This is a genomic window from Bacteroides sp. AF39-11AC (genome assembly GCF_003474285.1).
Taxonomy (GTDB): Bacteria; Bacteroidota; Bacteroidia; order Bacteroidales; family Bacteroidaceae; genus Bacteroides.
On record NZ_QROH01000004.1, the window covers coordinates 373390 to 488732 of the forward strand.

Annotated in this window: 75 protein-coding genes, 1 tRNA gene and 4 pseudogenes (2 of these 80 only partly in view); 40 read left to right on the forward strand and 40 right to left on the reverse strand. The window is 41.6% G+C overall.

Going from position 1 to position 115343, the window contains the following annotated elements:
* The 6 genes and pseudogenes from DW036_RS09910 to DW036_RS09935 form a co-directional block, all read left to right on the forward strand.
* A protein-coding gene (locus DW036_RS09910) for a TonB-dependent receptor (RefSeq protein ID WP_118463761.1) crosses the window boundary here: on the forward strand, positions 1–1810 show its 3' portion. Its footprint begins 1523 nt before the window's first position; the window shows 1810 of its 3333 coding nt (coding positions 1524–3333); the start codon falls outside the window, past its left edge; the stop codon is at positions 1808–1810.
* An 11-nt stretch (positions 1811–1821) separates the two neighbouring features.
* Complete coding sequence (locus tag DW036_RS09915; protein WP_118463764.1) at positions 1822–3858, forward strand: RagB/SusD family nutrient uptake outer membrane protein; 2037 nt, start codon at positions 1822–1824, stop codon at positions 3856–3858.
* A gap of 109 nt (positions 3859–3967) precedes the next feature.
* Positions 3968–4468, forward strand: a pseudogene (locus DW036_RS09920) (glycoside hydrolase family 28 protein); the annotation flags it as partial.
* A 7-nt stretch (positions 4469–4475) separates the two neighbouring features.
* Positions 4476–4745, forward strand: a pseudogene (locus DW036_RS09925) (glycosyl hydrolase family 43); the annotation flags it as partial.
* Positions 4746–4874: 129 nt separating this feature from the next.
* Complete coding sequence (locus tag DW036_RS09930) at positions 4875–6572, forward strand: polysaccharide deacetylase family protein (protein ID WP_118463767.1); 1698 nt, start codon at positions 4875–4877, stop codon at positions 6570–6572.
* Between the two features lie 42 nt (positions 6573–6614).
* On the forward strand, positions 6615–8942 hold the full coding sequence (locus tag DW036_RS09935) for a glycosyl hydrolase 115 family protein (RefSeq protein ID WP_118463770.1): 2328 nt from the start codon (positions 6615–6617) through the stop codon (positions 8940–8942).
* 61 nt (positions 8943–9003) lie between these two features.
* On the opposite strand, the gene DW036_RS09940 is transcribed toward DW036_RS09935, so the two are convergent.
* Positions 9004–13035, reverse strand: coding sequence for a hybrid sensor histidine kinase/response regulator transcription factor (locus DW036_RS09940; RefSeq protein WP_158585957.1), 4032 nt, complete (start codon positions 13033–13035; stop codon positions 9004–9006).
* A 340-nt stretch (positions 13036–13375) separates the two neighbouring features.
* Between DW036_RS09940 and DW036_RS09945 the strand changes: the two genes are divergently transcribed.
* The 3 genes from DW036_RS09945 to DW036_RS09955 all read left to right on the forward strand — a co-directional run bounded on the left by DW036_RS09945 (position 13376) and on the right by DW036_RS09955 (position 21021).
* A complete protein-coding gene (locus DW036_RS09945) occupies positions 13376–16339 on the forward strand; it encodes a TonB-dependent receptor (RefSeq protein WP_118463776.1) in 2964 nt (987 codons plus the stop codon).
* An 11-nt stretch (positions 16340–16350) separates the two neighbouring features.
* Complete coding sequence (locus tag DW036_RS09950) at positions 16351–18021, forward strand: RagB/SusD family nutrient uptake outer membrane protein (RefSeq protein WP_118463779.1); 1671 nt, start codon at positions 16351–16353, stop codon at positions 18019–18021.
* Positions 18022–18120: 99 nt separating this feature from the next.
* On the forward strand, positions 18121–21021 hold the full coding sequence (locus DW036_RS09955; RefSeq protein ID WP_118463782.1) for a glycosyl hydrolase 115 family protein: 2901 nt from the start codon (positions 18121–18123) through the stop codon (positions 21019–21021).
* A 155-nt stretch (positions 21022–21176) separates the two neighbouring features.
* Here the strand turns inward: DW036_RS09955 and DW036_RS09960 are convergent, their stop codons facing one another.
* Complete coding sequence (locus DW036_RS09960; protein WP_118463785.1) at positions 21177–24497, reverse strand: beta-galactosidase; 3321 nt, start codon at positions 24495–24497, stop codon at positions 21177–21179.
* Between the two features lie 173 nt (positions 24498–24670).
* Here DW036_RS09960 and DW036_RS09965 point away from each other — a divergent pair, with 173 nt between their 5' ends.
* Complete coding sequence (locus DW036_RS09965; RefSeq protein WP_118463788.1) at positions 24671–25288, forward strand: YhcH/YjgK/YiaL family protein; 618 nt, start codon at positions 24671–24673, stop codon at positions 25286–25288.
* Positions 25289–25457: 169 nt separating this feature from the next.
* Here DW036_RS09965 and DW036_RS09970 read toward each other — a convergent pair whose 3' ends face one another.
* Entirely contained in the window at positions 25458–26258 is an 801-nt protein-coding gene (locus DW036_RS09970; RefSeq protein ID WP_118463791.1) for a gamma-glutamyl-gamma-aminobutyrate hydrolase family protein, read from the reverse strand.
* A 194-nt stretch (positions 26259–26452) separates the two neighbouring features.
* Here DW036_RS09970 and DW036_RS09975 point away from each other — a divergent pair, with 194 nt between their 5' ends.
* From DW036_RS09975 to DW036_RS09985, 3 genes are all read left to right on the forward strand, one after another.
* Entirely contained in the window at positions 26453–28609 is a 2157-nt protein-coding gene (locus DW036_RS09975) for a translation factor GTPase family protein (protein ID WP_118463794.1), read from the forward strand.
* A 275-nt stretch (positions 28610–28884) separates the two neighbouring features.
* Positions 28885–30426, forward strand: coding sequence for a sensor histidine kinase KdpD (locus DW036_RS09980; RefSeq protein ID WP_007660040.1), 1542 nt, complete (start codon positions 28885–28887; stop codon positions 30424–30426).
* Between the two features lie 4 nt (positions 30427–30430).
* Positions 30431–31132 carry a response regulator transcription factor gene (locus DW036_RS09985; RefSeq protein WP_007660039.1) on the forward strand — a complete coding sequence of 234 codons (702 nt, stop codon included), beginning with the start codon at positions 30431–30433 and terminating at the stop codon, positions 31130–31132.
* 77 nt (positions 31133–31209) lie between these two features.
* Here the strand turns inward: DW036_RS09985 and DW036_RS25750 are convergent, their stop codons facing one another.
* Complete coding sequence (locus tag DW036_RS25750; protein WP_171032130.1) at positions 31210–31386, reverse strand: hypothetical protein; 177 nt, start codon at positions 31384–31386, stop codon at positions 31210–31212.
* 162 nt (positions 31387–31548) lie between these two features.
* Positions 31549–31995, reverse strand: coding sequence for a MarR family winged helix-turn-helix transcriptional regulator (locus tag DW036_RS09990; RefSeq protein ID WP_022391350.1), 447 nt, complete (start codon positions 31993–31995; stop codon positions 31549–31551).
* A 160-nt stretch (positions 31996–32155) separates the two neighbouring features.
* On the opposite strand from DW036_RS09990, the gene rpsF reads away from it, so the two are divergent.
* From rpsF to rplI, 3 genes are read left to right on the forward strand one after another with little or no spacing between them, the layout of a single operon-like run.
* Positions 32156–32500, forward strand: coding sequence for a 30S ribosomal protein S6 (gene rpsF / locus DW036_RS09995; RefSeq protein ID WP_007210277.1), 345 nt, complete (start codon positions 32156–32158; stop codon positions 32498–32500).
* 2 nt (positions 32501–32502) lie between these two features.
* Positions 32503–32772: a 30S ribosomal protein S18 gene (gene rpsR, locus DW036_RS10000; RefSeq protein WP_007210278.1), complete on the forward strand. Its 270-nt coding sequence runs from the start codon at positions 32503–32505 to the stop codon at positions 32770–32772.
* A 15-nt stretch (positions 32773–32787) separates the two neighbouring features.
* On the forward strand, positions 32788–33237 hold the full coding sequence (rplI, locus tag DW036_RS10005) for a 50S ribosomal protein L9 (RefSeq protein WP_007210279.1): 450 nt from the start codon (positions 32788–32790) through the stop codon (positions 33235–33237).
* 71 nt (positions 33238–33308) lie between these two features.
* Here the strand turns inward: rplI and DW036_RS10010 are convergent, their stop codons facing one another.
* The 3 genes from DW036_RS10010 to DW036_RS10020 all read right to left on the reverse strand — a co-directional run bounded on the left by DW036_RS10010 (position 33309) and on the right by DW036_RS10020 (position 36239).
* Entirely contained in the window at positions 33309–34019 is a 711-nt protein-coding gene (locus DW036_RS10010) for a hypothetical protein (protein ID WP_118463797.1), read from the reverse strand.
* A 170-nt stretch (positions 34020–34189) separates the two neighbouring features.
* On the reverse strand, positions 34190–34405 hold the full coding sequence (locus tag DW036_RS10015; protein ID WP_022392222.1) for a hypothetical protein: 216 nt from the start codon (positions 34403–34405) through the stop codon (positions 34190–34192).
* A 160-nt stretch (positions 34406–34565) separates the two neighbouring features.
* Positions 34566–36239, reverse strand: coding sequence for a long-chain fatty acid--CoA ligase (locus DW036_RS10020; protein ID WP_118221247.1), 1674 nt, complete (start codon positions 36237–36239; stop codon positions 34566–34568).
* Positions 36240–36325: 86 nt separating this feature from the next.
* Here DW036_RS10020 and mtaB point away from each other — a divergent pair, with 86 nt between their 5' ends.
* From mtaB to DW036_RS10040, 4 genes are read left to right on the forward strand one after another with little or no spacing between them, the layout of a single operon-like run.
* The gene (gene mtaB, locus DW036_RS10025) at positions 36326–37645 is read left to right on the forward strand and encodes a tRNA (N(6)-L-threonylcarbamoyladenosine(37)-C(2))-methylthiotransferase MtaB (RefSeq protein WP_118463800.1); all 1320 of its coding nucleotides are present in this window, start codon (positions 36326–36328) and stop codon (positions 37643–37645) included.
* A 17-nt stretch (positions 37646–37662) separates the two neighbouring features.
* On the forward strand, positions 37663–38565 hold the full coding sequence (locus tag DW036_RS10030) for a lysophospholipid acyltransferase family protein (RefSeq protein ID WP_118463803.1): 903 nt from the start codon (positions 37663–37665) through the stop codon (positions 38563–38565).
* Positions 38558–39574: a glycosyltransferase family 2 protein gene (locus tag DW036_RS10035; RefSeq protein WP_118463806.1), complete on the forward strand. Its 1017-nt coding sequence runs from the start codon at positions 38558–38560 to the stop codon at positions 39572–39574. Before DW036_RS10030 ends, DW036_RS10035 begins: the two co-directional genes overlap by 8 nt.
* A 43-nt stretch (positions 39575–39617) precedes the next feature.
* A complete protein-coding gene (locus tag DW036_RS10040) occupies positions 39618–40136 on the forward strand; it encodes a methylglyoxal synthase (RefSeq protein WP_118463809.1) in 519 nt (172 codons plus the stop codon).
* 98 nt (positions 40137–40234) lie between these two features.
* Here DW036_RS10040 and DW036_RS10045 read toward each other — a convergent pair whose 3' ends face one another.
* The 4 genes from DW036_RS10045 to DW036_RS10060 form a co-directional block, all read right to left on the reverse strand.
* Positions 40235–40939 (reverse strand): porin family protein, encoded by a 705-nt coding sequence (locus DW036_RS10045; RefSeq protein WP_118463812.1) that lies wholly within the window; start codon positions 40937–40939, stop codon positions 40235–40237.
* Positions 40940–40941: 2 nt separating this feature from the next.
* Positions 40942–42021, reverse strand: a complete 1080-nt coding sequence (locus DW036_RS10050; RefSeq protein WP_118463815.1) for a DUF4848 domain-containing protein — start codon at positions 42019–42021, stop codon at positions 40942–40944.
* A gap of 36 nt (positions 42022–42057) precedes the next feature.
* Positions 42058–42354 (reverse strand): DUF3244 domain-containing protein, encoded by a 297-nt coding sequence (locus tag DW036_RS10055; protein WP_233560375.1) that lies wholly within the window; start codon positions 42352–42354, stop codon positions 42058–42060.
* A gap of 211 nt (positions 42355–42565) precedes the next feature.
* Entirely contained in the window at positions 42566–44029 is a 1464-nt protein-coding gene (locus DW036_RS10060) for a hypothetical protein (RefSeq protein ID WP_369906283.1), read from the reverse strand.
* A gap of 470 nt (positions 44030–44499) precedes the next feature.
* Between DW036_RS10060 and DW036_RS10065 the strand changes: the two are divergent.
* Positions 44500–44979, forward strand: a pseudogene (locus DW036_RS10065) (AAA family ATPase); the annotation flags it as partial.
* Complete coding sequence (locus DW036_RS10070; RefSeq protein ID WP_118463824.1) at positions 44955–45173, forward strand: PD-(D/E)XK nuclease domain-containing protein; 219 nt, start codon at positions 44955–44957, stop codon at positions 45171–45173. The pseudogene DW036_RS10065 and the gene DW036_RS10070, both read left to right, overlap by 25 nt.
* Here DW036_RS10070 and folB read toward each other — a convergent pair.
* Positions 45170–45532 carry a dihydroneopterin aldolase gene (gene folB, locus DW036_RS10075; protein ID WP_117692202.1) on the reverse strand — a complete coding sequence of 121 codons (363 nt, stop codon included), beginning with the start codon at positions 45530–45532 and terminating at the stop codon, positions 45170–45172. The two genes, DW036_RS10070 and folB, sit on opposite strands and share 4 nt — an antisense overlap.
* A gap of 146 nt (positions 45533–45678) precedes the next feature.
* On the opposite strand from folB, the gene DW036_RS10080 reads away from it, so the two are divergent.
* A complete protein-coding gene (locus DW036_RS10080) occupies positions 45679–46116 on the forward strand; it encodes a DUF6078 family protein (RefSeq protein WP_118421227.1) in 438 nt (145 codons plus the stop codon).
* Positions 46117–46425: 309 nt separating this feature from the next.
* Here the strand turns inward: DW036_RS10080 and DW036_RS10085 are convergent, their stop codons facing one another.
* Together DW036_RS10085 and DW036_RS10090 are read right to left on the reverse strand one after the other, a co-directional pair.
* The gene (locus DW036_RS10085) at positions 46426–49125 is read right to left on the reverse strand and encodes a 4-alpha-glucanotransferase (RefSeq protein ID WP_118463827.1); all 2700 of its coding nucleotides are present in this window, start codon (positions 49123–49125) and stop codon (positions 46426–46428) included.
* Positions 49126–49260: 135 nt separating this feature from the next.
* The gene (locus DW036_RS10090) at positions 49261–51798 is read right to left on the reverse strand and encodes an adenosylcobalamin-dependent ribonucleoside-diphosphate reductase (RefSeq protein WP_118463830.1); all 2538 of its coding nucleotides are present in this window, start codon (positions 51796–51798) and stop codon (positions 49261–49263) included.
* 340 nt (positions 51799–52138) lie between these two features.
* Between DW036_RS10090 and DW036_RS10095 the strand changes: the two genes are divergently transcribed.
* A complete protein-coding gene (locus DW036_RS10095) occupies positions 52139–52873 on the forward strand; it encodes an NADPH-dependent oxidoreductase (protein WP_022391636.1) in 735 nt (244 codons plus the stop codon).
* On the opposite strand, the gene dnaA is transcribed toward DW036_RS10095, so the two are convergent.
* From dnaA to DW036_RS10110, 3 genes are all read right to left on the reverse strand, one after another.
* Complete coding sequence (gene dnaA, locus DW036_RS10100) at positions 52870–54258, reverse strand: chromosomal replication initiator protein DnaA (RefSeq protein WP_118463833.1); 1389 nt, start codon at positions 54256–54258, stop codon at positions 52870–52872. The genes DW036_RS10095 and dnaA overlap by 4 nt on opposite strands.
* A 350-nt stretch (positions 54259–54608) precedes the next feature.
* Entirely contained in the window at positions 54609–55502 is an 894-nt protein-coding gene (locus DW036_RS10105; RefSeq protein ID WP_118464286.1) for an MlaD family protein, read from the reverse strand.
* Positions 55503–55524: 22 nt separating this feature from the next.
* The gene (locus tag DW036_RS10110; protein WP_118463836.1) at positions 55525–56769 is read right to left on the reverse strand and encodes an N-acetylmuramoyl-L-alanine amidase; all 1245 of its coding nucleotides are present in this window, start codon (positions 56767–56769) and stop codon (positions 55525–55527) included.
* Positions 56770–56909: 140 nt separating this feature from the next.
* Here DW036_RS10110 and DW036_RS10115 point away from each other — a divergent pair, with 140 nt between their 5' ends.
* Both DW036_RS10115 and DW036_RS10120 read left to right on the forward strand, forming a co-directional pair.
* On the forward strand, positions 56910–57869 hold the full coding sequence (locus tag DW036_RS10115; RefSeq protein ID WP_118463839.1) for a transporter: 960 nt from the start codon (positions 56910–56912) through the stop codon (positions 57867–57869).
* A 524-nt stretch (positions 57870–58393) separates the two neighbouring features.
* Positions 58394–59242 (forward strand): AraC family transcriptional regulator, encoded by an 849-nt coding sequence (locus DW036_RS10120; RefSeq protein ID WP_158585958.1) that lies wholly within the window; start codon positions 58394–58396, stop codon positions 59240–59242.
* A 12-nt stretch (positions 59243–59254) separates the two neighbouring features.
* Here DW036_RS10120 and DW036_RS10125 read toward each other — a convergent pair whose 3' ends face one another.
* Together DW036_RS10125 and DW036_RS10130 are read right to left on the reverse strand one after the other, a co-directional pair.
* Entirely contained in the window at positions 59255–60208 is a 954-nt protein-coding gene (locus tag DW036_RS10125) for a glycosyltransferase family 2 protein (RefSeq protein WP_118463844.1), read from the reverse strand.
* Positions 60209–60258: 50 nt separating this feature from the next.
* Positions 60259–60639: a GtrA family protein gene (locus DW036_RS10130; RefSeq protein ID WP_118464288.1), complete on the reverse strand. Its 381-nt coding sequence runs from the start codon at positions 60637–60639 to the stop codon at positions 60259–60261.
* A gap of 86 nt (positions 60640–60725) precedes the next feature.
* On the opposite strand from DW036_RS10130, the gene DW036_RS10135 reads away from it, so the two are divergent.
* The 3 genes from DW036_RS10135 (at position 60726) to DW036_RS10145 (ending at position 65837) form a co-directional block, all read left to right on the forward strand.
* Positions 60726–62447 (forward strand): glycosyltransferase family 39 protein, encoded by a 1722-nt coding sequence (locus tag DW036_RS10135; RefSeq protein WP_118463847.1) that lies wholly within the window; start codon positions 60726–60728, stop codon positions 62445–62447.
* On the forward strand, positions 62444–62980 hold the full coding sequence (locus DW036_RS10140) for an HD domain-containing protein (protein WP_118463850.1): 537 nt from the start codon (positions 62444–62446) through the stop codon (positions 62978–62980). The genes DW036_RS10135 and DW036_RS10140 overlap by 4 nt, the downstream gene beginning before the upstream one ends.
* A gap of 79 nt (positions 62981–63059) precedes the next feature.
* Positions 63060–65837 (forward strand): putative LPS assembly protein LptD, encoded by a 2778-nt coding sequence (locus DW036_RS10145; RefSeq protein ID WP_118464290.1) that lies wholly within the window; start codon positions 63060–63062, stop codon positions 65835–65837.
* 19 nt (positions 65838–65856) lie between these two features.
* On the opposite strand, the gene DW036_RS10150 is transcribed toward DW036_RS10145, so the two are convergent.
* On the reverse strand, positions 65857–66519 hold the full coding sequence (locus tag DW036_RS10150; protein ID WP_118463853.1) for a uracil-DNA glycosylase: 663 nt from the start codon (positions 66517–66519) through the stop codon (positions 65857–65859).
* Between the two features lie 147 nt (positions 66520–66666).
* The gene (gene asnA, locus DW036_RS10155) at positions 66667–67704 is read right to left on the reverse strand and encodes an aspartate--ammonia ligase (protein WP_007659981.1); all 1038 of its coding nucleotides are present in this window, start codon (positions 67702–67704) and stop codon (positions 66667–66669) included.
* A gap of 204 nt (positions 67705–67908) precedes the next feature.
* On the opposite strand from asnA, the gene DW036_RS10160 reads away from it, so the two are divergent.
* A tRNA-Arg gene (locus DW036_RS10160) sits at positions 67909–67981 on the forward strand.
* A gap of 56 nt (positions 67982–68037) precedes the next feature.
* Here the strand turns inward: DW036_RS10160 and DW036_RS10165 are convergent.
* Both DW036_RS10165 and DW036_RS10170 read right to left on the reverse strand, forming a co-directional pair.
* Entirely contained in the window at positions 68038–68325 is a 288-nt protein-coding gene (locus DW036_RS10165; RefSeq protein WP_118463855.1) for a UpxY family transcription antiterminator, read from the reverse strand.
* Between the two features lie 2 nt (positions 68326–68327).
* Complete coding sequence (locus DW036_RS10170; RefSeq protein ID WP_118463858.1) at positions 68328–68921, reverse strand: hypothetical protein; 594 nt, start codon at positions 68919–68921, stop codon at positions 68328–68330.
* Positions 68922–69070: 149 nt separating this feature from the next.
* Here DW036_RS10170 and DW036_RS10175 point away from each other — a divergent pair, with 149 nt between their 5' ends.
* Entirely contained in the window at positions 69071–69415 is a 345-nt protein-coding gene (locus DW036_RS10175; protein ID WP_187374592.1) for a helix-turn-helix domain-containing protein, read from the forward strand.
* 21 nt (positions 69416–69436) lie between these two features.
* Here DW036_RS10175 and DW036_RS10180 read toward each other — a convergent pair whose 3' ends face one another.
* The 4 genes from DW036_RS10180 to lysS all read right to left on the reverse strand — a co-directional run bounded on the left by DW036_RS10180 (position 69437) and on the right by lysS (position 74559).
* Positions 69437–70183, reverse strand: coding sequence for an HAD family hydrolase (locus DW036_RS10180; protein WP_118463863.1), 747 nt, complete (start codon positions 70181–70183; stop codon positions 69437–69439).
* A 101-nt stretch (positions 70184–70284) separates the two neighbouring features.
* Positions 70285–71622 carry a glucose-6-phosphate isomerase gene (locus DW036_RS10185; RefSeq protein ID WP_118463866.1) on the reverse strand — a complete coding sequence of 446 codons (1338 nt, stop codon included), beginning with the start codon at positions 71620–71622 and terminating at the stop codon, positions 70285–70287.
* A 109-nt stretch (positions 71623–71731) separates the two neighbouring features.
* Positions 71732–72727 (reverse strand): NAD(P)H-dependent glycerol-3-phosphate dehydrogenase, encoded by a 996-nt coding sequence (locus DW036_RS10190; RefSeq protein ID WP_007210337.1) that lies wholly within the window; start codon positions 72725–72727, stop codon positions 71732–71734.
* A 101-nt stretch (positions 72728–72828) separates the two neighbouring features.
* Complete coding sequence (lysS, locus tag DW036_RS10195) at positions 72829–74559, reverse strand: lysine--tRNA ligase (protein ID WP_118464292.1); 1731 nt, start codon at positions 74557–74559, stop codon at positions 72829–72831.
* A gap of 223 nt (positions 74560–74782) precedes the next feature.
* Between lysS and DW036_RS10200 the strand changes: the two genes are divergently transcribed.
* Entirely contained in the window at positions 74783–76135 is a 1353-nt protein-coding gene (locus DW036_RS10200) for an MATE family efflux transporter (RefSeq protein ID WP_118464294.1), read from the forward strand.
* A 125-nt stretch (positions 76136–76260) separates the two neighbouring features.
* On the forward strand, positions 76261–76887 hold the full coding sequence (locus DW036_RS10205) for an AAA family ATPase (RefSeq protein ID WP_118463869.1): 627 nt from the start codon (positions 76261–76263) through the stop codon (positions 76885–76887).
* Positions 76888–77080: 193 nt separating this feature from the next.
* Here DW036_RS10205 and DW036_RS10210 read toward each other — a convergent pair whose 3' ends face one another.
* Positions 77081–78742 (reverse strand): putative transporter, encoded by a 1662-nt coding sequence (locus DW036_RS10210; RefSeq protein ID WP_022391616.1) that lies wholly within the window; start codon positions 78740–78742, stop codon positions 77081–77083.
* A 353-nt stretch (positions 78743–79095) separates the two neighbouring features.
* Between DW036_RS10210 and mutA the strand changes: the two genes are divergently transcribed.
* From mutA to DW036_RS10225, 3 genes are all read left to right on the forward strand, one after another.
* Positions 79096–80955, forward strand: coding sequence for a methylmalonyl-CoA mutase small subunit (mutA, locus tag DW036_RS10215; protein ID WP_118463872.1), 1860 nt, complete (start codon positions 79096–79098; stop codon positions 80953–80955).
* A gap of 1 nt (position 80956) precedes the next feature.
* Complete coding sequence (gene scpA, locus DW036_RS10220) at positions 80957–83104, forward strand: methylmalonyl-CoA mutase (RefSeq protein ID WP_118463875.1); 2148 nt, start codon at positions 80957–80959, stop codon at positions 83102–83104.
* Between the two features lie 183 nt (positions 83105–83287).
* The gene (locus DW036_RS10225; protein WP_118463878.1) at positions 83288–86656 is read left to right on the forward strand and encodes a glycosyl hydrolase family 28-related protein; all 3369 of its coding nucleotides are present in this window, start codon (positions 83288–83290) and stop codon (positions 86654–86656) included.
* Positions 86657–87009: 353 nt separating this feature from the next.
* Here DW036_RS10225 and DW036_RS10230 read toward each other — a convergent pair.
* From DW036_RS10230 to DW036_RS10265, 8 genes and pseudogenes are all read right to left on the reverse strand, one after another.
* A pseudogene (locus DW036_RS10230) lies at positions 87010–87346 on the reverse strand (DUF6078 family protein); the annotation flags it as partial.
* A 204-nt stretch (positions 87347–87550) separates the two neighbouring features.
* Positions 87551–88813, reverse strand: coding sequence for a DUF4995 domain-containing protein (locus tag DW036_RS10235; RefSeq protein WP_118463881.1), 1263 nt, complete (start codon positions 88811–88813; stop codon positions 87551–87553).
* Between the two features lie 34 nt (positions 88814–88847).
* A complete protein-coding gene (locus tag DW036_RS10240; protein ID WP_118463884.1) occupies positions 88848–91232 on the reverse strand; it encodes a PDZ domain-containing protein in 2385 nt (794 codons plus the stop codon).
* A 30-nt stretch (positions 91233–91262) separates the two neighbouring features.
* Positions 91263–93248 carry a heparin-sulfate lyase HepC gene (hepC, locus tag DW036_RS10245; RefSeq protein ID WP_118463887.1) on the reverse strand — a complete coding sequence of 662 codons (1986 nt, stop codon included), beginning with the start codon at positions 93246–93248 and terminating at the stop codon, positions 91263–91265.
* Positions 93249–93460: 212 nt separating this feature from the next.
* On the reverse strand, positions 93461–95155 hold the full coding sequence (locus tag DW036_RS10250; RefSeq protein ID WP_118463890.1) for a RagB/SusD family nutrient uptake outer membrane protein: 1695 nt from the start codon (positions 95153–95155) through the stop codon (positions 93461–93463).
* A gap of 36 nt (positions 95156–95191) precedes the next feature.
* Positions 95192–98305: a TonB-dependent receptor gene (locus DW036_RS10255; RefSeq protein ID WP_118463893.1), complete on the reverse strand. Its 3114-nt coding sequence runs from the start codon at positions 98303–98305 to the stop codon at positions 95192–95194.
* Positions 98306–98349: 44 nt separating this feature from the next.
* Positions 98350–99756, reverse strand: a complete 1407-nt coding sequence (locus DW036_RS10260) for an alpha-L-fucosidase (RefSeq protein WP_118463896.1) — start codon at positions 99754–99756, stop codon at positions 98350–98352.
* A gap of 237 nt (positions 99757–99993) precedes the next feature.
* The gene (locus DW036_RS10265; RefSeq protein WP_118463899.1) at positions 99994–104016 is read right to left on the reverse strand and encodes a hybrid sensor histidine kinase/response regulator transcription factor; all 4023 of its coding nucleotides are present in this window, start codon (positions 104014–104016) and stop codon (positions 99994–99996) included.
* A gap of 459 nt (positions 104017–104475) precedes the next feature.
* Between DW036_RS10265 and DW036_RS10270 the strand changes: the two genes are divergently transcribed.
* Positions 104476–106632, forward strand: a complete 2157-nt coding sequence (locus DW036_RS10270; protein WP_118463902.1) for a DNA topoisomerase 3 — start codon at positions 104476–104478, stop codon at positions 106630–106632.
* 60 nt (positions 106633–106692) lie between these two features.
* The gene (locus DW036_RS10275; protein ID WP_118463905.1) at positions 106693–108693 is read left to right on the forward strand and encodes an OmpA family protein; all 2001 of its coding nucleotides are present in this window, start codon (positions 106693–106695) and stop codon (positions 108691–108693) included.
* Between the two features lie 68 nt (positions 108694–108761).
* Here the strand turns inward: DW036_RS10275 and DW036_RS10280 are convergent, their stop codons facing one another.
* Both DW036_RS10280 and aroC read right to left on the reverse strand, forming a co-directional pair.
* A complete protein-coding gene (locus DW036_RS10280; RefSeq protein WP_118463908.1) occupies positions 108762–110117 on the reverse strand; it encodes a dipeptidase in 1356 nt (451 codons plus the stop codon).
* A 101-nt stretch (positions 110118–110218) separates the two neighbouring features.
* Positions 110219–111295, reverse strand: coding sequence for a chorismate synthase (aroC, locus tag DW036_RS10285; protein ID WP_022391596.1), 1077 nt, complete (start codon positions 111293–111295; stop codon positions 110219–110221).
* A 386-nt stretch (positions 111296–111681) separates the two neighbouring features.
* On the opposite strand from aroC, the gene DW036_RS10290 reads away from it, so the two are divergent.
* On the forward strand, positions 111682–112644 hold the full coding sequence (locus DW036_RS10290) for a DUF4925 domain-containing protein (protein WP_118464296.1): 963 nt from the start codon (positions 111682–111684) through the stop codon (positions 112642–112644).
* A 310-nt stretch (positions 112645–112954) separates the two neighbouring features.
* Positions 112955–114451 (forward strand): PCMD domain-containing protein, encoded by a 1497-nt coding sequence (locus tag DW036_RS10295; protein WP_118463910.1) that lies wholly within the window; start codon positions 112955–112957, stop codon positions 114449–114451.
* 279 nt (positions 114452–114730) lie between these two features.
* Here DW036_RS10295 and DW036_RS10300 read toward each other — a convergent pair whose 3' ends face one another.
* On the reverse strand, positions 114731–115343 hold the 3' portion of the coding sequence (locus DW036_RS10300; protein WP_118463913.1) for a porin family protein. It continues 176 nt past the right edge of the window; the window shows 613 of its 789 coding nt (coding positions 177–789); its start codon lies off the right edge, out of view; its stop codon occupies positions 114731–114733.

Below are 115343 nucleotides of genomic sequence, written 5' to 3' on the forward strand. Positions count from 1 at the left end.
TCGCATCAAATCGGCCAACCGTCATTGGGATAGCCAGCCGTATATCAACCACGACCTGAGTGGTGCACCGTATTATCGCAAAAGCAGTTCGAATGTGCATGAAGACTATCTGAAAGAAAATTATTTCAACTTCAATGCACGTTCCGAGTATTCATTCTCATTGGCCGACAGCCACAACTTCCACATTCTGGGCGGTTTTCAGGCAGAGAATCTGAAACAAACCTTATTCGGTCTGCAACGGAACGGAATTATGATTAATTCAAAACCGGAAGTGGATCTGACTAACGGACTTGATATTAATGGAAATCCCATTACACCCAGTGTAAACGGAGGACGTAAGGAATGGTCGACCGTTGGATTCTTCGGTCGTTTGAATTACGACTATAAGGGACGGTATCTGTTCGAAGTCAATGTTCGTGCCGATGGTTCATCGCGTTTCCGTAAAGGCAATCAATGGAAAACATTCCCTTCGGCATCCGTTGGCTGGAATATTGCGCAGGAAGAGTTCTTCAAACCATTATCCTCTACTGTTGACATGTTGAAGATTCGAGGTTCTTACGGAAGCCTTGGAAACCAGAATACTGATAACTGGTATTATACTTATCAGACGCTTTCGGCACAATCATCAGCCGGAGGTTGGTTGCAAAACGGTATAAAGCCCAATATTGCCACTGCTCCCGGTTTGGTGTCCGAGAGTTTGACTTGGGAGACGATAGAGACTTATAACATTGGTCTGGATTTAGGTCTGTTCAGAAACAGATTGTCGGGTTCGTTCGACTACTACGTGCGTAATACGAAAGATATGGTGGGGAACGCACCTGCTTTACCTAATATATTGGGTACTGACGTTCCGAAAACAAATAATACCGACCTTCGTACGCATGGTTGGGAATTGTCCGTAATGTGGCGGGATGTCTTGAAAAATGGCTTGTCATATTCGGCCAAGTTACTGTTGTCCGATTCGCGTACCAAGATACTACGTTATCCCAATAACCCTACAGGCAATATCTATATGTATAATGAAGGGCGCTACATCAATGAAATATGGGGTTATGAAACCATCGGTATAGCCAGAACAGATGAGGAGATGAAGGCTCACTTGGAGAGTTTGGACAAAGCGTACGAAGCATATCATGGAGTAGCTCCTTCCACTCCTTTGCAGGGACAAAGTAATTTTGGAAGCAACTGGAAAGCCGGTGACATCATGTATAAGGACATAGATGGTGACGGGCGGGTTTCTAAAGGTAGCGAGACACTGGATGATTTGGGTGATAAGAGGGTAATAGGTAACAGCACGCCGCGCTACCGTTTCGGTGTCGACTTGAATGCCGCATGGAAAGGATTTGATGTACGTATTTTCTTTCAGGGAGTTCTGAAACGCGATTATTGGCAGGGAAGTGCCTATATGTTTGGCTATACCGGTGATTTGTGGAATTCAGCCGGTATTATAGGTGTCGATGATTATTTCCGTGACGAGAATACCTGGTCAGTACAAGCAGGATATACCACACCAAATATCAACTCATACCTGCCACGGCCTGTGGGCAGCAAGAATCTTACAACGCAGACCAAGTATCTGCAAAATGCTTCGTATCTCCGTCTGAAGAACTTGCAAATAGGATACACTCTGCCCACTACTTTGACCACGAAATGGGGTATGCAGAAGGTGCGTGTTTATTTCTCGGGCGAAAACCTGTTCACACTGACAGGTCTGGTCGATCAGTTTGATCCTGAAACTATCGGTACCCGTAATGGTAATGGATATCCGTTGTCCATGACCCTGTCATGCGGTTTAAGTTTAACTTTTTAAATCTTACAGCAATGAAAGTAAATATCAAATCATATATAAAGAGAGTGCTTCCACTGTTTATAGTGGGAGCGGCATTGACGGCATGTGAAGACTTTTTAGATAAGCAACCTCCTTCCTATATTGTTCCCGAAGACTATTATCGTTCGGAAGACCAGATTTTGGCCAGCGCCAATAAGTTTTACACGGATCTCTTGCCTTCGCACGGGGGCAACTACGGAACATTCCAGTCAGATGTTCATACTGACAATCAGGCAGGAAGAAGCGGTGACAGCAAATATGCCATCGGGCAATGGAAAGTGGGAATGGATAACGGTAACTGGTCGTGGAGTGCCGTTCGCAATATCAACTATCAATTGGGTACAATACTCGACAGGTATGGAAAAGGAGAGATATCGGGTGCCGATAAAAACATCCGCCACTACATCGGTGAGCATTACTTCTTCCGGGCATTCCGTTATTTTGCGATGCTCAGAATGTGGGGTGATTTGCCTATCGTGAAAGAAGTCTTTCCTGATGACGAGGCAATTTTGGTGGCTGCCTGTAAGCGGATGCCTCGCAATGAAGTAGCCCGTTTCATCCTCGAAGACCTTGATATGGCTATTGATTATATGAGTGATAACTTTGAAAGTCGCCACACACGTATTTCCAAGGATGTCGCTATCTTGATGAAATCACGCGTAGCATTGTTCGAAGGTTCGTGGCTCACCAACTTTAAAGGTACTCCGTTTGTTCCCAATGGCGAAGGCTGGCCCGGCAAAGCGAAAGAATATAATGCCGGCTATCAATATCCTACAGGAAGCATCGAGAACGAGGCGAAATTCTTCTTTGAAGAAGCTGCAAAAGCAGCTGAAATCATTGCCGAGAAATATAAAGGAGACTTAGTGCAAAATACAGGTGAAATTCCGCAATCGGCTACCGACCCTGTGAATCCTTACTTCAAGCTTTTCGGGAATATCGACATGAGCGGTTTTAAAGAAGTACTGTTGTGGCGTGAATACAGTCGTGCACTAGGGATTCAGAATGCTGTTGAAACGGCAGTCAACCGCGGTAACTACGCTGTCGGCGTTACCCGGAGCATGGTTGAAGGTTTCCTTATGGAAGACGGCAAACCTATTTATGCCCAGCACACTGGTTATGAGTATAGTGACGAAACCTTATCTGCTGTCCGTACCAATCGTGACCCACGACTGAAAATTTTCCTCAAAGAGCCGGGACAGATCAACGTGTTCATTAATATGGATGACCGCATTGGTGATATGTTTGTTGAAGTAGAACCTAAGCCCGATATTACCAACGGTGCTGACGACTGTCTCTATACCACCGGATATACGTTGCGCAAAGGTGGAACATTCGATAAGGCTTTGGCCGGAAATCACAAGGGATATACTGCCTCTATTGTGTTCCGCGCTACTGAAGCATTCCTCAACTATATCGAAGCACAGTATATGCTTACCGGTAGCATCAGTTCGGGTAAAATCCTCGAATATTGGAAACTCATTCGTGAAAAAGCTGGGTTTAAAGGTGCTGCTATTGATCCGCAAACCACTATTGCCGCTACTGAAATTTCGAAAGAAAAACTGGACTGGGGGGCTTATACCGCGGGACAGTTACTTTCTGATGCGGTGCTTTATAATATCCGCCGCGAACGCCGTTGTGAGTTGATGGCCGAAGGACTTCGCTGGATGGATCTTACTCGTTGGAGGTCGCTCGACCAGTTGAAGGCTGAAAACTACCACATCGAAGGTTTCCATTTGTGGAATACTCCCATGCAGAATTGGTATAACTTTACTGCAACTGACTACAATGGCAGTTCATCGTCCAAAGTTTCCAGCCCTGAACTGAGTGAGTATCTGCGCCCGTACCAGAAGAATATGACTTCGGGTAATCTTTATCGCAACGGTTATACTTGGTCTATGGCGCATTACTTGCAACCTATGCCTGTCAAGCAGTTTCTGCTGACGTCTTCGGATTACAGTTCGATTGAGTTGTCACCGTTGTATCAGAATCCGTATTGGCCGACAACGGCGGATATGCCTGCGGAGAAATAACCTTTAACTGGCAGTTTCTAATTGGTGTTTAATAGAAGGGGATAGCTTTTTTCGGTCAAAAGAAAGAATCTATCCCTCACTGTTATAGTATGATAATGATAAAGAAATTATGAAGAAGAATTCAGTGAAAATCTTTTTAGTTGCATTGGGGCTATCTCTCGTTTCTATGCCTGCGGTTTGGGGACAATATAAAGAGGTACAAGTGAAGGCTCCTTTTCAGATGGAGCCCATTAAAGAGTATGTATATCCCAACCGGAATTTCTCAGTTGTAGGTTTTGGTGCGGTGAAAGGGGGAATAGCAGACAATACAAAATCGATAGCTGCTGCCATCGATGCCTGCCATAAAGCAGGTGGCGGCAGAGTTGTAATTCCTTAAGGAGAATGGTTGACTGGCCTTGTGTATTTGAAAAGTAATGTCAACTTATACTTATCGGAAAATGCTGTGTTATGTTTTACGGACAACCCATCTGATTATCTGCCTGCTGTAATGACTTCATGGGAGGGTATGGAATGTTATAATTACTCTCCGCTGGTCTATGCTATTGCTTGTGAGAATGTAGCGATTACCGGGAAAGGCATGCTGAAACCTAAAATGGATACTTGGAAAGTGTGATACTGCGGTGATCGGGGAATCGAATCCTCATAGCGGATATGCAAGAGTGAGTTTGCTGGATGCAAAGAAGGATACGGTGTATGTTTCTTTAGTGGATTTTTATAGTAAATATCCGGAAAAGGCAATTCGCATCATGACTCCGGAGATGCCGGAAGATAATTATACCTTATTGATAGAAGTGACAGGTATTATGCCTGTGTGGACTGATAAAACAAAGGCTGTTTATGGAAGTGACAATAGTTTTGTGACTGTCGATAGTATTTATTATTTTTGAAAAGTCTAAAAAGAATAGAGAACAAAATAAATAAATTGTACTCCTTTATGTACGATAATACATCTAATTGTACGTAGTTCCATATGCCGTATTTACGAACTTACTTATTTTTACTGAAAATTTCTTAGTATGAAAAATCTGAAAATAAAACTACTGTTTGCACTCTGTGCGATATTACTCTTTTCAGCCTTTATAACGGAAAAGAAAGACGTTATCACCATCTTTATGATAGGCGATTCTACCATGGCTAACAAAAGCCTGAAGAATGGTAACCTGGAACGTGGTTGGGGACAGATGCTTCCCTGTTTTCTGACGGATGATGTCGTAGTGGACAATCATGCCATGAATGGGCGAAGTTCATTGAGTTTCATCAATGAAGGGCGTTGGGATGTTGTGCTCGACAAATTGAAAATGGGAGATTATGTGTTTATTCAGTTCGGGCATAATGATGAGAAAGCTTCCGAAAAACTGCATACCGATCCGGGAACTACATTCGATGATAACCTGCGTCGTTTCGTAAGAGAAACCCGAGAAAAGGGGGCTTATCCTGTACTGTTTAACTCCATTGTACGGAGAAACTTTCCTCCCGAAGGAGTGACAGAGCCTAAAGGAAGTTATGAGGTGGAAGGAAATGTGCTTGTGGATACGCATGGAGAGTATCTGAATTCTCCCCGCCGGGTAGCTGAAGAAATGGACGTGCCTTTTGTCGATCTGAATAAACTGACGCATGACCTGGTGGTAGGTATGGGCGTAGAAAAATCAAAAAGCCTCTTTATGTGGGTGCCTGCGGGGATTTATGATTTTTGTCCGAAAGGGAAAATAGACAATACACATCTGAATGTTTATGGCGGAAAAGTAGTGGCTAGCATTGCTATGGAAGCTGTTGCTAAGGTTGTTCCGGCACTGGCACCGTATGTACGGCAGCATGATCCTGAAGTGTATGTGGCCGATTATAAGGATAATAAGAAATGTGCTATCAGCTATACTTACGATGACGGTCTGGAAGAACACTATACGCTTGTTTTCCCGGAAATGGAAAAAGTAGGTTTCAAGGGTACTTTCTGGATATGGGGAAAAGGGATAGGGAATGTGGCGGAACAGCAAGGTAAGCCACGTATGACTTGGGTACAAATGAAGGAAATGGCCTGTAAAGGGCATGAAATATCCAGTCACAGTTGGTCGCATGCCAATCTGAAAAATATGAGTCTGAAAGAAGTGCAAGTGGAAGTTGACCGGAATGATAGTATTCTTCAGGCTGAAATAGGTGAAAGACCGCTGACTTTCTGTTATCCGTTTAATTCTTATAATGAAGATGTGTTGCGGATTGCTTCAAAAGATAGAATAGGTACACGTACGAAGCAATATGCTATAGGTGGTGAAAAATCAAAATCAACAGTTGAGTCACTGGATAAATGGGTGAAGGAACTTATCATTGCAGGCGACTGGGGAGTCACGATGATTCATGGTATTTCGGTGGGTTATGATGCTTTTACTTCTCCGGATATATTGTGGGAACATTTCAAACGGGTGAAGGCGCAGGAAGATGATATATGGGTGGGCACTTTCCGTGAAGTGGCTGCCTACGTTAAGGAACGGAATAATATCCAACTGGATGTGACGAAGAAAAAATCCCATTGGATGGTCAGCCCACGTTTGGCATTGAATCAGGAGTTGTTTGGCGAACCTTTGACAATGGTGGTTGATAAGAAAGGAAAGAGTGGAATAAAAGTTTTGCAGAATGGGAAAGAGCTGTCTGTCCGGGAGCAGGACGATAAAATAATATTTGATTTTAACCCTTATGGAGGGAGCATTAAAATCAGTTTTTGAAGAAATGTATAGAATATAGCTTTGAAAAATAAATTGAAATATATGAAGAAAGGATTTATAGGTTTAGTTTTTCTTTGGGTGACACAGATTTGTTGTGCACAGTTTAGTCTGCGTTCCGACCAACCGATTAAGTTGGCTTGTGATAATGCGGAAGAGAAGGTAGTGCAAACCGCATTGAAACTGTTCATACGTGATTATCAATCGGTATTTTCTGCATCTGCCGCCGTAGATGCCCGGCAAGGGAATATCATAGTAGGTACGGTTGGAAAAAGCCCGTTGCTGAAAACTGTGAGTGCGGACGTAAGTGCTTTGGCAGGCAAGAAACAGGCTTTTCTTTTGCAGGTTCTGCCGGATGGAAAATTGCTGGTGGCAGGTAGTGATTCGCATGGTACGGCTTATGGTATCATGGAATTATCTCGCCTGATAGGTGTATCTCCCTGGGAATGGTGGGCGGATGTAACACCGGAGAAGAAGATTTCTTTTGTGCTGCCGGCAGAGTATCAGACATTGCAATCTCCTTCTGTGGAATATCGGGGTATATTTATCAATGACGAAGACTGGGGATTGATGCCTTGGAGTAGTCAGACGTATGAACCGTCGGATGTAAAAGGACATATCGGTCCGAAGACGAATGCACGTATTTTTGAACTGTTACTGCGTTTACGTGCCAATACCTATTGGCCTGCGATGCACGAATGTACTTTGCCTTTCTTCCTGACGGAAGGAAACAGGAAAGTTGCGGAAGAATATGGTATTTTTATAGGTTCATCGCATTGTGAGCCGATGGTGTGTAGCGCTGCCGGTGAGTGGCGCCGTCGTGGTCAGGGTGATTATGACTATGTGAATAATAGTGCGTCTGTTTATAAATTCTGGGAAGACCGGGTGAAAGAGGTTGCTCAACAAGGTAATATCTATACTTTGGGTATGCGTGGTGTGCACGACGGACAGATGCAGGGAGCCAAAACCGTAGCAGAACAGAAGGCTGTATTGGAACGTGTGCTTAAAGACCAGCGCGGACTCTTGCAGAAGTATGTCAATAAAGATGTTACAACTATTCCGCAAGCATTTATTCCTTATAAAGAGGTGTTGGATATTTATAATGCCGGCTTACAGGTGCCTGATGATGTAACGTTGATCTGGTGTGATGATAATTACGGGTATATCCGTCACTTCCCGACGGCGGAAGAGCGTGCCCGTAAGGGAGGCAACGGTATTTATTACCATGTATCTTACTGGGGCCGTCCTCACGATTATCTTTGGTTGGGAACTTTCAGCCCTTATCTGCTTCATCAACAAATGAAGTTGGCTTACGACCGTGGCATTCAAAAGATGTGGGTATTGAATGTGGGTGATATCAAGCCTGCAGAATATCAGATAGAACTTTTCCTGGATATGGCGTGGAACATAGATGAAGTGAACGAAATAGGAGTCACTGCCCATCTGAAATCTTGGTTGGAGCGGGAATTTGGAAGTAATTGTGCCGAGGAACTGTTGCCTGCCATGGAAGCACATTACCAACTATCCTACATCCGTAAGCCCGAATTTATGGGAAATACACGTGAAGAAGAGCGGGATCCGAAATACAAGGTGATTAAAGACCTGCCTTGGAGCGAGCAAACCATTAGTGAGCGTCTGAGATCTTATACCGTCTTGTCTGATGTTGTCGAGAGGATAGAGAGTAACATTCCGGCGGACAGGCAGGATGCTTACTTCCAGCTTGTGAAATATCCGGTGCAGGCCGCCGCACAAATGAACCGAAAAATTCTGACTGCCCAGTTTGCCCGTCACTCTAAGGCTGACTGGAAACAAAGTGATGCTGCTTTTGACAGCATTGCATCCTTGACGCAGCAGTATAATTCATTGCAGAATGGCAAATGGAACCGTATGATGGATTTTCACCCCCGTAAGTTGCCGGTATTCAAACGTGTAGAGCATACTAGCGCCACCGAGCCTATGATGACAGACCGGAAAATGCTCTGCAAATGGAATGCTATGGAATGTACATATGGGAAACCTGTTCCGTACGAGGGCTTAGGATATGAAAGAAAAGCGGCAGGTATCCGTAAAGGTTCCTCTCTGACCTTCGCTTTTGATGATTATGGAAAAGATTCTGTTGAAGTTGAGATCAGGCTATTGCCAAGTCATCCACTGGATGAAAAACAGCTTCGTTTCGCTATCTCTGTAGATGAGGCCGTTCCGCAAACGGTATCTTATGAGACGAAAGGACGCAGTGAAGAATGGAAAGAGAATGTATTGCGCAATCAGGCTATTCGGAAAGTGACTTTACCGATCAATAAACAGGCTTCTCATAAGCTGGTTATTACGGCTTTGGATGAAGGAGTGGTGCTGGATCAGGTGATACTTTATTAATAATTACAAATGTTTTAAGATGGAATCTCCCCTAAGAAATGAGCTTAGGGGAGATTCTTATTTATTTCAACTGCTTTATATATTCTGATGGAGACATTCCATATTCTTCTTTGAAACATTCTCTGAAATAAGATACGGAGTTTAGGCCAACCTGATGAGCAATTTCTGAAATGTTGTACTTACCTGAGAGCAATAACTGCTCTGCTTTCCTAAGTCTTAGTTTGCGGATAAATTCTCCTGTGGACATTCCTGTCAGGGCTTTTACTTTCCTGTAGAGAGAAGAGTAACTCATGGATAGTTCTTGAGCTATTGTGGGTACATCTATTTTTTCATCCATCAGGTTCTCTTCTATGATTTTTGTTATTTTTTCAATGAATTCATTGTCTATTTTGTTTAATGACTCTTTGATGATAGATTGCTTAAGATGGGTGCTTGAAGATATTAAAGAAGCTATTTTCTTCTTTCCCTCCAATAGATTGGCTACCCTGCTTTTAAGTAAAGATGCGCTAAATGGTTTTGTTACATACGAGTCAGCACCGGCATCATACCCTTCTGTTTTATCTTGCAATGTGTCTTTCGCTGTCAACAGTATTACAGGAATATGGCTGGTTGCAATGTTGTTTTTAATTTCCTTACATAACTCGATTCCATCTTTCACAGGCATCATGATATCACTGATAACTATATCGGGAATACTTGTGAAGGCAATCTGACATCCTTGTTCTCCATTCTCTGCAACAAGAACATCGTAAAATCCCATCAGAGATTCAGCAATATAATCACGGATGTCTCTCTCGTCTTCTACAACTAAAACAATAGGTTTGCTTGATTTCTCTTCATCTAAGGGTACTTTGAGATTAGTATTAATATGTATGGCATCGGGATAGGAGTTATTGGTTATTAACCGGACACGGAAGGAAGAACCTACATTAGGTTCACTATCCACCAAGATAGTGCCCTCATGCAAATCTACCAGATTCTTCACTAAAGCGAGCCCTATACCGAATCCGGGTATGTTTTTTCTTATATTAGTTTGATAATACCGTTCGAATATACGTGAGATATCCTCTTGGGGGATTCCGATTCCTGTGTCAGCTATCTCAATTTCGGTGTATTCTATATCATTCGCTATTACTGACCGCAAAGCAAGCGTGATATTTCCTTTATAGGTATATTTGAATGCATTGGACAAAAGATTATCAACAATCATAGATATAACTTCTTGATCAAAATAGATATGTATCTTGTTTGTATCAATAATAATATCAAACGTGATATCGGCATTCCTGTTCAGCTCTTTATATTTGAAACCGATTTCCTGAATCTTTTCGGCAATGTTTCCTTCAATTACACACAATTTCTTATTTTGAGTTTCTGTTTTACGGAACTCCAATATTTGCGTGACCAGACTTAGCAGGCGGATTGTGCTTTTATGAATAAGTGAAATCTTTTTCATGTGTTCTTCTTGAATTCTTGAATCGCACTGCAAGTCTTCAAGTGGTCCGAGTATTAACGTTAATGGAGTTTTCAGTTCGTGAGTGATATTGGTATAAAATCTCAATCGTTCTTCATTTAATTCCTGCTGTTTCTGGGCTTTTTCTTTTTCGAGTGATAAAGAACTACGTAACTGCAATCGTTTTTTATAAGATTTGATTATGAAGAATGTAATGGTGGCTATACTTACTATATATATCAATTTAGCCCACCAACTAAGCCAGAACGGGGGATTGATGCTAATGAACAGTGTTGAGTAGTTAGTTTGCCACTCCTGATTTTTATAACGAGCCTTAATATGCAATTTATAGTTACGATAAGGAATATTGCGAAATGTGACTTGATTATCTCCTCCTATATTAATCCAGTTTTCCTCCAATCCTTCCAGTTCATAGGCATATTCAACTTTACCTTGCAGGGATTTGTTCATGACGTTGAACGTTATGCTGAATATATTCTGATTATGGTTAAGCATGATTTTTCCGTTTGTCATAGGTATGGATGTGTCAATTGCATCTTCGTGAGGGTTTCTGCCATAGACTTTGAAATCGGTAAATATTACCGGAGGAAGAATTATATTCGAAGGTCTGTCTTTGGGATTAAAGTAGCACACGCCATTGATACTGCCGAAATAAATAGTTCCGTCTTGAGTCTTACCAACAGAGTTGTTCATATATGTACCAAATAGGGTACCGTCCTTATGGTCATAATTAAGAAATCTTTGCTCTGACTCGATGAAACAACTGATACCTGAATGGGTGCTCAGCCAGATATTACCTTCTGAATCTTCTTCAATGGAACAGGCTAAATTACAGGCTAATCCGTTTTGGGTATTAAATAATTGGTAAGTATCTGACTGCTCATTGGGAAATAAGACTAATCCTTCTGTTGTTGCAATCCAAATTCTGTTTTTAGAATCCCTGAATATCTGATTGATTACACAATTCTCGAATATAGTGTGTTCATTTATATGTTTCATGGTCTTACTCTCCGGATTATATATACTAATTCCTTTATTGAGAGTGCCGATCCATATATTCCCGTTTTTATCTTGTGAAACAGCTCTGATTTCATTAGTCAATAGTTGGCTGTTATCTTTATTAAGAAATTTTTTTTTCTTAGTTATCAGGTTGTAAATTTCCAACCCGTTACTGCTGCCAATCCACACATTTCTCTGGTTGTCTTCAAAGAGACAATAGATAACCGAACCGTTTCCCTGCGGAGTGTAATGGATGAACCTGTCTTCTTTGCTTATAAAAACATCGATCCCCATTTCATTATACATATTTCCAAACCATAAATCTCCGTTAGAATCTTTTAGAGAAGAATGATAAGCATTTGATGAAATATCTCCTGTATCATGGGAATAAAACATACAATTCTTACCATCAATGTTGACATTGATACCTCCCCCGTCGGTTCCCATCCATATATTGCCATTGTCAGCAACACATATTGTTAGTACTTCTTTGTCATTGAGACCATTAGTGACTCCCGGTATCTTATTGATTCTCCAACTATGGAAGAAGGATGAAGTGCTGCTGATAAAGCTGGCTCCTCCGCCGTTTGAACCTATCCAAATGTTTTTGAAGGAGTCTTCAAAGACACAATAAACGGTTGGATTTGATATTCCCCAATAAATATCTTGAATAAACATATGATTAACATTCTTTTTCCCGGATAAAATCAGGTCTGTGTCTTTGGAGTCGAAATAACAAAGATCAGAGACTGTACCTACCCATATTCGGCCATTACTGGTACTATAGACATTATATACGGCTCCTTGTATCGTATAGTGAATTCCACTGACATTTTTAAAATTACGGAATGTTTCTCTGAAGGGATCAAAAAGCGATAGTCCGCTGTTGGTTGCAATCCAGATTTTAGAATTGGTATCAACGAATATAGAATGGATAGTATTATCCGGAAGTGAATTCTTGTTTTGAGGTGAATGAGTGAAATTCTTAAAACTGTTGTTATCCGGAGAGAAAATAGTGAATCCGCTATAGGTATGTCCGAGGTATAAATCACCATTGCTGCCTTCAGCCAGTGTCATGATATCATTTGAGGGAAAATCAGGAACGGTCGATGTATTATAATGTATGAACTGCGAATTGTCGGGATTGTATAAATCTAATCCTTGATTCGTAGCGATCCATACATTCCCGTTAGAAGTGACCAGAATATCTTTTATTTCATTGGATATCAGTGTCTCCGGGTCATTCTTATCATGCAAAAAAGAAGAAAATTGCTGTGTTGCACAATCAAATACGTTCACTCCCATCCATCTGTTGGCAATCCATACCTTATTATTAATAGTGTCTGTAGCAATTTTATTAATATCGTTGCTATTAAGCAATTCTTTATTGGGTTCTTTTAGGTAGACAGTGAACTTATCTCCGTCGAATCTATTAAGTCCATATTTGGTTGCAAACCATGTGAAGCCATATTTGTCTTGGGTAATATCTGTTACGTAGTTACTGGATAGTCCATCTTTCATGACTAAATTAATAGTCGGAATCTGCTGGCAGAAACCTCCTATGGAGTAAACTACTAACGAGAGTAATAAGATTAACTTAAATGGGCTGCTCTGTTTCATCTTTCTACTATTTTCATCTTCAAAATTACTACTTAATCTCAAACAAATACAAAAATCGGCATTAATAAGCACAATCATGGTCGCAATCTTTCCAAAAGTCGCCCACAATTCTGTCATTGAAAAAATAACGGCGGTATTCTGAATTATACAGATGCCTGAAGTCTTGAATTGAATTTACTTTTGTCCGGTGAAATCTTTTGGAGAGCTAATTCTCCATCTATGTGAAACCTTAAAATGATTGCCTATGAGAAGCATATAAGAGTTACAATTCTTTTTAATTTCATTAATTGAGAAACATAATGAATGAGTTTAAGTAGTTAATTTTAAATCACTATTATTTATGAAACATTTTTTTATTTGGATTTTCTTATTTTTTTCTATGTCCGGCTTTGCGCAAGATTTGAATATCAAAGGGCAAATCACGGATACATCCGGTGAATCGATTATTGGTGTGAATGTAAAGGTGAAAGGTAAGGATACCGGGACTATAACAGATATAGACGGCAACTATCATCTTCAAGCTGCTCCTAATGATATTTTGGTTGTTTCTTATATAGGTTTTATTACTCAGGAAGTGCCTGTGAAAAATAGAACGGTTGTCGATATACGTTTGATAGAAGATGTGAAAGCATTGGATGAAGTGGTAGTAGTGGGATATGGAACACAACGTAAGGCTGACTTGACGGGTGCCGTTATACGTGCAGATATTAAAACGTTGAAAAGGTCTCCCAATTCAAATGTTTTGCAATCTTTGCAAGGGAATGTTCCGGGGCTTAATATTGGACAGGTTACCAATTCGGGAGGTACTCCGTCGATGTCTATCCGTGGTACAAATACTTTGGGAGGAAACAAGGATGTGCTGGTCATTCTGGACGGCATCATTTATACAAGTTCGTTATCTTCAATAAATCCTGATGACATTGAATCTATTGATATCCTGAAAGATGCAAGCTCTACTGCTGTATATGGTGCACAGGCAGCCAATGGAGTAGTTATGATTACCACTAAAAAAGGTGTGGAAGGGAAACCGAAAATCAGCTTCTCCAGTAGTTATACGTTTTCTAACCCGACCCACAATTATCGTCCGATGAATCGTGAAGAGTATCTGGACAATGTCAGAGACTTCTATTATACAGAAGCTTTCCTTGGATCTGATTATACGACTCCTAATCCGGATTTTGATCTCGCGTCTAAATTGCCGGATGCCCCATTGAGAGATGAAAATGGAAATGTAAGTCCTTATAATTATAGCTGGTGGGATGAAGGTACACAAAGCGGACATTTATTTGAAAACCGTTTTAGTATATCCGGTGGTAGTAAATCCATCAATTATATGCTTTCGTATTCCAATACGGATCAGCGTGGATTTATTGTGAATGATGATTTTAAAAGAAACAGCGTTCGTCTGAATCTGAATGCGGAAGTAGCTCCCTGGTGGAAAATAGGAATTCAGACTTTTGGTGCATTTGTGAATCAGGATGGTGCGGAGCCTGGTTTGTGGAATCTGATAACCCAATCTCCATTGATTGAACCTTATGACGAAAATGGCAATATAAAGCCATATCCTTTTAATACATTGGATACCAACCCTTTTATGGGATCGGATATTGATGATTACGAACGTCATAATTACTTTTTCGGTAATATATCATCCGAAATGAAATTACCTCTTAAAGGATTAGTGTATCGGTTGAATTTTGGAAATAACTATAGGGTAGACAATCATTTTCAAGCCAGCCAGTATGGGTATAATCTGCAAGGAGAGGCCTATAAGGAACATACCGGCTACTATGATTATACTATAGACAATATTCTGGCTTACAATGCTACATTTGGTGAACATCATGTTGATGCCACATTATTATATGGGGCTTCAGAGCGTAAATATGATTATACAAAGGCTTTGGGACAAGGATTTACACGCATGACATTGGGCTATAATAGTCTGGAACAGGCAACAACGCGCTATGTATATTCGGATGCCTGGAGAGAAGCTCTTTGTTATCAGATGGCCAGAGTCAGTTATCGTCTGATGGATCGGTATTTGATAACGGGTACAGTGCGCAGAGATGGCTTTTCGGGATTTGCGGCGAATAATAAATATGCAACTTTTCCTTCTATAGCTTTAGGGTGGATGATTTCAGAAGAGTCTTTCTTTAAAATACCCTGGATTGATTATCTGAAACTGCGCGGGGGATATGGTATCAGTGGAAATCAGACCAGCAGATATAAATCTTTGTCTACAGTAACTTCTGAGATCAGATATATTTTTGGTGATGGCGGAAAGCCTGTAATCGGACAGGAAATTTCAGCTTTGGGAAATAATAATCTGAAATGGGAAAAAACAGCAGGGATAAACTTAGGGCTTGATTTCACAATTTTGGGTCAGAGACTCACTGGTTCCGTTGAATATTATTCGACAACTACGAAAGATTTGTTGTATGATGTGGCTTTGCCCGATATTACGGGATTTTCAAAGATTGCTTCTAATCTTGGAAAAATCAAAAACAAGGGTTTCGAATTTATTCTCACTTCGAAGAATATACAGACTTCAGATTTTAAATGGACTACCTCACTCAATTTTTCGACAAACTCCAATAAGATCGTAACTCTGACAGGAGAAGATAATGATGGAGATGGCATAGAGGATGATAACATATCCAGTAATCTGTTTATAGGCCAGCCCATTTCTGCGGTATATGGGTATGTAGTAGATGGCATTTATCAGTTGGGTGATGATATACCTGCCGGTTTCTATCCGGGCAATTATCGTATTGTAGATATGACTGGAGAGGGAGAAATAACCCCTGAAGACCGTGTCATTTTAGGTAAAGGAGATCCGGCTTACCGATTTGGTATTATGAATACGTTGGAGTATAAGAATTTTACGCTGAGTTTCTTTATCAATTCTGTTCAAGGAGGAAAAGATGGATATCTGGCAGCTAACTCTTCTTCGTTAGTCAGAGATCAGAATAATCTGCGTTGGAATCGTATAAGCGCATGGGATTATTGGTCACCGCGCAATCCGGATGCAGTCTATGCGCGTTCCATAAGTACCCCGAAAATAACTCCTACGGTATATGAAGACCGGAGTTTTGTACGTTTGCAGGATGTTTCATTGTCTTATGCTTTTCCGAAGTCTATTACGAACAAAGTTGGTTTGAGTGAAATTGATCTGTTTTTCAGTGGGAAAAACTTGTTGACTTTTACAAAATGGCATGGTTGGGACCCGGAAGCCGGAAGTACTTATTCGGGCAGGCCGGTAATGAGAAGTTTTTCTTTTGGTGTTAGTCTTACTTATTAATCTGATTTATTATGAAAATAAAAATATATACTATTACCTTGTTGCTTTCAGCAGTGCTGGGTTCGTGCAGCAGTTCTTTTTTGGATGAAGAGCCTTTGGATTTCATGAGTGCAACCAATTCTTTTCTTACCCAAGAGGATATTGATTGTTCAATAAATAATCTTTATTACCTGATAAGAAGAGAATTTTATAGCAGGGATGAAAATCGTCCGATGGATTACCTTTACGGCACGGATATTGTCTATGATGGTGAACCGAACGGTACGGAGCGACATTCCAATATGATTTCAGCTTATCATTCAACTGGTAATATTGCATCGGTACACTGGTCATTGCTTTATCATACCATATCAACTGCTAATACTATTATCGACCGTCTGCCTGTTTCTGAAGTATCAGAAGAGCAAAAGACGATTGCCGAAGCCAAAGCCCGTTTCTTTAGAGGATTTGCATACAGGACCTTGGCCTATCTGTATGGTGGGGTACCTCTTTTATTGACGGAAGTCATTGAACCCAAGTTTGATTATGTCAGGGCATCAAAAGAAGAGGTGTTGAAGCAGGCACTTACGGATGTAGAGTTTGCGGCTGCTCATTTACCCAGTTTGTCCAGTGTGCAGGATGGAGAAGTTTCTAATGCGGCTGCATGTCATTTGCTTTCAGAACTTTATCTGGCAACAGCTCAATATCAGAAAGCGGTGGATGCTGCTACAACAGTCATCGATGATCCGGCTACCGGATTGATGTACAATCGCTTTGGTTCCAGAGCCAATGAAGTTCCGGGAGATGTATATTGGGATTTATTCCGAAAAAATAATCAGAACAGAGGTTCCGGAAACACAGAAGGAATCTGGGTTATTCAGATTGAAACTGACACTCCCGGCGGCAGTGGTTCCTTGACGGCCAAAGACCAGACATACACTTTGGAAAGGCATCATGCTCCGATGGTTCGTGACGTGAAAGCACATGGCATGAATCCTTTTAGTTGGCCGATTGGTGATTATACCGGAGGTCGTGGCATTGGTTGGGCCATTTCAACCCGATATTTCAGTGATGAAATATGGAAAGATGATTTCTATGGAGACATGAGAAACGCAAATCATAATTTTGTGAGAAAGTTTGCAGTTCATAATAAAGAGTATGCCAAACTTTACGGGGACACCATTGACACTCAGAATCCGCCGGTAGGGGTTACGGTTCCATCCCGTCCGCTCTATGCTTATCAATCCAAGTGTACTACTCCGTATAATCATCCAGATGGTTTGTATTCCAATTCCAAAACTTTTGCGCTTAACAGTGGAGCCGGTGCTACATACACGGATCAATATATGTTCAGGCTTGCCGAGACTTACTTGTTGCGTGCTGAGGCTTATCTGGCTTTAAATGATACAGATAAGGCAGCGGCTGATATCAATGTTATTCGCAATAGAGCTCATGCTAAACCTATATCGGCATCTCAGGTAACATTGGATTATATTCTGGATGAGAGAATGAGAGAGTTAGGCGTAGAAGAAAGACGTAGAATAACATTGATGAGAATGGGAAAACTTTACGACCGCGTGATGAAATGTAATCCCTATTATGCCAAAGAGATGGAAAAACATTATGAATTATGGCCAATACCTTATAAGGAAATTGAAGCTAACAGAGGAGCTGTGTTAGAACAGAACCCCGGATATGAATAAAGTAGATAAATTTAGGGGTAGAAGGTATGTTGTTTTTAGTCATTGTGTGTCTGCATTTGCAGACACACAATCAGTAGTAATTAAAATATAGTTTATGTTATGATGAGATTTTGGTTAATATTCATGTATATGTTTCTTCCGGTAATGTGCTGGGGACAGATTATTGTTAAAGAAACTGGAGGCATGACAGCCTTTCCGTTAGTGTCTTCCCATAAGGCAGTGATTTATTATGATGTCCGGGATTATGGTGTAGTAGAAAAAACAGCTTGTCTTTTGGCTGAAGATATAAAGCGGGTGACTAATAAGAAAGTACCTGTTTCTTCGAAAAAGGTTTCTGCGGAGTATGCCGTTGTTGTGGGGACAGTGGGACATAATGCTTTTATTGACCGATTGGTGGCAGAGGGACAATTAGATGTGTCTGCTATTCGTGGTGGTTGGGAACAGTTTGTTGTTAAAACGATAGATGATCCTGCCAAAGGAGTGAAAAAAGTGCTTGTCATTGCCGGATGTGACAGGCGTGGTACAGCCTATGGCGTATTCACACTGTCAGAGGCTATAGGAGTGTCTCCTCTGTACTGGTGGGCTGATGTGCCAACTAAAAGAAAGTCTCAATTATATATTGAGAACATAAACTATGTTTCTCAGGCCCCGTCTGTTCAGTACAGGGGTATCTTTATTAATGATGAAGGTTGGGGAATAACTCCATGGGCCGGAAAGACGTTTGATAAAGAACTGGGTGACATCGGACCGAAAACTTATGCTAAGGTGTGTGAATTGATTCTCCGGATGAAAGGTAATATGCTGGCACCCGCGATGCATCCTTCTTCGGGTGCTTTCAATAAGTATCCTGAAAACAAATTAGTTGCTGATAGTTATGGAATTATAATGAGTTCTTCTCATTGCGAACCGTTACTCTTTAATAATGTAACGGAGTGGGATAAAAAAACAATGGGAGAATGGAATTATATAACTAACAAAGGAGGAATCAATAAGATACTCGATCGGCGGGTATCAGAGAATGCTCCGTATGAGAACATTTATACGATTGCTATGCGTGGTATTCATGACGCCGGACTCGTAGGTGTTCCCAAAGATAAAGAAGTCAGCTTGGTAGAGGAGGTCATTGCTGACCAAAGAGATATTTTGAAGAAACATATAGATTCTTCTCTTGACTCTATTCCTCAGATTTTTGTTCCCTATAAAGAAGTACTTGACATTTATGAAAGAGGGTTGAGGCTTCCGGAAGACATTATGTTGGTTTGGCCGGATGATAATTTCGGTTATATCAAACGATTGAATAATAAGGAAGAAAGAAACCGTAAAGGTGGATCGGGCGTATATTATCATATTTCATATTTGGGCGAACCACATGACTATTTATGGTTGAATACGACTCCTCCGGCATTGATGTTCGAAGAAATGCGCAAGGCTTATGATACCGGAGCAAAACGCTATTGGTTATTGAATGTAGGAGACATCAAACCGGGGGAATTGGGTATGAAAACATTTTTGGATATGGCTTGGGATATTGATAAATTCAATTTTGATAATATCAACAATCATCAGGTGGACTTTCTGGTTTCCGTATTTGGTGAAAAGTATAGGGAAGATATTGACGATATAATGAACAGTTATTATCATTTAGGTTTTCAGCACAAACCGGAAGCAATGGGATGGGGATATGAATGGAATAATGAATATGCTCAGGAAAGAATGACGGATACAGATTTTTCTTTTGCAAATTATAATGAAGCAGAAGGCAGAATGCAAGAGTACGACCGTATTTCTGATAAGAGCGAAAAGACATGGAACACGTTGCCGGAATCTTATAAGGCTGCTTTTTATGAGCTGGTTTTCTATCCTGTGAAAGGAGCGGCACTTATGAATAAGAAAATGTTGACTGCGCACCAGAACAGATGGTACGCACGTCAGGGACGTACAGCAACCAATTATTTGGCTGATAGGGCAAAGGCTTATCATGATAGTATAGATTATTATACCGGTATATATAATTCGCTGCTTAATGGTAAATGGAACCATATGATGGCTTTGGCACCTGGATGGACTGCTACTTATCAGAAAATGCCTCCGGTGATGACCATTGATGTACCTCAAAAAGCAGAAATGCGTGTCTTTCTTCCGGGACAGGATTCTCCTTTGGGAAAGACTACATTGAATGTACTTCCTTGCATAAATCCTTATACCCGGAAAGAATCTTTTATTGAATTGTATAATGTAGGAAAGCAATCGTTTACGTGGAATGCTAAAGTTTCAGATTCCTGGATCAAACTCAGCAGGCAGAGTGGAACCACTCTCCTGCAAGAACGGATTATTGTATCTGTAGATTGGATGAAAGTTCCGGTAGGAGAAAGGGTAACAGGGGAAATAGAGGTTATATCCGGCGACCGTCAGGAGAAGATTTACTTACCTGTTTTCAATCCTGCTTATCCTACAGTGGGCGAGTTGAGAGGATGGTATGTGGAAGATAACGGTTGTGTATCTATTAATCCGGGAAAGTACCATAGAAAAGTGGAGAATGAAGATATAAAGATGAAAGTTATAAAAGGATTGGGCTATGAGAACCAGTGCATACAGTTAGGAGAGGCTACAAAACCTGTTCAAAATCCACGTCGTTCCAAGAAAGCTGCCAAGGTGGAATATGATTTTTATACTTTTAATGCCGGTTCAGTAACGGTTTATACGTATGCGTTACCTGTTTTTCCGGTGAATTCGGAACGCAGCACTTGCTTTGGCTTAATGATAGATGATGGTTTATTGAAATATGCTTCGAATAATGCAAAAGAATATTCTGGCGAGTGGAGGGAAAATGTTTATCGTAACAGTACAATAAATGCTGTAACCCTAAATATTGATAAACCAGGCAAGCATACTTTGAAATTGATATGTTCTGACCCGGGTATGATTATCCAAAAGGTTGTGATAGATATGGGAGGAATGAAGCGTTCTTATCTTGGACCTGAAACGACAATAGTACGATAATTAGTCGAACTTTTGAAGATAAAATAATGACTGAAATCTGTAATGTATGTAAACTACCAGACATTAAATAAGGAGAAGTTGATTAAGTAATATATAAAGAAGAGCGGCTGTCGTTATGAAATGACAGCCGTTCTTTATTACCTGTATAAATCAGATTAGTATTTGAAGTTTTCCCCCTTCACATAAATCTTGAAATCCTTGATGCCTCCCGGCACTTCGCTTTCCATTCGGGGCAAGCATTGGAAACCTGTCAATGCATGACTGGCGCCCAGATCAATTACAATCGTATGCGGATAAGGACTACCTTTCTCTGTGCTCCAATAGGTGGATTCCTGAAGGTCGAAAGTCTTGTCGGCAGAGCGGTTGACGTGAGCTACGTCTTCACTGTCGGCATACTTCACAATCCAGGGCTCGCGGGACAAACGGCTACCATCCTTGTCCAAGAAATACATTTCGGCAATGCAAGCCAGGTCTTTTCCATCCTGTGAGTTTAATGCTTCAATGCAAACATAGCGCCCGGTAACCGGTTTGTTGAATTTAACTTCCTGCCAGCCGTTACCCGGTTTGAAACTTCCCATGAATACAGGCTTTTCACCTGACAAGTTCAAGTTCTCGCCTTCATTGCGATGTGTCAAGGGTTTCTGTACAAGCAGCTGGTCAAGGAGCGGTTCACTTAAACCTTCGGACTTAGCTTCTTTAGGGCCTACAATATCGAAAACTACGATTTCATTCTCACCTTTCTTCAACCAGCATCCCGGTACATAAAGAGTCTGCTGAGGACCGATCTCCCAGATACGGCCTAATGCATAACCGTTCACATAAACCAGTCCTTTGCCCCATGTTTCGAAGTTCAGGAAAGTATCGCTCGGTTTCTTCACCTGGAATTTAGCACGGTAAACACCCGGAATACGTTGTCCGAGACGGTCTGTCAATGACTCTATCGGCTGGAACTTCATGCCCTGATAGAATTCATAGGTATCTTCAATGTTGAAAACTTCCCAGTTCTTCAGGTCGCAAATGAAAGGATATCCGTTGATGTCCATAGAAAGTTCTACGTTTTTCGTGATTCCTTTGAAGTCTTTGATGGCACGTCCGAAGTTGATGCGACCCATGGCCTCTACCAGAATATCAAGTCTGGAACCTTTGACGCAGGCAGGGAGTACCAATTGCTTTTCACCGTTTCTTCTGTCGAGTTTGCCGATGTATTTCCCGTCTACGAATATCTGAGCATAGTCGTGCGCATCGTTCACTGTGAGGGTAGCGGGCGACTTCAATTCAGGCAGGGTAGTGCGGTAGAGGATGCTTCCGAAGCCCTGGTTGTATTCTTCCATGGTGCGGATGTTTTCATCCTTCTTTGCTGCGGGCAGGTTCTCGAACAATGGTGCCATTTCTGTGAATCTGAAAGCAGGGATGCTGATAGGTTTGATCAGTGCAGGTACTTTCGCCTGTTTCTCACCATTCATGTATTTCGCCATGGCTTCTCTCAACGCCCAATACTTAGGAGTTGTCTGACCGGATTCACTGATAGGCGCATCGTAATCGTAAGACGTCACGTCGGGTGCAAAGCCGGGAGAGTTGGCGCCTGCCCAGTGTCCCCAGTTCGTACCTCCATGTGTCATATACAGGCTGAATGAAATGCCTCTCGATAACATATCGTCGATACCTTTGATCATATCAGCGGCAGGACGGGTTTCGTGGTTGGCACCCCATTTGTCGAACCAACCGCTCCAGAATTCAGAACACATCAGCGGGCTGTTGGGACGAAGTCGTTTCAGTTTGGCAAATTGCTGGTCGACGTTGGCGCCTGTACCGAAGTTCATGGTCCAGATCAGATCGTCGAGTCCGTTCAGGGTGAAGTTAGAGGCCCAGTCGCATTGGAATAGGGCGATGTCATTTCCGAAGTTGGCACGTACGATGTCTCTGATTTGAGATACATAACCCTTATCTTCTCCGTAAGATCCATATTCGTTTTCTACCTGTACCATGATGATGGGACCGCCATTGGCAATCGTCAGGTCTTTCACTTGCTTGGCTACGGCTTCTTCGAACAGAGCTACACGTTCAATGAAGTAAGGATCGGATTCGCGCAGACGTACATCCTTTTTCTTAAGCAGCCACCACGGCAGACCACCCATTTCCCACTCGGCACAAACATACGGTCCGGGGCGGAGGATGACATACATATCATTTTGCTGGCACAGACGGCAGAACTCGGCCAGGTCGTTTTGCTCCGTAAAGTCATATACGCCGGGTTGCGGTTCGTGAGAGTTCCAGAATACATAGAGGCAGACGGTATTCATACCCAGTGCTTTGCACAACTTGATGCGTTGGTCCCAATAAGGTTTCGGGATACGGGGGTAGTGCAGTTCGGCAGCTTTAACTACAAATGGCTTGCCGTTCAGCAGGAAAGTTCCTTTGCCGGCTTCAAAACGGCCTTGGTCGGCAAAGCTGTCGAAGTTCCATTTGTCACGCCAGGGAATGGTGATTTTATCACCTTCGAAGGAGAATGGAAGCCATACATAACGTGAGTTTTCCAGGTCTTTCTTATTCCAGCGGTCGAATAGGGCGATGTACATGTCTTTCTTGCCCATAACTTTCTGCACGTAAGTGCTTTGAGCATAGAATGTCTTGTCGGCATCTGTTCCGGTACAAGGGTTGCCGATTGTTTTCCATTCACCCATAATGGAGTCTGCTACTGCCAGTTCAGCCTGATTGGGATCCCAACCGGTACAGCCGGAAGAGAGCATGTAGTATTTTCCGTTACGCTTGAAGACGGCGGGAGCTTCGCGGCTTTCCTTGACGAAGTTACGGGTATAGCGTCCGCTCGGTCTTTGATAATCGTCAGTCAACTCGCTGATGTACAGCGTTGCATTGTTTTCTGACGAATAAAAGTGGTAGGCACGGCCATCATCGTCTACGAATACGGTTTGGTCGCGGCTCATGGCACCGTTGGGACGGAAGCTGCCCAGATAGGTGAATTCTCCGGTAGGGGAGTCACTGATGGCTACTCCGGCGCATGCTTTGCTGTAGTCGGCACTTTCCACGTGTGCCCACATCACGAATTTCTTGGTTTTTGGGTTATAAATCACCTTCGGACGTTCCAGTACCTTGCTGGTGTGCAGGTCGTGGCCTTGGTCGTCCTTCACTGCGGGAAGCACGATGCCTTCGAACTTCCAGTTCAGCAGGTCTTTGGATGAATAGCAGCTCACGCCGGTTACATCCGTGCGGTAACACTCCCATGTGGCCCATTCGGGCAGAATGGTTTTACCTTTTTTGTACTCACCGTACCAATAGTACGTTCCTTCATGGTAGAGGATACCGCCACCATGTGCATTGATGGGGTTACCGTCGGTGTCGTTCCATACTTCACCCGGCACGATGGCATTGTTGGTGGTTACTTGTTTTTGGGCTTGCGCTGTAGCAGTTCCAAACAAACAGGCAACAACTAATGTCATACTCCAGAAAATGTTTCTCATGATTTGAATGGTTTATTGTTAGTTTACGAATTAATTTCTGTTGCAAAGATAAGAATGACTTATCATTTAATGTTCCACAAATAATTCAATATAGGTAGACAGATGTTTCAATTTAATACGGTTTATAATTTATATCTTTGTAGTCAGTAAACGAAATTATAGAAAACATTAACATGAAACACTTACAATGGTTATTGGCAACTGCCTGTATGCTTGCGGTTTGTCTGTCTGTCTCTGCTCAAAGTGGCAAGAAAGTAAAAAGTATCTCGCCTGAAAAATGGGTAAAATCGAAACTCTGGAGTGAAGGTTTGAAGGCGAAGCCCCATTCTTCTACGAATTTAGCGGAATTCAAAGCGCAGTACGAAGCGAATCCGGAACAATGGAAGGCGGTTTTTCGCTGGTTGGCGTCGCACGACCTGACTACTATCGAGAAGGGAAAACATCCGATAGAAGGAACATCACTTGTGGTTTCTGTTGAAGATAGTAAGAATGAACCGTTAGAGAAGCGGACATCCGAATCACACCGGAAACATATAGATTTGCAGTATGTGGTGAAAGGAACGGAACGTTTTGCATTGCTGGATCATGAGTCTTCAAAGGCTAATTGCGAATATAGTGAGAAGAAAGATGTTATTCACTATGATTTTGATCCGGAAAAAACTACCTTTATCGACTCTGTTCCCGGTGAGTTTTTCTTGTTCTTCCCGTCCGACTGGCATATTGCAAAGATAGCTACGGATAAGGAAGATCAGGATATAAGGGTGATCGTGATTAAGTTGGATTATATGTGATACACGCGCGTACCTATATATAGTATATAAGAAATCACTAAAGAATTACCGGAGTATGACCTGTTCCCTACCAACTCCCTGTCAAGTCCGTACCAAGTCCAAGCGTATAGATACGGAGATGGTACGGACTTGACAGGGAGTTGAATATACTCAGTAATGAATAAGACTATTATTTGCTTTGCCGAAATGCGATTGCTTGATCAATCAGAAAATAGAAGAATCTGGCAGATATGCTATCACCAGCTACCGTTAATGCTTCCGGGTGGAATTGCACTCCCCAGATAGGTTTTCCTTCAATGTTTTCAATGGCTTCGGGAATACTGTCCGTAGCCCATGCCGTAATTCGGAAACCGGGTGCCACTTGCTTGACGGCCTGATGATGGTGGGTATTGGTAAATAGTTGTGTCTCTCCTGTTATCCGTGCCATTTCAGAATCGGGAAGCAAGTTGACTGCATGAGTGGGTACACTACTCGGTTCTTTCTGATTATGTCGCACGGTAGTATCCGGATGTTGGGCTGGAATATCCTGATAGAGTGTGCCACCGAATGCTACATTGATTAATTGCTCGCCTCGGCAGATTCCCAACATGGGTACACCACGTTGCGCTGCAAGGCGGATAAGGGAAATATCATAAACATCACGCAGTGAATCTACCTCTCCCAGTTGCTCGATAGGTTCTTCATTATAATAAGAAGGATGTATATCCGCTCCTCCGATTAAAATAATCCCGTCCAGTCGACTGATGATGTCTGCCAGAACTATACTGTCTGTTGTGACTGGTATAAGCATTGGAGTGCCTCCGGTTTGTATGACTGATTCGGTATAAGTTGTTCGTGCAGACGAATAGTCGCTGGGATGTGAACAAGATAGGCCGATAAGTGGTCGTTGCTTGTGAGATGAACTTCCGGATTGACATACGGCAAATGACAGGAGAATGAGTAGTACAATAGATGATAGCAGTTCTTTCATTGTAAGTTTGGGGGGTAATGATTTTGCTGTAAAGTTAAGAAAATCTTTCTGTTAGTAGTGATGTGTTACATAACATAGTTTAGTAACACTGTCGATTTATTGCTTTTCTTTTGATAAATTCATAATTTGCGCCTCACTAAAAGTTAAGGGTATGCGAAGGCATACTGAGTTATTCATTTTAAATCTTATATATCATGAAAGTATATCAGACGAATGAAATTAAGAACATTGCCCTGCTTGGCAATGATGGCTCGGGTAAAACCACTCTCACAGAAGCGCTGCTCTTTGAGAGTGGTATTATAAAACGTCGCGGCAGAATTACTGCCAAAAATACAGTCAGCGATTACTTCCCGGTGGAGCAAGAATATGGCTATTCTGTGTTTTCCACCGTTTTCCATGTGGAGTGGAACGGCAAAAAACTTAATATTATAGACTGTCCGGGAAGTGATGACTTTGTTGGAGCTGCCATGACAGCACTCAATGTTACCGATACTGCAATATTACTTCTGAATGGCCAATATGGTCCTGAGGTGGGTACCCAAAATCATTTCCGATATACAGAAAAGTTAGGTAAACCGGTGATTTTCTTGGTGAATCAGCTTGACCATGAGAAGTGTGATTATGATATGGTACTGGAGCAGTTGAGGTCTGCTTATGGTTCGAAGGTAGTTCCCGTTCAATATCCGTTGGCTACCGGGCCGAACTTCAATTCGTTGATTGATGTACTTTTGATGAAAAAATATTCGTGGGGCCCCGAAGGTGGTGCACCTACCATTGAAGATGTTCCTGCAGAGGAAATGGAAAAAGCAACCGAACTGCACAAAGCATTAGTGGAAGCTGCTGCAGAACACGATGAAAGCCTGATGGAGAAATTCTTTGAACAGGATTCACTGACGGAAGACGAAATGCGTGAGGGCATTCGAAAAGGTTTGGCTTCACGTGGCATGTTCCCTGTATTCTGTGTTTGTGCCGGTAAAGATATGGGTGTGCGCCGTTTGATGGAATTCCTGGGCAATGTGGTTCCGTTTGTAGACGAAATGCCTCCCGTACATAATACACGCGGTGAAGTTGTGAAACCAGATCCGAATGCACCTACTTCCCTTTATTTCTTTAAGACCGCTGTTGAACCCCATATTGGTGATGTTCAGTACTTCAAGGTTATGAGCGGTAAAGTGCACGAAGGTGAAGACTTTACGAATGCTGACCGTGGTTCAAAAGAGCGTATCGCCCAGATTTATGCTTGTGCAGGTGCCAACCGTATTAAGGTGGAAGAAATGGTGGCCGGTGATATCGGTTGTACTGTGAAATTAAAAGATGTGCATACAGGTAATACTCTGAATGGTAAGGGTACTGAAAACCGTTTCAACTTTGTCAAATATCCCAATTCAAAATATTCCCGTGCTATCAAACCCGTGAATGAGGCCGATACGGAAAAGATGATGGCCATATTGAACCGTATGCGCGAGGAAGATCCGACTTGGGTGATAGAGCAATCCAAGGAATTGCGTCAGACTATTGTTCACGGACAGGGTGAATTCCACTTGCGTACGTTGAAATGGCGTTTGGAGAATAATGAAAAGTTGCAAATCAAATATGAGGAACCGAGAATTCCGTATCGTGAAACCATTACGAAGGCGGCTCGTGCAGACTATCGCCATAAGAAACAATCGGGTGGTGCAGGCCAGTTTGGTGAGGTGCATCTGATTGTAGAACCTTATTACGAAGGTATGCCGCTGCCTGATACTTATAAGTTTGGTGCGCAGGAGTTTAAGATGAACGTGAAAGGTACCGAAGAAATCCCATTGGAATGGGGCGGTAAATTGGTATTTATTAATAGTATCGTAGGTGGTTCTATTGATGCACGTTTCATGCCGGCTATCCTGAAAGGTATCATGTCCCGTATGGAACAAGGTCCGTTGACCGGTTCGTACGCTCGTGATGTACGTGTCATTGTGTATGACGGCAAGATGCATCCGGTAGATTCCAATGAAATTTCCTTCATGCTGGCTGGTCGTAATGCATTCAGTGAAGCATTTAAGAATGCAGGTCCTAAGATCCTTGAACCTATTTATGATGTGGAAGTATTTGTTCCGTCGGATAGAATGGGTGATGTGATGGGTGACTTGCAGGGACGCCGTGCCATGATTATGGGTATGAGTAGTGAAGCCGGCTATGAAAAGTTGAGTGCTAAAGTGCCTTTGAAAGAAATGGCATCCTACTCCACAGCCTTGAGTTCTTTGACTGGAGGACGTGCTTCATTTATCATGAAATTTGCCAGCTACGAACTTGTTCCAAGTGATGTACAAGATAAGTTGGTTAAGGAGTTCGAAGCTAAGCAAGCTGAAGAATAAAAGACTTCACTTCGTCTGTTTTTATAATTTGTTAAAGCCGTTACTCCCTCAGAACGAGGGGTAATGGCTTTTTTATTAACACTGATTAAGAACATGTGCAAATGTGAATGTGAATGATTAATTTTTTATTAAATTTGCAAACCAAAGAGACTCCTATTTGTTATAATGCTCGTAATGCAACTTAAAAAACACTTTTCGGTTAATTTACGAGAACTTGCGGTTAAATCAGGTTAATGTGTTAGGAGTGTTAATTAGGGAGTGTTAATTTTGTGACTATGAAGAAGTCAACAATATGGATATTAGGCGTCGTTATGGGGTTATCTTTCCTCAGTCTCTTGTACCTGCAAATCAGTTACATAGAGAAGATGGTAAAGATGCGTAACGAGCAATTTGATGAATCGGTGAAGCGTGGCCTAATGGCAGCTTCCAAAGAAGTGGAGTCCGCGGAGGTTGACCGTTGGTTAAGGGAGGATATCTCCGAGGCAGAAAAGAGAGCATGGGAATTGACTGCGCAGGGTAAAGCAGTGGTGCAGACACAGCGGTTTACGGCTACATCGCCGGATGGTTCTCAGTATTCAGCTATAGAACTACAGACGATAACAAATAATCCGTCAGAGTTGCCGCGAGCCATGATTTCGCGTAAGCATGGTGCCAAAACGATACCCAAAACAGCTCGTTCGCATGTCGATTTCGTGAAGAATCGTTATGTATACCAGCGTAACTTGTTGGATGAAGTGGCTTGGCAGATGGTGTATACAGCAAGTGACAAACCAATAGAGGAGCGCATCAACTTTAAGAATTTGGATCAATACTTAAAGTCAGGTTTGGTAGATAACGGAATTGATCTGGCTTATCACTTTAAAGTGATTGACCGGGATGGACGGGAAGTATATCGCTGTTCGGACTATGTTGATGAAGGTAATGAGTATTCTTACTCCCAGCCTTTGTTCCTGAATGATCCACCTGCCCGTATGAGTATCGTAAAGATACATTTCCCGGGTAAAAGGGATTATATTTTCGACTCGGTCAACTTTATGATACCGTCGATGATATTCACCTTTGTACTGCTGATTACATTTATCTTCACGATTTATATCGTGTTCCGCCAAAAGAAACTGACGGAGATGAAGAATGACTTTATCAACAATATGACGCATGAATTCAAAACACCGATATCAACGATATCGCTGGCAGCGCAGATGTTGAAAGACCCCGCAGTGGGGAAATCGCCTGCTATGTTCCAGCATATATCGACGGTCATCAATGATGAGACGAAACGGTTGAGGTTCCAGGTAGAAAAGGTTCTTCAGATGTCGATGTTCGACAAGCAGAAGGCTACCTTGAAAATGAAGGAACTGGATGCCAATGAGTTGATTACAGGTGTTATCAACACATTCACCTTAAAGGTGGAGCGTTATAACGGTAATATAGAGTCGGAACTGAACGCAACAGATCCGGATATCTTTGCAGATGAAATGCATCTTACGAATGTGATTTTCAATCTGATGGATAATGCGGTGAAGTATAAGAGACCGGATGCGGATCTGGAATTGAAAGTGAAGACCTGGAATGAACCGGGTAAGCTGATGATTTCTATCCAGGATAACGGTATAGGTATTAAAAAAGAGAATTTGAAAAAGATATTTGAAAAGTTCTACCGCGTGCATACAGGTAATCTGCACGATGTGAAGGGCTTCGGATTAGGGCTTTCTTATGTGAAGAAGATCATAACAGATCACAAGGGAACCATCCGGGCAGAGAGTGAACTAAACGTTGGAACTAAATTTATTATTGCATTACCTTTACTTAAAAATTAATGATATGGACGAGAAACTGCGTATTTTATTGTGCGAAGATGATGAAAATCTTGGCATGCTTTTAAGAGAATATTTACAGGCGAAAGGTTATTCTGCCGAGTTATATCCCGACGGCGAAGCTGGATACAAAGCTTTTCTGAAGAATAAATATGACTTGTGTGTGTTTGACGTGATGATGCCAAAGAAAGATGGTTTCACACTGGCTCAGGAAGTACGTGCTGCAAATGCCGAAATTCCTATCATCTTCCTGACTGCAAAGACACTGAAAGAAGATATTCTGGAAGGCTTTAAGATCGGTGCGGATGATTATATCACCAAGCCATTCAGTATGGAAGAGTTGACATTCAGAATTGAAGCTATCCTGAGACGTGTACGTGGAAAGAAGAACAAAGAGAGCAATATCTACAAGATTGGTATGTTCACTTTCGATACACAGAAACAGATTTTGTCGACACCTGAAAAGCAAACGAAGCTGACTACTAAAGAGTCTGAATTATTAGGATTGCTCTGCGCTCATGCTAATGAAATCTTGCAGCGTGACTTTGCTTTGAAGACCATCTGGATTGATGACAACTATTTCAATGCCCGTAGTATGGACGTGTACATCACGAAGTTGCGTAAGCATCTGAAAGAAGATCCTTCTATTGAAATCATCAATATCCACGGAAAAGGATACAAACTGATTACACCGGAGCCGGAAGCCTAATAAGCTTCTGCTCTTCATGAAACAAAAAGGGCGGTTACTTTGTAAAAGTAACCGCCCTTTTTATTCTTTTCCGATGATTAGTCTGCCAATTTCTTATTGATAATAATGTATGAAATCAATCCCAGTACCATCAAAACTGCTGACGTACCTAAAATGGCATTGTTGTTTACATTACCGGTAAGAGAACATGCAACCAAAATTACAGCCCCTACCAAGACTAATATCAAGCCCAGATTTTTTAATAAACCTTTCATGTGTGTGTATTTTAATAGATTATTATATTCTTGTCACAAAGAAAAGCATAATTCTTTAACAAGCGAAATTATTTTTGCAAAAAAACTATTATTGAGGGTAAATAGTTGGTTTTGCAGGCTTTCCATAAACCGTTTATGCTAATTCTTTCGCTGTATTTTGCACTAATCTTTCGTATTAAAAAATATTTTTCTTAATACTTCCTGACTTATGCGCAGTTCTTCCACGGTGATGCCATGTAATGCCTCTTTTAGGGTTTGGTTGGCAATCACCCGTGCTTGTTCTTCCAGTTCCTTTCCGTCTTTGGTGAGGTGAATCAGGTTGGTGCGGCGATCTTTCTTATCAGAGATACGAACCACTAAATGTTGGCGCTCCATATTATCTATCAGGCGCGTCATACTGGGTTTGTCCTTAAAAGTTGCATTACACAACTCTTGTTGCGTCACTCCATCTTTTTCCCACAAAAAGATAAGGACGGTCCACTGCTCCGGAGTAATCTCCAAACCGTTCTGGCGGAAGTTACGGGACAGTTTTCGGTTGATTGCGGCGGAAACTTTACCATTCAATATGGCAAAGATAAGCCGGATGTCAAAGTTAAATTGCTCGATCATGAAATTATTGTTTAAACAACTTTGCAAAGGTAAGTCACTTCCATGATAAATCCTATCCTCGTGGCACAAAAAAACATTAAATGTTTGTAGATCAAAATAAAATCCCTACCTTTGCACCGCAAATTTTTAAACGAATTATTAATTCATTAATTAAACAAGTATGAATCAATACGAAACCGTTTTCATTTTAACTCCCGTTTTATCTGATGTTCAGATGAAGGAAGCGGTAGAAAAATTCAAAGGCATCCTTACTGCTGAAGGTGCTGAGATCGTAAATGAGGAAAACTGGGGACTGAAAAAACTGGCATATCCTATCCAGAAGAAGTCAACTGGTTTCTATCAGCTGATTGAGTTCAATGCAGACCCTACTGTAATTGACAAGTTAGAGCTTAACTTCCGTCGTGATGAGCGCGTTATCCGTTTCTTGACTTTCAAGCAAGACAAGTACGCTGCTGAATACGCTGCGAAGAGAAGAAGTGTTAAATCAACTAAAAAGGAGGATTAATCATGGCACAAGTTCAATCAGAAATCAGATATTTAACTCCGCCCTCAGTGGACGTTAAGAAGAAAAAATACTGCCGTTTCAAAAAGAGTGGTATTAAGTATATCGACTATAAGGATCCTGAATTCTTGAAGAAATTCTTGAATGAGCAAGGTAAGATCCTTCCGCGTCGCATCACCGGTACTTCTTTGAAGTTCCAACGTCGTGTAGCTCAAGCTGTAAAGAGAGCTCGTCACTTGGCATTGTTGCCTTATGTAACTGACATGATGAAATAATAGGAGGAGGAAAGTATGGAAATTATATTGAAAGAAGACATTGTAAACTTGGGTTATAAGAACGATATCGTAACAGTTAAGTCTGGTTATGGTCGTAACTACCTCATCCCGACAGGTAAAGCTGTGATTGCTTCTCCTGCTGCAAAGAAAATGTTGGCTGAAGATTTGAAGCAACGTGCTCACAAATTGGAAAAAATCAAGAAGGATGCTGAAGCATTGGCAGCTAAATTGGAAGGCGTATCTTTGAAGATCGCTACTAAAGTTAGCTCAACCGGTACTATCTTCGGTTCTGTTGGTAACATCCAGATTGCAGAAGAATTGGCTAAGTTAGGTCATGAAATTGACCGTAAGATCATCGTTGTAAAAGACGCTGTGAAAGAAGTTGGTCAGTACAAAGCTATCGTTAAGCTGCACAAGGAAGTTTCTGTAGAGATTCCTTTTGAAGTTGTTGCTGAAGAAGCATAATTTAAAAACTTCCTATATAAAAGAAGCCTGGTTTCCGAAAGGAGGCCGGGCTTTTTTATTACTGGTTAGTTCTAATTGTATTCTTTATCAATAAAAGTAATTGTTTCATCAATTAGTTTCATGTAGTGGCTGTATGTGAGATGCGGGTCATCATGTATAAAAGAGATTTGCCGCATGGCAGCAAACCCTTCTGGGATGCGGAAGGCAAACTCCCAGGTTTCTCTTAGTGACTTATTTTCATTAGAAATTTTTCTAAATTCTTGCTGACTGGTATACTTTTCTATCGCCATGTCTTTTGCTTTGGAGAACCCTTCATAAAAAAGATGTGCGTTTTTTATTACGGCATAGGCTTGGATGATTTCGACAGCAAGTTCTTTGTTTTTAATATTTTGCATGACAGAAGAAGCTCTGAGCATTTCCATAGCATCGGTGACCGGAATAAAATCTCGTGATTGGAATGGGAAATAGCCATAGTAATTCAGAGAGTCGGAGGATGCTTCATTCATTTTGTCTTTATATTGAAGCAGGTAGCATGCACCTTCTTTGTTGAAAATTTCTATTTTCATCATCTCTTCTATTGTTTCCCGGTTGATAAGTAATTCGCTTTTGACCAGCTGCAGGGCCTGTGTCACCTCTTTTTTCTTATTGTGCTTCTGAATCATATCACTTCCCACGAAAGTGATTGCAATACCCAGTACGACTGCAATGAAATTGCAGATGAAATCACCTAATCTTCCTTTGATAGCTGATCGCTTAATTTTTTCTATCAGTTTCTTTTTCATAATATTAGTATAATATGAAGATTAGCAAAGATAAGGATTTTCTGAAATAATCAAATAAGAAATGTGGTGAATCACTGAGTATCTTTAGAGTGGTGCAAATGGGCATAAAAAAAGTCTGTTCGTGCTTTCGCACGTCAGACTTTCAATTCTCTCAGTGTGTTGTTCTGAAATTATTCAGCTACAACTGCTGCACTATCTACTGCTACAGTATCTGCTGCTGCGGCTGCTGCCTCAGCTGCTGCTGCAGCTGCTTCTTCTACTGCTGCGATTGAGTCAGCAATACGGATAGAATCTGCTGTTGCTTTTTCAGCGTCAGCTTGTTTGTTACCACAAGATGCGAAAGATACTGCTACGATAGCTACGGCCATCAAAACTAATTTTTTCATTTTCTTTGCTTTTTAAAAAACGTAATACAATCAATTGCTTTATTAAAACGTTGCAAAGGTATGTACTTTTTTGATAGGTTGTTCTCCAAATCCCAACTTTTTTTATGTTTTTTTTGGAGGTTAGCCCCTTTTGACTACTTTTTGTATGTTTAATAACATACTAATCTTCTGCAATACTGTTATATAAGTAGCGCTTGATACTCCTTTTAGGAGTTTTTTCAAATTCGTTGGGGTATAGCTGTATCTGGCTTACTTTTTCGTAACTGGCCACACTGTTATTCAGGTTTTTCAGATTCTCATCCATAATGGTTTTGATATTTTCCGTTTGGTTCAGACCAAGGGAATCCAGTGCTTCATAATCTGCATAAACCAAAGCGACCAGTTTCTTATTACGCTCGATGATCAGACTTTCCAGAACGAATGGCAGATTGTTGAGACGTGCTTCGATTTCCTCGGGGAAAATATTCTGTCCACTGGAACTGAGAATCATGGTCTTGCTGCGGCCACGGATATAGAGATTATTATTTTCGTCCAGTTTTCCCAGATCACCGGTACGCAACCAGCCGTCTTCGGTGAAAACTTCCTTCGTTGCTTCCGGATTTTTATAGTACCCCGCCATTACATTTTCGCCTCGCACTTGTATCTCACCAATTTCAGCTTCTGGATTTTCTTTATAAATCCGGGCTTCCATGATGTCGAGTACACGACCGGAAGAAGTCGGGACGAATTCGTTCCAGGGAGCGTAGCTGATCAATGGTGCACATTCTGTCATACCGTAACCGATAGTGAACGGAAACTTGATGCGGTGGAAAAACTCTTCTACTTCCGGGTTCATGGCAGCTCCGCCGATAATGATTTCTTTGAAACGTCCGCCCAGGGCATCTACCAGTTTTTTACGGATTTGCCCGTAGATTTGTCCATCGAGCAAAGGAATGCTGAGTGCCCATCTCATAGTTCTTTTATTGATGGCGGGTTGGATAACATTTTTGTAGATTTTCTCGATAACAAGCGGTACGGTAATGATAAGATTGGGTTTTACCTCCTCGAAAGCTTTCATCAGGATCTTGGGGGAGGGGACTTTTCCCAGAAGTGTGACATGGGTTCCCACAGCGGTGGCCGTGAGGAAGTCGAAGGCACAACCGTAGGCATGGGCTAAAGGTAAGAAAGATAACACTTTATCTCCTTTCTTTAATAGCTCGGTACGTATACCGAAGGTGACATTTCCTGCCAGATTGTTTCCTGTCAGCATAACACCTTTGCTGAAACCGGTGGTGCCCGAAGTATAGTTCAGCAGCATCACCTTATCATTAGAGAGAGTTGTATATTGTACGTCTTCCCGGCGAAAACCTTTCGGATAAGTTTCATGCATTTCGTCATCCAGATGTTTGAGGAAACGGTTGATTGTCTCACCGTCACGCTGGTGGAGGCAGCGGAAATCAGAAAGGGAGAATACGGCACGCAGTCCGGTCAGGCGTTCTTCTTCCAGATGATCCCAAATGGAATCGCTGGTAAAGAGAAAAACAGATTCGGAGTGGGTGACGATATGATGTACATCGTTCGGATTAAAATCTTGAAGGATGGGAACAACGATGGCTCCATAAGTGATGGTTGCCATATAAGCAATGCACCAACGGGAATTGTTTTTGCCGATAACAGCTATTTTATCGCCCCGGCGCAGGCTGCAATGTTTGAATAGCAAGTGCAATTTAGCTATCTCTTGTGCTACTTGTCCATAGGAATAACTCTCGTCTTCACCATAATCGGTGTAGCAAGGAAGGTCCCAGTTCTCACGGAAACTCTGCTCGTAGAGTTTGATAAAGTTTTCTTGTATCATTGCACGAAAATTGATGATTTGTGCAAAAGTAGGAAAATTCTAAGAATTATATGTAACTTTGTGGCAGAAATGTGTTTAGAATAGATATGATTGATACCAATATATTTCAAAATAAGACAGCGGTTTACTATACGTTAGGGTGTAAGTTGAACTTTTCGGAAACCTCTACTATCGGTAAGATTTTGCGGGAAGCAGGGGTGCGTACGGCACGTAAGGGAGAGAAAGCAGACATCTGTGTAGTGAACACTTGCTCGGTGACGGAGGTGGCAGATAAGAAATGCCGCCAGGCTATTCATCGTTTGGTGAAGCAACATCCGGGTGCTTTCGTGGTTGTGACCGGATGTTATGCCCAGTTGAAGCCCGAAACCGTTGCAAAGATTGAGGGGGTGGACGTGGTACTTGGTGCCGAACAGAAAAAGGACTTACTTCAATATCTCGGTAATTTACAGAAAAATGAGTCGGGAGAGGCGTATGCTTCAGCGTTGAAAGACATCCATTCATTTGCGCCGTCCTGCTCACGGGGGGATCGTACCCGCTATTTTCTGAAAGTACAGGATGGTTGCGATTATTATTGTTCCTATTGTACCATTCCTTTTGCTCGCGGACGGAGCCGCAACGGAACGGTTGCCTCTATGGTAGAACAGGCGCGTCAGGCTGCAGCCGAAGGGGGAAAGGAGATTGTGTTGACCGGCGTTAACATTGGCGATTTCGGTAAGAGTACCGGAGAGACTTTCTTTGACTTGGTGAAGGCGCTGGACGAGGTAGAAGGTATTGAACGTTATCGTATCTCTTCCATAGAACCTAATTTGCTGACTGATGAGATCATAGAGTTCGTTTCGCATTCCCGCAATTTTATGCCTCACTTCCATATTCCATTGCAGTCCGGCAGTGACGACGTTTTAAAACTGATGCGCCGTCGGTATGATACGGAACTCTTCGCTTCTAAAGTGCAGAGAGTGAAAGAAGTGATGCCCGACGCTTTTATTGGTGTGGATGTCATAGTGGGTACGCGGGGTGAAACGGATGAATACTTTGAGCAGGCTTATGAATTTATTAAGAGTCTGGATGTGACCCAACTTCACGTGTTCAGCTATTCCGAACGGCCGGGTACACAGGCTTTGAAGATAGACCATGTGGTAACTCCGGAGGAAAAGCACCGTCGCAGTCAGCGCCTGTTGGAACTTTCGGACGAAAAGACGCATGCATTCTATGCCCGCCATATCGGACAAACCATGCCGGTATTGCTGGAACGCTCCAAGCCGGGTGCACCGATGCATGGCTTTACGGCTAACTATATCCGGGTAGAGGTTCCCCATAATGATACACTGGACAATCAAGTGGTATCTGTACGCCTGGGCGATTTCAATGAAGACGGGACGGCGTTGCAGGGAACTTTACTATTATAATAAGGTATAAGAAAAGTATGAAATCGAAACTTATCTACTGGCTGACTTACGCAGGTATGTGGCTGCTGGCTTTGCTTCCTTTCCGGGCACTCTATATATTGTCCGACGGACTCTATTTCCTGATGCGCCATGTGGTGCATTACCGTCGCGGGGTGGTCCGTAAAAACCTAAAGAATTCTTTTCCGGAAAAGTCTCAGGCCGAACTTCGTGAGATTGAGCGTGAGTTTTATCACTACATCTGCGATTATATGCTGGAAGAAATCAAGATGATGCGTATGTCATTCGAAGACCTTTCCCGGCGTATGGAGTATGGCAACACAGAAGAATATCTTGCCATGCTCGAAAAACATGGGGGCATTGTTGTGCTCATTCCCCATTATGCCAACTTTGAGTGGTTGACAGCAATGGGAGCTTTCATGAAGCCGGAAGATGTGCCGCTACAGGTGTATAAACCCTTGCGAAATAAGTATGTGGACGAAATGTTTAAGCTTATCCGTGCCCGGCATGGTGGTTATAATGTGCCGAAGCACTCTACTGCCCGCGAAGTGATCCGGTTGCGCCGTGAAGGGAAGCATGTGGTGGTTGGTTTGATTACCGATCAATCGCCCAATCGTAACGAAGCTCACCACTGGACTACTTTTCTGAACCAGGAAACCGTATTTATGGATGGAGGTGAACGTATTGCCAGGATGATGAATTACCCTGTATTTTATTGTGAATTGGAGAGGCAGGGCAGAGGACATTGCAAAGCCTACTTCGATTTGCTAACCGAAACCCCTAAACAGACTGCTGAAGGGGAGATAACCGAACTTTTCGTACGCCGTCTGGAACAAACGATTCGTCGTGCTCCTGCCTATTGGTTCTGGTCTCATAAGCGTTGGAAACTGAAACGTGAAGAACTGGAGAAGCAAAATGGATAAGATAGCAGTTGTAATATTAAACTGGAACGGGTGTGAAATGCTCCGCTCATTTCTTCCCTCCGTGGTACGCTTTTCCGAAGCAGACGGTGCTGTGGTGTATGTTGCTGATAATGGTTCAACGGATGCATCTGTTGAGATGCTTTGCCGGGAGTTTCCTACCGTCCGATTGATACTGCTGGAAGAAAACCAGGGTTTTGCCGATGGTTATAACATGGCTTTGCAGGAAGTGGATGCTGAGTATGTGGTACTTCTCAATTCGGATGTGGAAGTGACGGAGCATTGGCTTCAGCCATTGGCTGATTATATGGAGGCACATCTTGAGGCAGCAGCTTGCCAGCCGAAGATACGGAGTTGGCGGCAGAAGGAGATGTTTGAGTATGCAGGTGCGGCAGGCGGCTTTCTCGATCGTTACGGCTATCCGTTCTGTCGTGGGCGGATTATGGGCGTGGTAGAGGAGGACAGAGGGCAATACGATACCATTATTCCTGTATTTTGGGCGACGGGTGCAGCCTTGTTTATCCGCCTGAAAGATTATCGTGAGGCCGGAGGGCTGGACGGACGATTCTTTGCCCACATGGAAGAGATTGACTTGTGCTGGAGGCTTCGTGCACGTGGTCGGCAGATTGTATGTGTGCCGCAAAGTGTGGTTTATCATGTAGGCGGTGCTACTTTAAAGAAAGAAAATCCCCGAAAGACTTATCTCAACTTTCGTAATAATCTTGTCATGCTTTACAAGAACCTGCCATCCCGGGATTTTGCTTCAGTGATGCGTACTCGTGCAGTTCTTGACTATATAGCAGCATTGAGTTTTATACTTAAATTACAGTTTCCCAATGCATTGGCAGTGCTTCGTGCACGGCGCGAATATCGTTTGTTACGTTCTTCTTTTACTCCTGCACGTGAAGAGAACCTGAAAAAAACTTCCCTTTCCGTGATACCGGAATGGACAAAAAGCAGTATCTTGGCGCAGTATTATTTACGTGGAAAGAAATTTTTCTCGCAATTATAGCTTTTTCTTTTTACCGACTGTTTATAATTAAAGGTATTGGCTTATGACAAAATTAGTTAGAAAGATTGGACTGGTGGCGCACGACGCCATGAAGAAAGACCTCATCGAGTGGGTTCTCTGGAACTCTGAATTGCTCATGGGGCATAAGTTTTACTGTACAGGTACTACGGGAACTCTTATCCTTGAGGCTCTTAAGGAAAAGCATCCCGATGTTGAGTGGGACGTTACCATTTTGAAATCCGGTCCTTTGGGTGGTGACCAGCAAATGGGGTCTCGCATTGTGGATGGCGAGATTGATTATCTTTTCTTCTTCACTGACCCTATGACGTTGCAGCCGCACGATACAGATGTGAAAGCACTGACTCGTCTTGCTGGTGTTGAGAATATCGTTTTCTGCTGTAACCGTAGTACGGCAGACCATATTATTTCAAGTCCGCTATTCATTGATCCGACGTATGAACGTACTATTCCAGATTACACCGGATACACCAAGCGCTTTGAAAACAAACCGGTGGTTGCCGAGGCAGTGGAATCTGCGAAAAAGCGGAAGAAAAAGAAATAAAAGAGGCAATAACTCTGATATGAATAGAAAAGGTGTGGAAGACTTCCGGACGGAAGATTTCCACACCTTTTCTTTATATAAGGATTATGTGTTTTGATTTAGAACATATATCCTACAGAAAGCTGATAGCCATAATCTCTTATACTACACTGACCCTGTATTTGTTTAATGGCTTCATTGTATTGGAAAGAGACTGTATAATGTTTGCTGATAATGGCTTTTAGCCCTGCGATTCCTCCATAAGTCCAATGACGGAGAGCATCAAGGTCCACCTTTTGGGTGGAACCAGGTGAGTTAATGATGGGAATCTCGTAAGAATATCCTTTCATAGGGTTCCAACTCACATGTTTAATATTCTCTTTGCCATCAGATGTAGAATTTATATCTAATGGGCATTTACCTGCACTAAAATTATACGAACCATATACCCCGATTGAAGGAATCAAACTTAGCTTTTTACTAATTTGAATATTGTATCCTACTTTTAACGGGATAACAATATGATTCAGTTTTATTTTAGCATCCGGGAAACGGGGAAGCATATTATATGACATTTCCATTTTACTTTGGGTCTGCATGAATGAGGCTCCTGACATCAGCATCCAATGTCTTTTAAACTCATAATCCACAGTTCCTCCAATTTGGAATCCTGCCCCCATGCCACCTACTTTTTGAGCCTTGTAATTGCTGCTACTTTTGAAGTGTGTCAGGTTCATTCCTGCATCTACACCAAATCTTACTTGTGCGGAGACTTGTAGTGATAGGTATAGTGCTAATAGTAGAAATAATGTAAATCTTTTCATAATTATCTTATAAATGCTAGTGTGAAATCTCCTCCGTATGAACCACCTTCTAATTTGGGTAGCGTGTGGGTCCCATAAGTACCATACTTACCTACATATCTTGCAAATACATTTGTGTATGATACTTGTTCTGATGTATTGGCTGTTATGTCTGTCCATACAGATATGTTCCCTGATAAAGAAGTAGCTCCGGGCTTCAAGCCACCTACACTCCAGTCAATTTTTCCATCATTATGGAATGCATGAAAACGTACGAAGTCAAGATTGTAAGGATCTCCTGCTGCATTAGGTAGAGTAAAGTACATTGGAGATGCAGATAATTGGAAATATACATCTCTGTGATTATCTCTTTTCCAACCATGCCAGGTTTTCTTTTGGCAACCCACATGAACTTTTATTTCACTTGAACTAAATAGGTCCACTCTACCTGTTGTTTTTTTCTTGTCTCCAATAAAATTTTGAAAATTGAAGCTATTTGTTTCGCCAGAGAGCGGGGTATAAGCGTATACAGCTTTGTCTGATTCACTCATATCATCGGAAAGAGAAATTTTCTTAACTTCATTTCCGATAACTACTTTACGATTGCTGTTTACAAGGTAAGTAGAAACATTATCACCGTCGGGTACATAAAGTGATAAATCTTCATTATCATACTTGTTAGTAACCAATAATCCTTTATATTTCTCCACATATTGAGAATATTTAGTTTTAAAGTCAGATTCGCTGGTTGCCGTGTTTGCAATTTCTTCCAATTCCTCATCTGCTTTCACGGCAAGTTCCTGCAATGAAATGAAATCGTTGGCATCTACATAAGCTAATCTGTTACAGGATTGCATGTCGTTGATTTCTTTTAAAGACAATTGATAATCGTCTTCTGAGGCAAATTGTAAAGCGGTTTCTCCTTGTATAGAACTTCTTGTCTTACTATTATCCGTTGGGATAATTTCTCCTTGGTCAGTAATCTGTACTACTTGAAACTTTTGGGGTTGTGCAGAAGAATTGTCAATTGGTAAGTTGTTTTCTTCATCTTGGCATGAAATGGCAGCTAATGCAATAGCCGTTAGAAATAATAATTTCTTCATAATTTTAAATTGTTTTGATGTTAATAAAATAGTTAGTTAAATCTCGTTTAGTGTGATTTCTGCTGTTACGTCTATGGTGGGAGAGGTTATCTCTATAGTATAGATATCCGATTCTGGAGCATAGACGTTTACTGTTTTTCCTTCATAAATGGAGGTCTTGAATTCAGAAACAACTACATTTCCGTCCTTATCAGTCACAGTGATATCTGCTTCCTCTAAGGCAGATTGAAAAGTAATAGTTAGGTTGTCGTCTATTTCATCGGCAGTTAGGTTAAAAAATAAGGGGCTACGGAAGATAGACTTTGAATGTGAATTAATAATTTTGGTATTCACTTTGTGCCGATGCTTTTTGTGTGGCATTGCACTCATCGGTATAATAAATAATACCGATAATAGAATAAATAATAATTTAGTTTTCATTACGATAATAGTTTTATTGTTTTCGGTTGCAAAGTTAGGGCAAACAATTATTATGAATGCATTTTTGCAGTCACACTATAAAACCGTAACGTGTTGATAAATAGCTAGATAATGAAATGTATAGTCACATCTTGCTTTTTTCCTTATTCATTCTCTCCTTTAGCCTGTATTTTTTCTGGTTGAGAGGATGTGTATCAGTATAACCAAAACAAATTGCAATGGATAATGGCTCAAGAGAAGTTTCTTGCAGACAAAGGAGCAATTTATCATCTTCCGTCAGTCTGGGATATTCATTTTGGAGGAAAGAGATATAACTTTGATATATTCCGAATACTGTCTTTTTTAATTGTTCCTGCTCTGTAGTAGTCAAGGCTTTCATCTGTTTTTTATTCGTAGTGGTTTGCCCGGACAGAGTAATCACTCTTTTGTAGATACTGCTTTGAGTAAGCAACCAATTGAGTAGCTGTTGTTTTTCTTCTTTTAAGCGAGCTATGGCTTGCTCTCTTTCTTCTATTTGCTGCTCTTTATTTTCATGTTCTTGCTTTAAATTATTTTGTTTCTGCTTTAGTAAGTTAATCATTAACTGATTATTTTCGATGGTGGTTTCTAAAGAAGACAATTTATTTTGTGTTTGCTCTAAGGATTGTTTGTATTGGAGTTGAAGCCGTTTTTTCCGATTTATGCGGTTTTGATAGATAAGTATGATTAGGAAACAAACGAATACGAAACCTGTGATGGTATTTCGTACAATGCGGTTTCCTTTTATTTGTTCCTCTTTTACTTGCATTTTTGTGTTGTATTCATAAATTAATTGTTGTATTTCAGTTGACTGTTCCATATGATATAGAGAATCTATGATGGCAGACTGTTCTTCCAGATAGATATTTGCTGTTTTGTAATCTCCGTTTTCTTTTTCAAGGTTATATAAGCTTTTTAAACAAGAGGTCTTACCTTCAATGGGTATATCCTCCAAACTTTTGTTTAAATAATATCGGACTGAATCTTTGTTTCCTCCTGTTTTTAGAAGTAGGTCTCCGAGGTTAAAATAGTAATTTCCATGATTCTCTTTTTGTGGTAGTTCTATAAGGGCTTTCTGTGCATAATACAAGGCAGAATCAAGTTCCTCAAATCCATCAAATTCGAGACTTAAATTGTGCTTGGACATCGCAATCTGGAGGGAATCTCCTGAGGCTATAGCATAATTTAGTGCTTTGCGCTGGAACATCAGGGTAGAGTCCTTTTCATCTATTAAGCAGTAATATGTACTGATATTGTTTAGTGCCATTGATTTCTCCAATTCGGTGGTACAACACTGATACAAAGTTTTGTATATCCCTATAGATTCGTCATAATATCCGGCATCAAAATAGATATTCCCCAATGAACTGAGTAATAATTTTTTTGTTTTAAGTTCTTTCGGAAAATTTTGTATGATGGTCAATCCCTCCTGAAGATATGAGATAGCCTCCTTTACTTCTTCCATCTCAACAGCCAGTCTGCCTTTATAAAGCAACGCTACCGCTTTTTCTTTTTCATCGTCATCATAATAATCTAATGCTACGTTCAGTAGCGAGTCGCAAGGTAGCAAAGAGAGTTTGCACTTGTCCGTGGCACGTGCAAGTAGCAACGCATAGCGTGCGCATTCTTTGTCGGAAAGTCCTTCTATTTCTTCCGGTGATAAGTCCAATGACCGGAGTGCACTGTCGGGATATTCTTCCATGAGTGTATCGGCATGTGAGAGTAATGTTTCTGTTTCGCTTTTGTGTGAACAAGAAAATAGTAGTAGTAAAACAATAAATAATGCTGCTATAATCTTTAAGTTTACCATTTGGTCGGTTATTTTGTTGGCAACAAAGGTATAAATAATTATTTATAAAGCTGATGGTAAGAGGGTGTTTTTTATAGTTCATTCAGAAAAGCTATAATTCGATTCATACTAATTTACCATCGCAGTCCATGAAAGGCCAGTAAACTTTCCGGTGCTTTGTTTGTTCCTTCGGCAAGAATGAGTTACTTTTGTCTTATCGCTGCCGAAATAATATGAAAACGGGAACAATTATGGAAGAGAATGTAAAAAGAATACCTTATGGCGTATCCAACTTTGTAGAAGTGGTGGAACAGAATCAATATTATGTGGATAAAACCATGTATCTGCCTTTACTGGAGCAGTAGCCCAACAGTTTATTCTTTATCCGTCCCCGCCGTTTCGGAAAGAGCATTTTCTTAAGTATGTTGCGGGCTTATTATGACATCGCCCAAAAAGAAAAGTTCCGGAAGCGCTTCGAAGGCTTGTGGATAGGCGGTCAGCCTACACCGTTGCAGGGGAAATTCCAGATACTCTATCTCGACTTCTCGCGCGTGGGAGGTATAGGTGCATTAGACCGGAATTTTGATGATTATTGCAGCGGGGCCTTGAATAATTTTGCTCTTATTTATGAGCCTTACTATTATCCGGGGTTCGAAAAGGATATGAAAGAGCAATCCGGTTCTACCAATAAACTGAACTTCCTGGATTGGCAGGCACACAATACCGGTGCTGCCAACTAAAATACCTCTCCTCCAAAGATTCGGAATCGAAAGCTGAAACGCAATGGCAGGAAGCGGTGGGGCAGGTAAGGATGTATGCCGCTGCCCCCAAGGTGAAGCAGTTGATACAGAATACGCAGTTACATTGCATCGTGGTGCAGTTTCGAGGCTGCGAACTGGAACGAATGGAGGAGGTTTCTTTTTAAACTCTTTCGCATTGTACTTCCACCCCTGCCGCATCCAAATCGGCTCCCATGGGCGGATTGCGTTTAGCGAGTTTCAGTTCAATAGCTTTTACGGTGGGGAAAGTGCGAAACAGGCGCTTTACGATACGTCCGCAAACATGCTCCAGCAATTTAGAAGGTATCTCCATCTCTGCTTTCACATTTTCGTATACATCGGCATAGCTGACGGTATGTGTCACATCGTCAGTCTCGGCTGCACGCGCAATATCGACTTTCAATTTCAGGTTAATGACAAATTCATTACCTACTTCTCGCTCTTGCTGACCTACACCGTGGTAGGCAAAGAAACGGACGTTATCAAGGAATATATAACTGTTCATATCAATGGAATATTAGGTTAATGACAAAAATAAGAATAACTGCCCAGTAAACAAAGAAAACAGGTATATTTGTATCTGAAGAAAATCGTACCAATCTGTAATATATGTTGTACCTTTGCCCTTCAATCATTAATTTTATAAATATAATGGAAAAAGAAACATTTGATTATTCAAAAGTGCCTCATAACTTTGGTCTGTGCGCAGCAGCAGATTGTTCTCATGCCGACACTTGTTTACGCCGGATTGCATACTCTCATGCTCCGGCAAACATTACTTTTCTGCCTACGCTGAATCCGAAAACGATTGAGGCTATGGCGGGGAAATGTGAGTATTACCGTTCCAACAAGAAAGTGAACTATGCCAAAGGTTTCGTGTGTACTACGGAAGCTCTGGCAGTCAGTGTATCAGGAACCTTCCGCTACGGGCTGATTGGTCGATGGGGAATCAGAAAATATTATCAGAAGCGGAAAGGAGAAACGCTACTGTCGCCTGCAGAACAACAAGAAGTGATTGCCTTGGCCAAGAAACTGGGCCTGCAAAAAGGGGAGTATTTCGATAGTTATGTAGAGGAATATAACTGGTAACTAAGTTTCTGTGCCCTGTCATCCTGCGAACAGGTAATCACATCTTACGAACAAACAGCCGTGCCCTCGGCAGGTGAATGTATTTCACCTTACGAGGACACGGCTGTTTCCTTTCATTGTTATCTTGTTTACCTCAAATGGTAACTCCATTTACATGCCGAGGTAAAAGCGTTTACAATAGGAGGTAAAGAGCGTTACAATAAGCGGTAAAGGTCGTTACATCCAGCGGTAAATGCTTTTACATCATAGCGTAAATGAAATGTAAATGCAATGCGCTGATAATTAAAGCACTAATGTGTTGCCTGAATATTATCCTTTTCGTCCGGTCTGTTCTATCAGTCCTTTGATCTTCTCGTTCAGGCTATCCGCTTTCATCAGTTGTTCCAGCGTCAGGTGCATACGGTAACGCCAGTAATGTCTGGGGTTGGCAGGCACGTTGATGCGCTCTTCCTGTACATTGGGGTTGCGCCATTTTCCGTCCATAGCCATCCAGTCCTGCAAGGAGAGGATGCACAGGATAGAGTTGCTGTAAAGATGGTTGCGTACCACTTGTTCGCAAAGTTCCGGAGTGACGACGGCAGGTGCGGCGCCGTAATGCCCCAGCATGGTGTTGTAGTACCGTTGCGTTTGTTGGAAATCTTCTTCCCACCAGCCGCGCAGCGTAGACATATCATGCGTAGAGATGGTGCAAACCGAGCGGTACGGATACCAGTCCGGATGTCCGAATTCCTGTGAAGGATCTTTCGGCATGCGCTGTATCTCCAGACTAAGGATGCGCAGGTCGTTCATCACCCAAGCTACGCAATCGGGAATCATGCCGAGGTCTTCACCACATACCAGCATACGGGTAGATTGCGTCAGTTGCGGCAACTTCTTCATGGCTTGTTCGCGCCAGAACTCGTTGTGGCGATGATAGTAATACTGATCGTACAAACGGTTGAATGCCGCCTTCTCCCAATCATTCAGGGCACGGTAGATGTAATCGTGTTGTACGCCGATACGCGGGTGGAACTTGTTCGGGTCTTCGCGGTCGGGCACAAACAGTACGTCACTGATTAATGCGTACAGTCCGTCGCGTATCCAGATGCTGTCTTCGTCTGTCTTTCCGGCAAAGTAGGCTTCTACTTTGCGCTGTGTGTCGAACTCGGGACGCATGCGATATATTTCCCATGTTTCGGTAGGCTCTATGAAGGTCTGCTTTACATAATCGGTATGCGGACCGAACATTTGTCCGAGGAAGTATTCATGGATATAGGGTTTCGTAAAGAAATCTTCGCGGAATGCTATTCCGTAGCCTTCTATTTCTTCGCGCGTCATCGGCAAGGCGGGGACAAACTGGCCCAGCAGTCCGTGTACGGCGTGCATCGGGATTTCCCAAATGCGGAAGAAGCCCAGGATGTGGTCGATACGGTAAGCGTCGAAGTATTCCGACATCTTGCGGAAACGCTTCATCCACCAGGAATAACCGTCTTTCTCCATTACGTCCCAGTTGTAAGTAGGGAAGCCCCAGTTCTGACCGTTCACGGAGAAGTCATCGGGCGGTGCACCTGCTTGTCCGTTCAGGTTGAAGTAGTAAGGTTCCGTCCATGCTTCCACGCTGTTGCGGCTGATACCGATAGGGATGTCGCCTTTCAGTACTACACCGTTGGCTCGTGCGTGTTCCGTTGCAGCCAGCAGTTGCAGATGCAGGTGGAACTGGATGAAGAAGTAGATGGCGATATGCGGATAGTCGGCAGATTCCGGCTGGCATAACTTTTCTATTTCTTCTGCTTTATATTCTGTGAATTTCGGCCATTCGCGGAAGTTGGGTGTCTTGTAGGCATCGCGCAGATAGCTGAACACGGCGTATGGCTGTAACCATTCTTTGTTGTTCTCGAAGAATTTCCGAAAGGCATCTGATGCCAGAACTTGTTCGCCTTCCTGCTTGTATATCAGGCGGAAGAACTCCCATTTTGTCTGGTTTACTGCTTCATAGTCCACGGCAGGCAGGGCGTTCAGCTCTTTCTGTCGTTTGTTGAATTCTGCCATTGCCTTTTTGTCCTTCAACGTACCCATCTGTTTCAGATCGGCATACATGGGGTGGAACGCATAAATGGATATGCTGTTGTATGGATAAGAATCCGTCCACGTATGTGTCATGGTGGTGTCGTTGATAGGTAATATCTGTACGGCTTTCTGGCGGGTAAGTACAGCCCAGTCTATCATTTGTTTCAGGTCGCCAAAGTCACCTACGCCGAAGCTCTTTTCGGAGCGTAGCGAGAAGATGGGCACGGCTACTCCGGCACCTTTCCAGTCGGGTAGGGCGAAGTAAACGTAACGGTCACCGATCACCAGTGTTTCGTTAGCGCCTATCTGCGGATCGGCCATGTAGCGGTTGGGATTGTTCTCCCATGCCACGGCACGACGTTCTTTCTTATTATAAAGGATGAATTTATACTCCAGCGGGAAGCTGATTTTCGAGGCGTCTACTTCAACCTGCCATTCCGGGAAGTTGGCGTCGCTCATCAGAACGGCTTTATCCGCGTCCCAATCTCCCAGAACTTTCTGGTTGCCGCAAATGCCCAGGCAGTGATCATTGTCGATGCACGGAGCATACGCCTTGATCAATAATCCTTTCTTGTGGCTTTTGGGAGCGGCGCTACGTTCGGGATGCGCAAGCAGGGACTCCGTGAAAGCAGACGTGTAGAAGTATTGCTGTTCGGGCAGATTCTTCCAGCAGTCTTGCAGGCGGTAGACTTTCTTCTTGTCAGCCGATACATAGAGCGTGCGGGGAAGGCTGTTCCATTCCGTACGTGTATCTTTGCCGTCGCGATAAATGTAATAACTGTATTGTACGATGCCGTTTTCAGGCGCTTGAATGTCCGCATCTAAAGTCCAGTGAATGCCATCCACTGTTTGTAAGGGTACGGCTTTACCGGGCTGATTGTTACCCAGTTCAGGAATAGATCCTAAGACTCTAACCTCTTCACCCCAACTTGTGCGGTACTCGATATGAAAAGATAGTATCATATAATATTAGATTTAGTAATAGCTGCATTGACTATGCAAGTATAGACATTATTCCGCATAATCAAGCAGCTACCGCTATCTAAGTTTTTTAAATTCCTATGCAAACGTTTGTGCTTGCATTTCGCAGGTCTGTTTCTATCCGCAACGTGAAGCTCCGCAAGTGGTACAAATGAGGCAACCTTCTTGATATACAAGTGTTTCGTTACCGCAGTTCGGACATTTCTTGCCTTTGGCTTCTGTGCCGTCCGTTATGTATTTCTTTAATGCGCGTTCCACGCCGTTCTTCCAGGTATTGATGCTTTCGCTGTCCAGTTGCAAAGAGCCGACCAGCTTGATAACCTGTTCGATAGGCATACGATAACGCAATACTCCGGAGATCAGTTTGGCGTAATTCCAGTATTCTTTGTTGAACTTCTCGGACAGGCCTTCGATGGTGACTTTATATCCGCGTTTGTTCTGGAACTGGAAGTCGTAACGCTTGCTTCCGTCCTTATCCACCTTCTTTATAATATGTCCGGAAGTAACGTTTTTGGGCAGGATGATGCCTTCGTCGTCGTCCTGAAGACCGGTGAAGATTTCGTAAGGATGTCCGTCCAGCAAACCGACGAATGCCACCCACTTCTCTTTGTTATTCTGGAAACGTACGATGTCGGCGTCCAGAACGGTCGGTCGGGTTTCTACTACCGTAGGTGGTTTGCAAGGAGGCATTTCATCTTTCTTGTTGCTTTTGGCAGAAATGAGCACGCCTGAACGTGAACCGTCGCGATAAACCGTACAACCTTTACAGCCGGATTTCCATGCCTCTACATACAGGCGGTTTACCAGGTCTTCATCCACATCGTTCGGCAGGTTGATGGTCACACTGATGGAGTGATCCACCCATTTCTGGATGCGTCCCTGCATCTTGACTTTCATCAGCCAGTCTACATCGTTTGAGGTTGCTTTATAATAAGGTGATTGCTCAACCAATACGTCGATCTCTTCTTGTGTGTAACGTTTAGAAGGGTTGTGTCCCTGTGCTTCCATCCATGTAACAAACTTGGGGTGGAAGACAATATATTCTTCAAAAGCATCTCCTGTTTCATCCACAAAGTCTACGTGTACGTTGGTGTCGTTCGGATTTACCTTACGGCGACGTTTGTATACGGGTAAGAATACAGGCTCGATACCTGAGGTAGTCTGAGTCATCAGACTGGTGGTACCTGTCGGTGCAATAGTAAGGCAGGCAATGTTACGGCGACCGTATTTCTTCATATCCTCATACAACTGGGGATCTGCTTCGCGTAAACGATTGATGAACGGGTTATTCTTTTCACGTTCGGTATCGTAAATTTCGAATGCACCACGTTCTTTTGCCATTTCCACTGATGAACGGTAAGCACTCAGGGCAACGGTCTTGTGTACTTTTTCAGAGAATTCGGTAGCTTCTTCCGTACCATAACGCAATCCCAGTGCAGCAAGCATATCACCTTCGGCAGTAATACCTACACCGGTACGGCGTCCTTGTCCGCTCTTCTTATAAATTTTGTCCCACAATATACGTTCTGTATGTCTCACATCTTCGCTTTCGGGGTCAGCATCAATCTTTTCCATGATGCGTTCTATCTTCTCCAATTCCAGATCGATGATATCGTCCATAATGCGTTGAGCCAACGCTACATGTTTCTGGAACAATTCAAAGTCAAAGTATGCATCCGGTTTGAAAGGATTTACCACATAAGAATAAAGATTGATAGCCAGCAAACGGCAGGAATCATACGGGCATAAAGGGATTTCACCGCATGGATTGGTGGAAACTGTGCGATATCCCAGGTCTGCATAGCAATCGGGTACGGATTCTTTTAATATGGTATCCCAGAATAATACACCCGGTTCTGCCGATTTCCATGCATTGTGGACGATCTTCTTCCACAAGTTGGTTGCATTGATCTCCTTCTGTACGGTTGGTTCAGCGGCATTGATAGGATATTGTTGGATATATGGAGTACCTGTGATAGCGGCGGTCATAAATGCATCGTCCAGTTTCACAGATACATTGGCACCTGTTACTTTGCCTTCCGTCATTTTAGCATCGATGAATGCTTCCGAATCGGGATGTTTGATAGATACACTCAGCATCAGTGCGCCACGCCGTCCGTCCTGAGCGACTTCACGCGTGGAATTGGAGTAACGTTCCATGAATGGTACTAAACCGGTAGAAGTCAAAGCTGAATTTTTCACCGGAGAACCTTTCGGGCGGATGTGCGACAAATCGTGTCCTACACCGCCACGACGTTTCATGAGTTGTACTTGCTCTTCGTCTATTTTGAAGATAGCACCATAAGAATCCGCTTCACCATCTACTCCGATCACGAAGCAGTTAGACAAAGAAGCTACCTGATAGTTGTTGCCAATTCCGGTCATCGGGCTTCCCTGCGGAACGATGTACTTGAAGTGGTCGAGCAGATCGAATAGTTCCTCTGCACTTAATGGATTAGAGTATTTAGCCTCAATACGGGCTACTTCATTGGCTATTCTCCAATGCATGTCTTTTGGAGACTTTTCGTAAATATTTCCGAAAGAGTCTTTTACTGCGTACTTGTTTACCCAAACACGCGCAGCTAACTCGTCGCCCTGAAAATATCGTAAAGATTCTTCATAAGCTTCCTCGTAAGAATAAGTTTGTTTTTCCACGATTCTTTTTTCCTTAGATTTATTTTTTAATAAGTAAGAGTGTAGAAGTAATACCTATCATTAACAAATGCGATTGCAAAGCTAAGAATGTTTTTCATTATAGCAAAATAAAAATAGAATAAATTATGAACAGGTTGTGAAATTACCATTTCTGAATAATAGTCTGTTGATTTATAAAATATTAGCATTTTTACGTGAACAAAAAGTTTCCAAAAAAGAAAATTATTTTTAGTCTATGATTGTACTGGCTAATTGCTTTTAGAAAACATGGATAAACTTTACACTCGTTCTTTGGCAACAAATTGCTATTCTTTTCCTATATTTGCAAAAAAATAAAAGAATGGAAATCCTAAAACAGAGAAGAACAATCCGCAAATATCAGCAGAAAGATATTTCTTCTGATTTGTTAAATGATTTGCTTGAGTCTGCCTTTCGGGCCTCTACAGTCGGGAATATGCAGGTGTATAGTGTAATTGTAACGCGTGATGCAGAACGGAAAGCCAAGTTGGCACCGGCTCATTTCAATCAGCCGATGGTGAAAACTGCGCCTGTGGTTTTGACTTTTTGTATAGATCTGCGTCGTTTTACTAAATGGTGCGAACAGCGAAAAGCGACTCCCGGATATAATAATTTAGAGTGGTTCGTAACCGGCTCTGTAGATGCCCTGCTGGCAGCACAGACTTTTTGTGTGGCTGCGGAAGAAAAAGGATTAGGTATATGCTATCTGGGTACGACGACTTACAATCCGCAAATGATAATCGAGGCTCTGGAGCTACCTGAATTAGTATTTCCCATTACAACTGTGACGGTGGGCTGGCCTGCCGAGGAACCTGCACAGGTAGATCGGTTGCCGTTGGAAGCTATTGTACACGAGGAGACGTATCATGATTATACTCCCGAAGATATAGATCGTCTGTATGCCTATAAGGAATCTTTGCCTGAAAATAAGCAGTTTATTCTTGAAAACAACAAAGAAACTTTAGCGCAAGTCTTTACGGATGTACGTTATAAGAAAGAAGATAACGAAGTAATGTCGGAGAATCTTTGGAAAGTAATAAAAAAGCAGGGTTTTTAACCCTGCTTTTTTAATGATGCTTGGATGTCATCTATTTCTGCGCGGAAAGCTTTGTCTACTTCCCGTAATTCTTTAATGGTCTTGCAGGCATGCAACACGGTTGCGTGATCCTTGTGGCCTATTAATGCGCCTATCTTAGCCGTCGAGAAATCTGTGTAAGATTTGGCGAGGAACATGGCTATCTGGCGTGCCTGTACAACTTCGCGTTTTCGTGATTTGGTATGGATTGTAGCGGTGTCCAGTGAGAAATGCTTGCATACCACATTGATGATGTCATCAACGGTAACCGCTTTACTTTCACTTTTCACTACCTTCCGCACAATGCGTTGTGCCAGTTCCAGATCAATTTCTTTATTATATATAGTAGAATGTGCCATGATGGAAATGACGATGCCTTCCAAGTCACGCACGCTGTCGCCTACATTTTCTGCGATATAATCGATTACTTCCGGCGGGAACTGTAGTCCGTCACGGTGTATCTTATTACGCAGGATGTTCTTGCGCAATTCTACGGTCGGTCTTTCCAGTTCAGCTACCATACCCCATTTGAAACGGGTGATGAGCCGTTCTTCCATACCTTGTAGCAATACGGGAGCACGGTCTGAAGTTAGGATAAGCTGTTTGCCGTTTTGGTGTAAGTGATTAAAGATGTGGAAGAATGTATTTTGTGTTTTGGTAACACCGGCAAATTCTTGAATATCATCAATAATCAATATATCGATTGATTGGTAGAAGTTGATGAAGTCGTTTGTAGTATTGTTACGTACAGAGTCGGTATATTGCACCTGGAACAAATGTGCCGATACATATAATACTCTCTTGTCCGGATAAAGTTCCTTAATTTTTGTGCCGATAGCATTTGCAAGGTGTGTCTTTCCTACACCCGACGCTCCATAGAAAAACAGCGGATTGAAAATTGTTTTCGCCGGGTTCTGAGCGACAGCTTCTGCTACGCTGCGTGAAAGTTTATTGCTATAGCCTTCTATAAATGTTTCAAAGTTGTATTCAGGATTCAGATGCGGATCTAAATCTGCAATAGGAGTTTGCGGTATTTCTCTGCCGATTACCTTTTTTTGTGGAATAATGGTGCGGGGAGTAGATTCGAGATTGACGGTAGTACGTGAACTCTTATCTACCATTACATTATACAATAACTTGGTGCCATCACCAATAACTTTATATAGAGTCTTACGCAACAAGTCAACAAACTTGTCCTCCAAAAACTCATAAAAGAACTGGCTGGGCACTTGTACGACCAGCGTCTTGTCCTCATATTTTAAAGGTATGATGGGGAGAAACCATGTTTTGTATGTCTGCTCCGGAACATTGTCTCTGATGATTTCAAGGCAGCGGTTCCATAGCCCGACATGATTTAATTCACTCATAACGGCTTTAAATACATTTATTAATTAAGCAAAACTTCTACGCTTGCAAAATTCGCAATCTTATTTGAGAAAAACAAATGTGTTTTTTCTTGTTTTTCTGTTAAAAGCAATAAGCTCTTTACTTTCAATTACTTATCTATTTATATGTAAATAGCCCCTTTTGAAGGCTATTGCATTTTTATAAGTATCTGTACCATAGTATGATATGTATATAAATAACAGGATTTTAAACTTTTTGAAGGATTGTATGGAAGGGAATACTTTAGTTTCTACACGGACTTACCGCGGCTTTTCCTCTCAAATCAGTTTGCTCTTGTTATTTAGACTTATTCTATTTAATAAGTTTTTTCCTACTTATCTTTTTTGCCGAACAAGGAGAAATGAACGTACCTTTTGGGGTGTGATTTCAAGTCTTCAAGAAGGCTGGCTGCATTGGCTGTTGTAGCATTCAGATTGTTGTAGAGTGAGGGGTCGTTTAATAATAGACCAATCGTATTGTCTTTCCGGCCTAACTGGTCTGTAATCATTTTTACATTAGCCAATGTAGAGTCTATGCTGGCAAACGCAGCGGCATAATCTATTTCTTTCAGGTTATTGCTGACTATGATGAAGTTATCCCCGATAGTATTCAACTTTTGCGTGAGCTGGGGAATATCTTTACTCATGATAGCCTGCAATTGCCGGCTGGTCATTTCCATGTTCGCCATCGTGTTTTGTACACTATGAAGTGTACCCGGGATTGCCGGATCTCCAAGTATCGTATTCAGTGAGGCAAGAATTGAGTCCAGCTTGGGAAGCATTTTCTCCACTTGTGGCATAACTGCGGCTACCTGGTCCATGACGCCATTGTTGACACTACCTTGTAAGGTATCGCCTGTCTGGTACTTTTCGCGGGGATTATTTGCCAGCAATAGATTCATTTTTACACCTCCCATAAGTTCAGAGGTCAGTTCAGCAGTACTACCTTTCGGAATACGCAATTCCGGATCTACATCGATTTCTGCTATGACTTTTCCGGATTGTGTGTAGTCATAATAAAGATCGCGTACAATGCCTACACGGAAGCCATCGGCAAAGACCGGACTTGATTTAGTTAATCCATTTATGTTATGGAACTTGACGTAGAAATAGTTGGTAGGCTTAAACATGTGGATACCTTTCAGGTAATTAATACCGTATACTAATATGCAGAGGGCAACAATACCCGCTATTCCTATTCTAACCTCTTTCGTAAGATACTTCATCATGATGTTATAGTCTTATTATTTATTTCTTTTTCTTTTTGAACTCCTCGATAGCCGTTTGAACGTTTATCTTCTTACCATTCTTAAAAGCGATGATAAAAGCGTCCTTAAACTTTGGCGTTATTTCACGTTTGGTACGTACTACCTTGTTATAGTCTGTTGATGAACCGTATGTATATTTATAAAGTCCATCTTCCTGGAAATGTTCCACACCTTTCAAACCTTTCAGTCTTTTATCATTGGCTGCGATAGGACGTGAAGAGGTGAGTATTTGTATTTTAAACACTGGACTGCCGGTATCGGTTTGCGATTCGGTAACTTTTCCTGCATTTTGTTTCGTTCTGGTAGTATTTGGGGTGGCTGCCGCTGGTTTTTGGGGGATTTCGAGAGATTCCTCAGTCTTTTCGTTGGTAGCATCTGATTCCTCTACATTGCCGGCATCTGTTTCTTCCGGTAATATGGTACGGCTACTTCCTGTCATACGTATTTCGTGTTCACGTTTATAGGACAGGAAAGCGCGGAAGATTCCGTTTGCCAATGTAGTACTTCCGGCTTCCGAATTTAGATAACGTTCCTCTTCCGGGTTGGATATAAAACCGAGTTCTACCAGGATACTGGGCATGGCACTGGCTTTAAGTACCAGAAAACCTGCCTGATGCACACCACGGTCTGCACGTTTACAGGTATGGCGGAACTCCTTTTGTACCAGTGAAGCTAGATGTACACTTTGAGACATATATTTGTCTTGCATGAATTCAAAGATGATGTACGATTCTGCAGAATTCGGATTAAATCCTGCATAACGTGTTTTGTAATCACTTTCGTATAATATCACGGAGTTCTCCCGCTTGGCTACTTCCAAATTAGCGTCTGACTTGGCTAAACCGAGTGTCCATGTAGAGGCACCTTTGGCTGTTTTACTACCTGCCACAGAATTGGTGTGAATGGAAATGAACAGGTCTGCTTTTGCGTTGTTGGCAATATCTGCACGTCGGTCAAGAGGAATAAATACATCCCGTTCGCGAGTATATACCACTTTTACGTCCGGACAGTTCCTCTTAATTTGTTTTCCCAATTTTAGGGCAACATTTAGATTGATGGTCTTTTCTTTGGAGAATTTGCCTAAAGCGCCAGGATCATGCCCGCCGTGTCCGGCGTCAATAACGACAACGAAATCTTTCGCTTCAATGCTGGTGGTACAAAAAGGAGAGAAGAACAGCCCGAAGCAAATACTTATATATAATATGTATCGTTTATAGAGTTCCATACTAAAAGCCGTTGCAAATGTAGTGGAAATTTATAGAAAACTGATGCTTTGTGTGAAGTTTTGTCACTTTTCTCCCGGATTTGTGATAGATTTCTTTAAAAGGGACTAACTTTGCACCCGCAAATTAAATAGAAAAAGGTATGTTAGTTCGTTTTCTTAAGAACTGGACGTTGCCGATGGCAATGCTTTCAGGTACTTTGGGGTACTTCATCCTTGCGAATGTCCCTTACTTGGCGCCTACCAAACCATATATCAGTGATTTGATTGCGTACATAACTCCTCTGCTGATATTTGCCCAGCTATTACTGACTTTTTGTAAGGTGGAGAATTTGAAAGAATTGAAACCTAAAGCATGGCATGGCTGGTTACTGTTAATTCAGACATTGTCTTGCCTGGTACTCGCTGCTTTGCTGGTATGTTGTCCGATGCCGGAAGTTTACAGGGAAGTGTTTGAAGGAGCTATGGTTTGTCTCATTTGTCCAACGGCTACGGCGGCAGCTGTTATTACCGGAAAGCTGGGAGGCAGTGCGTCTACATTGACCACCTATACATTATTGTCTAATTTGTTGGCAGCAGTGGCAGTCCCATTAGTCTTTCCATTAGTGGAACCTCATGCTGATATGACTTTCTTTGCAGCCTTTTTGAAGATTCTTAGTAAAGTCTTTCCTTTATTGCTTTTCCCTTTTTTTCTGGCATGGTTCCTACGGCTATTTATGCCACGTGTACATCATTTCTTGTTAGGTTTCCATGATCTTGCTTTTTATCTGTGGGGGGTGGCGCTTGCCATTGTATCCGGACAGACAGTCCGTTCATTGGTAAATAGCGATGCGCCGGTTTCTGTTGAAATTCTGATAGCTCTTGCAGGATTGATTACTTGCTGTCTGCAATTCTTTTTGGGTAAAAGGATTGGTGGGCATTATAATGATCGGATCAGTGGGGGACAGGCTTTGGGACAGAAGAATACTGTTCTTGCCATTTGGATGGCTTATACTTATTTAAATCCTTTATCTTCTGTAGGGCCGGGATCTTATGTTCTGTGGCAAAATTTGATTAATAGTTGGCAGCTATGGAAGAAAAGAAAGAAACAATCTGTGCCCTAAAAACGTTTAGCATTCTCAAGGGGGGGATTTCCTTGGATATCCCCCTACCGTTTCAGATAATATACTTTTAATCGGTAGGGGGGTGTCCTTATCAAGCAATCTTGAGGTTATAGTGCAATCTTAACCTCGCTCTCTATGTTGATGCGTTGTGCTGTTGCGATATCTTAAGTGCTTTTTATTAGATATCGCAGGGCCAGAAAATCTTTGTGTTTGCTCCTTTTTAAAGAAAAGTAGGAATATATAAGATCGATGTTACTGGTCAAATAACGTTCCCTTTTCTTTACTTGTATTAAGATAATATAAATCTTAATATTCCATAACTTGATTAATGCTACAAAGTTCTTTCTTAATTCGACCAAAACCAAAAAAGACGAGTGAAAAAGGAGTACGGATATTTGCGAAAATGTTCAATTGTTGATATGTTGACAAACTTTAACTCTAAAGGGCTTGTTGAAAGAATGGAGAGAATGTGCATTTGCCCGGATTAAATGTACTTTTGTGAAAATTTACTAGAAGAAATTATAATGGAAGAAAGTAGACTTCTTTTTGAAATATCGGAAGATATTGTAGCTAGGGAAAATGTTTCGGCAGATGATTTGCAGGATTATTTAGAGAATCCTTATCATGTAAAGGGAACTATCTTTGTGGTATGTATGAAAGGAAGTATGGAGGTTACATTAAATTATGGAAGATATATTGTTCGTGAGAATGATTACATCACTTTGCTGGATAACTCTTTTCTACAGATTCATAACGTTTCATCAGATCTTTATTTTTCATATGCTGGCTTTTCTCCGAAGATAATGCATGAGGTGGAGTTTTTTAAAAAAGCATTTGATTATCTGTTTGTTATCTTTGAGGAACCTGTTAAGCATATATCTGAAAATTTGGAACTTTATATGCTACGTTCCATATCGTTATGGAAAATGATACGCGAAGTTCCGGAAATCTATAATAATAAAGAGGTATTGAGAAGTATGCTGGGTACTTGCATTCATACGAGTATTGCAATGTATTATCAGGATAATTTGGAAGAAAGATGGGCTAAATCCCCCAAAAATGTCAGGATGAGCCGTCAATTTCTTAAATTGGTTGCGATACATTATAGAACAGAACGAGGAATCTCATTCTATGCAAAAGAATTAGGGACTTCGAAGGAGAATTTGTGCCGTAATATTAAGAGTTGTACTAATATGACTGCTTTGGATGTGATAGACTACCTTATTATTATAGATGCAAAAACGCAGCTGAAATCTACCAATACTAGCATAAAAGAAATAGGTATATCATTAGGTTTTGATAATCTGGCTACTTTTTGCCGTTTCTTCCGCAGGCATACGGGAGTTTCTCCATTGAAGTACAGAGACAAATAACCCTTTTCTTTTTTAGCGTAATAATAATTCCTCTTCGTTGTAGCGTGGACGATTTTTTACTTCAATGTAGATCTTTCCGATGTACTCACCTACAATTCCCAAGGATACGAGTATAGTGCCACCTACTAACCAAAGGGAAATCATCAGGGATGACCAGCCGGGTACGGTATCGTGAAGAAAGTATGCACGTAGGGTCCAGATAGTGACACAGAGAGCTATCAGAAGGAAAATGCAGCCCAGCCAGAATATCATGCGTACAGGCTTGACTGAAAAAGACGTGATTCCGTCAATAGCAAAATTCAACATCTTCTTAAAAGGATATTTCGACTCTCCGGCGAAACGTTTGTCACGATTATAATAGACGCAGGCGGTTTGATAACCAATGAGAGGCACTAATCCACGCAAATAAAGGTTACGTTCGCGGAAGCGACAGAGTTGCTGGATGGCACGGCTACTCATTAACCGATAATCTGCATGATTATAGACCGATTTTGCTCCCATTGTTTTCATCAGTCGATAGAAGGCGAGGGCGGTGGTGCGTTTGAAAAAAGTGTCGGTCTTGCGTTCACGTCGAACACCATAAACAATATCATTGCCTTCCATATAGCGTTCTATCATCTCAGGGATGACATTGACGTCATCCTGCAAGTCGGCATCAATGGAAATAGCTGCATCACAACGTTCCTTTACAGCATTCAGTCCGGCCATAAGTGCGTTTTGATGCCCCACATTTCCAGCCAGATTCAGCCCGCAGGCATACGACGTGTTTTTATAAAACTCCTTGATGATTTCCCAGGTACGGTCTGTACTGCCATCGTTTACATATAGTATATAACTTTTGGAAGATATACGCTCTTCAGTTGTCAACCGATCGAGCAATTGGCTGAGCCGTTTATGTGTTTCGTGTAAAACAGCTTCTTCCTTATAACAAGGTACTACGATAGCAAGTACTGGAGCTTCTTTCATAATCAATAGTTCTTTTTGCAATATTCGTAAGAAATCGGGAGAAAAACAAATTATCTTCCTTTGTATTTGAAAACGAATCTAACCAGCAAGAAGTTTACCGGAATGCCGATGGCGAATACCGGTATGGGTGCAAATGGTTTGGATATTCCAAGCCAGAGGAATAGATTCAGTAAACTCATATGTAGAAGGTAATTGATCAGATGTGCTCCGCCAAACCCAAAAGCCTTTTTCCAGGACGGTTTTTTTCTGAAAGTGAAAAAGGCTGTAAGGTAAAAATTGGCGATGAAACTGAGTACGTAACCTATGCTGTAGGCTATGTTGACATTGATGATCTGCTGGAGTATAATATATATTCCATAGTGCAGGGCGGTAGCAAAGGTGCCTACCATAATGAAACGGACAAATGCTGGTAGTTGTTTCAGTCTCTTCATATTCATAGAATTGAGATGGCAAAGTTAGGGATTGTTGCAGAATAATTTGTACTTTTGCGCACAGAAATCATTAAAAATAGAAATATATGTCAGATGATAGTAAGAAAGCATTCTGGTTTATAGCACTGCTCAGTGTGCTTGTGATACTCCCTTTTCTAGGAGAAACTATTTTTTATTCCAAAGGAGAACCACGCGAGGCTATCGTTGCATTTTCTATGCTGGAGAGTGGAAATTGGATACTTCCGGTAAATTATGGAACTGATATAGCTTATAAACCTCCTTTCTTTTATTGGTCAATTGCCACTGTGTCGTCGCTTCTGGGGGGAGTGACGGAATATTCGTCCCGTCTGCCGTCAGCTCTTGCATTTCTGGCTATGCAGTTGGTGTTTTTTTCTTTTATAGCAAAGCGCAAAGGTGTGAAGACGGCTTTTCTTGCTTCCATTCTTCTCCTCTCTTCTTTCGAAGTGCACCGGGCAGCAGTAGCTTGCCGTGTCGATATGGTGCAGGTATCACTTATTGTCATTTCACTATGTCTGTTGTTTCGTTGGGATGAGAAAGAATGTCGCGGAATTCCATGGCTGGCTATTTTATTGATGGGCTGCGCCACGCTGACCAAGGGGCCGGTGGGTTCCATTTTCCCTTGTGTCAGCATCGGTCTCTTCCAATTATTGCGCAGACGCCCTTTCTGGAAAACATTTTTCCGGTTGTTGGTGATAGGAATACTTTCTCTGATTCCATATGCAGCCTGGATTAGTGCGGCTTATGTACAGGGAGGCCAACCTTTTATTGATTTAATGCTGGAAGAAAATACAGGTCGTTTCATGGGTAAGATGTCTTATGATTCGCATGAAAACCCGCTATGGTATAATTTCCTGACCATTATTTGGGGATGGATACCTTGGACTTTGGTGCTGTTGATTTCTCTCTTTGGTTTGAAATGGAAAAATATAAGCTTATTGCCTGGAGGTTCGTCTTTCGGTGAACGTATAAAGAAAGCCTGGAATAAATTCTGTTCACAATCGCCTCTGCAATTATTCACATGGGTAGTTATACTCTTTATCTTTGTGTTCTATTGTATTCCTAAGAGTAAAAGAAGTGTTTATCTGCTTCCTATCTATCCCTTTATGGCGGTGTTGATAGCCGAGTATCTGCTGGCTTTGGTACAGCGGGGGGCGAAAGTCTTTAAAATTTCGGCTTATATCTTTGCTTCGCTGGCTTTGTTGCTTACGATAATATTTGCTGTGGTGCGTCTCGGATTGATTCCTGATAGTGTTTGGGGAACCGGAAAACATGCCATGGAAAACGTTGGATTCATGCATGCATTGGAAAATGTGGATTTGTCATTCTCTAAATGGTTGCTTGTGGCTTTGCCGCCAATAGCAGGTATCTGTATGCTGATTGCATTAGCTAAAAAGGCGGATTCCCGTTCATTATTATATAGTATAGCCGGTTGCATCTTGTGCCTGTTTGTTTCCTTAGACGGTGTTTATCAACCTACAGTGCTGTCAACGAAATCAGACAAGCGTCTGGCTGAAGAAGTAAATACTTTTGTGCAGGACGGGGTCATGTATTCTTACACTTCACCGTTAATTCGTTTTTATTGCACTAATTACTATCTGAATGACCGAATGAGGAATTTTACTCCCGGTCTTTCCGGAACGGGATATGTGATGCTTTCTGAACGAACCAAAGAGGACTTTCTGAAAGAGTATTCAGATAAATATCGGTTAGAGGAAATCTATCTTACTCCTTATCGCAGCTGTGATTTACGCGATAAGGTATTGATCTATAAATTCAGTGAAAAATGAACCCGATAGAATTGATTGATGCGTATTATCCGGAAGATAATGAGCGGAAGCATATCTTATTGGTGCATAGCCGTCTGGTAGCTGAGAAGGCTCTCTGCATTGCAGACGGCCATCCGGAACTTAACTTGGATAAAGACTTTTTATATGAAGCGGGTATGCTTCATGATATTGGTATTTTTCTGACTAATGCTCCGGGTATCTTCTGTTTTGGTGATCAGCCTTATATTTGTCACGGTTATCTGGGAGCTGATTTGATGCGCCGGGAAGGATATCCCCGTCATGCGTTGGTATGTGAAAGACATACAGGAGCAGGACTCTCTCTAGACGATATTGTTGCACAAAACTTGCCTGTACCTCATCGGGATATGCTTCCGGTGAGCATGGAAGAGCAAGTAATTTGCTTTGCCGATAAGTTTTATTCCAAAACTCATTTGGAACGGGAAAAAACGGTAGAGAAGGCTCGGAAAAGTATCTCTAATTTCGGTAATGCAGGCCTGGAACGTTTTGACCATTGGTGCGAACAGTTCTTGTAGCATTCTAAATTTCTTTAAAAAGGGAGATTATCCGTATAATTTACGTACTTTTGCCCCTTCAAGCGGAAACTATTAGTTGATTACGCCATTGAAAGCAAATACATTCATATCATTCATACTACTACTAGTCTTACTCCTGATCCCTGACGAGGCTTTTTCGCAACGTCGGCGTGGAAGGACTGTTCCTACAGGAATCGAACGGACTGATACCTTTAATATAAGAGGTGTGCAAGAGGGAGATACCCTGTTGAGAGGAGATACACTGCAAAACGATACGATTCAGTTGCAGCCTGCCAAGAAGAAGCAACCGCTGGATGCTCCGGTTATTTATGAAGCTAATGACTCCATTGTGTTTACGCAAGAAGGTGTGGCCAACTTGTATGGCGACGGCAAAGTGAATTACCAAAATATAGAACTGGCCGCTGAAGTGATAACCATGAATATGGATAGCAGTACGGTCTTTGCTCATGGTGTGGAAGATTCGTTAAAGGTGATAAAGGGAAGACCCGTCTTTAAAGATGGAGATACACCTTATGAAACAAATACGATACGGTATAATTTTAAAAGTAAGAAAGGACTTATTAGTAATGTAGTCAGCCAGCAGGGTGAGGGGTATGTTACCGGTAATAATGCCAAGAAGGGTATGAATGATGAGTTGTACATGAAAAGCGGTCGTTATACTACTTGCGACAACCATGATCATCCACACTTTTATATGCAGATGACTTATGCCAAGGTGCGTCCCAAGAAAAATGTTGTGACAGGACCTGCATATCTGGTAATTGAAGATGTCCCGTTGCCTCTTGCCGTTCCCTTTTTCTTTTTTCCTTTTTCCAGCAGCTATTCGTCCGGTTTCATAATGCCAAGTTATATGGACGACTCCGCTCGTGGCTTTGGTCTGACGGATGGTGGTTACTACTTTGCCATTAGTGATAAGATGGACTTAAAGTTAAGGGGTGATATTTTCACGAAAGGTTCATGGGCGCTGAATGCAGAGACTAATTACAATGTCCGTTATAAATTCTCGGGTCTGTTTCAGGCCAGTTATCAGGTGACCAAGACGGGTGATAAGGGCTTGGAAGACTATATGGTGGCAAAAGACTTTAAAGTTGTATGGTCGCACCGCCAGGATCCGAAGGCTAATCCTAACTCTTCATTCTCGGCCAGTGTGAACTTCTCTTCCAGTAGTTACGAGCGCACCAATATCGGTAATATGTATAACTCGCAGGCTATGACACAAAATACTAAAACATCCAGTGTCAGCTATTCGCGTAACTTCCCCGATCAGAAACTTTCTATAGCAGCTACCGGTAATATTGCACAGAATATGAAAGACTCATCTATTGCTGTGACTTTGCCGGACTTGAACATTACTCTGAGTACCATTTTCCCTTTTAAACGGAAGAATGCAGTAGGAAATGAGAAGTGGTATGAGAAGATCTCTGTTCGTTATAGCGGACGTCTTTCTAACAGTATTACTACAAAAGATAATCTTCTGTTCAAGTCTAATCTGATCAAGGACTGGAAGAATGGTATGAAACATGAGATACCTGTCAGTGCAACATTTACGTTATTCAAATACTTTAATGTAACCCCGTCTGTTAGCTATACGGAGCGTTGGTACACCCGTAAGGTTATGAAGGACTGGGATCCGAATTCAGGTACCAGTGGGCAGGTTGTGAATACTGATACTGTCTACGGCTTCCACCGCGTATATAATTATAGTGCGAGCCTGGGTGTCAATACAAAGATTTATGGTATGTATAAGCCTTTGTTCATGAAGAAGAAAGAGATACAGATTCGTCATGTCATCACTCCTTCTATCAGCATCAGTGCATCGCCAGACTTTGGCTCTTCCCGTTATGGCTACTATGATACTTATCTTAAGCCCAATGCTGACGGAACACAGGATACCGTTGTTTACTCTCCGTATGCCGATCAGATGTTTGGTGTGCCGGGACAAGGTAGGTCGGGAAATATTTCATTCCAGATTTCCAATAACCTGGAAATGAAATATAGGGATAAGAACGACTCTATACGTAAGGTGAGTTTGATTGATGAATTGGGTGCCAGCATTTCATACAATACGGCTGCTCAGGTACGCCCATGGAGTAATCTTACCCTGAATTTGCGTTTGAAATTGAGCAAGAGCTATACCTTCAGTATGAGTTCAGTCTTTGCTACCTATGCTTACGATTTTGATAAGAATGGTAATGTAATAACAAGTAATCGTACGGAATGGTCTTATGGGCGTTTCGGACGTTTCCAGGGATACGGAACTTCTTTCAGTTACACGCTTAATAATGACACGTGGAAGAAATGGAAAGCATTCTTTACCGGAGAAAAAGCGGATGATGATGGCAAGGGAAATGGACAGACTGATACGGATAGTGAAGGTGACGAAACTGATGATTCTGAGTCAGGTGCTCCTACTAAGCGAAAGAAAGAAAAAGCTACTGTAGATAGTGATGGCTATCAGGAGTTTAAGATGCCTTGGTCCATAAATCTGAGTACAGGTTTTAATATTACGGAAGATAACACAAAGCCTATCAATAGAGAGAGTATGCGCTATCCGTATAAATTTAGCCTGAATGCCCTCAATATCAATGGTAATATAAAAATCTCAAATAAATGGGCTGTCAGCTTCAACTCTGGTTATGATTTTAATGTTAAGAAGATTGTGCAAACCTCTTTCAATATAACGCGTGACTTGCACTGTTTCAGTATGTCTGCAAGCCTTTCTCCTTTTGGCACATGGAAGTATTATAGTTTTGTGATTCGCGCGAATGCGAGCATTCTACAAGACTTGAAATATGACAAAAAGAGTCAGACTCAGACGAATATCAAGTGGTACTAAGAGAGTTTAAAATTCTTTCTTACCATGTAATTTCCTGTTCCCCATGTTCCTTTAAGTAAGCGTTTGTTCTGCTGAAATGCTTGTTTCCAAAGAAACCATTGTAGGCTGATAGAGGAGAGGGGTGTGCAGAGGTCAGTACCAAGTGCTTGCTACGATCAATAAATGCACCTTTACGTTGCGCATATGATCCCCAGAGAATAAAAACAAGGTGTTCCCGTTGTTCGGCAAGAACGCGTATGGCTGCATCGGTGAAGGTTTCCCAGCCGCGGTTTTGGTGAGAACCTGCCTGATGGGCGCGAACGGTCAGTGTAGCATTAAGAAGTAGAACTCCCTGCTCGGCCCAGCGGGTCAGATTACCTGTGTTGGGCGCATCGGTGCCGATATCATCCTTAATTTCTTTGAATATATTAATCAGCGAAGGGGGAAAACGAACCCCGTCATTGACGGAAAAACATAGTCCATGAGCCTGTCCGGGACCATGATAAGGATCCTGACCGATAATGACTACTTTCACTTTGTCGAATGGGCAAAGATTGAAAGCATTGAATATCAACTTTCCCGGAGGATATATCGGATACTGACTATATTCTTCCCGTACAAAATTAGTTAGTGTACGGAAATAATCTTTTTCGAATTCCGGTTCCAAACGTGCTTTCCAACTTTCTTCTATTTGAACATTCATAATTTTGTGTGTTAAAAGTTTCGGATGCTAAGATACTATTTTTATCCGGTTCCGATGACAGGACATTGTTTTTATTTCTTTGAGTGTATGATAAACAAAAAGGCAGAAATCAAAAGATTTCTGCCTTTTTCTGTTATTCAGGGGATATTAAATCAGATAGATATTATGTTCCTTACATTCTTGACGCATATCTTCCGGCCAGATACTGGCTTGAATTTCACCGATATGTGCTTTGCGAAGATAGAACATACAAAGGCGTGATTGTCCTATACCGCCACCTATAGACAGAGGTAATGTATCACTCATCAAACGCTTGTGGAAGTAAAGTTCCAGGCGTTTCTCTTCTCCTTCCTGTTTTAACTGGCGTTGTAAGGCTTCCTTGTCTACACGGATACCCATGGATGAGAGCTCGATACTGCGTTGGAGTACATCATCCCACAGTAAAAGGTCACCATTCAGTCCGGGGAGGCCATTCAGACCTTCTGAAGTATAGTCATCGTAGTCAGGGGCACGTCCGTCGTGCTTCTCTCCGTCACTCAACTTACAACCGATACCGATAATGAATACCGCGCCATACTTTTTTGTAATGGCATGTTCGCGGCATTTAGGTTCCAGGTCCGGATAGAGTTGGCGCAATTCTTCAGCGTGAATGAAGTGCAGCTTTTGAGGCAGGCAAGGCTTGATTTCTGGATACATCTCATACACCATATATTCTGTGCGGATCATGGCGGCATAAATGCGGGTTACTATTTCTTTTAGGAAATCCACATTCCGGTTCTCAGCAGTGATAACACGTTCCCAGTCCCATTGGTCTACATAGAGTGAATGTAAGTTTCCCAGTTCTTCATCTGAGCGTATAGCATTCATATCCGTATAGATGCCATATCCGGGTTCAATATTATAGTCTGCCAATGTCAGTCGTTTCCATTTGGCAAGTGAATGTACAACTTCAGCTTGTGCGTCTCCCAGATCTTTGATAGGGAATGATACGGCACGTTCCACTCCGTTCAGATCATCATTGATACCCATTCCTTTTAATACAAAAAGCGGGGCGGTGACGCGGCGCAAACGTAATTCCGATGAAAGGTTCAACTGAAAGAACTCTTTAATCTGTTTGATTCCTAATTCTGTTTGTTTTAAGTCCAATAAGGGTTTGTACCCTTCTGGTTTTATTAGATAACTCATAAGTGTATACTATGTTTTTGTCCGGCAAATATAGGTATAATATTTATATTTGCATCGATTTTGGGCGAATTTGTTATCAAATTGTTTCTTGTTAACTACTTGTTGCTCTCAAAATAACATTCTTATTTTGAAGTCTTTGCAGTAAAAAAAGATAAATCATTAGGAATATGCCCGGATTTTTTATACTTTTGCCCCCGCATTTGAGGCCTGGTAGCTTAGTGAATAGAGCGTCAGATTCCGGTTCTGAAGGTCGTGGGTTTGAGTCCCACCCGGGTCACTATATAAGAAAGAGGAGATACTGTTTAAAGTATCCCCTCTTTCTTATATAGCATGTTAATCTGCCATTTTTATCATTTCCAATGGAAGTATTGAGTATGCCACTCTCAGTGTCTTTATTTCCGAATCGGTGGCATAAATGAATACGCACCTGTTGATAGTTGGAATCTGTATTTTTCTTATCTTCTCCTTCCATTTATATTGTACATAAGTGGTAGGGAGATAGGTTATGATGTCTTTGTTATTCAGACTCTCCCTTATTTTTCTTTCTTTCCGGGGTGATGTTAGTACGATGTACCAGTTCCGCGTTTCGTTGAGATGTTCTTTTATGTCTTGAAGTGTCATGATTAGTAAGTTTGCTTAATTATGAAATCGAAGGTTGTAAAGAATTGAGGTTTGTTAGCAATAGCTATAGGAAGAATTATACTGACCGTTATCTTATTACCTTTTCGGATATCTTTTGGGTTATATATCTTTTTATTTTTTGTACCTTCTATCAGAATGCTTGCTGTACAGGTTTCACTAATTTCACCATTACCATTTATTATCTCTTTTGAAGGAGAAGAGTCTGATATCGGGTAAAGTAATAAACCTGAGGCGCGTCCGTTGATGATGAATTGTGCATTATTCCAATTGACTTGTGCAGTTTCAGATGAATTATTCCGGATAACTATTTTCCAGAAATTCTCATTAGGAATGAACTCATAGGTGAGATTTCCGTTTATACATTCCAGTTTACCTTGTTGGTTTTCATGCCATTTGAAGCTTATGCAACAGTCTTTGTCTACATATTGGGCCTGCATAGTGGCTGGTAAAGTCCAAAAAAGCAAAAGTAGGAAACTGTGCTGTTTTTTGTATTTGCGATAGTCATTGTATATCCATAATAAAATTATCAAAATACAGATAGGAATGGCTATAAGTATAAGGATCAATAACGTCATAGCTGTTAAATGTTTATATGATTTTGTGACAAAAGTATCAAAATATATCTGTTTAAACAAACAATTTATGAATAAAATAGAATGCGTAAACAGATGAAATATTGTTTTTCGTCCTTTAGGTCTAAATTATAAATCGTACCTTCATTAAAATGGAAAAGCCCAATATATACATAGGTGAAATTATAAAAAATGTCATGGTTGAAAAACAAGTGACGAAGGCGGAACTTGCAAGAAGACTGCAAGTTAAGCCTCAAAGTGTTGATTATATGTTGACACGAAAAAGCATTGATACAGATACTCTCTATAACGTGTCAAAGGCTTTGGATTATGATTTTGCCCTGTTATATTCTATTAGTAAGGAACAGATAAATTGTGATAAAAAAGACGAAGCCTACAAATTGTCGACTGCTAAGGTTCTGATAGAGCTGGAATTAAAGCCGGAGGAAATCATAAAATTAAACTTGAAGAAAAAAATAGCAGAACTACTAAAATGATTTTCTTTTTCTCCAAAAATATCAAAGTGTCCGGTTTATTTGTCCGAACGCTTCACGTAATTTCTCCCAATTCTCACAAAATGCCTGCATAGACGGGAATAGTACATTTGCTCCCGCATCTAATAATACTTGGCCATCGATAGGACCTGTGTTGACGGCTACAGTGAATATACCTGCGGCTACACCAGCTTGTACTCCCATAGGTGCATTTTCCACCACGATAGCTTCATTGGGTTTCACTTTCCCTTTCTGCAGGGCCATCAGATAGGGTTCCGGATGCGGCTTGCCATATTTTACATCAAAGGCGGTTACCATCAATTCACGGTGAAACATGCCAGGGAAGTTGTGTGACAGCCGATCTAACAATGAATGTTGTCCGGAACCGGTAACTACCATAGGAACCAGTCCGTCTGCTTTTATTTTTTGCAGTACTTCCCATGCGCCGGGCATACGTTCCGGTTCGGGATTACTGTTGAACTCAGCACTCTTTTCTGCATATATACTCTTTATCATTTCAGGGGTGGCATCTTTACCGTATTGCCGCTGATAAACGATATTTATGGTAGCAGCTCCGGTTCTCCCCTCATGCAGATAAGCTTCTTCACGGCTCAGATGGAGGCCATGGCGTTCCATAACCTTATGCCAGGCATCGGCATGGTAAGGCATAGAGTTGAACAATACACCGTCCATATCAAAAAGGACAGATTTCAATTGAATTTGTGAGTACCCGCTGGATTGCAGATAACGGGCGATAGCTTCTTGAAACATAATACCTATTGTTTTGTGGCTGCAAAGATACAATAAAAAAACGAGGTGCGAATGAGTTTAATCATTCATACCTCGTCTATCTGTGTTTAACTTACTTCTCTTTAGAGTCTTGCTTGGATAGCTTTTGACTCTTCTTCGTATCCAGGCTTATTCAGCAGAGCAAACATATTCTTCTTGTATGCTTCTACGCCCGGTTGGTTGAATGGATTAACGCCCAGCAGATAACCGCTGATGCCACAACCGATTTCAAAGAAATAAAGCAACTGACCGATGTTATATTCGTCCAGTTTCTCGATAATGATGCGCATATTAGGCACACCACCGTCTACGTGAGCCAACTGAGTACCCAGTTCGGCCATCTTGTTTACTTCGTCCACACGTTTACCTGCCAGGAAGTTCAGACCGTCCAGGTTTGCTTCATCAGAAGGTACTTCCAGTTTGTGGTCTACTTTCTCTACAGAGATTACAGTTTCAAAGATAGTGCGTTCGCCTTCCTGAATCCATTGTCCCATAGAGTGCAGGTCGGTAGAGAAGTCTACAGCAGCCGGGAAAATACCTTTGTTTTCCTTACCTTCCGACTCTCCGTAAAGTTGTTTCCACCATTCGCTTACATAGTGCAGCTTCGGGCAGAAGTTCACAAGAATTTCAATCTTCTTGCCATTCTTGTACAACTCGTTACGAGTAGCAGCATATTGTGCAGCCAAGTTCTCTGCAAACGGAACATTTACTCCGCAAGCCTTTTCCATATCCGCAGCACCGGCGACCAATTTTTCGATATCGAAGCCAGCTATTGCAATCGGCAATAAACCTACCGGAGTCAGTACGGAGAAACGTCCTCCTACGTTATCGGGGATGATGAATGATTTGTAACCTTCTTTATCGGCTGTAATGCGGGCAGCGCCTTTCTTTGCATCCGTGATGGCAACGATTACTTTCTTAGCCATATCCTTACCGCGTTGGTCTTCGCATTGCTTTTTCAGCAGGCGGAAAGCAAGAGCAGTTTCGGTAGTAGTACCTGATTTGGAGATATTGATGACACCGAATTTCTTGTCTTTCAGGAATTCAGTCAGTTCATACAAATAATCTTCGCTGATATTGTGTCCTGCATAGATCATGACAGGCGCATTTTTCTTTTCCTGTAACCAGGTGAAACTGTTTGATAAAGCCTCGATAACTGCACGTGCGCCGAGGTAGCTTCCGCCGATACCGGCAACGATTACTACATCGCAATTGTCGCGCATAACCTGTGCAGTAGCTTTCAGGTCGGCCAGATGATCTTGACTGATAGATGAAGGGAGGTGCAACCAGCCCAGGAAGTCATTTCCTTTTCCGGTACCGTTTTCCAATGCTTCCTGCGCAGCCTTTACCTGAGCTTCGTAAGCAGCAACAGATGCTTTGGAGATAAATCCAAAAGTCTTTTCGATGTTCAAACTAATCATATTATTCTAGGTTTTAAAAGCCTCTCCTCTCATCCCTTTCTTATGGGAAAGGGGGAATTGAGTTACTTTTGGTTTAAAAGATGTTTATTGTATGTTGTTTATTATACTTCTATCTGAGCGAGTCAGTCAGCAACTTGATCTCTATCATCGGTGAAATACGTTCGTACAAGATGTTATAGACAGCATCCAGTATCGGCATATTGACATGGTGATGTTTGTTGATTTCCTTGATACACTTTGTTCCGTAGTATCCTTCAGCAATCATCTCCATTTCTATCTGCGCACTTTTCACAGAGTATCCCTTACCGATCATTGTACCAAACGTACGGTTACGGCTGAAATTAGAATATCCTGTCACCAGCAAGTCACCTAAATAAACAGAATCATTCACGTTTCTGTTCAGCGGATGTACGGTTTGCAGGAAACGATTCATTTCCTGTACGGCATTGGATATCAATACTGCTTGGAAGTTATCACCATATTTCAGGCCACTGCAAATACCTGCGGCAATGGCGTACACGTTTTTCAGTACAGAGCTGTATTCTATACCGGCTACGTCATTGCTGACAGATGTTTTAATGAATGAACTGGCCAGGCGGCGGGCGATAGTGCATGCCTTATCCGTGTCCGGGCAAGCAATGGTGAGATAAGAGAGACGTTCCAGGGCTACTTCTTCCGCATGGCAGGGACCCGCCAATACAGCAATATTTTCAGGTGGAACGCCATATTCTTTTGTGAAGTACTCCGATACGATCAGATTGTCATCGGGTACGATTCCTTTAATAGCAGTGATGATGAATTTATCCCGTATCCGCGTTTTCAGTTTCTTTAAGTGAGCTTTGAGATAAGGGGAAGGGGTGACAAATATCAGCGTATCAGACTCTTTCACTACATCGTTGATGTTAGAGGAAAAATTGATACGCTTCATGTCAAATTTGACGCCCGTCAGGTAGGCAGGGTTATGGCCCAGTCGTTTAAAATCAGTTATACGATCATCTCGTCGCATATACCAGTTAATCGACTCAGCCTGAGCAAGTACCATTTTTGCAATGGCTGTAGCCCAGCTTCCTCCGCCCATTATGGCTATCTTTCCGGGTAGTTTCATATCGAAATTAATAATTAATAATTAAAAATTAAAAGAGGGAAAGGAAAGTAAACTCCTTTCCCTCGTTCGATCTTTAATCTTCTTATTTAATTTTTAATTCTTTAATTCTTAATTTTTTCGACCCAGCCTTCTACGTCATTTACAGATGGGTTGGTCAGTTCCAATTTGTATTTCTTGTTGATACCGCAAATATCCTGATGCAACTTTTGCGGATTTACACCTTTCATGTCTTCTATTGTGTTGTAGCCGGCTTTCTGGATAACGGGTACCCAGTCTTCGGCAATGCCCAGTTCCATATATTTGGCCGGAGCATCTTTCGGGATAACCTTCTCGGGACGCATTTGCGGGAAGAATAGCACTTCCTGAATGTATGACTTACCTGTCATCAGCATAGTAAGACGGTCGATACCGATACCGATACCAGATGTAGGAGGCATACCAAACTGCAGGGCACGCAGGAAGTCTTGGTCGATGAACATTGCTTCATCGTCACCCTTTTCGCTCAGGCGTAACTGATCTTTGAAACGTTCTTCCTGATCGATGGGATCATTCAACTCACTGTAAGCATTGGCAAGTTCCTTGCCATTCACCATCAACTCAAAACGTTCAGTCAGACCCGGTTTGCTGCGGTGCATCTTGGTCAACGGACTCATTTCAACAGGATAGTCAGTGATGAATGTCGGTTGAATGAAAGTTCCTTCACAGAATTCACCGAATATTTCATCTATCAGCTTACCCTTGCCCATGGTGTCATCAATCTCCATCTTCAGCTCTTTACAGATCTGGCGGATTTCTTCTTCACTCTTGCCATTGAGGTCGTAACCGGTTTTCTCCTTGATAGCATCCAGGATAGGCAAGCGGCGGTATGGTGCCTTGAAACTGATAGTCTTACCGTCGATGGTGGTCTCTTCGCTGCCATTTACAGCAATGCAGATACGTTCCAGCAATTTTTCGGTAAAATTCATCATCCAATTGTAATCCTTATATTGTACGTAAAGCTCCATACAGGTGAACTCCGGATTATGGTTCTTGTCCATACCTTCGTTACGGAAGTTCTTGCCGATTTCATAAACACCCTCAAAACCACCTACAATCAGACGTTTCAGGTAAAGCTCGGTAGCGATACGCAGATACAGGTCGATATTCAGTGAGTTGTGGTGGGTAATGAACGGGCGGGCGCTTGCTCCACCTGCTATAGATTGCAGAATGGGAGTTTCCACTTCGGTATAGCCAGCTTCATCCAGTACGGCACGCATGGTCTTAATGACAGTGGCACGTTTTAAGAATGTATCTTTTACGCCGTCATTTACAATAAGGTCGACGTAACGTTGGCGATAACGCAGTTCAGGATCTTCAAAAGAGTCATAAGCTACACCGTCTTTGTATTTTACGATAGGCAGTGGCTTGATGGATTTTGCCAGTACGGTCAACTTCTGGGCGTGGATACTGATTTCGCCCATCTGAGTACGGAAAACAAAACCTTCGATTCCAATGAAGTCGCCTAAGTCGAGCAGGCGTTTAAATACAGTATTGTAGAGTTCCTTGTCTTCTCCCGGACAGATATCGTCGCGAGTGATATACACCTGAATGCGACCTTTGGAGTCCTGCAATTCAACGAACGAAGCCTTACCCATTACCCGGCGCGTCATCATACGTCCGGCTACGGATACCTTGCGAGGTTCTGCGTCATCTTTAAATTCCGCTTTTATATCTGTAGAGAAAGCATTGGTTACATACTCTGCAGCGGGATAGGGTTCGATGCCCATCGCGCGAAGTTCATTCATACTATTACGTCGAATGATTTCCTGTTCACTTAGTTCTAATACATTCATTTCGTTGTACATTAACACAATTTGGGAGCAAAAATACGAAACATTTTTCATATAATGGCATGAAGAAGGGGAGAATTAGGAAAAGTTTAAAGTCAACGTGTACATTCTCAGTGGAGTGAATGAATTTCTCTTTGAAGTAGCGATAATCTCTTTGTTCTCCTTTTCTTGTTTGCTTATGGGAAAATCAGTACCTTTGCACCCCAAAATAGAGGAAATAGGTATTATGACAGGACAAAAGGCACCCACAGCGTTGGGAACAGAAAAGATTGGAAAGCTACTGATGCAATATGCCGTACCGGCGATTATCGCTATGACGGCATCTTCTTTATACAATATGGTAGATAGCATTTTTATCGGTCACGGAGTAGGCACAATGGCTATTTCGGGACTGGCATTAACTTTCCCCCTGATGAATCTTGCTGCTGCGTTCGGCTCGTTGGTAGGAGTTGGGGCTTCCACATTGGTATCGGTTAAACTGGGACAAAAAGATTATGATACAGCCCAGCGTATTTTGGGTAATGTACTGGTGTTGAATATCGTACTGGGATTGGCTTTTACGGTCGTAACGATGATATTCCTCGATCCTATCCTTTACTTCTTTGGTGGGAGTGATGAAACGGTGAAGTACGCCCGTGAATACATGCAGATTATTTTGCTGGGTAATGTTGTCACCCATCTTTATCTTGGCTTAAATGCTGTTCTACGCTCTTCCGGACATCCGCAAAAGGCAATGTACGCCACTATCGCTACAGTAGTTATCAATACGATACTTGACCCTTTATTTATTTACGGTTTCGGCTGGGGGATTCGTGGAGCTGCTATTGCCACCATCATAGCACAGGTTATTTCACTGTTGTGGCAATTTAAGATATTCAGTAACAAAGACGAGCTGCTACATTTCCATCGCGGTATATTCCGCCTGCGCCGTAAGATTGTGATGGATTCGCTTGCTATCGGTATGTCTCCTTTCCTGATGAATCTGGCAGCATGTTTTATTGTAATTGTTATTAATCAGGGGTTGAAGCGCTATGGTGGAGACTTGTCTATCGGTGCATTCGGTATTGTCAACCGCCTGGTATTTATATTCGTAATGATCGTGATGGGATTGAATCAGGGCATGCAGCCTATTGCCGGATATAACTTTGGTGCGCAGCAATATGCACGTGTTTCCCGGGTGCTGAAACTGACTATAATCTTTGCTACGGTTGTCACTACATCAGGTTTTCTGATGGGAATGATTATACCCGATCTGATGGTTTCCATATTTACTTCTGACGAAGAACTGATAGCTATTTCGGCACGTGGACTGCGTGTTGTAGTGATGTTCTTTCCGATAATCGGTTTCCAGATGGTGACGTCGAATTTCTTCCAGAGTATCGGGATGGCGAGCAAGGCTATATTCTTGTCTCTTACCCGCCAGATGCTTTTCCTGCTTCCGGCACTGATAATTCTGCCTCATTTCTTCGGTGCGGTCGGTGTTTGGTATAGTATGCCGGTTTCCGATTTACTTGCCAGTTTGGTGGCAATGGTGATGCTGGTTAGCCAGTTCCGTAAATTTAAAAGAGGCGAAGGATAGCGTGAAAAACATGCGGTTCGTGGTAAAGTTAGCTATAACCGGAAAAATAGTATAGATTATTTTTTTGTTTCTTTCCTATAAATCCTTACTTTTGCTATTAGTAAACCAATATTTAGATTGAAGCTATGAATAAGAAATTCGTTGTGAACATCGGTCGCCAATTGGGAAGTGGCGGAAAGGAGATAGGGGAGAAGTTGGCAGCCCGTTTGGGTATCGATTTCTATGACAAGGAGTTAATAACTCTGGCTTCCAAGGAGAGCGGCCTATGCCGTGAGTTTTTTGAGAAAGCCGATGAACGTGCCTCGCAAGGGATTATCGGCGGACTCTTTGGCATGCGTTTCCCTTTTGTGGGAGATGGTGCTTTACCAACCCAGAATTGCCTCAGTAACGATGCGCTTTTCAAGGTGCAGAGTGATGTAATCCGCCAGTTGGCAGCAGAGAAATCCTGCCTTTTTGTAGGTCGTTGTGCCGATTATATCCTGCGTGATCATCCCCGTTGTGCCAATATCTTTATTTCCGCTTCGCATGAAACACGCGTTGCCCGTCTGTGTGCTTCACATCATGTTTCAGAAGAAGAAGCCGAAAATATGATGAATAAGGCTGATAAAAAACGTTCGGAATATTATAACTATTATAGCTATAAGATATGGGGAGCTGCGGCAACCTATCATCTGTGCATTGACTCTTCTGTGCTGGGGATTGAAAAGACTATCGATTTTATAGAAGATTTTGTGAAGCTTAAAATAAAGTGAAACAGAACAATTTCTAACCCGGACCATACCTTCTCCGTATCTGGTCCATACCAACTCCATACCAAGTCCAAGTGTATAGACACGGAGCAAGTACGGAGAAAACACGGTCTTGGTAATATGAAGGGGAAAAACAGAACAAAAAAAAGAGAGACTACAACTGCGTAATCTCTCTTTTCTTTTATATCATCTGATATTACATCATTGTCAGCAATATCATCTGGCCTGCCAGAATACGCAGGAACATTGTCAACGGATAAACAGTAGAATAACCTACTGCCGGAGCGTCATTACCGGATGCCTGATTAGCATAAGCTAGTGCAGGAGGGTCCGTGTTACTACCGGCAATCAATCCCATCAGGGTGAAGTAATTCACTTTGCAGTAGAAGCGGGCAATCATACCGATAATCAGCAAAGGAATAACAGTGATCAGGAAACCATAGCCTACATACAGCAAACCGGAGCCTTCTACCACTGTTTCTACAAAGTGGGCACCGGCTTCGATGCCTACGCTGGCAAGGAAGAGTACGATACCGATTTCACGCAGCATCAAGTTGGCACTCATGGTTGTATAAGTCACCAGTTTCAGCTTATGACCGAAGCGGCCGATAAGAATAGCTACTACCAGCGGACCACCTGCCAGACCGAGTTTGACCGGAGTGGGTATGCCCGGGAAAGCGATAGGAAGACTACCCAACAGGATACCCAGGAAGATACCCACGAAGATAGTCACAATATTAGGCGTATCCAGACGTTTCAGTTGATTACCCAGTACTCCGGCAACACGCTCTACGGCATCTTGCTGCCCAACGACCATTACACGGTCACCTACCTGTAGTATCAGGTTCGGATCAGCAAACAAGTCCATACCGGAACGGTTGATACGGGTTACATTTACTCCATACATACTACGGAAATGGAGGCTGCCTAATTTTTTACCATTGATTTCAGATTTTGTCACCAATATACGGCGCGAAACCATCGGCATGTCTTGTTTTTCCCAGTCCACCTGAATTTCTTTACCGATGAAAGCGGTTACTGCTTCAGCATCTTCTTCGGAACATACAATGAATACCTGGTCGCCGATATGAAATTCCGTATCTTGGTTGGGGATGCTGACATGTCCCTCGTGACGGATACGTGAGCATACAAAAGGACGTCCCATAAACTCTTTGATCTGGATGAGTTTTTTCCCGTCAATAGATTCGTTGCGGACTTCCAGATGTAACATGTGGGGCATGTGCTTCATATCAGAAGTCTGAACGGCCAGTTCATCTTCTTCTTTTTTCAGGTTCACCCGGCAGATGTAGCGGATAGCAATGATGGAACCAATGATACCGACAACACCGAGCGGGTAAGCGCAGGCATATCCCAGTGCGATAGGGTCGCCCGTGTAGTTTAACTGATTCAAAGCTTCCTGTGCGGCACCCAAACCCGGAGTATTGGTGACAGCACCGTAGAGGATACCTACCATCATGGGAAGATCGATTCCCCCGTCGATGAAATAAATACCCAGAGCTACTGCAATATTCAGTACCACAATACCTACTGCAAGCATGTTTAGGGTCATTCCACCTTTCTTAAAAGAAGAGAAGAACGACGGTCCTACTTGTAGACCGATACAGAATACAAATAAAATTAACCCGAATTCGCGGATGAAGTGCAAAATGTGTGTTTCACCCGTAAAACCGAAATGTCCCATCAGAATACCAGTGAAGAGCACAAATGTGACACCCAATGATATCCCGAAAAATTTAATCTTACCCAAAAGCACGCCGACAGATATTACGAATGCATACAAGCATACAATATGGGCGACGGAGGCAGGGTCCCATAACAAACTCTCTAACCAATCCATAGTTACTTTTGTTTATCTTTTTTATTAGCTTATTGAATTTTCGCGCAAAGGTAGGCATTAAAAGGGAGGTGGCAAAGGGTTTGCTGGAGTTTTTCTTTTAGGGTATAGGTAAAGGTGTCAGAGGTTAATTGGGTAGTATGCAGGGATATTAGTTTATACTCTAAAATGTAAGGTGTACTTTGCAATCATGTATATGCATGCGGAATTCATGCTTGCAGAATGTCATTTCTCCATGCGAATTTTACTTAAAAAACCTTGTATTATTAAGTTATTGAGTATATTTGCAAGTCCTATTTTATGCAAATAGGTAAATGAAGAGATTACTAATTATCTTTTTAATTATAAAGTAAACTATGGCAGACAGTAAAGAAAAACTCTTCTCGGACTTTGCTCCCACCACCACCGAACAGTGGATGGAGAAAGTAACAGCTGACCTGAAAGGAGCTGATTTTGAGAAGAAACTCGTTTGGAAAACAAACGAAGGATTCAAGGTAAAACCTTTCTATCGCATGGAAGACCTCGAGGAATTGAAAACGATGGATGCACTTCCCGGTGAATTCCCCTATCTCAGAGGTACCAAGAAAGACAACAACGAGTGGCTTGTTCGCCAGGAAATTAAAGTGGAATGCCCCAAGGAAGCCAATGCAAAAGCGCTGGATATCCTGAATAAAGGTATCGATTCACTGGCTTTCCGTGTAAAGGCAAAAGAACTCAATGCCGAATACATCGAGACTTTGCTTGAGGGAATCTGCGCTGAGTGTGTAGAGCTGAATTTCTATACTTGTCAGGGACATGTGGTAGGACTTGCAGAACTTTTGGTGGCTTACTTCCAGAAGAAAGGCTATGACCTAGCGAAGTTGCAGGGTTCCATCGGTTATGATTTCTTTGACAAGATGCTGGCAAAGGGCAAAGAAAAGGGTGATATGGTGCAAACAGCCAAAGCTCTGATTGAAGCAACTACTGCTCTGCCGAAATACCGTGTACTGAATGTGACAGCTTTGACGCTGAACAATGCCGGAGCATACATTTCCCAGGAACTGGGTTATGCTCTCGCTTGGGGTAATGAATATATGAATCAGCTGACAGAAGCAGGGGTTCCTGCTGCTCTTGTTGCCAAGAAGATTAAATTCAACTTTGGTATCAGCTCTAATTACTTCCTTGAGATTGCTAAGTTCCGTGCTGCCCGTATGTTGTGGGCAAACATCGTAGCTTCTTATGATGCCGATGCTCAATGTGCCGCCAAAATGCACATACATGCTGAAACTTCTACGTTCAACCTTACTTTATTTGATGCTCATGTAAACCTGTTGCGTACGCAGACAGAGGCTATGAGTGCTGCACTGGCAGGTGTAGATTCAATGACAGTAACTCCGTTTGATAAGACTTACGATGCTCCTAATGAATTTTCGGAACGTATGGCGCGCAATCAGCAATTGTTGCTGAAAGAGGAGTCACACTTTGATAAGGTGATTGACCCTGCTGCCGGTTCTTACTATATTGAAAATCTGACTGTATCCATTGCTAAACAAGCTTGGGAACTTTTCCTGGCTGTTGAAGAAGAAGGTGGCTTCTATGCTGCTGTGAAGGCAGGTACGGTGCAGGCTGCTGTGAACGAAAGTAACAAGGCTCGTCATAAAGCGGTTGCTCAACGTCGCGAAGTGTTGCTGGGTACGAATCAGTTCCCGAACTTTAATGAGAAGGCAGGCGAGAAGAAACCGCTGGAAGCTACTTGCTGCTGCGGTGGTCATGATACTTGTGAGAAAGATGTGGCTACACTCAACTTTGACCGTGCTGCCAGTGAATTCGAAGCATTGCGCCTCGAAACAGAAGCTTCAGGTAAGCGTCCGAAAGCCTTTATGCTGACTATCGGTAATCTGGCTATGCGTCAGGCACGTGCTCAGTACTCTTGTAACTTCCTTGCTTGTGCCGGATATGAGGTTGTTGATAACCTGGGCTTCCCGACTGTAGAAGCTGGTGTGGAAGCTGCGATGGCTGCTAAAGCTGATATCGTGGTGCTTTGTTCCAGTGATGATGAATATGCAGAATATGCTGTTCCGGCTTTCCAGGCTCTGAATGGTCGTGCTATGTTTATCGTAGCCGGTGCTCCTGCCAATATGGACGAGCTGAAAGCTGCCGGTATCGAGAACTTCATCCATGTTCGTGTCAACGTACTGGAAACATTAAAGGAATACAACGCTAAACTTTTGAAGTAAGATGAGAAAAGATTTTAAAAACTTAGATATATATGCCGCATTCAAGCCCGCTAACGGTGCTGAGTGGCAAAAGGCTAACGGCATCCATGCTGATTGGAAAACGCCGGAACACATTGAAGTGAAGCCTGTTTATACAAAAGAAGACCTGGAAGGCATGGAACATTTGGGCTATGCTGCCGGTCTGCCTCCTTATCTGCGTGGTCCGTACTCAGTGATGTACACACTACGCCCTTGGACAATCCGTCAGTATGCCGGATTCTCTACAGCTGAAGAATCAAATGCATTCTACCGTCGTAATCTGGCTTCCGGACAGAAAGGTTTGTCTGTAGCCTTCGACTTGGCTACACATCGTGGCTACGACCCTGACCATGAACGTGTGGTAGGTGATGTGGGCAAGGCTGGTGTATCTATCTGCTCACTGGAAAACATGAAGGTTCTTTTTGACGGTATTCCTCTGAATAAGATGTCTGTGTCCATGACTATGAATGGTGCTGTTCTTCCAATTCTGGCATTCTATATCAACGCCGGTCTGGAACAAGGTGCTAAATTGGAGGAAATGGCAGGTACTATCCAGAACGATATCCTGAAAGAGTTCATGGTGCGTAATACCTATATTTATCCGCCTGCATTCTCCATGAAGATCATATCCGATATTTTCGAATATACTTCTCAGAAGATGCCGAAGTTCAACTCTATCTCTATCTCCGGTTACCACATGCAGGAAGCGGGAGCTACGGCAGACATTGAGTTGGCTTATACGTTGGCCGACGGTCTTGAATACCTTCGTGCCGGTGTTGCCGCAGGCATAGATATCGATGCTTTCGCTCCGCGTTTGTCTTTCTTCTGGGCTATCGGTACCAATCACTTCATGGAAATTGCCAAGATGCGTGCGGCTCGTATGCTTTGGGCAAAGATCGTGAAACAGTTCAATCCGAAGAATCCGAAATCACTGGCTTTGCGTACGCACTCCCAGACTTCCGGTTGGTCGTTGACTGAACAAGATCCGTTCAATAATGTAGGTCGTACTTGTATAGAAGCTATGGCTGCAGCTTTGGGACATACTCAGTCTCTGCATACCAATGCTCTTGATGAGGCTATCGCATTGCCGACAGACTTCTCTGCCCGTATCGCACGTAATACTCAGATTTATATTCAGGAAGAAACTTATATCTGTAAGAACGTTGACCCATGGGGAGGTTCTTATTATGTAGAGTCTCTGACAAATGACTTGGCTCACAAGGCTTGGGAGCTTATCCAAGAAGTAGAAAAACTGGGTGGTATGGCAAAGGCTATCGAAACCGGTATTCCTAAGATGCGTATCGAAGAAGCTGCTGCACGTACACAGGCTCGTATCGACTCCGGTTCTCAGACTATCGTTGGTGTGAATAAATATCGTCTGGAGAAAGAAGCTCCGATTGATATCCTCGAAATCGACAATACGGCTGTTCGTCTGGAACAGATTGAGAACCTGAAACGTTTGAAAGAAGGAAGAAATGAAGCTGAAGTGCAGAAAGCATTGGAAGCTATTACCAAATGCGTGGAAACCAAGGAAGGCAATTTGCTGGAACTGGCAGTAGAAGCTGCCCGTGTTCGCGCTACGTTGGGAGAAATCTCTTATGCTTGCGAAAAGATTGTAGGACGTTATAAGGCAATAATCAGAACTATATCAGGCGTGTATTCATCAGAAAGTAAGAATGACAGCGACTTCAAGCGTGCTTGCGAATTGGCCGAGAAGTTTGCAAAGAAAGAGGGACGTCAGCCTCGTATTATGGTTGCCAAGATGGGTCAGGACGGTCACGACCGTGGCGCCAAAGTAGTTGCGACCGGATATGCCGATTGTGGTTTCGACGTGGATATGGGACCGTTGTTCCAGACGCCTGCCGAAGCTGCCCGCGAAGCTGTTGAAAACGATGTTCACGTAGTGGGCGTATCTTCATTGGCTGCCGGACACAAGACACTGGTTCCGCAAATCATTGAAGAACTGAAGAAGCTGGGTCGTGAGGATATCATCGTAATTGCAGGTGGTGTAATTCCTGCACAGGACTATGATTTCTTGTATAAAGCCGGTGTAGCTGCTATTTTTGGTCCCGGTACCCCAGTTGCCAAAGCTGCTTGTCAGATTCTGGAAATCTTGATGGACGAAGAATAAATCTTTCATTCATATAGTTTTAGAGAGGCAGGGTATTGTATTAATATCCTGCCTCTCGTATTTTAAGTATATAGAGATAAAATTAGTTGGTTTTTAATGTCATATTAATCTTTTCTTTAACCAATCCGGTGGATATTTGCGGCATCATTTCTTTGATATCCGTAATCTAATAATTGATATTGCATGAAAAAATTATTACTTCTTTTTATCTCAGCTTTATTAGCTGTAAGTGTACAGGCACAATCAAATGATAAGTCTGGTAACTGGAAACTGATTGTGTCGGATGAATATCCGGCAGATGACATCGGTGTGGCAACGTATGACGTTGTAGCTGACTTTGGAGCAGATCCTACCGGAGTGGAAGACTCGTGGAGTATTTTCCAAACGGCACTTAACAAACTGGGTGAGAACAGGCGTGGTGGTGTGCTTTTTGCTCCTGCCGGCCGTTATCGTATTACCGGGAAACTTTATATTCCTACAGGTGTGACGCTGCGCGGCGAATGGAAACGGCCGACCAAAGGAGTAGCCATACAGGGAACCATTCTGATGGTAGACAATGCCGGAGGAGATGAACTTGAGTCGAAATCTTTCATTACCATGGAGCCTTCCACTGCTTTGACCTACCTCTCCATTTGGTATCCACACCAGGATCCGGATTATATAAAGCCTTATCCGCCGACAGTGCTTTATGGACGTGATGGTGTGTGGGGTAATGAATATTGTAATGTCCGTCATGTAACATTGGTAAATTCTTACAGCGGCATTATCCTTTCCAGAAAGAACGGTGGTGGTTGCCCGAATATCTATGATGTGTATGGAACCCCACTGAGCCGTGGTATTGAGATTGATAACATCGCTGACGTCGGTCGTTTTGAGCAGATATACTTTTCTCCTGATTATTGGGCAGGTTCAGGGCTTGAAGGAGCACCGAAAGCAGGTTCCGCTTTCACTGATTGGATCTACCAAAATGGGGTAGGTATAACAATGCGTCGTAATGACTGGTCTTACACCTGTTTCGTCGATATCGAAGGGTATAATTGTGGTTTTAAGACCGGAAATAGCATGTCCGGTGACGGCAATCCGAACGGTCATAATTACGGTTTTCACCTGAAAGGCTGCCAGACCGGTATTCATGTTGATGGTAGTTCTTCCTCCGGCATTATGTTTACTCGCGTGGAGATGGAGGATTGTGAAAATGGTATCGTTGTATCTTCTGCCGACGGCCCTATTCAGCTTTACGGATGTGAAATATCCGCTCGTGAGAATGCTGTACTTATGGAATCCGGTTCTTCTTCTCGCTTGATGATGGAGCAATGTACTGTAAAAGGGGGAGCGGTGAATAGTATGTCAGGTGATTTTGTCGCTTCGGATTGCGACTTCAATAATAGTACTCCGCAAGTTTTCATAGGTTCGGATGCACGCTGCATTCTTAAGGGTAACCGCTTCGCAAAGAGAGTAGATATTCAAAACAATTCGCTGTTTGAATGTCATATAGATCACACTGCTCTGACGGAGAGGAACAAACTGCCGGAATTTCCTGACTTGCGTGTACCTGAAACAAAACCTGCCCGTGTGGCGCTTTATAATGTCCTTGATTTCGGCATTGAACCTTTCGTTGTGCCTTTCAATGCTTCTACGAATACGCAGAGTATCCAAAATGCGATTCGTAATGGTCTTAATAGTGCGAAGGATGCTACTGCAGCTATACAAAGTGCCCTGGATAAAGCCAAAGCTGATGGGGGGGGGATTGTCTATCTTCCCGGCGGGCGGTATAAGATGCTCGGGACTCTTACTGTGCCTACCGGAGTAGAACTGCGTGGTGCAGCTGATTTTGGGAGTATTCCCCGCGGGCACGGAACCATTTTTGAGGTATATGCTGGTAAAGGACAGCCTTCTGGAGAATCATTTTTGAAACTTGAAGCCGGTAGTGGTGTTCGTGGAATATCCATTAATTATCCTGAACAACTCTCTTCAATGTTGCCTGCGATGGCACAGTATCCGTACACCATTCAGGGGAAAGGGAAAGATATCTATATTGTCAACGTCGGCATACGTGCAGCCTGGAACGGACTGGATTTGTTCAGTAATAAGTGCGATAACCACTATGTGGACTATCTGGCAGGGCATGCCTTCAAGAATGTGATTCGTATAGGCGGAGGTTCGCAAGGCGGTATGGTTAATAACATGCAGTTCAATACCATTGTCTATGCTTGTGGTGCTGAAACAAAGTTTGGATCTTGGTCTAATAATGCCGATGCTGATAATGGCAAGGCATACGATCAGAATATGAAGGAACTTCGTTTTATTACGGTGGAAGACTGTACTGATGAGATTCTTTACAATGATTTCCATTACGGAGGGTACGAGGGTATTGTGTTCGATAAGTCCGATGCAGGCAGGGCTGCTTCCGGCAAGGTACTTGGACTGGGTATAGATGGTTCGATGAATGCTGCCATGTTCAATGCGTTGGGCAGTGCAGGTTTTCCGCTGGTGAATACGCAGTTGGTTGCTCTTGAGGCAAAGAGCACCGCTTTCCCTGATACCCGTTACATTACTTTGGGTGAAACATTTACAGGAAATGCTGAGTTTTATGGCATAGATCTTTGGGGAGGACCTAAACATTCGGCTGTTATTAATAATGGGAACTTGGTATTGAATCTGGCCAATTTTTCGACTACCGGCAACGTTTATCATTTCTATTTGCCTAAATCAACCGGAAAGGCCAAGATGCACAATGCGGTAGTAAATATGAAGTCTGACGCTAGTATTGCTAACTCAAGTCATGAGAAGCAGGCATTCGTTGGTGCCAGTGTCCTCGATATAGAATCGTGGAGAATTAAGCTGATGGGTGAATGGGATTGCAATCTCACGCTTACACCTGTTTTTGAGGCTACCGATGCCTTGTTGAGCCGCACTAAGTGGAGCATCACTGCCAATGTGAACAATGGGAATGCCCGTAATGCCATTGACAATAATGTATCCACCAGATGGGACACAGGACAGTCACAAAAAAACGGTCAGATGGTTACTGTGAATATGAATGCTGCCAATAAGCTGAACAGAATAATCCTGGATTCTTCAAAAAGTCCCGGTGACGGTCCTGCCGGTTATGAACTGTATGTGAAGAATGGCGCTAACGCTGACTGGAAACTTGTAGCCGAAGGGAAAAACGGCACTTCCGTACTGATTATCGGTTTCCCGGAAGAGACGGCAACACACTTCAAAATTACTCAGACCGGAACGAAGGGCGGATATTGGTCTATCCACGAACTCTATGCGGCACTAGTGAATGATACCCCTACAAGTATATCACCAGAGGTTGCCGAACCAGCTGGAGAGATTTATTATTATGACGGTCAGTTGGCTTGGAGTGGATTGAAAAGCGATGTAGACAATCAGGTTGAAATCATTGATTTGTCGGGACGACGCGTATTATCACAGCAAGTGAATACTAATTCCTTGCAATTATCCGGTATGCAAGGCGGGTTCTATATTGTGGTGGTCAGTGATGGTACGAATGTGTTGCGGAAGAAACTGTTCTTTAAAGAATAAAAGCCTTGACCGGAGTGTGATTTCACGTTTGGTTGATGAGAATTATAAATTGTTTGTTTTTAGTCTTTATATTGATTATCAATGTGTTGTATTTACCAAATGTTTTTTTGGTAATGTAAAAGCATTTACCGCAGGATGTAACGACTTTTACCGCTTATTGTAACGCTCTTTACCTCGGTATGTAACGACCTTTACCTCGGCGTGTAAATGAAGTTACCGTGTGGGGTGAGGGTTGTTACCATGAAATGAAACAGCCGTGTCCTCGTAAGGTGAAATTCATTCACCTGCCGGGGAACGGCTGTTTGTTTGTAAGATATAACTGGCCGTCTGTTGTATGATAGATAGCAGAAACCTTGTTGCAAGCCCAATTTCCTGGCCAGTGCCATCGCTTTTTGTTGTTCGGCAGGCGAGAGTAAAGTTTCTCCTTTCCGTTTCTGATAATATCGTCTGATTCCTCAACTGCCTATCAGCCCATAGCGGAATATTCCTGACGCACTGACAGCCAGTGCTTCCGTGGTGCGGACAAAAACTTTGGCATAGCGCACTTTTTGGTTGAAACGGTAATATTCGCATTTCCTTGTCATGGCTTCAATTGTTTTCGGGTTCAGTGTCGGCATAAGGGCAATCTGCTGTCGCGCACAGACCAAAGTTATGGGGAACTCTTGAATAATCGAATGATTCTTTTTCCACTGTGTTTTCAATTAAATGATTGTGCGGCAAAGGTACGATATATATCACAGATTGAGGCAGATTATAAAATGATATTCTGTGATATTATGACTTGTTTTTATAAAGTATGTTTGACTGAAATATCAGGATTATCTTTTACAAATAAAAAATCCGTTACTTCCATATCATACATCAGTAACGGATTTACCCTGTCAAACAATCTGATTACTTCGTTAGATTCCTATATCTCTGTAAAGCTTCCAGATAATAGTAGTCTGCATAGTTCAGCGGCACATCAATTTCCGAGCCATGAGGAAGTGAACCGGTGGAGTGCATCAGTACAAATCCTTGGTTGCTGTCTTTCACTGCCAAATATTTATCACTGGAAAGATTCTTCAGAATGGTTTCGGCATAGTCGAAGTATTTCTTTCCTTCCGGAGCCAAGGTGCTGAGTTCAAGTAATGCTGAGGCTGTGATGGCTGCTGCCGAAGCATCTCTCGGAGTGCTTTTACCTACCGGTGCGTCATAGTCCCAATATGGAATGCAGTCGTCGGTAGTTACTCTTTTCATAATCATATCCGCTATGTTTGTAGCTTCTTGAAGGAAAGCAGTATCTTTTGTTTCGCGATAACATGAAGTGTAGCCATATACTGCCCAAGCTTGTCCGCGCGACCAGGCAGAACCATCGTTTTTACCTTGATAAGTACCTTTACTTTCCACTGTGCCATCACTGTTGTAACTGATGACATGATAAGAGGTATAATCCGGACGGAAATGATGTTTCATAGTGGTCTGGGCATGTTTAACAGCTGTTTTGTAATAAATACTGTCACCAGTCAGCCGGGTTGCATTAAACAATAAATCTAAGTTCATCATGTTATCAATGATAACCGGAAAATTCCAGTGTCCGAAGTCCCACGAGCGGATACAGCCAATTTCTGGATTGAAACGTGCGCGGAGATTATCTGCTGTTTCCACGATTATGCTTCTGATGCTGTCATTAGGAGCCAGACGGAGAGCATTGCCGAAACTGCAATTGATCATGAAACCTAAATCATGCGTATCTTTGAAACTTTTTATCGGATTCAGTAAATTCGTATATTTGATAGCTTCTTCTTTTAATTTCTCATTTTCTGTCATCTCATAGGCATACCATAGGCTCCCGGGGAAAAAACCGCTGGTCCAATCGTAGATATCGGTCAGATGCCTTTTACCTGTTATTTCAACAGATGGATTAGGTAAAAGAGCTTTTTGGAATGAATCGGGACTTCGTTCCAATTGGCTGGTAAGAAAGTCGGTGTCATATCCCGCCCATACAGATCTGGGAAGTTTTGCAGAGTCAGCAAGCTCATTTGCCGTCAATTCCAATTGATAGGAAGCAACATCTAAAGCTTCTTTTGCCCATGATTCCTGATTCATATCTGTTTTCTTTTGACAACTGACGAGCCCCAATAATAGAGCGGCTATAATTAATCTGTTTATTTTCATACTAAAAATTGAATTATGATTATTACTATACTACTTAATCTTCTGATTGATAGACTACGTTTGCAGGGATTAATATCTGTTTCTCCTTTTGATTTCGGAAAATGATAATTTCCACTACTTTGGTAAAATCAGCCTGTTTAGTGTATTTTATCATATCCGCCAATGTGTGAATATCGTTTCCTGCCAATGAAAGAATTACGTCATTAGGTTGTATAAAGTCACGTAATGGACTTTCCAATGCATCAACAGCAATGACATATACACCTCGCTTAGAATCCATTCCGGTAGCGGAACGTTCTTCTTCCGAATCCAGTTCTTTCAAAGACAATCCTGACCAGCTTTTAGTGACTATGTTTTTAGCTTTATGCGCATAAATAGTCGGGAGGGGCATTTGGGGGTGTTTAGCCAGTTGTTTTAAATTAGGAGAAACCACTCCGAACTTATCCATCTCAAAGTTCTTGAAACCACATAAAGGAGTTATCTTTGAAATCTCCACAATACTGAAGTCACCAATGAGGGCATTTTTGAATGTCACGGGATAAACAACAGAATGTTTGTCTGTATGATTTCTAATTGCCTTCTGATATGACAGGCTGTCAGTAAATAAATTGTAATCTGTCTCTGCTCCCCAATTAGAAACTCTGATAGGACGATAAGGACGCATTATCAGATTTCTGACAAACACATCACCACTGTTTTTGAACCATACATGTGGGTGGAATGTATTATTAACTATTATATTGTTTTCTACAACTCGATAAAAACCTTCTCTTAGCTTTATCCCTCCACCCAAGCAAAGATTATTGTAAATATGATAATTACTGGAACCATCATCCAGGTCAATATCCCAACCACGGTCACATCTGAATCGGTTGTACCGTATTATATTTTCTTTTTTAGCGTCAAGAAGGATGATGTCAGGCTCTACTGCAACCAAGCTGTCCATTTGGGAACGATTGCTTCTCCAAAAACGATCTCTGCCCCAGGAATTAAATGAACCGTGATCACCTGTTTCTCTTACAGTGTCGAAAACATCATTGCACTCAATAACATGTCCTCCCCAAGTACCTTCACTAATGTTGATACCTGCACGTGGGGTATGGTAGATACTGTTATGGCTAATAGTGATGGAACTGCACATTGATAATTGCACTCCGGCAACTTGTTTTTCGTAAAGTCCTATATGATGAATCAAATTGTCATAAACTAAACACTCTATTGGATAATTGTCCGTTTTAGAACCGGGGGTACGATCAATCTGTGGTATAGCTATGGATTCTTCATACCTGAATGAAGGAGAACGCACGGCTTCAGGATCACCTGCGAAACAAATTCCACTGGCACCTATCTGAGACAAATGACAACCAATGACAGAAGATTGGTAATTATATTTAGAGAAGAATATCGCATTACCTCCTAAATTGTAGAAATTACAATCTTGTATCCTACAGTTTTCACTACCCTCCAGTAGAATACTGCCGCCCCGATATATGGCCCAGTCCGAGCGCAATAAGGGCTCATAATGTTCCATAAAAGTTCGGGTGGTTTGGGTAAACTCAATATCCCTTATAGTAATATTCTGTACCGGCCTTTCCTTACTTCCTCTCAATTCAACCAGATGCTTCAGTTGGGGAGTTTCTAATACGACCTCTTCAATATTTTCGTTAGGTATAGGATAATAATAGAGTATTCTGTTTTTTGGGTCATAATACCATTCTCCCGGTGCATCCAATTCTTCGAAAATATTTTCCACCATTCGGTTTTGTACATGTCCGGGAGAAGGACGGTTGTTTTGCCAGCCTCCTTCCAATTGCAAGATATTATTCTTGTCCTTCCCGATAATTTGATAATGGACATCTCCCCAGTCTGACGCATGCATGACATGTAGATATCCCTCTTGAGGTGCTTTCCATTTCTTGATTCTTTCGATAGAAGTAGCTTGAGCCGAGGTGCCGTTAAATCTGACTGCGGTAGAATCAAAATTAGGGTATCGGGCCATTGGACGATAGCTGCCATTGACAAATAGCTGATCCATTATCACTGATTCCTTTACTGAGAATTTCATGATATTCTTCTTGTAATATTTCCAGTTGGGATGAAGAGTTGCTCCGCTTGTAATAATAACTTTTTCTTTAGGATATGCACAAATTACAAGTTGTTTTTCTTCATTTCCATCTTCGGATGTTAAAATGAGTGGTTGTTCCAACCGGTATACTCCCTCACGTAGGTAAATGGTTGTCACTCCATTTTGCTTGCGCGCTTCTTGCTTTGCCTTTTCTATGCTTAGAAAAGGAGAATCAATGCTTCCTTTTCCTGTATTTTTTCCATTGGGAGACACAAAATATTGTGTCTGTGAGTATACATAATTTGTTCTGACGAAGCATAGTAGAAACAAATAAAATATGATCTTTCTTCCCATTTTAGTATTACTTTACCGTTATACTCTTTATTATTGCAGTTGACATTTTAGTATTCTCTTTTTACCATTGATTCCCACTTCAAGTTCTATTCCGTTTTTGGCTTTTGCTTTAAATTCAGCCGAGATATCAACTTTTCTATTTATATCTTTGATAGGATATATTACAGTTATATACCTCACTGTTTCTTCATTTGTTTTTTCAACATTAAATGCAAAAGCAGGGCGCTTCGTACGATGGCGATAGGATGTGGAGTACCAACCTTCTTCCTCTTCCATCTTTATTTCTTTATTTGCGAAACACTGCAATGCTACATTGCTGTCGCCTTTGTAGACGGTAGTTAATTTCTTATTTTGAAAATCGATGTTTACTTTTCCATCACAGAGTTGGTAGTGCAAATTTATAGTTCCTTGTGCTGTTCCTATAGCTTCATCTACAATAACAAAATAAGAATTGTCTATGAAGAATATATAACGCCGGTGTTTTAGTTCCTTATAACTCGGATTCTCTGTCACCAGTACTTGTATATCACCATCTGCTTTCCATAGTTTGGTTACAGACTGCGTGCCCTCTAAATTTTGGTTATTTAATGTCAGTGTGTTATGTACGGCTGTTTGTCGGAACCAATTACGGAGTTTCGCTACTTCTTCATCGCCGCCATATACGTATGAGCCTGAATCCGGGAACAAATGCTTGCCGTTAAACCACAATTCGAAGGTGCCATTATCGGGTTGGCAATGCCATTCTCCCTTTGGACCGGCTTTTATCATCATTATTGTGGCATCTTTATCCCACCCGTTACGAAATGTGAAAAAGCCGGAAGTGAGAAAGCCTTTAGATAAATTATCCGGTACCTTGCCTTCCTTCCCCAGAGTAGCAAAATAGCGTATTTGTTCATTGTCAGGGAATAATTTAGTCCAATTCCGGAATCTGTTCCATGTGCTTTCCCGGCTGGCATCGCTGAAGCATGGGTACGTATAATCAGGGAAATTAAGATTCAGAAAAAAGACAATCATTCTCTCTACAGTTTTGATATATGATTGTGGAAATTCATTGTGGAATCCATTGGATTCTGCCATAAATAATGCTTTCTGAAATATATCGATGCAAGCGGCATGGTACCCCAAGTCTAATTCATACTGTCCTCCATCCTCGTATACTTGTTTCTCTATTTCTCTATTCAAAATCTTGATGCCACTTTCTCTCCATGAAACGGCTTCTTTAAATTCGGGGAAGAATACACCTGCATAAATCATGCGTTGCGCTTCGAATAACAGATGGTTTCCTTCTGCTGAATAGTTATGAAGTACATGAAAGGCGTGACACCGGTAGTTCACGAGAAATTCCGTCAGAAAGTCTGCTGTAAATGAAGGTGATGAAAGAAAAAGTGTAAATTGGTTGATCTGGTCTGCCAGACGGTGGCTTGTCTCTAAGGGTCGCCAGGCAAATCGCACATTTTCTGTTATACCTTTGGTCTTGCTATGGCTTAGTATCTCATACTCTTGTGTATCAATTTCGAGTAAGGGATTCTTTTGAATCCAGTCTCTATATTGATAAACCCATTCTTTGGCATATTTTTCGTCTTTACTTAAATAATATGCTTTTCCCATGGGGATAAACCACTTATGGCGGTGCAATTGCCAGCGTAGTTCATTATCTTTCACCGGCCAGTATTGCCAATTGATGCTTTTCCCATAATTGAAAGGCTCGTAACCATCGTGTACATAAAATGTATGTTCTAATGCTTTATCTGCCCATTCTTGCTCTTGTTTGCTGATGGTAATGCTATCAAGATTAATGGTGGGATTAATTATTCTTTTGCGATTCTGGTAATATTTTAGAAGGGCTTTTGCAGCATCTTCCTTGTTTCCTTCATTATATAGTTGATTTACCTCTTCCAATCCCGGGTAGCTTAAGTCCAGCAAAGTAAATACATCTTCATTCAGTGATTGTGCCCATACCGTATTGGTAAAAAAACACAGATAAAAGCAGAGTATTATGGTAGGCAGCTTTTTCATTGTATATTGTTTATAATGAATATATCTATCTTCTTGTGAGATGAAAGAGAGAGGAATAAATTGAATATAATACTACAAAATATTCCTCTCATACATTCTCATAAAAGCATCAAAAGGATTGAACTTATTATTCTCCTATTGGGAAAATATATTTTTCATATTGGAGAAAATAAAAACGCCCATTTATGCTACTTTTATTTTCTAAACGTCACTTAATATCCCGGATTCTGTTTTAATAACGGATTAGAAGTCATTTCTTGTTCCGGAATCGGGAATAAGTAACAATCTTTCGTAAATTGAAGTGCGATGTTGGAAAATGCCGGCCAACCATCACGCCCAGGTGTCCAGTATTCTTTCAGTTCACTAACCAGAATGTCCCAACGTGCCATATCAAACATCATATGTCCCCACTCGAAACCTAACTCACGAAAGCGTTCCTGTTGTAGATATTTCATTAGATTTTCTTTATTACCTGCAATATCTACGCCTTGAACAGTACCGATTTGTTCAACAGACGGCATTTTAACCCTATTCCTTACTCTGTTGATTAATGAAACAGCTTTGGACAAATCATTTTCATGGATACAAGTTTCTGCATATAGTAAAAGAACATCTGCATAGCGCATCACAATCATATTCATTGGGCTATAGCCACCCTTTCCTCCAAGTTTCCCAACAATGTACTTTACTACACAATGATTACTGGTTTTAGAATATCTGCTCTTGAAGTTTGCGTTGTTCTGCCCCGTCTTCTGTATAAACTCATCAACGGTAGGGGAATCTTCATACCAAATTGTGTATTTTAAACGAGGATCTCTGATTTCGTAAGGTGCAGTGGCATTAAATTGCGGATCCTTTGATTCATAGTTGTAATTGAATATAGGACCGGGAGTAGCACCTGTACGGTCAATATATGTGCTGGCTACTTTATACCCATTAAGAGTCTCAAATAAGTCACAGTAATATTCAGTTGGTTCCAGGTAACCAAATCCTCCTGTGAAATTCATATTCGCTTCGGCAGGTGGATTTATAAAGTCCATGAAGCGATTCATTGCATATTGTCCTGTGGCAGCAGGGCGGGATGGATCATATTGAATTTCATAAATGGATTCTATTCCATTTTCACCATCTGGCCAGAATTGATCATAATAATGAGGAGTTAAGTCATAATCGGGATTTTGTACATCAACCAATGCTGCAAACTCTTTTTTGGCATCTGCCCATCTTTCTTCATATACGTATACTTTCCCTAAAAATGCTTGAGCAGCACCTTTGGAAGCGCGTCCCAAGTTAGCTGTGCCGCGATACTCTTTAACAGAGGGCAGCAATTGTTTTGCCTTCTCAAAATCTGCAATAATCTGAGTGATGACTTCTGACTTTGGAGTTCTGGGCTTTAAAACTTGGTCATAACTAACCTGTGGTTCTGTGAATAAGGGTACATCTCCAAATAAAGTAACCAAAGTGAAATAAGCATATCCACGTATAAAATAAGCTTCTCCCAATGTTCTATCGAACACCTGCTGGCTAACGTTAGCAGGCTTTTCTGTATTAGTAAGAATATTGTTGGCGCATGCGATTCCTTTGTACATGTTTTGCCAACACTGGCGGGTGAAATCCAGGCTGGAAGAAACCATAGGGAGGCGTCCGTTGTATGGATTGAACACACCGCAACGACTGGTTGCCGTTTCTCCTGCAAAAGGAGTAATTCCATCTATCATCGGAAAAAACTCTGAGGGATATCCGGTCATGACCGAATACATGCCATTGGCTGCTGCTGCAAAATCATCATCAGTTTTGAAGAATGTACCTGCAGTCAATTGATTCTGAGGATAAGTTGTCAGGAAATCTTCGCAAGAAGACAAGAATATACTTGCTACTATTCCTATTAATAAATATATCTTTTTCATATTTCTCTATATTTTTATGTTTGGAGATGATTGACATTAAAATTTCAATGAAAGTCCCATTGATACAGATTTACTTACCGGATAGTATCTCACAGTGCCATCTTGTTGGGTATTGGTGGTTTCCGGATCGAATCCTATATATTTGGTAAACAAGAAGGGATTTACTGCATTAAAGAAAATGCGTAGGTTGCTAATTCTCATCTTCTGTGTAAAACTTTGGGGTAAAGTATAGCCTATCTGAATATTCTTTATGCGGAAGAAACTGGTATTTTGCAATACCTTTTTGTGTCCTTCCGGGGCGTTGGTGCCGAGGCCTGTCATTGCAGGATATTTGCCGGAAACAGTAACATTGCCATCTTCTCCAACAATGGTACGATTGTCGAAATATTCTTTATAGATGTTACAGAATCTGGGGCTGATTCCACCATAGCTGTTGTCATAATAGACACATTTTTTTGATTCTCCACTCGTTGCTACAGACAGGTCGATGCCTTGCCATTCTGCCGTCAGGTTAATTCCATATACTAATTTTGGGTCACGGCTACCAAGGAAGGTTTTGTCTTCTGTATCTATTTTGTCATCTTTATTGGTGTTTTGGATGATATAGTTACCCGGACGAATGTCGCCATTCGGTTTTACACTGTTATTAACTTCATCCCAGTTTTGATAAATGCCTATTGTTTTATAGCCAAAATAAGAATTGATAGGATACCCTTCTTTAATCCAAAGATCATTTTCTATTTGGAATGGAGCTACACCTCCCATATTTGTTACTTCATTTTTATTGTGTGCAAGGTTGATAGATATGGCATAATGGAATTTCTTAATAATGTCATTCCAACTTGCGCTGATTTCCCATCCGCGATTCATTACTTCACCAACATTGATGACGGGGCCATTTAAATATCCTGTAGAATAAGGTATGGTAGCAGTAAACAGCATGTCTTTTGTACGTTTGTCATACCAGTCAAATGTAAAGTTCAGCCTATTGTTCAATACTGTCGCATCAACGCCTATATTGGTAGTGGTAGTGCTTTCCCATTTGATATCCTTATTGCTCATGTCTGTCTGGTAATAAGCAGGGGATATCGCATTTGGGGTTCCTAAAGGATAACGGTCGGTCAATTTGTAACTACTTACCCATGCAAACGACTTGATATTGGCATTTCCCAGTGTACCATAACCTATTCTTAACTTTAAATTGTTTAGCCAGGATATATCTTTCATAAACTCTTCTTCACTGATGCGCCATCCGGCTGATACAGAAGGGAATGTACCCCATTGGTTTCCCGGCGCAAATACTGATGAACCATCTCTCCGGATATTGGCCTGGAAGAGATATTTACCCATATAGTCATAATTCACCTGTCCGAAAAGAGAAACTACGGTATTTTCTGTCATGTTACCATTTAAATAATCAATGGTGTTGCCGGCATCAATTACCCGTAACTCGTTGCCGGGAAAACCTGTTTTCTTACCGGAAAGATTCCCTGATTTAGCCTTTTCTGCTGTAAATCCGACAAGCACTCCTAAAGTATGTTTTTTTGCAAATACTTTGTTATAAGTAAGCAGCTCTTGTATCTCCCATTTTTGACTGTCTGAATAGTTGCTGGTAGCTTCAGCATTAGTTTCAGTGGCATAAATGCTTTCAGGGGTTTCATAATCATACACTGTATAACTTGAGTGCCAATAATTTTTTTTGCTCCATATATACTGTTGATTATAAACAGATTTAAATTTCAATCCTTTTAGAATTTCCCATTCCAGAAAAAAGTTTGCCCGCGTGGTGAAAGTATTACCTTCAATCATTCTTACATAGTTTGGATCGCTGAGATACATCATGGACAAAGGCATTGCTTGTGATGCATCATACTGTCCGGGCAGACTGCGAAGGGGCAGTCCGTATGAACCATCAGGCATATATTGTGGAACGCTCGGATGCATGAGTAAAGCGTTTTTAGAATAATGATAGATATCCTCACGGCTATCAGTATTGGCGACGCTGGCTTCTATATTGACTCCTATTTTGAATTTCTTATTGAAGGCATAATCAAAATTAGAACGGAAATTGAAACGGTCATAATCTGTCAGATGAATGACTCCTTCTTGTTTGATATATCCGGCTGAGATAGCATATTTTGCCTTTTCAGTACCACCTTTCATGGAAAGATAGTAGTTTTGTATAGGAGCATCATTCTTATAAGCATAATCCCACCAGTTGAAGCCTTTGCCGAGAGTTTCAGGTGCGTGGTTACCACTCCAGGGCAGAGTCTGATTGCTCCATATGGCTTCTTCATTCTGCTTTATTGCCATTTCTGTAGCATTTAGCACATTTGGCATGTGAGAAACGCTTTGCCAGCCATATTCAGCGGAAACTTCTACTTGCATAGCTCCTGTTTTGCCTCTTTTAGTGGTGATGAGGATAACACCGTTGGCAGCTTTTGAACCGTAAATAGCTGCTGATGCCGCATCTTTCAGAACCGATATGGTTTCGATATCTCCCATGGCAATGTTATCCAATGTACCCTCAAAACCATCAACGATAACCAATGGTTGTGTTCCTGACATGACTGAGCCTATACCTCGCACTTGGATTTTAGATGCCGAACCGGGAGCGCCGTCTCCCGCCGTGATTTGCACGCCTGGTAGTTTCCCCTGCAATGCTTGTGCAGAACTGGTTGCTGTAATTTTAGTCAATTCTTCACCATTAACGGAGGATATGGCACCGGTTAAATTCACCTTCTTCTGTGCGATATATCCTGTTACGACTACTTCATCCAGTATTTCTGTGTCTTCTTTTAAAATGACGGAGAATTCATTTTTACCCTCTACAGATATTTCTTGCGTAATATATCCGATGAATGAAATGACGAGAACTCCTTTTTTAGGGGCATCAAAACTAAATTCGCCATTTATGTCGGTAATGGCTCCAATTGTCGTTCCTTTAATAGAAACATTAGCACCGGTTATAGGGCCTTGGCTGTCTCTTACAACACCTGATATCTTTTTATTCTGCAAGATATTCTCAATAGAGGTCCGCCCTGTTGATGCTATTGCATCATTTGCCTTAGTTTGTACCGGAAAGCAACAAGCACAAGCTAGTAACGAAAGCATGAGCATTCGTTTGGTGTAAAATCTTCTTTTGTCCATAATTTTTTAGTGTTAATTTATGTATTAGAAATTAGTGTTATCTTTTATTGTGCCTTATTGAAACAAAAAACCAATGATTCTTCTTTTATATCTTTGGGGAGTGTGATTCTTGTTTTTCCGTTTCTACAGATATACTTCATCTGTTTTCCGTTTTGTAGCAGCGTGATTTTACCGATGGGGATGTTACCTTCCCATTCTATATATTCAGGAAGCTTTTCATTTTCAGGGAGTGCATAAATTGCATACAATGTTTTTCCGTTTTTATTGGCTGTAAACCAGATGTTTCCAAAATGATAGTTAGGTGTTGTGCGTGTATCATAGATGGCTTTACCATTCTTACGGAGCCATTCGCCTACTTTTTCTAAGCGTTGATATACGACGTCATCGATATTACCTTCTCCGTCGGGACCTACATTCAATAGAAGACATCCCCCTTTGGCAACCACTTCAGCCAGAGTGTTTATTACCCATTCTGAAGTTTTGTATTTTGGATTAGGATTCCATCCCCAGGTGTTACTAAATGTTATGCAACTTTCCCATGGGAAATTTTGCTGCTCTTGTGGAATTGCTTGTTCTGGAGTTTGGTAATTTTCATTTTTACCGGGAATGGTTCTATCAACGGTAATTAATCCGGGTTGTTTTTTGCGAGCATTATGCACTATTTCATCTAACTTAATGTCTTGTTGAGGTTTTCTTACCCATCCGCCATCTAACCAAAGAATATCGATTCTTCCGTAGTCAGACATTAACTCATCAATTTGATTGGCAGTATATTCTTGATATTTAGCCCATTTTTCCGGATATTTCTTAAGATCGTAATTGGGATTGCGTGTAGGGGTTGCAAAAAACGGATCCCAATAATTCTCATTGTGCCAGTCTGGTTTTGAAAAATAAGCTCCGATCATGAAACCTGATTTGCGAAAAGCTTCAAAGACATGGTAGGTAATATTGCTATATTTTCCTTTTTTATAAGGTCCTTTAGTGACAGTATAGTCTGTATATTTGGAGTCGAACATACAGAAACCATCATGGTGTTTAGTAGTGAAAATCAAATATCTGAATCCGACTTTCTTCATAAATGTAGCCCATTCGGTTGGCTCAAAACGGCTTGGCTTGAAGGATTCAGATAGTCCCCAATACCATTTCTTAAATTCACAATAGGTACTTCCCGGACGTGCCTCTCTGCGACGGTCAGTAAACCATCGGTCTTCTGAACATAATGCCCATGATTCTGCAATGCCGGGAACCGAATATATTCCCCAGTGGAACATAATGCCAAGCTTTGAATCTTGCCACTTTTCTATCTTCTCTAATACGGATGGATCTGTAGGCCATTCGTATTCTTTGGAGGTTTCGTGGATAAAAGTTTGCTCTTTAGAGACCAAATCGTTTTGACCATTCACAATAAGTGATAAATTGATCCCGATTAATAAGGTTAATAGTTTTTTCATTGTATCGTTTTAATGGAGTTATTATTAATGCTTTTCATTATTCCTGCTTTTTTGTTTGATGTAAAGGTAGGGTGTGTTTTTTTATATTCGCTTTACTCTTGTAGAAACGACTTGAGGTATTGTATAGAATGCTTTTATTTTTGTTGAAGTAGCTTTCGTTTTTGTGTAATATATACTTAAATAGCCTGTAAACAGGCTATTTAAGTGGAAAAATGAAGTGGATTTTCAATTTCTTTTTTAGGTTTGGCTGTGATTGCTTTTGCCGTTTTTCCCATATTCTGATGGCAGGCAACCAAAATATTTCTTGAAACTTGTAGCAAAGTAGGAAGGTACATAACCAACCATGCTACTAATTTCAGACACTGTATATTTCCCTTCTTTCAGCAATTTACAAGCATAATTGAATCGCATCTTGCGAATAAATTCATTGGTCGATTCACCAGTCAATGCCTTCATTTTAAGGTGAAGGTTGGAACGGCTCATACACATCTCACGGGCGAATTCGTCTGTTGTAAATTCGGCATCATCCATGTGCTTTTCCATAACTTCAACCGCTTTTTTTAATAAATCTTCGTCTAATGGGTTGAGTGCTATTTTTTCGGGCTCGATTTCTAAAGATTTGGAGTAGTATTCTATAGCGCGGTGCCGTGTCCGGAATAAATTCTTTATTTTAGTCGTAATCATAACTAACGAAAACGGTTTGGGTATATAGTCATCTGCTCCTACTTGTAAACCTTCCAATTGTTCTTTAAAATCAGTCTTGGCAGAAAGAATAATGACGAGGATATGGCAAGTACGCAAATTTTGTTTAATGAGTTTGCATAGTTGTATTCCATCCATGACGGGCATCATTATATCGGTCAAAACAAGGTCTACTTCTTGTTCTTTTATTATAGCTATTGCTTCTTCTCCATTTTGAGCTTTTAGGATTTGGTAATTTTTACCTAACTCGTCGCTCAAGTATTGTAGAATATCGATATTGTCCTCCACGATCAATATGCTTTCTTTATTATTTTTATTCGTCTCAGTTATGTCTTCTTTTTCTTGTATGTTTTCTGTATCTGTAATGTACATATCTTGATTATTGGTTGTATGAACTTCAGTTTCTTGTTCTGTGGCTTTTTCTTCAGGTTTATAGACAGACTCGTCTGTTGGTAAAAATACAGAAAAAACACTCCCAACACCCTCTTGGCTTTCCAGTTCAATCCTTCCATGATGCAAATCTACTAATCGCTGTACTATGGATAAGCCAATACCGCTGCCCAGATGTTCGTTATCTACTTGGTAGAAACGCTCAAAAATTCGTCCTTGTTTGTCGTTAGGTATACCACTTCCAGTGTCTTTCACCTGAAGTAATAACATATCATTCTCCTCTTTCAGTTTTATAATGATGCTTTTTCCTTCCCCGGTGTATTTAAAAGCATTGGAAAGCAGATTGTTGGTTATTAGTTCCAGATAGCTGGGGTCACAGAGGATGTTTTGTCCTTCTACTTCAGAGTAGAAGTTATAGTCTATTTTTTTATATTGGGCCATTTTCTTGTAAAAGAGAAAGCTCTCTTCAATAGTTTGGTGAATAATATTGTATTTAACTTTAAGGTTAAATACGCCTAATTCAGCACGTCGGTAATCCATTAGTTGGTTTACTAGGTGCAGCAATCGATTCGTGTTTCGTTGTATATGTTCTAGCTGCTTATGTATCCAGCGGTCGTTCACCTTATCCATAATTTCTTGTAGAGGAGCAAGGATTAGGGTGAGTGGAGTACGTAACTCGTGTGAGATGTTGATAAAGAAACGTAGCTTCATTTCGTTTACTTCCTTTTGTTTCTCTTTGTCCATGCGTTCCATTTGGAGCTGCATCTTCATATTTTTCCGCATCCAGAAATATCGGAGGATGAAGGTGAAAATCATTATAAGCGCAAATACAAATAGTAAGATAGCCCACCACGTCTTATACCATACAGGTAGAATTATAATCTTCAGTTGGGTTGGTTTCTCATTCCATTTTCCGTTGTTATTGGAAGCTTTTACGAGAAAATGATAAGTACCGTGTGGTAGATTCGAGTAAGAGGCTGTACGCAATATATCTGAGTAATACCATTCTTTATCGTACCCATCCAATTTGTATGCAAATGTGTTATGATTGCCGGAAATATAATTTGAAACAACAAATTCCAGTGAAAATACTGATTGGGCAGCTGTTAATGTAATGCTTTCCGTGATATTGATATTTTTTTGTAATATACCGGAATCGTCGCCGGGAAGGATGGTTTTATTGAAAAGTCGTAATCGTTTGATGACAACTGGGGGAGTATAGGGGTTATCTATTAATTGATCTGGATGAAAGGTGGTAATGCCATTGATTCCTCCGAAGTACATTTCTCCATTTTCAGTGTGGCAGAAGGAATTGTTTGTGAATTGGTTACCCTGCAATCCGTCGTTGTCTGTATAATTCTTGATTTTTTCTGTTTGCGGTTGGAAGCGACTCAATCCTTTGTTAGTACTTATCCAGAGTTCTCCATAAGAGTCTTCCAGAACTCCGTGGACTATATTGTTAGGAAGTCCGTTGGCTGTGGTGTATTGCTTGAATTCTTTCTTATTTATATCAAAGCGGTATAAACCACTTCGGGTACTTATCCAAAAAAGGCCATTGTGGGACTCGTATATACTGTTGATAAAATTGTGATTGGCAGAAGAACCTTCAGGTAATAATGGAATACTTTTTAGTTCATTATCTGTTTCAATATAAGTACTGATTCCTTTTTCACCGCAGAACCACAAGCGTTGTTCGCTGTCACGGAAAATGGTAGTGATATGATTCGTTTTTATTGGCTTTTTATCTTGGTCGGTGGCGTAAGTTGTGAATGTCTTTTTGTGTGGGTTGAAGCGTACAATAGAGTCAAGTGTACTTATCCAAAGGTCTCCATTGCTAGCCGGTACTATGGAATATGCGTGCTTTATGTTGGAATTGTACGTTTCAATATGTTTCGAATGACGGTGTAGAATGCTGAGCCCTCCGGCATGTGTGCCAATATAAACCAAATTTTTAATTTCGTCTATATAGATTGCTTTTATATCATTTGATCTCAATCCATCTTTTTGTGTATAATGAGTAAAGGTGTTTGTATGTTTGTCGTAGTGATTCACACCTCCACTGTTAGTACCAATCCAGAGCCCTTTTTGTTTATCTTCTATGATACATGTGATTACATTGTCATTTAATGAATTTCGCTCAGACATATATCGTATATTTTGGAAACAACTTTTGAGAGGATGATAGTAGTTCAGTCCTCCAAAGTAGGTACCTACCCACATGCCTCCTTGAGAATCCATAAAGATGCTACGAACAGAGGTTTGTGATAAGCTTGTTTGTTTTTGTAGGTCTCGATCATAGGTGGTGAAAGTATCTTTTTCTTCGTTGTAAATATTGAGTGCGGTAAAAGTCCCTACCCATAATTGATTTTGCTGATCAGTGGCAAGTACACGTACATAATCAGAACTGAGTTGATGTTCTCCTCCTTTACGGTATATGTTGGTTACTAATGTTTGTGGATTGATCCGGAAAAGTCCTTTACCTTCTGTTGCTACCCATAGACATGTAGAAGATTGTTGCAGAATAGCTAATATTTCCGTTTCCCTTAATTGTGGGATGGGGAAAGATTTTAATGTATTGCCGGATATGGAATAAATAAATACGCCTTGCCGTGGAGTGCCGATGTAGACATTATCCCCTTCTCTTTTGAGGCACGTGGAGGAGAGTGATACAAGGGACGTTGGAAGTTTGTCAACACTAAATGAATGGCTTTCTGTATTAAAAAGAAATATCCCTTTTTCAGTACATACAAGCAACTCTTCTGAATTTATTTCTTCAATATCAATTATAGGTACCTGTTCACCTTTAACCGGATAGAAGTTCACAAAATGATCTCTGCCGGAAGCATAAAGCGAAAGTCCTTCTTCGGTTCCTGCCCAAAGTCTTTTTTTACTATCTATTTTGAGGGTTCGTACGATGTCTCCTGATATACTGGCCGCATAATTTTCATTATGCTGATATACAGTAAAAGTATATCCATCGTATTTGTTTAAACCGTCGTAGGTGGCGAACCACATGTTTCCTCGATCATCTTGTTCTATGTCAAGTATTGTACTTTGTGATAATCCTTGTTCAAGTCCAATATGGACAAAGTTTATTGTATTTGGGAGTTGAGCATATGTGGAAAATGCTGATAAAAAGAAAATGAAATATAGAAAAAGTTTTGTCATAATATGAGATTATAAGGGAACATCGTGAAACAAAGATATGAATAATTGGGAAAATGCCAATCGAACGGCTAGAAATAAAACAAATACATAATGCGCTGTTAATATTAGTAATTGGTATAACATTTTCTCATGATTTTATTTATAAGTGAAACAATTACGTTTTTTACGATATTTCATGTACTACAAAATATTGATTTTTCAGTTATAAAAGTATGCATAAAGGTGGAATTTTGTGTTTGGAATCGTTTTATGATTTTTAAATTATGGGTATTTTGATTCTAATATTGTTGAAAGTTCTTTGGGTTTTGTTGAAAGTGAAGCGAAATAAGGCTTATGGGAGTTGTTGGTTACTCTTAAAATGTGATATGGGCTTATATTGGAAGATAAAGAATATCTCAATGCCAATTCTTTTATCATTCTTCCCTTTTTTGTACCTTTGCTCCGTTAAAAAAATAATGAATGATAGTTTGTATTGCTGAAAAGCCCTCTGTGGCACGTGACATTGCTGATGTATTAGGAGCGAAAGATAGAAGAGACGGCTATATCGAAGGAAACGGATACCAGGTGACCTGGACATTCGGTCACCTTTGTACACTCAAGGAACCGCACGAATATACTCCGAACTGGAAATCTTGGAGCTTGGGAAGCTTGCCCATGATACCGCCGCGTTTCGGAATAAAACTGATCAGTAACCCTACTTATGAAAAGCAATTCCATACGATAGAGACTCTTATGCAGAAAGCCGACATGATCATAAACTGTGGTGATGCCGGGCAGGAAGGAGAGTTAATTCAGCGTTGGGTGATGCAGAAAGCCGGTGCACACTGTCCGGTAAAACGGCTGTGGATTTCTTCTTTGACGGAAGAAGCTATTCGGGAAGGTTTTGCCAAATTGAAAGATCAGAAAGAATTCCAGCCGCTTTATGAAGCAGGATTATCTCGTGCTATCGGTGACTGGTTGCTGGGAATGAATGCTACACGACTTTATACCATGAAGTATGGGCAGAACAAACAAGTTCTCTCTATCGGCCGTGTGCAGACACCTACATTAGCGTTGATTGTAAACCGGCAGTTGGAAATAGAGAACTTTGTGCCCAAGCAGTATTGGGAATTGAAGACAGTGTATCGGGATACGACATTCTCTGCTATCATCAGGAAGAGCGAAGAAGAATTGGTTCTGGAAGCTGAAAAGAATAAGGAGGCAATTGCTGCCGGGAAGAAACCCAAAAAGGAAGAAGAGAATAGAGGTATTGATCCTATTGCCAACCAGGAACAGGGTATGGCACTGCTGGAACAGATCAGGAATTCTCCTTTTACGATTACGGATGTAACCAAGAAAGAAGGAAAAGAAGCTCCCCCCCGTTTGTTTGACTTGACTTCCTTACAGGTAGAATGTAATAAGAAGTTTGCTTATTCTGCCGATGAAACTTTGAAAATCATTCAGTCATTATATGAAAAGAAAGTGGCTACCTATCCTCGTGTAGATACCACCTTTCTGAGTGATGACATTTATCCGAAATGTCCGGGTATCTTGAAAGGTTTGCGTGATTATTCAACATTCACGACCCCTTTGGATGGGACCACTTTATTGAAATCGAAGAAGGTATTCGATAATTCAAAGGTAACAGATCACCATGCCATTATTCCTACCGGACAATATCCGCAGAACCTGACAGACATGGAACGCCGTGTATTCGACTTGATAGCCCGTCGGTTTATAGCAGTATTCTATCCTGATTGTAAGTTTGCTACTACTACTGTACTGGGTGTCGTGGAAGAAATAGAATTCAAGACTACCGGAAAGCAGATTTTGGAACCGGGTTGGAGAGTTATATTCGGAACTCCAGGTACACAGTCACAGGAAGAAAAAGATCCGGGAGATGAAGAAAATGTATTGCCGGCCTTTGTGAAAGGTGAAAGCGGTCCTCATGTACCCGATTTATATGAGAAATGGACACAGCCTCCCCGTCCTTATACTGAAGCTACTTTGCTGCGTGCTATGGAAACGGCGGGTAAGTTGGTGGATAACGATGAATTGCGGGATGCATTGAAGGAGAATGGAATCGGTCGTCCATCCACACGTGCTGCTATTATTGAGACTTTATTTAAACGTAATTATATCCGTAAAGAGAAGAAGAATCTGATAGCTACGCCTACAGGAGTCGAGCTAATTCAGATTATCCATGAAGAGTTATTGAAATCTGCCGAACTGACGGGTATCTGGGAAAAGAAACTTCGTGAGATCGAGAAGAAGACCTATAATGCTGCACAATTCCTTGAGGAACTGAAACAGATGGTTTCTGAGGTTGTGATGAGTGTACTTTCGGATAATAGCAATCGTCATATTACTATTGTGCAGGCGGTGCAGGAAGCATCCGGTGGTAGTAAGAAGCAAGGTGGAAAGGCGGTAAAAGAGAAAGATACTACCAAGCCTAAACGCCAAAGCAAACCGCGCAAGAAGGTTGTGGAAACAAATGCTGCTGACACTTCTCAAATACAATCTATTGAGGGCCAAACTTGCCCATTGTGTGGCAAAGGAACCGTGATCAAGGGGAAAAAGGCTTATGGTTGCTCGGAGTGGAAGAACGGATGTACTTTCCGTAAACCATTTGAATAAATGATGGTCATACAATAATCAGCCGACTTTTCAGTTTATATGAATGATAACTTGTGAGGCATGAAATTGTATAAACTGTTTTTATTTCTTCTTTGTGCTATCTTATTTCTCACTTCCTGTGGAGTGGGGCGGAGCCTGCGTCAGGCAGAGCAAAGTTATGCCCGTGGAGAATACTTTGATGCTGCACGCCATTACAAAACGGCCTATACTCGTACTCCTCCCAAAGATCGTTCGCAACGAGGTGTGCTTGCCTACAAACAAGGTGACTGCTACCGCCGTATCAATTATACGTTGAAGGCTAAAGCTGCCTACATGAATGCCGTCCGTTATCGCTATCCGGATACTCTTTCTCATTTTTATCTGGCGGAGATGCTTCGTAAGAATGGCGAATATGCTGCTGCCATACCTTATTATGAGAATTATCTTGCTTATGCACAGAATCAGTCTGATATAAAAGGGCGAAAAGACTCTCTGGCACATATAGGAATCACTTCTTGTTCTTTGGCACAGGAGTGGAAAAAAAATCCTACCCGTCATATTGTAAAGCGCATCCCTATTCTTGTTTCCCGCCGCAGTGATTATTCTCCTATGTATGCGGGCAATGATCCTGATATCCTATATTTAACTTCTACCCGTAACGAAGCCAAAGGTGCCGACCTGAATGGTATTACCGGCATGAAAAGTGCTGATATATTCCACTCCAAGCGAAATGAAAAGAAGCAATGGCAAAAGCCTGAACCGCTTGCTTCGGAAGTAAATAGTGAATTTGAAGAAGGGACCTGTTCTTTTTCGGCAGATGGTAAAATGATGTATTTCACTCGTTGTCGGACATTGCCCAATGCACCGGCTTATGCAGAGATATATGTTTCCCAACGCGCCGGGGCAGAGTGGGGGAGTCCTCAGAAGTGTACAATCCTGAATGATACCCTTTCTTCTGTTGCCCATCCTGCACTATCTCCTGCAGGTGATTATCTATATTTCGTATCTGATATGCCAGGTGGACAGGGGGGACTGGATTTATGGCGTATCAACGTGACTCGTGATGGTTTCGGTTATGTCGATAATCTGGGACCTGAAATTAATACTTCCGGTGATGAAATGTTTCCCTCTTTTGCACCGGATGGTACCCTGTATTTCTCCTCCACCGGACATCCCGGTATGGGTGGACTGGATATATTTCGTGCTGTGCCGGATAGCCTGACGGGGCGTTGGTATATTGAAAATATGAAATCTCCGGTAAATTCGCAAAGTGATGATTTTGGTATGACTTTTGAACCGGGTGCGCTCAATCGGGGCTTTTTCTCTTCTAACCGGGGAGATGCCCGTGGCTGGGATCACATTTACAGTTTTGAGCTTCCGGAGGTACATCATATCTTGAAAGGATTGGTTTATGATAAAGAGGGGGATGTACTTTCTGATGCGCTGGTTACTTTGGTGGGAGAAGATGGTACTTATATGAAGATCAATGTAAAGAAGGATGGTACTTTTACTCAGGAACTTACACCCGGATGCCGTTATGCCTTGCTTGCTTCTTGTCGTGGTTATCTGAATGACAAAGAGGAGTTGATGACGGAAGATATTAATGAGGATCGTCATTATGAACTTAAGTTTCCTTTGTCTTCCATTACCCGTCCTGTACTGATAGAGAATATTTTTTATGAGTTTGACCGGGCTGACCTGACTCCGGAATCCACAGTAGCCTTGGATGAACTAATACAATTATTGAATGATAATCCGAATGTTACCATCGAACTTTCCGCACATTGCGATTATAAAGGGAATGATGATTATAATCTTCGCCTTTCGCAACGTCGTGCAGAATCTGTAGTACGCTATCTTATTAAAGGAGGCATTGATTCGGAACGTCTCACGCCGAAAGGGTATGGGGAGCAACAGCCTAAGGCAGTCACTAATTTCACTCTGAAATCTGCACCTTTCCTGAAGGTGGGAGATGTATTGACAGAAGAGTTTATAAAAAATCTCCCGCTGGAACAGCAGGAGATTTGTAATGCTATTAATCGTCGCACAGAATTTAAAGTGTTGCGAACGACATATCGGTGAGTTACAAGCTACAAGTACTATGCAGTACGATAGCGCAGTACTCGTAGTTTGTAACTTGTAGCTCGTAGCTAATACCTTAGGTGGAATTCAACGACTGCTTCGATTCCTTTTCGGAAAATATCCAATGGGAAGTTCTCATTCGGTGAATGGATGGCATTTGATTCCAGTCCGAATCCCATAAGTACAGTCTTGATTCCAAGTACTTGCTCGAATGTGGAGATGATAGGAATACTTCCTCCCCGGCGTACTGCAAGTGGTTTCTTCCCGAATGCTTTTTCAAAACCTTTCTCGGCCGCCTGATAGGCTGGAAGGCTAATTGGACATACATAGCCTTGTCCTCCATGCATGGGTGTCACTTTTACCTGTACGGTATCCGGAGCGATGCTTAGGATATAATCTGCAAACATTTGGGAAATCTTGTGATGATCCTGATGGGGAACCAGGCGACAAGAAACTTTGGCTGTAGCTTTTGAGGGAAGTACTGTCTTGGAGCCTTCGCCGGTATATCCGCCCCAAATGCCACAAACGTCGAAAGAAGGACGGCAACTGTTACGCTCCAGGGTGCTGTATCCTTTTTCTCCGAATAGCTCTTTTACACCAATGGCTGCCTTATACTTTTCTTCATTGAAAGGAATATGGGCTATCATGTCACGTTCCGCCTGTGGAACTTCTTCCACATTATCGTAGAAACCGGGCACTGTGATACGTCCGTCGGCATCTACTACTTTGGCAATCATTCCGCATAATACATTAATGGGATTGGCAACGGCACCTCCGAAATGTCCTGAATGTAAATCACGGTTAGGCCCGGTTACTTCAATTTCCCAGTATGCCAGTCCGCGAAGACCTGTAGTCAGTGAGGGCAGGTCGGCACCTAACATGCTGGTATCCGATACCAAAATAATATCCGCTTTTAATAACTCTTTATGCTCCTCACAGAAAGCTTCCAGACTGGGTGAACCGATTTCTTCTTCACCCTCAAAGATAAATTTGACATTGTTCTTAAGCATGCCGTGCTTCACAAGGTATTCGAATGCCTTTACCTGGATGAATGATTGTCCTTTGTCGTCATCAGCACCACGGGCCCAAATGTGCCCATCACGGATTTCCGGCTCAAAGGGATTACTTTTCCATAGCTCCAACGGTTCTGCCGGCATTACATCATAATGTGCATATACCAAAACTGTCTTTGCTGTCGGGTCTACTATCTTTTGTCCGAAAACAATCGGATTGCCTTTCGATGGCATTACCAGTGCTTCGTCTGCACCTGCTTCAAGTAATAGTTGTGCCCAGCGCTCTGCACAAGCCAACATGTCCTCATGATGTTCAGGTTTTGCACTGATACTTGGGATACGGATGAGGCTGAACAAGTCTTCCAGCATCTTCGATTCATTCTCTGAAATGTATTTCTGTATTTCGTTCATATAAAATAAATAAGGTAGTAGAGTGATAGGGTAATAAAGTGGTAGGGGGGATAGGTGATGTTGCTTTATCACCCGATCACTCTACCACTCTTTATCCCTTTTTATAACTGTGTAGTACGGTCAATCAGATAAAAATCCAGTATAGTCAAGGCAGCCATGGCTTCTACTATGGGCACTGCGCGTGGCAATACGCATGGATCATGACGACCGCGAGCTTTCAATGTTGTATCTATGCCATCTATATTGACTGTATGTTGCTCCATCAATACAGTAGCTACCGGTTTAAAGGCAACTCGGAAGAAGATATCCTGTCCATTACTAATACCGCCTTGGATACCGCCGGAATGGTTGGTTTTCGTTTCAATGCGTCCGCAGTTATTGAAGAATACATCGTTTTGTTCCGAGCCTTTTTGTTTCAGACCTTTAAATCCGTCACCGTATTCAAATGCTTTAGCTGCATTGATGCTGAGCATACCGGAAGCAAGAGCAGCATGTAACTTACCGAATACGGGTTGGCCTAATCCGATGGGGCATCCTTTGATGACACAGGTCACTACACCGCCAATGGTATCACCTTCTCCTTTGGTCTTGAAAATAAGTTCCTCCATTTCTTTTGCCTTTACCGGATCCGGGCAGCGTACTGGATTCGTTTCTATTAGATCAAGATCATAAGCAGTATAGTTTTCTTCCAGACGGATTGGACCTACCTGCGAGGTATATGCCGTGATTTTCACTCCCAGTTGGCGGAGTGCCTGTTTGGCAAGGGCACCTGCCACTACGCGGGAAATGGTTTCGCGTGCTGATGAGCGACCACCGCCACGATAATCACGGATGCCATATTTCACCTTATAAGTATAGTCAGCATGCGAAGGACGGTATACCTCTTTCATGTTATCATAATCACTGGAATGTTGATTTTCATTCCATACAATGAATCCAATGGGACATCCTGTTGATTTGCCTTCAAAGATACCTGAAAGGAATTCTACTTTATCGCCTTCTTTCCGGGCCGTAGTAATAAGAGACTGTCCGGGACGGCGACGATCCAGTTCCGCTTGCACGAAATCCATGTCAATGCGGATGCCCGCGGGAAATCCATCTATGACGCCTCCGATGCCTTTACCATGTGACTCCCCAAAGCTGGTAAGGCGGAGAATGTTGCCGAATGAGTTGAACATAATCTTTTGCTTTAATGGTTTATGTATAAGGTTTATTCATGCCAAATCCTTTGAATAAAAGCTTTTGGTTGCATAAAGATAACAAATAGTTATGGATTTTTCTTATGAAAAGGGAGAAATATTATATTTTTTATGGAATGAGATGTTTTTTATAGCTTCTTGAGAAAACACTTGCGGCTGTGTTTTGAATTCATTCTATTGGCAAGTCGTTTTTTATAAAAGGTGATAATTAAAGTTTGGATGCTTAAAAAAAGAACAGCTCATCTTTAGAATAGACCTTGTGTAATATCTTTAAAAACTGTTATTTTGCACCTCGAAATCTTATTCAATTAAAAAGACATGACTACCCAGCGATGGGGAGCTATTATTTACTAAACAAGAAAAATATGAAGAAGAATTTGTTTTATTTATTTGCATTGATCTGTTCAATGAGTTTGTTTACTGCTTGTAGCGATGATGATGATGAAGTAAGTCCGTGGACTGGAACTTATAAAATGGCAGATTATACGGCTACGGATTATACCTGGACAGAAAAAGAGGTAATGAAGAATTGGCCTGTAACAAGTGCATTGTACACGGATTGGCAATTTACTGGTGAGGATAATTACCCTGATCTAATTTCAGCTTTATTACGGTATCTTGGAGGTTCTATTTTGCCTCAAGCTTTGAATTCAATTACTTTAGATAAAAGTGGTAGTATTATAGCTGATTATGTTGCTAGTCCGGCAATAGCACTAGACCCCAATTCTATAATGTCTATCTTTTTTACAGGTGCTTTTCCTACTACAAGTGAGGTAAAAGCTAATTTTGCTACAAGTGGCTTTACTACTTCTCCTAAAGACTTGGCATATTGGAGTGAGAGAAATGGAAAATTCACTGTAAAATTGAATATTCCTGCTATCTTGACTGCAGCTACTGGAGCTGATGCCAGCGGTATGGTTGATATTATTGATGAAGTGTTGAGTGGAGATCCAGCTACTGTTAAAGCATTACTTGGTGGACTTTTGAATGCTGATCTTAGTGGAATACAAGATGCTACTATTAGTCAGATATTGGGTTGGGCTAAAGATGGAATACCTATGAATATTAAGACTGCTGATAATGGTCATACTTATATTTATTTGGATAAGAGTGCCTTTGATAATCTTTTCACCCTTCGTGATACGGGGGAAACGGATAGCTGGGGAGATCCTGTATTAGTGAATGATTTAATATTGCTTTGGAATGCATTGGTAGAAGGTGGAATTGTGCCGGAGGAAGCACAAGCTGCTGGAATGTTTATTCAGATGATAGGTGGATATTGGACAGTAACAACAAGCTTTAATTTAGGTTTGGACTTAATGAGATAATATCTTAGTGATAAATTATGGAGGAGCTGAATCAAAAGATTCAGCTCTTTTTTTGTTTTATAAGTAGTTCTGTTGAAGTGAAGAAACAATTAGATACCTTTGATTGTTTTTTATAATTAAGAGCCTTCTGTACTTATGTTATTCATATAGTACTTTAAATTTATATTAAAAATGGAACATTAAAACGTAGAACAGACCTTTTTTATATGTTTTAAAAGCTGTTTCTTTGCACGGTTAAATTTTATTAGAGTAAAATGGAACATTGTAACCTTCGATGAGAAGAGGTGTATTAACTAAACAAGATGATTTTATGAAGAAGAATTTATTTTATTTGTTTGCATTGATTTGTTCAATGAGTTTGTTCACTGCTTGTAGTGATGATGATGACCCTGTTTATCCGATTGAGGAAGAATTGGCAGGTACCTATAAAGGTACTTTAGATATTGAATTAGATGGGACTTCTATTGCAAATGGGATGCCAAAGAACATTACAATTGCAAAGGCTGGGAATAATATCGTTAGTTTGGAATTGAAGGACTTCAGTTTCATGGGAATGAACCTAACTATCAAATTGGAAAAATGCGTTCTGAAACAAAATGGTACTTCTTATACATTTACAGGTAGTCAAGAACTGAATTTAAGTGGCATTGGCAAGTGTAATGTAGACGTAGCTGGTACCATTAATAATGGAAAAGTAGAAGCAGATCTGAATATTGATGTATTACAATTAGGCCAGAAAGTTAAGGTTGTATACAAAGGTACTAAATTAACTGGTTCTGAAAGTTCAGAGGCGAAAATTACCAGCTTTGTATTTGAAGGCGCTACGATTGTTACTGAGCAGCCGGTAATTGATGATGCGACGGGTAAAATTGCTTTTAAGGTAATTGATGGTGCTACAAATGAAGAATTGGCAGCACTTGTGCCTACTATTGCAATCTCTTCAAAAGCGTCTATTACTCCTGCAACAGGCATAAAGCAGAACTTCGCTTCTGATGTTACTTATACAGTTATAGCGGAGGACGGAACAGTAAAAGAATATGTTGTTTCATTGGCTGGTCGTCAGGTGGTGATGAAATATCCATTTGATGAATGGAAATCTGTTGGTACTGGTAAATCTCAACATGATGAACCGGTTGAAGAGGTATTGGCTACCAGTGCGACTGCTGCTTCTCTTTTATGGCTCTATGGTATAGAAGGTTTTCCTTTATATAAAGAAACTGAAGATATCATTGCAGGTGCAGCTGCTGCTAAGCTGGTGACTATGGATACAAGTGCGAAAATGAATTCATTGGTACCAGCTATTACATCAGGTTCTGTTTTTACTGGAAAATTTGAACTTGATTTGAAAGATCGCTTAAATAGTACGAAATTTGGTATTTCTTATGATAAGAAGCCAGCCTATTTTAGGGGATGGTATAAGTATACACCGGGTGCCAAGTTTATTGATGGTACTGGCGCTACTAAACCGGCAGAAGTAGTAGAGCGTCCGGAAATTACGGATGAGTGTGCTATTCAGGCTGTATTGTATGAGGCAAAAGATGCTGAGGGTAATGAAGTGATCTTAACAGGGCATGATATTAATACTTCTGCATATCGTGTGGCTGCGGCTGTATTGGCGGATGGTACTGCAAAAGCTGCATATACCTACTTTGATATACCATTTACTTATGTGAATGGAAAAACTTATGAAGCAGGTAAAGAATATAAGTTGGCAATAGTCTGTTCTTCAAGTAAGGAGGGTGATTCGTTCAAGGGTGCTGGTGGCAGTACGTTGTGGATCGATGAGCTGGAAATAATTGGAGAATAAGGTATCATACTATAAAATAATAATGCTGGAAGTTGATCGCAAGTTTGGCTTTCAGCATTTTATTTATGATTATATCAATATTTATGGCTCTTTACAATTTAGTTAGCTACATTGGAGATTAATATTGTTACATCACAAGCCGGTTCTTGGGGCTATCACGGTAGAACTTATAAGGAAAAAGTAAGAGTTGCTAAGATAAGAAAAGCGGGAGTTGTCAATCATAGATAAACTCCCGCTTTTTCTGTTTAATATTTAAGGAAATAAGCTTAAAAAACTGTTTTAGAATGAATATCCAAATCCTATATTCAGATAGATAGGATACATGGCAAATGATATTGTGTCAAAGTCCTTTTTAAAGATATCGTTTAATCCCCATGTAAGATCAGCATAAACATTCAGATGCTTGAAAGCTCTCCATTCTCCACCTAATTGTATGCCCCATTGGATTTTACGCAAATCATTAGAGAAGTCATATGTAGCAATACTTTCATCCGTAAAGTCTACGCGTGAGCCCGTTTGGTCCGGAGTACGGAGGTGACCCTCATATACATGACCGGAGAAATCTCCTTCAAGTAAATAGGAGAAATAAGGACCAGCTACAAGTTTCCAGCGTTTACTTATTTTGTAGTTAGCAAGAACGGGAACAGTAAGATAGGAATTTTTTACTTTAGTCTTTACGCCTCCCGTCCATAAACCTTCTAATTCACCACCGTTAGTATTGATAATTTTCATACCATAATTCTTAACGGTGGCTTCAGTAGTCATATTTTTAGTTTCGAGGCGCAAGCCTAAAGTCAGACCCCATATTTTTTTTTCATCCAGCCATTTGGTAGCATTACCTTCAATAGAAATTGCCATACTGGGAACATAACTGTCTATCTTGCGTATTTCT

Bases quoted from the DNA above. Each gene is read 5' to 3' on its own strand.
- DW036_RS09915 (WP_118463764.1), top strand. From the start codon at position 1,822: ATGAAAGTAAATATCAAATCATATATAAAGAGAGTGCTTCCACTGTTT.
- DW036_RS09930 (WP_118463767.1), top strand. From the start codon at position 4,875: ATGAAAAATCTGAAAATAAAACTACTGTTTGCACTCTGTGCGATATTA.
- DW036_RS09935 (WP_118463770.1), top strand. From the start codon at position 6,615: ATGAAGAAAGGATTTATAGGTTTAGTTTTTCTTTGGGTGACACAGATT.
- DW036_RS09940 (WP_158585957.1), bottom strand. From the start codon at position 13,035: ATGAAACAGAGCAGCCCATTTAAGTTAATCTTATTACTCTCGTTAGTA.
- DW036_RS09945 (WP_118463776.1), top strand. From the start codon at position 13,376: ATGAAACATTTTTTTATTTGGATTTTCTTATTTTTTTCTATGTCCGGC.
- DW036_RS09950 (WP_118463779.1), top strand. From the start codon at position 16,351: ATGAAAATAAAAATATATACTATTACCTTGTTGCTTTCAGCAGTGCTG.
- DW036_RS09955 (WP_118463782.1), top strand. From the start codon at position 18,121: ATGATGAGATTTTGGTTAATATTCATGTATATGTTTCTTCCGGTAATG.
- DW036_RS09960 (WP_118463785.1), bottom strand. From the start codon at position 24,497: ATGAGAAACATTTTCTGGAGTATGACATTAGTTGTTGCCTGTTTGTTT.
- DW036_RS09965 (WP_118463788.1), top strand. From the start codon at position 24,671: ATGAAACACTTACAATGGTTATTGGCAACTGCCTGTATGCTTGCGGTT.
- DW036_RS09970 (WP_118463791.1), bottom strand. From the start codon at position 26,258: ATGAAAGAACTGCTATCATCTATTGTACTACTCATTCTCCTGTCATTT.
- DW036_RS09975 (WP_118463794.1), top strand. From the start codon at position 26,453: ATGAAAGTATATCAGACGAATGAAATTAAGAACATTGCCCTGCTTGGC.
- DW036_RS09980 (WP_007660040.1), top strand. From the start codon at position 28,885: ATGAAGAAGTCAACAATATGGATATTAGGCGTCGTTATGGGGTTATCT.
- DW036_RS09985 (WP_007660039.1), top strand. From the start codon at position 30,431: ATGGACGAGAAACTGCGTATTTTATTGTGCGAAGATGATGAAAATCTT.
- DW036_RS25750 (WP_171032130.1), bottom strand. From the start codon at position 31,386: ATGAAAGGTTTATTAAAAAATCTGGGCTTGATATTAGTCTTGGTAGGG.
- DW036_RS09990 (WP_022391350.1), bottom strand. From the start codon at position 31,995: ATGATCGAGCAATTTAACTTTGACATCCGGCTTATCTTTGCCATATTG.
- rpsF (WP_007210277.1), top strand. From the start codon at position 32,156: ATGAATCAATACGAAACCGTTTTCATTTTAACTCCCGTTTTATCTGAT.
- rpsR (WP_007210278.1), top strand. From the start codon at position 32,503: ATGGCACAAGTTCAATCAGAAATCAGATATTTAACTCCGCCCTCAGTG.
- rplI (WP_007210279.1), top strand. From the start codon at position 32,788: ATGGAAATTATATTGAAAGAAGACATTGTAAACTTGGGTTATAAGAAC.
- DW036_RS10010 (WP_118463797.1), bottom strand. From the start codon at position 34,019: ATGAAAAAGAAACTGATAGAAAAAATTAAGCGATCAGCTATCAAAGGA.
- DW036_RS10015 (WP_022392222.1), bottom strand. From the start codon at position 34,405: ATGAAAAAATTAGTTTTGATGGCCGTAGCTATCGTAGCAGTATCTTTC.
- DW036_RS10020 (WP_118221247.1), bottom strand. From the start codon at position 36,239: ATGATACAAGAAAACTTTATCAAACTCTACGAGCAGAGTTTCCGTGAG.
- mtaB (WP_118463800.1), top strand. From the start codon at position 36,326: ATGATTGATACCAATATATTTCAAAATAAGACAGCGGTTTACTATACG.
- DW036_RS10030 (WP_118463803.1), top strand. From the start codon at position 37,663: ATGAAATCGAAACTTATCTACTGGCTGACTTACGCAGGTATGTGGCTG.
- DW036_RS10035 (WP_118463806.1), top strand. From the start codon at position 38,558: ATGGATAAGATAGCAGTTGTAATATTAAACTGGAACGGGTGTGAAATG.
- DW036_RS10040 (WP_118463809.1), top strand. From the start codon at position 39,618: ATGACAAAATTAGTTAGAAAGATTGGACTGGTGGCGCACGACGCCATG.
- DW036_RS10045 (WP_118463812.1), bottom strand. From the start codon at position 40,939: ATGAAAAGATTTACATTATTTCTACTATTAGCACTATACCTATCACTA.
- DW036_RS10050 (WP_118463815.1), bottom strand. From the start codon at position 42,021: ATGAAGAAATTATTATTTCTAACGGCTATTGCATTAGCTGCCATTTCA.
- folB (WP_117692202.1), bottom strand. From the start codon at position 45,532: ATGAACAGTTATATATTCCTTGATAACGTCCGTTTCTTTGCCTACCAC.
- DW036_RS10080 (WP_118421227.1), top strand. From the start codon at position 45,679: ATGGAAAAAGAAACATTTGATTATTCAAAAGTGCCTCATAACTTTGGT.
- DW036_RS10085 (WP_118463827.1), bottom strand. From the start codon at position 49,125: ATGATACTATCTTTTCATATCGAGTACCGCACAAGTTGGGGTGAAGAG.
- DW036_RS10095 (WP_022391636.1), top strand. From the start codon at position 52,139: ATGGAAATCCTAAAACAGAGAAGAACAATCCGCAAATATCAGCAGAAA.
- dnaA (WP_118463833.1), bottom strand. From the start codon at position 54,258: ATGAGTGAATTAAATCATGTCGGGCTATGGAACCGCTGCCTTGAAATC.
- DW036_RS10105 (WP_118464286.1), bottom strand. From the start codon at position 55,502: ATGAAGTATCTTACGAAAGAGGTTAGAATAGGAATAGCGGGTATTGTT.
- DW036_RS10110 (WP_118463836.1), bottom strand. From the start codon at position 56,769: ATGGAACTCTATAAACGATACATATTATATATAAGTATTTGCTTCGGG.
- DW036_RS10115 (WP_118463839.1), top strand. From the start codon at position 56,910: ATGTTAGTTCGTTTTCTTAAGAACTGGACGTTGCCGATGGCAATGCTT.
- DW036_RS10120 (WP_158585958.1), top strand. From the start codon at position 58,394: ATGGAAGAAAGTAGACTTCTTTTTGAAATATCGGAAGATATTGTAGCT.
- DW036_RS10125 (WP_118463844.1), bottom strand. From the start codon at position 60,208: ATGAAAGAAGCTCCAGTACTTGCTATCGTAGTACCTTGTTATAAGGAA.
- DW036_RS10130 (WP_118464288.1), bottom strand. From the start codon at position 60,639: ATGAAGAGACTGAAACAACTACCAGCATTTGTCCGTTTCATTATGGTA.
- DW036_RS10135 (WP_118463847.1), top strand. From the start codon at position 60,726: ATGTCAGATGATAGTAAGAAAGCATTCTGGTTTATAGCACTGCTCAGT.
- DW036_RS10140 (WP_118463850.1), top strand. From the start codon at position 62,444: ATGAACCCGATAGAATTGATTGATGCGTATTATCCGGAAGATAATGAG.
- DW036_RS10150 (WP_118463853.1), bottom strand. From the start codon at position 66,519: ATGAATGTTCAAATAGAAGAAAGTTGGAAAGCACGTTTGGAACCGGAA.
- asnA (WP_007659981.1), bottom strand. From the start codon at position 67,704: ATGAGTTATCTAATAAAACCAGAAGGGTACAAACCCTTATTGGACTTA.
- DW036_RS10165 (WP_118463855.1), bottom strand. From the start codon at position 68,325: ATGACACTTCAAGACATAAAAGAACATCTCAACGAAACGCGGAACTGG.
- DW036_RS10170 (WP_118463858.1), bottom strand. From the start codon at position 68,921: ATGACGTTATTGATCCTTATACTTATAGCCATTCCTATCTGTATTTTG.
- DW036_RS10175 (WP_187374592.1), top strand. From the start codon at position 69,071: ATGGAAAAGCCCAATATATACATAGGTGAAATTATAAAAAATGTCATG.
- DW036_RS10180 (WP_118463863.1), bottom strand. From the start codon at position 70,183: ATGTTTCAAGAAGCTATCGCCCGTTATCTGCAATCCAGCGGGTACTCA.
- DW036_RS10185 (WP_118463866.1), bottom strand. From the start codon at position 71,622: ATGATTAGTTTGAACATCGAAAAGACTTTTGGATTTATCTCCAAAGCA.
- DW036_RS10190 (WP_007210337.1), bottom strand. From the start codon at position 72,727: ATGAAACTACCCGGAAAGATAGCCATAATGGGCGGAGGAAGCTGGGCT.
- lysS (WP_118464292.1), bottom strand. From the start codon at position 74,559: ATGAATGTATTAGAACTAAGTGAACAGGAAATCATTCGACGTAATAGT.
- DW036_RS10200 (WP_118464294.1), top strand. From the start codon at position 74,783: ATGACAGGACAAAAGGCACCCACAGCGTTGGGAACAGAAAAGATTGGA.
- DW036_RS10205 (WP_118463869.1), top strand. From the start codon at position 76,261: ATGAATAAGAAATTCGTTGTGAACATCGGTCGCCAATTGGGAAGTGGC.
- DW036_RS10210 (WP_022391616.1), bottom strand. From the start codon at position 78,742: ATGGATTGGTTAGAGAGTTTGTTATGGGACCCTGCCTCCGTCGCCCAT.
- mutA (WP_118463872.1), top strand. From the start codon at position 79,096: ATGGCAGACAGTAAAGAAAAACTCTTCTCGGACTTTGCTCCCACCACC.
- scpA (WP_118463875.1), top strand. From the start codon at position 80,957: ATGAGAAAAGATTTTAAAAACTTAGATATATATGCCGCATTCAAGCCC.
- DW036_RS10225 (WP_118463878.1), top strand. From the start codon at position 83,288: ATGAAAAAATTATTACTTCTTTTTATCTCAGCTTTATTAGCTGTAAGT.
- DW036_RS10235 (WP_118463881.1), bottom strand. From the start codon at position 88,813: ATGAAAATAAACAGATTAATTATAGCCGCTCTATTATTGGGGCTCGTC.
- DW036_RS10240 (WP_118463884.1), bottom strand. From the start codon at position 91,232: ATGGGAAGAAAGATCATATTTTATTTGTTTCTACTATGCTTCGTCAGA.
- hepC (WP_118463887.1), bottom strand. From the start codon at position 93,248: ATGAAAAAGCTGCCTACCATAATACTCTGCTTTTATCTGTGTTTTTTT.
- DW036_RS10250 (WP_118463890.1), bottom strand. From the start codon at position 95,155: ATGAAAAAGATATATTTATTAATAGGAATAGTAGCAAGTATATTCTTG.
- DW036_RS10255 (WP_118463893.1), bottom strand. From the start codon at position 98,305: ATGGACAAAAGAAGATTTTACACCAAACGAATGCTCATGCTTTCGTTA.
- DW036_RS10260 (WP_118463896.1), bottom strand. From the start codon at position 99,756: ATGAAAAAACTATTAACCTTATTAATCGGGATCAATTTATCACTTATT.
- DW036_RS10265 (WP_118463899.1), bottom strand. From the start codon at position 104,016: ATGACAAAACTTTTTCTATATTTCATTTTCTTTTTATCAGCATTTTCC.
- DW036_RS10270 (WP_118463902.1), top strand. From the start codon at position 104,476: ATGATAGTTTGTATTGCTGAAAAGCCCTCTGTGGCACGTGACATTGCT.
- DW036_RS10275 (WP_118463905.1), top strand. From the start codon at position 106,693: ATGAAATTGTATAAACTGTTTTTATTTCTTCTTTGTGCTATCTTATTT.
- DW036_RS10280 (WP_118463908.1), bottom strand. From the start codon at position 110,117: ATGAACGAAATACAGAAATACATTTCAGAGAATGAATCGAAGATGCTG.
- aroC (WP_022391596.1), bottom strand. From the start codon at position 111,295: ATGTTCAACTCATTCGGCAACATTCTCCGCCTTACCAGCTTTGGGGAG.
- DW036_RS10290 (WP_118464296.1), top strand. From the start codon at position 111,682: ATGAAGAAGAATTTGTTTTATTTATTTGCATTGATCTGTTCAATGAGT.
- DW036_RS10295 (WP_118463910.1), top strand. From the start codon at position 112,955: ATGAAGAAGAATTTATTTTATTTGTTTGCATTGATTTGTTCAATGAGT.